General features: G+C 74.0%; 112 protein-coding genes, 4 tRNA genes, 23 pseudogenes and 1 riboswitch (1 of these 140 running past the window's edge). Of the genes and pseudogenes, 62 read left to right on the top strand and 77 right to left on the bottom strand.

The window, feature by feature from the left end; all coding sequences use genetic code 11:
- The 3 genes from DA06_RS18410 to DA06_RS18400 all read left to right on the top strand — a co-directional run.
- Window positions 1-72: the end of an MBL fold metallo-hydrolase gene (locus tag DA06_RS18410; protein ID WP_052436951.1), read on the top strand. Its footprint begins 399 nt before the window's first position; the window shows 72 of its 471 coding nt (coding positions 400-471); the start codon falls outside the window, past its left edge; the stop codon is at window positions 70-72.
- Between the two features lie 33 nt (window positions 73-105).
- Window positions 106-672, top strand: coding sequence for an isopentenyl-diphosphate Delta-isomerase (gene idi, locus DA06_RS18405; protein ID WP_043502854.1), 567 nt, complete (start codon window positions 106-108; stop codon window positions 670-672).
- Between the two features lie 166 nt (window positions 673-838).
- Window positions 839-1,813, top strand: coding sequence for an aldo/keto reductase (locus tag DA06_RS18400; RefSeq protein WP_043502852.1), 975 nt, complete (start codon window positions 839-841; stop codon window positions 1,811-1,813).
- A 9-nt stretch (window positions 1,814-1,822) separates the two neighbouring features.
- On the opposite strand, the gene DA06_RS18395 is transcribed toward DA06_RS18400, so the two are convergent.
- The 3 genes from DA06_RS18395 to DA06_RS18385 all read right to left on the bottom strand — a co-directional run bounded on the left by DA06_RS18395 (window position 1,823) and on the right by DA06_RS18385 (window position 4,155).
- On the bottom strand, window positions 1,823-2,863 hold the full coding sequence (locus tag DA06_RS18395) for a hypothetical protein (RefSeq protein WP_052436950.1): 1,041 nt from the start codon (window positions 2,861-2,863) through the stop codon (window positions 1,823-1,825).
- 97 nt (window positions 2,864-2,960) lie between these two features.
- A complete protein-coding gene (locus tag DA06_RS18390) occupies window positions 2,961-3,614 on the bottom strand; it encodes an NAD(P)-binding domain-containing protein (protein WP_052436949.1) in 654 nt (217 codons plus the stop codon).
- Between the two features lie 142 nt (window positions 3,615-3,756).
- On the bottom strand, window positions 3,757-4,155 hold the full coding sequence (locus DA06_RS18385) for a hypothetical protein (RefSeq protein ID WP_418605679.1): 399 nt from the start codon (window positions 4,153-4,155) through the stop codon (window positions 3,757-3,759).
- On the opposite strand from DA06_RS18385, the gene DA06_RS18380 reads away from it, so the two are divergent.
- Both DA06_RS18380 and DA06_RS18375 read left to right on the top strand, forming a co-directional pair.
- Entirely contained in the window at window positions 4,133-5,005 is an 873-nt protein-coding gene (locus tag DA06_RS18380; RefSeq protein ID WP_043502839.1) for an ABC transporter permease, read from the top strand. The two genes, DA06_RS18385 and DA06_RS18380, sit on opposite strands and share 23 nt — an antisense overlap.
- Window positions 5,006-5,088: 83 nt before the next feature.
- The gene (locus DA06_RS18375; protein WP_043502836.1) at window positions 5,089-5,997 is read left to right on the top strand and encodes a glycine betaine ABC transporter substrate-binding protein; all 909 of its coding nucleotides are present in this window, start codon (window positions 5,089-5,091) and stop codon (window positions 5,995-5,997) included.
- Here DA06_RS18375 and DA06_RS18370 read toward each other — a convergent pair.
- The 13 genes and pseudogenes from DA06_RS18370 to DA06_RS18310 all read right to left on the bottom strand — a co-directional run bounded on the left by DA06_RS18370 (window position 5,906) and on the right by DA06_RS18310 (window position 18,244).
- On the bottom strand, window positions 5,906-7,120 hold the full coding sequence (locus tag DA06_RS18370; protein WP_418605678.1) for a cation diffusion facilitator family transporter: 1,215 nt from the start codon (window positions 7,118-7,120) through the stop codon (window positions 5,906-5,908). The two genes, DA06_RS18375 and DA06_RS18370, sit on opposite strands and share 92 nt — an antisense overlap.
- A 216-nt stretch (window positions 7,121-7,336) precedes the next feature.
- Complete coding sequence (locus tag DA06_RS18365; protein WP_052436948.1) at window positions 7,337-7,561, bottom strand: Trm112 family protein; 225 nt, start codon at window positions 7,559-7,561, stop codon at window positions 7,337-7,339.
- Window positions 7,562-7,577: 16 nt separating this feature from the next.
- Window positions 7,578-7,991, bottom strand: coding sequence for a DUF3499 domain-containing protein (locus DA06_RS18360; protein ID WP_043502834.1), 414 nt, complete (start codon window positions 7,989-7,991; stop codon window positions 7,578-7,580).
- A gap of 344 nt (window positions 7,992-8,335) precedes the next feature.
- Window positions 8,336-9,877: an FAD-linked oxidase C-terminal domain-containing protein gene (locus tag DA06_RS18355; protein ID WP_418605677.1), complete on the bottom strand. Its 1,542-nt coding sequence runs from the start codon at window positions 9,875-9,877 to the stop codon at window positions 8,336-8,338.
- Between the two features lie 82 nt (window positions 9,878-9,959).
- Window positions 9,960-12,014 (bottom strand): annotated as a pseudogene (locus DA06_RS18350) (bifunctional aldolase/short-chain dehydrogenase).
- A gap of 27 nt (window positions 12,015-12,041) precedes the next feature.
- Complete coding sequence (locus DA06_RS18345; RefSeq protein ID WP_418605676.1) at window positions 12,042-12,908, bottom strand: hypothetical protein; 867 nt, start codon at window positions 12,906-12,908, stop codon at window positions 12,042-12,044.
- Entirely contained in the window at window positions 12,878-13,681 is an 804-nt protein-coding gene (locus DA06_RS18340; RefSeq protein WP_418605675.1) for a hypothetical protein, read from the bottom strand. Before DA06_RS18340 ends, DA06_RS18345 begins: the two co-directional genes overlap by 31 nt.
- Window positions 13,682-13,749: 68 nt before the next feature.
- Complete coding sequence (locus DA06_RS18335; protein ID WP_043502822.1) at window positions 13,750-14,172, bottom strand: RbsD/FucU domain-containing protein; 423 nt, start codon at window positions 14,170-14,172, stop codon at window positions 13,750-13,752.
- A gap of 10 nt (window positions 14,173-14,182) precedes the next feature.
- Window positions 14,183-14,854: a transaldolase family protein gene (locus DA06_RS18330; RefSeq protein WP_052436947.1), complete on the bottom strand. Its 672-nt coding sequence runs from the start codon at window positions 14,852-14,854 to the stop codon at window positions 14,183-14,185.
- Window position 14,855: 1 nt separating this feature from the next.
- Window positions 14,856-15,221: an FGGY-family carbohydrate kinase gene (locus tag DA06_RS18325; protein WP_418605674.1), complete on the bottom strand. Its 366-nt coding sequence runs from the start codon at window positions 15,219-15,221 to the stop codon at window positions 14,856-14,858.
- A 127-nt stretch (window positions 15,222-15,348) separates the two neighbouring features.
- Complete coding sequence (locus DA06_RS18320) at window positions 15,349-16,038, bottom strand: D-sedoheptulose-7-phosphate isomerase (RefSeq protein ID WP_418605673.1); 690 nt, start codon at window positions 16,036-16,038, stop codon at window positions 15,349-15,351.
- Entirely contained in the window at window positions 16,035-17,288 is a 1,254-nt protein-coding gene (locus DA06_RS18315; RefSeq protein WP_052436946.1) for a glycosyltransferase family 4 protein, read from the bottom strand. The genes DA06_RS18320 and DA06_RS18315 overlap by 4 nt, the downstream gene beginning before the upstream one ends.
- Window positions 17,285-18,244: a glycosyltransferase gene (locus DA06_RS18310; protein WP_043502813.1), complete on the bottom strand. Its 960-nt coding sequence runs from the start codon at window positions 18,242-18,244 to the stop codon at window positions 17,285-17,287. The genes DA06_RS18315 and DA06_RS18310 overlap by 4 nt, the downstream gene beginning before the upstream one ends.
- 20 nt (window positions 18,245-18,264) lie before the next feature.
- Between DA06_RS18310 and DA06_RS18305 the strand changes: the two genes are divergently transcribed.
- The 3 genes from DA06_RS18305 to DA06_RS18295 are packed head-to-tail and all read left to right on the top strand — an operon-like array spanning window position 18,265 to window position 19,986.
- A complete protein-coding gene (locus tag DA06_RS18305; RefSeq protein WP_418605672.1) occupies window positions 18,265-19,077 on the top strand; it encodes a DNA glycosylase AlkZ-like family protein in 813 nt (270 codons plus the stop codon).
- Between the two features lie 35 nt (window positions 19,078-19,112).
- Window positions 19,113-19,538, top strand: coding sequence for a VOC family protein (locus tag DA06_RS18300; RefSeq protein ID WP_043502805.1), 426 nt, complete (start codon window positions 19,113-19,115; stop codon window positions 19,536-19,538).
- 1 nt (window position 19,539) lies between these two features.
- Entirely contained in the window at window positions 19,540-19,986 is a 447-nt protein-coding gene (locus DA06_RS18295) for a methyltransferase family protein (RefSeq protein WP_052436945.1), read from the top strand.
- A gap of 45 nt (window positions 19,987-20,031) precedes the next feature.
- Here DA06_RS18295 and DA06_RS18290 read toward each other — a convergent pair whose 3' ends face one another.
- Window positions 20,032-21,684, bottom strand: a complete 1,653-nt coding sequence (locus DA06_RS18290) for a 4Fe-4S dicluster domain-containing protein (RefSeq protein ID WP_418605670.1) — start codon at window positions 21,682-21,684, stop codon at window positions 20,032-20,034.
- A gap of 148 nt (window positions 21,685-21,832) precedes the next feature.
- On the opposite strand from DA06_RS18290, the gene DA06_RS18285 reads away from it, so the two are divergent.
- Both DA06_RS18285 and DA06_RS18280 read left to right on the top strand, forming a co-directional pair.
- Window positions 21,833-22,198, top strand: a complete 366-nt coding sequence (locus tag DA06_RS18285) for a hypothetical protein (protein ID WP_418605668.1) — start codon at window positions 21,833-21,835, stop codon at window positions 22,196-22,198.
- Window positions 22,199-22,300: 102 nt separating this feature from the next.
- Window positions 22,301-22,373 (top strand) — tRNA-Ala (locus DA06_RS18280).
- 153 nt (window positions 22,374-22,526) lie between these two features.
- On the opposite strand, the gene DA06_RS18275 is transcribed toward DA06_RS18280, so the two are convergent.
- The 3 genes and pseudogenes from DA06_RS18275 to DA06_RS18265 form a co-directional block, all read right to left on the bottom strand.
- On the bottom strand, window positions 22,527-22,922 hold the full coding sequence (locus DA06_RS18275) for a cupredoxin domain-containing protein (RefSeq protein WP_043502794.1): 396 nt from the start codon (window positions 22,920-22,922) through the stop codon (window positions 22,527-22,529).
- Window positions 22,923-23,002: 80 nt separating this feature from the next.
- Window positions 23,003-23,855 (bottom strand): annotated as a pseudogene (gene efeU, locus DA06_RS18270) (iron uptake transporter permease EfeU).
- Window positions 23,856-24,004: 149 nt separating this feature from the next.
- The gene (locus DA06_RS18265) at window positions 24,005-25,225 is read right to left on the bottom strand and encodes an MFS transporter (protein WP_418605667.1); all 1,221 of its coding nucleotides are present in this window, start codon (window positions 25,223-25,225) and stop codon (window positions 24,005-24,007) included.
- Between the two features lie 328 nt (window positions 25,226-25,553).
- Between DA06_RS18265 and cadA the strand changes: the two genes are divergently transcribed.
- The 3 genes from cadA (at window position 25,554) to DA06_RS18250 (ending at window position 27,969) form a co-directional block, all read left to right on the top strand.
- Window positions 25,554-26,765, top strand: coding sequence for a cadmium family heavy metal-translocating P-type ATPase (gene cadA, locus DA06_RS18260; protein ID WP_418605666.1), 1,212 nt, complete (start codon window positions 25,554-25,556; stop codon window positions 26,763-26,765).
- 372 nt (window positions 26,766-27,137) lie between these two features.
- Window positions 27,138-27,698, top strand: coding sequence for a dihydrofolate reductase family protein (locus tag DA06_RS18255; RefSeq protein WP_043502780.1), 561 nt, complete (start codon window positions 27,138-27,140; stop codon window positions 27,696-27,698).
- 109 nt (window positions 27,699-27,807) lie between these two features.
- On the top strand, window positions 27,808-27,969 hold the full coding sequence (locus DA06_RS18250; protein WP_418605665.1) for a hypothetical protein: 162 nt from the start codon (window positions 27,808-27,810) through the stop codon (window positions 27,967-27,969).
- Window positions 27,970-28,041: 72 nt separating this feature from the next.
- Here the strand turns inward: DA06_RS18250 and serB are convergent, their stop codons facing one another.
- Together serB and DA06_RS18240 are read right to left on the bottom strand one after the other, a co-directional pair.
- Window positions 28,042-28,875, bottom strand: coding sequence for a phosphoserine phosphatase SerB (serB, locus tag DA06_RS18245; protein WP_418605664.1), 834 nt, complete (start codon window positions 28,873-28,875; stop codon window positions 28,042-28,044).
- A 98-nt stretch (window positions 28,876-28,973) separates the two neighbouring features.
- Window positions 28,974-30,215, bottom strand: a pseudogene (locus DA06_RS18240) (glucose-1-phosphate adenylyltransferase).
- Window positions 30,216-30,369: 154 nt separating this feature from the next.
- On the opposite strand from DA06_RS18240, the gene glgA reads away from it, so the two are divergent.
- Window positions 30,370-31,596, top strand: coding sequence for a glycogen synthase (gene glgA, locus DA06_RS18235; RefSeq protein WP_043502777.1), 1,227 nt, complete (start codon window positions 30,370-30,372; stop codon window positions 31,594-31,596).
- A 571-nt stretch (window positions 31,597-32,167) separates the two neighbouring features.
- Here the strand turns inward: glgA and DA06_RS18230 are convergent.
- From DA06_RS18230 to DA06_RS18220, 3 genes and pseudogenes are all read right to left on the bottom strand, one after another.
- A pseudogene (locus DA06_RS18230) lies at window positions 32,168-33,212 on the bottom strand (FecCD family ABC transporter permease).
- A 17-nt stretch (window positions 33,213-33,229) separates the two neighbouring features.
- On the bottom strand, window positions 33,230-33,703 hold the full coding sequence (locus DA06_RS18225; RefSeq protein WP_418605662.1) for a siderophore-interacting protein: 474 nt from the start codon (window positions 33,701-33,703) through the stop codon (window positions 33,230-33,232).
- 140 nt (window positions 33,704-33,843) lie between these two features.
- Window positions 33,844-34,239, bottom strand: a pseudogene (locus tag DA06_RS18220) (siderophore-interacting protein); the annotation flags it as partial.
- A 101-nt stretch (window positions 34,240-34,340) separates the two neighbouring features.
- Between DA06_RS18220 and DA06_RS18215 the strand changes: the two are divergent.
- Window positions 34,341-34,787, top strand: a complete 447-nt coding sequence (locus DA06_RS18215; RefSeq protein ID WP_043502773.1) for a CBS domain-containing protein — start codon at window positions 34,341-34,343, stop codon at window positions 34,785-34,787.
- Window positions 34,788-34,822: 35 nt separating this feature from the next.
- Window positions 34,823-34,987: pseudogene (locus DA06_RS18210) on the top strand (carbohydrate kinase); the annotation flags it as partial.
- Between the two features lie 87 nt (window positions 34,988-35,074).
- Here the strand turns inward: DA06_RS18210 and DA06_RS18205 are convergent.
- Window positions 35,075-35,371: pseudogene (locus tag DA06_RS18205) on the bottom strand (MFS transporter); the annotation flags it as partial.
- 134 nt (window positions 35,372-35,505) lie between these two features.
- Between DA06_RS18205 and DA06_RS18200 the strand changes: the two are divergent.
- The gene (locus DA06_RS18200) at window positions 35,506-35,640 is read left to right on the top strand and encodes a hypothetical protein (RefSeq protein ID WP_418605661.1); all 135 of its coding nucleotides are present in this window, start codon (window positions 35,506-35,508) and stop codon (window positions 35,638-35,640) included.
- A 236-nt stretch (window positions 35,641-35,876) separates the two neighbouring features.
- Window positions 35,877-36,137 (top strand): annotated as a pseudogene (locus tag DA06_RS18195) (response regulator); the annotation flags it as partial.
- Window positions 36,138-36,148: 11 nt separating this feature from the next.
- Here the strand turns inward: DA06_RS18195 and DA06_RS18190 are convergent.
- Complete coding sequence (locus tag DA06_RS18190; protein ID WP_418605660.1) at window positions 36,149-36,331, bottom strand: hypothetical protein; 183 nt, start codon at window positions 36,329-36,331, stop codon at window positions 36,149-36,151.
- On the opposite strand from DA06_RS18190, the gene DA06_RS18185 reads away from it, so the two are divergent.
- A complete protein-coding gene (locus tag DA06_RS18185; RefSeq protein WP_418605659.1) occupies window positions 36,320-36,643 on the top strand; it encodes a winged helix-turn-helix domain-containing protein in 324 nt (107 codons plus the stop codon). The two genes, DA06_RS18190 and DA06_RS18185, sit on opposite strands and share 12 nt — an antisense overlap.
- Here the strand turns inward: DA06_RS18185 and DA06_RS18180 are convergent.
- Genes DA06_RS18180 through DA06_RS18170 form a run of 3 tightly spaced genes read right to left on the bottom strand, consistent with a single transcriptional unit; the run spans window position 36,594 to window position 37,567 of the window.
- Entirely contained in the window at window positions 36,594-36,968 is a 375-nt protein-coding gene (locus DA06_RS18180) for a hypothetical protein (protein WP_043502768.1), read from the bottom strand. The genes DA06_RS18185 and DA06_RS18180 overlap by 50 nt on opposite strands.
- Window positions 36,969-36,980: 12 nt before the next feature.
- Window positions 36,981-37,415 (bottom strand): hypothetical protein, encoded by a 435-nt coding sequence (locus DA06_RS18175; protein ID WP_418605658.1) that lies wholly within the window; start codon window positions 37,413-37,415, stop codon window positions 36,981-36,983.
- Complete coding sequence (locus DA06_RS18170; RefSeq protein WP_418605656.1) at window positions 37,403-37,567, bottom strand: hypothetical protein; 165 nt, start codon at window positions 37,565-37,567, stop codon at window positions 37,403-37,405. The genes DA06_RS18175 and DA06_RS18170 overlap by 13 nt, the downstream gene beginning before the upstream one ends.
- 201 nt (window positions 37,568-37,768) lie before the next feature.
- Window positions 37,769-37,897, bottom strand: a riboswitch (cobalamin riboswitch).
- On the opposite strand from DA06_RS18170, the pseudogene DA06_RS18165 reads away from it, so the two are divergent.
- From DA06_RS18165 to DA06_RS18145, 5 genes and pseudogenes are all read left to right on the top strand, one after another.
- Window positions 37,873-38,331 (top strand): annotated as a pseudogene (locus tag DA06_RS18165) (ATP:cob(I)alamin adenosyltransferase); the annotation flags it as partial. (Overlaps the previous riboswitch by 25 nt.)
- 64 nt (window positions 38,332-38,395) lie before the next feature.
- Complete coding sequence (locus DA06_RS18160) at window positions 38,396-38,485, top strand: hypothetical protein (protein ID WP_418608082.1); 90 nt, start codon at window positions 38,396-38,398, stop codon at window positions 38,483-38,485.
- A 29-nt stretch (window positions 38,486-38,514) separates the two neighbouring features.
- Complete coding sequence (locus tag DA06_RS18155) at window positions 38,515-38,862, top strand: GntR family transcriptional regulator (protein WP_043502764.1); 348 nt, start codon at window positions 38,515-38,517, stop codon at window positions 38,860-38,862.
- 579 nt (window positions 38,863-39,441) lie between these two features.
- Window positions 39,442-39,816: an RNA-binding S4 domain-containing protein gene (locus DA06_RS18150; RefSeq protein ID WP_043502757.1), complete on the top strand. Its 375-nt coding sequence runs from the start codon at window positions 39,442-39,444 to the stop codon at window positions 39,814-39,816.
- Window positions 39,817-40,191: 375 nt separating this feature from the next.
- Window positions 40,192-40,797 (top strand): polysaccharide deacetylase family protein, encoded by a 606-nt coding sequence (locus DA06_RS18145; protein ID WP_418605654.1) that lies wholly within the window; start codon window positions 40,192-40,194, stop codon window positions 40,795-40,797.
- A gap of 40 nt (window positions 40,798-40,837) precedes the next feature.
- Here the strand turns inward: DA06_RS18145 and DA06_RS18140 are convergent, their stop codons facing one another.
- The gene (locus DA06_RS18140) at window positions 40,838-42,232 is read right to left on the bottom strand and encodes a peptidoglycan DD-metalloendopeptidase family protein (RefSeq protein ID WP_418605652.1); all 1,395 of its coding nucleotides are present in this window, start codon (window positions 42,230-42,232) and stop codon (window positions 40,838-40,840) included.
- Between the two features lie 10 nt (window positions 42,233-42,242).
- A complete protein-coding gene (gene ftsX, locus DA06_RS18135) occupies window positions 42,243-43,100 on the bottom strand; it encodes a permease-like cell division protein FtsX (RefSeq protein ID WP_052436944.1) in 858 nt (285 codons plus the stop codon).
- On the opposite strand from ftsX, the gene DA06_RS18130 reads away from it, so the two are divergent.
- A complete protein-coding gene (locus tag DA06_RS18130; RefSeq protein ID WP_418605651.1) occupies window positions 43,084-43,818 on the top strand; it encodes a glycosyltransferase in 735 nt (244 codons plus the stop codon). The two genes, ftsX and DA06_RS18130, sit on opposite strands and share 17 nt — an antisense overlap.
- 199 nt (window positions 43,819-44,017) lie before the next feature.
- On the opposite strand, the gene DA06_RS18125 is transcribed toward DA06_RS18130, so the two are convergent.
- A complete protein-coding gene (locus DA06_RS18125; RefSeq protein ID WP_418605649.1) occupies window positions 44,018-45,256 on the bottom strand; it encodes a hypothetical protein in 1,239 nt (412 codons plus the stop codon).
- A gap of 8 nt (window positions 45,257-45,264) precedes the next feature.
- On the opposite strand from DA06_RS18125, the pseudogene DA06_RS18120 reads away from it, so the two are divergent.
- Window positions 45,265-45,683, top strand: a pseudogene (locus DA06_RS18120) (beta-ketoacyl synthase N-terminal-like domain-containing protein); the annotation flags it as partial.
- A 63-nt stretch (window positions 45,684-45,746) separates the two neighbouring features.
- On the opposite strand, the pseudogene DA06_RS18115 reads toward DA06_RS18120, so the two are convergent.
- Window positions 45,747-46,253 (bottom strand): annotated as a pseudogene (locus DA06_RS18115) (MaoC/PaaZ C-terminal domain-containing protein); the annotation flags it as partial.
- A 377-nt stretch (window positions 46,254-46,630) separates the two neighbouring features.
- Window positions 46,631-47,458, bottom strand: a complete 828-nt coding sequence (locus DA06_RS18110; protein ID WP_418608081.1) for an SDR family oxidoreductase — start codon at window positions 47,456-47,458, stop codon at window positions 46,631-46,633.
- Between DA06_RS18110 and DA06_RS18105 the strand changes: the two genes are divergently transcribed.
- Window positions 47,457-48,401, top strand: coding sequence for an NAD(P)H-dependent glycerol-3-phosphate dehydrogenase (locus tag DA06_RS18105; protein ID WP_418605647.1), 945 nt, complete (start codon window positions 47,457-47,459; stop codon window positions 48,399-48,401). The genes DA06_RS18110 and DA06_RS18105 overlap by 2 nt on opposite strands.
- A gap of 152 nt (window positions 48,402-48,553) precedes the next feature.
- Window positions 48,554-48,763 carry a dodecin gene (locus DA06_RS18100; RefSeq protein WP_043502733.1) on the top strand — a complete coding sequence of 70 codons (210 nt, stop codon included), beginning with the start codon at window positions 48,554-48,556 and terminating at the stop codon, window positions 48,761-48,763.
- Window positions 48,764-48,835: 72 nt separating this feature from the next.
- Here the strand turns inward: DA06_RS18100 and DA06_RS18095 are convergent, their stop codons facing one another.
- The 5 genes and pseudogenes from DA06_RS18095 to DA06_RS18075 form a co-directional block, all read right to left on the bottom strand.
- Window positions 48,836-49,531, bottom strand: coding sequence for an AMIN-like domain-containing (lipo)protein (locus DA06_RS18095; RefSeq protein ID WP_043502732.1), 696 nt, complete (start codon window positions 49,529-49,531; stop codon window positions 48,836-48,838).
- A gap of 183 nt (window positions 49,532-49,714) precedes the next feature.
- Window positions 49,715-50,894 (bottom strand): annotated as a pseudogene (locus DA06_RS18090) (trans-sulfuration enzyme family protein).
- Window positions 50,895-51,422: 528 nt separating this feature from the next.
- A complete protein-coding gene (cydB, locus tag DA06_RS18085) occupies window positions 51,423-52,487 on the bottom strand; it encodes a cytochrome d ubiquinol oxidase subunit II (protein WP_052436939.1) in 1,065 nt (354 codons plus the stop codon).
- 63 nt (window positions 52,488-52,550) lie between these two features.
- Window positions 52,551-54,080: a cytochrome ubiquinol oxidase subunit I gene (locus DA06_RS18080; RefSeq protein WP_043502724.1), complete on the bottom strand. Its 1,530-nt coding sequence runs from the start codon at window positions 54,078-54,080 to the stop codon at window positions 52,551-52,553.
- Between the two features lie 58 nt (window positions 54,081-54,138).
- A complete protein-coding gene (locus tag DA06_RS18075) occupies window positions 54,139-55,200 on the bottom strand; it encodes a response regulator (protein WP_418605643.1) in 1,062 nt (353 codons plus the stop codon).
- Between the two features lie 24 nt (window positions 55,201-55,224).
- On the opposite strand from DA06_RS18075, the gene DA06_RS18070 reads away from it, so the two are divergent.
- Together DA06_RS18070 and DA06_RS18065 are read left to right on the top strand one after the other, a co-directional pair.
- On the top strand, window positions 55,225-55,977 hold the full coding sequence (locus tag DA06_RS18070) for an SDR family NAD(P)-dependent oxidoreductase (RefSeq protein ID WP_043502716.1): 753 nt from the start codon (window positions 55,225-55,227) through the stop codon (window positions 55,975-55,977).
- Window positions 55,978-56,200: 223 nt separating this feature from the next.
- A complete protein-coding gene (locus tag DA06_RS18065; protein ID WP_418605641.1) occupies window positions 56,201-56,974 on the top strand; it encodes a VOC family protein in 774 nt (257 codons plus the stop codon).
- Window positions 56,975-57,035: 61 nt separating this feature from the next.
- On the opposite strand, the gene DA06_RS18060 is transcribed toward DA06_RS18065, so the two are convergent.
- The 3 genes from DA06_RS18060 to DA06_RS18050 all read right to left on the bottom strand — a co-directional run bounded on the left by DA06_RS18060 (window position 57,036) and on the right by DA06_RS18050 (window position 59,597).
- The gene (locus DA06_RS18060) at window positions 57,036-57,344 is read right to left on the bottom strand and encodes a DUF1801 domain-containing protein (RefSeq protein WP_052436937.1); all 309 of its coding nucleotides are present in this window, start codon (window positions 57,342-57,344) and stop codon (window positions 57,036-57,038) included.
- Between the two features lie 3 nt (window positions 57,345-57,347).
- A complete protein-coding gene (locus DA06_RS18055; protein ID WP_418605638.1) occupies window positions 57,348-57,491 on the bottom strand; it encodes a hypothetical protein in 144 nt (47 codons plus the stop codon).
- A gap of 201 nt (window positions 57,492-57,692) precedes the next feature.
- Window positions 57,693-59,597, bottom strand: coding sequence for an esterase-like activity of phytase family protein (locus DA06_RS18050; protein ID WP_418608079.1), 1,905 nt, complete (start codon window positions 59,595-59,597; stop codon window positions 57,693-57,695).
- A 624-nt stretch (window positions 59,598-60,221) separates the two neighbouring features.
- Between DA06_RS18050 and DA06_RS18045 the strand changes: the two genes are divergently transcribed.
- Entirely contained in the window at window positions 60,222-60,851 is a 630-nt protein-coding gene (locus DA06_RS18045) for a nitroreductase/quinone reductase family protein (RefSeq protein ID WP_418605636.1), read from the top strand.
- A gap of 7 nt (window positions 60,852-60,858) precedes the next feature.
- Here DA06_RS18045 and DA06_RS18040 read toward each other — a convergent pair whose 3' ends face one another.
- From DA06_RS18040 to DA06_RS18025, 4 genes are all read right to left on the bottom strand, one after another.
- Entirely contained in the window at window positions 60,859-62,139 is a 1,281-nt protein-coding gene (locus tag DA06_RS18040) for a methylenetetrahydrofolate reductase (protein WP_418605634.1), read from the bottom strand.
- A 71-nt stretch (window positions 62,140-62,210) separates the two neighbouring features.
- The gene (gene map, locus DA06_RS18035) at window positions 62,211-62,981 is read right to left on the bottom strand and encodes a type I methionyl aminopeptidase (RefSeq protein WP_043502707.1); all 771 of its coding nucleotides are present in this window, start codon (window positions 62,979-62,981) and stop codon (window positions 62,211-62,213) included.
- Window positions 62,982-63,052: 71 nt separating this feature from the next.
- The gene (locus DA06_RS18030; RefSeq protein ID WP_418605632.1) at window positions 63,053-64,117 is read right to left on the bottom strand and encodes an SAM-dependent methyltransferase; all 1,065 of its coding nucleotides are present in this window, start codon (window positions 64,115-64,117) and stop codon (window positions 63,053-63,055) included.
- A gap of 54 nt (window positions 64,118-64,171) precedes the next feature.
- Window positions 64,172-65,020: a thiamine-phosphate kinase gene (locus DA06_RS18025; RefSeq protein ID WP_418605630.1), complete on the bottom strand. Its 849-nt coding sequence runs from the start codon at window positions 65,018-65,020 to the stop codon at window positions 64,172-64,174.
- Between DA06_RS18025 and DA06_RS18020 the strand changes: the two genes are divergently transcribed.
- Window positions 65,007-65,405 (top strand): DUF3515 family protein, encoded by a 399-nt coding sequence (locus DA06_RS18020; protein WP_052436934.1) that lies wholly within the window; start codon window positions 65,007-65,009, stop codon window positions 65,403-65,405. The two genes, DA06_RS18025 and DA06_RS18020, sit on opposite strands and share 14 nt — an antisense overlap.
- A 48-nt stretch (window positions 65,406-65,453) precedes the next feature.
- On the opposite strand, the pseudogene DA06_RS18015 reads toward DA06_RS18020, so the two are convergent.
- From DA06_RS18015 to DA06_RS18000, 4 pseudogenes are all read right to left on the bottom strand, one after another.
- Window positions 65,454-66,666: pseudogene (locus DA06_RS18015) on the bottom strand (D-alanine--D-alanine ligase family protein).
- Window positions 66,663-66,710: pseudogene (locus DA06_RS18010) on the bottom strand (hypothetical protein); the annotation flags it as partial. The pseudogenes DA06_RS18010 and DA06_RS18015, both read right to left, overlap by 4 nt.
- Window positions 66,711-66,810: 100 nt before the next feature.
- Window positions 66,811-67,008 (bottom strand): annotated as a pseudogene (locus DA06_RS18005) (ROK family protein); the annotation flags it as partial.
- Between the two features lie 7 nt (window positions 67,009-67,015).
- Window positions 67,016-67,189, bottom strand: a pseudogene (locus DA06_RS18000) (ROK family protein); the annotation flags it as partial.
- 136 nt (window positions 67,190-67,325) lie between these two features.
- On the opposite strand from DA06_RS18000, the gene DA06_RS17995 reads away from it, so the two are divergent.
- Both DA06_RS17995 and DA06_RS17990 read left to right on the top strand, forming a co-directional pair.
- Entirely contained in the window at window positions 67,326-69,164 is a 1,839-nt protein-coding gene (locus DA06_RS17995) for an AMP-dependent synthetase/ligase (protein ID WP_043502698.1), read from the top strand.
- Between the two features lie 53 nt (window positions 69,165-69,217).
- Window positions 69,218-69,784: a DNA alkylation repair protein gene (locus tag DA06_RS17990; protein ID WP_418605626.1), complete on the top strand. Its 567-nt coding sequence runs from the start codon at window positions 69,218-69,220 to the stop codon at window positions 69,782-69,784.
- Between the two features lie 3 nt (window positions 69,785-69,787).
- Here the strand turns inward: DA06_RS17990 and DA06_RS17985 are convergent, their stop codons facing one another.
- Window positions 69,788-70,231, bottom strand: a complete 444-nt coding sequence (locus DA06_RS17985) for a nitroreductase family deazaflavin-dependent oxidoreductase (RefSeq protein ID WP_043502681.1) — start codon at window positions 70,229-70,231, stop codon at window positions 69,788-69,790.
- Between the two features lie 171 nt (window positions 70,232-70,402).
- On the opposite strand from DA06_RS17985, the gene DA06_RS17980 reads away from it, so the two are divergent.
- Together DA06_RS17980 and DA06_RS17975 are read left to right on the top strand one after the other, a co-directional pair.
- Window positions 70,403-71,782, top strand: a complete 1,380-nt coding sequence (locus DA06_RS17980) for a penicillin-binding transpeptidase domain-containing protein (RefSeq protein WP_052436932.1) — start codon at window positions 70,403-70,405, stop codon at window positions 71,780-71,782.
- Window positions 71,783-71,793: 11 nt separating this feature from the next.
- Entirely contained in the window at window positions 71,794-72,327 is a 534-nt protein-coding gene (locus tag DA06_RS17975; RefSeq protein WP_052436931.1) for a penicillin-binding transpeptidase domain-containing protein, read from the top strand.
- A 165-nt stretch (window positions 72,328-72,492) separates the two neighbouring features.
- Here the strand turns inward: DA06_RS17975 and DA06_RS17970 are convergent, their stop codons facing one another.
- On the bottom strand, window positions 72,493-73,128 hold the full coding sequence (locus DA06_RS17970; RefSeq protein WP_043502679.1) for a maleylpyruvate isomerase family mycothiol-dependent enzyme: 636 nt from the start codon (window positions 73,126-73,128) through the stop codon (window positions 72,493-72,495).
- A 65-nt stretch (window positions 73,129-73,193) separates the two neighbouring features.
- Here DA06_RS17970 and DA06_RS17965 point away from each other — a divergent pair, with 65 nt between their 5' ends.
- Window positions 73,194-73,643 (top strand): PPOX class F420-dependent oxidoreductase, encoded by a 450-nt coding sequence (locus DA06_RS17965; RefSeq protein WP_043502677.1) that lies wholly within the window; start codon window positions 73,194-73,196, stop codon window positions 73,641-73,643.
- Here DA06_RS17965 and DA06_RS17960 read toward each other — a convergent pair.
- On the bottom strand, window positions 73,625-74,101 hold the full coding sequence (locus DA06_RS17960) for a hypothetical protein (RefSeq protein WP_052436930.1): 477 nt from the start codon (window positions 74,099-74,101) through the stop codon (window positions 73,625-73,627). The genes DA06_RS17965 and DA06_RS17960 overlap by 19 nt on opposite strands.
- A gap of 66 nt (window positions 74,102-74,167) precedes the next feature.
- Complete coding sequence (locus DA06_RS17955; RefSeq protein WP_052436929.1) at window positions 74,168-74,908, bottom strand: hypothetical protein; 741 nt, start codon at window positions 74,906-74,908, stop codon at window positions 74,168-74,170.
- 279 nt (window positions 74,909-75,187) lie between these two features.
- On the opposite strand from DA06_RS17955, the gene DA06_RS17950 reads away from it, so the two are divergent.
- From DA06_RS17950 to DA06_RS17925, 6 genes and pseudogenes are all read left to right on the top strand, one after another.
- Window positions 75,188-76,240, top strand: coding sequence for a LolA family protein (locus tag DA06_RS17950; RefSeq protein ID WP_043502674.1), 1,053 nt, complete (start codon window positions 75,188-75,190; stop codon window positions 76,238-76,240).
- Between the two features lie 128 nt (window positions 76,241-76,368).
- A pseudogene (locus DA06_RS17945) lies at window positions 76,369-77,103 on the top strand (ABC transporter ATP-binding protein); the annotation flags it as partial.
- 26 nt (window positions 77,104-77,129) lie between these two features.
- Complete coding sequence (locus DA06_RS17940; RefSeq protein WP_418605622.1) at window positions 77,130-77,582, top strand: ROK family protein; 453 nt, start codon at window positions 77,130-77,132, stop codon at window positions 77,580-77,582.
- The gene (locus tag DA06_RS17935; RefSeq protein WP_418605621.1) at window positions 77,579-77,833 is read left to right on the top strand and encodes an ROK family protein; all 255 of its coding nucleotides are present in this window, start codon (window positions 77,579-77,581) and stop codon (window positions 77,831-77,833) included. Before DA06_RS17940 ends, DA06_RS17935 begins: the two co-directional genes overlap by 4 nt.
- Complete coding sequence (locus tag DA06_RS17930; protein WP_052436927.1) at window positions 77,830-78,666, top strand: GntR family transcriptional regulator; 837 nt, start codon at window positions 77,830-77,832, stop codon at window positions 78,664-78,666. Before DA06_RS17935 ends, DA06_RS17930 begins: the two co-directional genes overlap by 4 nt.
- A gap of 21 nt (window positions 78,667-78,687) precedes the next feature.
- Entirely contained in the window at window positions 78,688-79,485 is a 798-nt protein-coding gene (locus tag DA06_RS17925) for a sugar isomerase domain-containing protein (protein WP_043502666.1), read from the top strand.
- A gap of 119 nt (window positions 79,486-79,604) precedes the next feature.
- On the opposite strand, the gene DA06_RS17920 is transcribed toward DA06_RS17925, so the two are convergent.
- Window positions 79,605-80,339: a hypothetical protein gene (locus tag DA06_RS17920; RefSeq protein WP_043502664.1), complete on the bottom strand. Its 735-nt coding sequence runs from the start codon at window positions 80,337-80,339 to the stop codon at window positions 79,605-79,607.
- Window positions 80,340-80,647: 308 nt separating this feature from the next.
- On the opposite strand from DA06_RS17920, the gene DA06_RS17915 reads away from it, so the two are divergent.
- Window positions 80,648-80,920, top strand: coding sequence for a hypothetical protein (locus DA06_RS17915; RefSeq protein WP_418605619.1), 273 nt, complete (start codon window positions 80,648-80,650; stop codon window positions 80,918-80,920).
- On the opposite strand, the gene DA06_RS17910 is transcribed toward DA06_RS17915, so the two are convergent.
- From DA06_RS17910 to DA06_RS17900, 3 genes are all read right to left on the bottom strand, one after another.
- Window positions 80,840-81,412: a hypothetical protein gene (locus DA06_RS17910; protein ID WP_418605617.1), complete on the bottom strand. Its 573-nt coding sequence runs from the start codon at window positions 81,410-81,412 to the stop codon at window positions 80,840-80,842. The genes DA06_RS17915 and DA06_RS17910 overlap by 81 nt on opposite strands.
- 94 nt (window positions 81,413-81,506) lie before the next feature.
- Complete coding sequence (locus DA06_RS17905) at window positions 81,507-81,875, bottom strand: hypothetical protein (RefSeq protein ID WP_418605616.1); 369 nt, start codon at window positions 81,873-81,875, stop codon at window positions 81,507-81,509.
- Window positions 81,876-81,932: 57 nt separating this feature from the next.
- Complete coding sequence (locus tag DA06_RS17900) at window positions 81,933-82,154, bottom strand: hypothetical protein (protein WP_418605614.1); 222 nt, start codon at window positions 82,152-82,154, stop codon at window positions 81,933-81,935.
- Here DA06_RS17900 and DA06_RS17895 point away from each other — a divergent pair.
- The 4 genes and pseudogenes from DA06_RS17895 to DA06_RS17880 all read left to right on the top strand — a co-directional run.
- A pseudogene (locus DA06_RS17895) lies at window positions 82,060-82,293 on the top strand (PucR family transcriptional regulator); the annotation flags it as partial. The gene DA06_RS17900 and the pseudogene DA06_RS17895 sit on opposite strands and share 95 nt — an antisense overlap.
- A gap of 157 nt (window positions 82,294-82,450) precedes the next feature.
- The gene (locus tag DA06_RS17890; RefSeq protein WP_043502653.1) at window positions 82,451-83,308 is read left to right on the top strand and encodes an FAD binding domain-containing protein; all 858 of its coding nucleotides are present in this window, start codon (window positions 82,451-82,453) and stop codon (window positions 83,306-83,308) included.
- Window positions 83,309-83,312: 4 nt separating this feature from the next.
- Complete coding sequence (locus DA06_RS17885) at window positions 83,313-83,981, top strand: SRPBCC family protein (RefSeq protein WP_418605612.1); 669 nt, start codon at window positions 83,313-83,315, stop codon at window positions 83,979-83,981.
- Window positions 83,918-84,883 (top strand): YihY/virulence factor BrkB family protein, encoded by a 966-nt coding sequence (locus DA06_RS17880; protein ID WP_418605611.1) that lies wholly within the window; start codon window positions 83,918-83,920, stop codon window positions 84,881-84,883. The genes DA06_RS17885 and DA06_RS17880 overlap by 64 nt, the downstream gene beginning before the upstream one ends.
- 18 nt (window positions 84,884-84,901) lie before the next feature.
- Here DA06_RS17880 and DA06_RS17875 read toward each other — a convergent pair whose 3' ends face one another.
- Together DA06_RS17875 and DA06_RS17870 are read right to left on the bottom strand one after the other, a co-directional pair.
- Window positions 84,902-87,307: a glycoside hydrolase family 65 protein gene (locus DA06_RS17875; protein ID WP_052436925.1), complete on the bottom strand. Its 2,406-nt coding sequence runs from the start codon at window positions 87,305-87,307 to the stop codon at window positions 84,902-84,904.
- On the bottom strand, window positions 87,304-88,245 hold the full coding sequence (locus DA06_RS17870; RefSeq protein WP_418605609.1) for a penicillin acylase family protein: 942 nt from the start codon (window positions 88,243-88,245) through the stop codon (window positions 87,304-87,306). The genes DA06_RS17875 and DA06_RS17870 overlap by 4 nt, the downstream gene beginning before the upstream one ends.
- A 119-nt stretch (window positions 88,246-88,364) precedes the next feature.
- Here DA06_RS17870 and DA06_RS17865 point away from each other — a divergent pair, with 119 nt between their 5' ends.
- A complete protein-coding gene (locus tag DA06_RS17865; protein WP_043502642.1) occupies window positions 88,365-88,673 on the top strand; it encodes an FmdB family zinc ribbon protein in 309 nt (102 codons plus the stop codon).
- Between the two features lie 187 nt (window positions 88,674-88,860).
- Here DA06_RS17865 and DA06_RS17860 read toward each other — a convergent pair whose 3' ends face one another.
- The 4 genes from DA06_RS17860 to DA06_RS17845 all read right to left on the bottom strand — a co-directional run bounded on the left by DA06_RS17860 (window position 88,861) and on the right by DA06_RS17845 (window position 91,613).
- Window positions 88,861-89,379, bottom strand: a complete 519-nt coding sequence (locus tag DA06_RS17860; RefSeq protein WP_043502633.1) for a dihydrofolate reductase — start codon at window positions 89,377-89,379, stop codon at window positions 88,861-88,863.
- Window positions 89,379-90,149 (bottom strand): thymidylate synthase, encoded by a 771-nt coding sequence (locus tag DA06_RS17855; protein WP_418608078.1) that lies wholly within the window; start codon window positions 90,147-90,149, stop codon window positions 89,379-89,381. The genes DA06_RS17860 and DA06_RS17855 overlap by 1 nt, the downstream gene beginning before the upstream one ends.
- Window positions 90,150-90,505: 356 nt before the next feature.
- On the bottom strand, window positions 90,506-90,973 hold the full coding sequence (locus tag DA06_RS17850; protein WP_043502637.1) for an Hsp20/alpha crystallin family protein: 468 nt from the start codon (window positions 90,971-90,973) through the stop codon (window positions 90,506-90,508).
- A gap of 193 nt (window positions 90,974-91,166) precedes the next feature.
- On the bottom strand, window positions 91,167-91,613 hold the full coding sequence (locus tag DA06_RS17845; RefSeq protein WP_043502630.1) for an Hsp20/alpha crystallin family protein: 447 nt from the start codon (window positions 91,611-91,613) through the stop codon (window positions 91,167-91,169).
- A 391-nt stretch (window positions 91,614-92,004) separates the two neighbouring features.
- Here DA06_RS17845 and DA06_RS17840 point away from each other — a divergent pair, with 391 nt between their 5' ends.
- From DA06_RS17840 to DA06_RS17825, 4 genes and pseudogenes are all read left to right on the top strand, one after another.
- Window positions 92,005-92,544: a flavodoxin domain-containing protein gene (locus DA06_RS17840; protein WP_052436923.1), complete on the top strand. Its 540-nt coding sequence runs from the start codon at window positions 92,005-92,007 to the stop codon at window positions 92,542-92,544.
- Between the two features lie 294 nt (window positions 92,545-92,838).
- The gene (gene htpX / locus DA06_RS17835) at window positions 92,839-93,705 is read left to right on the top strand and encodes a zinc metalloprotease HtpX (protein WP_043502621.1); all 867 of its coding nucleotides are present in this window, start codon (window positions 92,839-92,841) and stop codon (window positions 93,703-93,705) included.
- Between the two features lie 50 nt (window positions 93,706-93,755).
- Window positions 93,756-93,881, top strand: coding sequence for a hypothetical protein (locus DA06_RS17830; RefSeq protein ID WP_418605606.1), 126 nt, complete (start codon window positions 93,756-93,758; stop codon window positions 93,879-93,881).
- A 148-nt stretch (window positions 93,882-94,029) separates the two neighbouring features.
- Window positions 94,030-94,554: pseudogene (locus tag DA06_RS17825) on the top strand (DUF559 domain-containing protein); the annotation flags it as partial.
- Window positions 94,555-94,800: 246 nt separating this feature from the next.
- Here DA06_RS17825 and DA06_RS17820 read toward each other — a convergent pair.
- A complete protein-coding gene (locus DA06_RS17820; protein ID WP_043502614.1) occupies window positions 94,801-95,298 on the bottom strand; it encodes a YajQ family cyclic di-GMP-binding protein in 498 nt (165 codons plus the stop codon).
- Window positions 95,299-95,444: 146 nt separating this feature from the next.
- Here DA06_RS17820 and DA06_RS17815 point away from each other — a divergent pair.
- From DA06_RS17815 to DA06_RS17785, 7 genes and pseudogenes are all read left to right on the top strand, one after another.
- Window positions 95,445-95,526 (top strand) — tRNA-Tyr (locus DA06_RS17815).
- Between the two features lie 180 nt (window positions 95,527-95,706).
- Window positions 95,707-95,779, top strand: a tRNA-Thr gene (locus DA06_RS17810).
- 52 nt (window positions 95,780-95,831) lie between these two features.
- A tRNA-Met gene (locus DA06_RS17805) sits at window positions 95,832-95,905 on the top strand.
- A 63-nt stretch (window positions 95,906-95,968) separates the two neighbouring features.
- Window positions 95,969-96,139 carry a 50S ribosomal protein L33 gene (gene rpmG, locus DA06_RS17800; protein ID WP_043502612.1) on the top strand — a complete coding sequence of 57 codons (171 nt, stop codon included), beginning with the start codon at window positions 95,969-95,971 and terminating at the stop codon, window positions 96,137-96,139.
- Window positions 96,140-96,170: 31 nt separating this feature from the next.
- Window positions 96,171-96,644, top strand: a complete 474-nt coding sequence (locus DA06_RS17795) for an FAS1-like dehydratase domain-containing protein (protein WP_043502609.1) — start codon at window positions 96,171-96,173, stop codon at window positions 96,642-96,644.
- Window positions 96,641-97,096, top strand: a complete 456-nt coding sequence (locus DA06_RS17790; protein ID WP_418605603.1) for a MaoC family dehydratase — start codon at window positions 96,641-96,643, stop codon at window positions 97,094-97,096. Before DA06_RS17795 ends, DA06_RS17790 begins: the two co-directional genes overlap by 4 nt.
- A 91-nt stretch (window positions 97,097-97,187) precedes the next feature.
- Window positions 97,188-98,309, top strand: a pseudogene (locus DA06_RS17785) (UDP-N-acetylmuramate dehydrogenase); the annotation flags it as partial.
- A gap of 18 nt (window positions 98,310-98,327) precedes the next feature.
- Here the strand turns inward: DA06_RS17785 and DA06_RS17780 are convergent.
- The 3 genes from DA06_RS17780 to DA06_RS17770 form a co-directional block, all read right to left on the bottom strand.
- Entirely contained in the window at window positions 98,328-98,501 is a 174-nt protein-coding gene (locus DA06_RS17780; protein WP_418605602.1) for a hypothetical protein, read from the bottom strand.
- Window positions 98,502-98,700: 199 nt separating this feature from the next.
- Window positions 98,701-98,880, bottom strand: a complete 180-nt coding sequence (locus DA06_RS17775; protein ID WP_418605601.1) for a hypothetical protein — start codon at window positions 98,878-98,880, stop codon at window positions 98,701-98,703.
- Window positions 98,881-99,610: 730 nt separating this feature from the next.
- Complete coding sequence (locus tag DA06_RS17770; RefSeq protein ID WP_052436921.1) at window positions 99,611-100,291, bottom strand: MarR family transcriptional regulator; 681 nt, start codon at window positions 100,289-100,291, stop codon at window positions 99,611-99,613.
- Between the two features lie 67 nt (window positions 100,292-100,358).
- Here DA06_RS17770 and xylA point away from each other — a divergent pair, with 67 nt between their 5' ends.
- Together xylA and DA06_RS17760 are read left to right on the top strand one after the other, a co-directional pair.
- A complete protein-coding gene (gene xylA / locus DA06_RS17765) occupies window positions 100,359-101,540 on the top strand; it encodes a xylose isomerase (protein ID WP_043502600.1) in 1,182 nt (393 codons plus the stop codon).
- 8 nt (window positions 101,541-101,548) lie between these two features.
- Window positions 101,549-101,735, top strand: a pseudogene (locus tag DA06_RS17760) (xylulose kinase); the annotation flags it as partial.
- 68 nt (window positions 101,736-101,803) lie between these two features.
- On the opposite strand, the pseudogene DA06_RS17755 reads toward DA06_RS17760, so the two are convergent.
- The 8 genes and pseudogenes from DA06_RS17755 to ppdK all read right to left on the bottom strand — a co-directional run.
- Window positions 101,804-102,133, bottom strand: a pseudogene (locus DA06_RS17755) (AMP-binding protein); the annotation flags it as partial.
- Complete coding sequence (locus DA06_RS17750; protein WP_043502592.1) at window positions 102,130-102,558, bottom strand: PaaI family thioesterase; 429 nt, start codon at window positions 102,556-102,558, stop codon at window positions 102,130-102,132. The pseudogene DA06_RS17755 and the gene DA06_RS17750, both read right to left, overlap by 4 nt.
- Window positions 102,555-103,148 carry a zinc-binding dehydrogenase gene (locus tag DA06_RS17745; protein ID WP_418605600.1) on the bottom strand — a complete coding sequence of 198 codons (594 nt, stop codon included), beginning with the start codon at window positions 103,146-103,148 and terminating at the stop codon, window positions 102,555-102,557. The genes DA06_RS17750 and DA06_RS17745 overlap by 4 nt, the downstream gene beginning before the upstream one ends.
- A gap of 118 nt (window positions 103,149-103,266) precedes the next feature.
- Window positions 103,267-103,569, bottom strand: a pseudogene (locus DA06_RS17740) (alcohol dehydrogenase catalytic domain-containing protein); the annotation flags it as partial.
- A 107-nt stretch (window positions 103,570-103,676) separates the two neighbouring features.
- A complete protein-coding gene (locus DA06_RS17735; RefSeq protein WP_418605599.1) occupies window positions 103,677-104,372 on the bottom strand; it encodes a VOC family protein in 696 nt (231 codons plus the stop codon).
- Between the two features lie 160 nt (window positions 104,373-104,532).
- On the bottom strand, window positions 104,533-105,090 hold the full coding sequence (locus tag DA06_RS17730; RefSeq protein WP_418605597.1) for a hypothetical protein: 558 nt from the start codon (window positions 105,088-105,090) through the stop codon (window positions 104,533-104,535).
- Window positions 105,054-106,172, bottom strand: a complete 1,119-nt coding sequence (locus DA06_RS17725; RefSeq protein ID WP_418605596.1) for an FAD-binding oxidoreductase — start codon at window positions 106,170-106,172, stop codon at window positions 105,054-105,056. Before DA06_RS17725 ends, DA06_RS17730 begins: the two co-directional genes overlap by 37 nt.
- A gap of 222 nt (window positions 106,173-106,394) precedes the next feature.
- Complete coding sequence (gene ppdK, locus DA06_RS17720; RefSeq protein WP_043502582.1) at window positions 106,395-109,103, bottom strand: pyruvate, phosphate dikinase; 2,709 nt, start codon at window positions 109,101-109,103, stop codon at window positions 106,395-106,397.
- Between the last annotated feature and the right edge of the window lie 109 nt (window positions 109,104-109,212).

Below are 109,212 nucleotides of genomic sequence, written 5' to 3'. Positions count from 1 at the left end.
CGCGGTGTACGGTCCGCGTCTGGGCGCCGACCGGCGCCGCGCCGCGGCGCTCAGCGTGCGGGCGCAGCTTGACCACCTCGGCGTCGTCCTGGAAGGTGAGCCGGCATGACCGACCTCTCGACCACCCCGCAGCAGACCCAGGCGGAGGAGGTGGTGCTGCTCGCGGAGGACGGGACCGCCGTCGGCACGGCCGACAAGGCCCGCGTGCACACCAGCTCGACGCCGCTCCACCTCGCGTTCTCCTGCCACGTCTTCGACGACGAGGGACGCGTCCTCGTCAGCCGCCGCGCCCTGACCAAGCGGACCTGGCCGGGCGTGTGGACGAACGCTTTCTGCGGGCACCCGGCGCCGGGCGAGGCGATGGCCGACGCCGTCCACCGCCGCGGCAGGTTCGAGCTCGGCGTGGAGATCAGCGAGCCGGTGCCCGTCCTGCCCGACTTCCGCTACCGCGCGGTGGACGCGTCCGGCATCGTGGAGAACGAGATCTGCCCCGTGCACACCGCCCGGGCGCTGACCGGGCCGAGCCCCGACCCGACGGAGGTGGCGGAGCACCGCTGGGTCCGGCCCGAGGACCTTCTCGTCGCCGTGCGGGCGACCCCGTGGGCCTTCAGCCCGTGGCTGGTCGAGCAGCTCGCCGACCCGCGGCTGAGCCGGCTCTTCGCGCCGCGCTGACCGCGGCGCCCGCACGTGTGCGACTGAGCCTGCTCTTCGCGCCGCGCTGACCGCGGCGCGCCCGTGTCCGGGGCACCCGCCCCGCGCACGACCCGCCCGCGCCCGCGGGGTGAGCGAGCCGGCCCTCGCGTTCGTCGGGCCGGGCGGGGTTCCCTAGGGTCGGGGCATGGACCACACACGACTCGGCCGTTCCGGCCTCACCGTCTCCGTCGTCGGCCTCGGCTGCAACAACCTCGGCCGGGCCGGCACGGCGACGGAGTCCGCCGACGGTGCGACCGCCGTCGTCCATGCAGCGCTGGACGCCGGTGTCACGTTCTTCGACACCGCCGACGTCTACGGCAAGGAGCCGGGCCTGAGCGAGCGGCTCCTCGGCCGGGCGCTCGCCGGCAGGCGCGACGAGGTGGTCGTGGCGACCAAGTTCGGCATGGACATGCGCGGCGCGAACGGGCCCGACTTCGGCGCCCGGGGGTCGCGCCGGTACATCGTGACGGCGGTCGAGGCGTCGCTGCGCCGGCTCGGCACCGACTGGATCGACCTCTACCAGCTCCACACCCCGGACCCGCTCACGCCGGTCGACGAGACGCTCGCGGCGCTCGACGGTCTCGTCACCTCGGGGAAGGTCCGGTACGTCGGCCACTCCAACCTGGCGGGCTGGCAGATCGCCGACGCCGCCCACGTGGCCCGCGAGCGGGGCCTGACCCCGTTCGTCTCGGCGCAGAACCACTACAACCTGCTCGACCGGCGGGCCGAGCTCGAGGTGGTACCCGCCGCCGGCCACTTCGGCCTCGGGGTGCTGCCGTACTTCCCGCTGGCGAACGGCCTGCTGACGGGCAAGTACAGCGGCGGCACGGCACCCGCCGGCAGCCGGCTGACCCGGTCCCGGCAGGAGCTGCTCGACCGGGCCGACTACGACCAGCTGCGGGCCTTCGGCGGCTTCGCGCGCGACCGCGGGCTCAGCGAGGTCGAGGTCGCCTTCTCGTGGCTCGCCTCGCGCCCCGCCGTCGCCAGCGTCATCGCGGGCGCGACGACGCCGGAGCAGGTGCGTCAGAACGCCGCCGCGGCGTCGTGGGTGCCGACCGCGCAGGACGAGGCGGAGCTGGACGAGCTCTTCCCGCGCACGCCGAGGGTCGCGCTGTTCTGAGGCCGCCCGTCAGCGGTCGACGCGGGTGACCCAGTACGCGGCGTCCGGCGGCAGCGGCGGGGTGCGGAACCGGGCGCTCGGGAGGTACAGCGAGTCGCGGTAGATCGCGGCCGTCGTCGGCGCGTCGAAGTCCTCGCTGGTGAGGACGTCCTTCAGCCGGGCCCGCTCGCCCTCGTCGTCCAGCCGCAGCACCGCGACCTGGTTGGCGGTGTTCTGCACGACGTAGAGAGTGCGGCCCCGGCGCAGGAGCCCGTCGGCGAACGGGACCGGCCCGGTCGCGTCCGGCACCGTCGTGGCGACGTCGGGAAGGTCGACCTCCTCCGCCTCCCCGGTCTCCGGGTCGACCCGGAAGATCGTCCCGAGGGCGGTGCTGGCGACCAGGAGCGCGTCGCCGTCAGGAGTCGACGCGATGCCGTTGGCGTTGAACCCGGCCACCTGCCGCCACTCGCCGCGCAGCTCCAGGTGCACGACCTCGTCCTGGTCGGGCAGCCGGCCGCCCGGTCCGAGCGGCACGCCGTGCAGGACGGCGGCGAAGGAGTCGGTGAACCAGGCGACGCCGTCGAGGAGGGTGACGTCGTTGACGATCGTGGTGCCCGTGGCGAGCTCGTAGGTGGCGAGGACGTCGCCGCTGCGGGTGCTGACGACCCGTGCCTCGCCGCTCGGCCCGCCGGCGGCGAAGAGTCGCCCGCGCCGGTCCGCCGTGAGGCCGAGCGTCGGCGTGCCGGGCCCCTCGGAGAGGAGCTCGCGGGCGCCGGTGCGCAGGTCGAGCTGGAGGATGTCGCCGTCCGCGAGGGAGCCGACCCACGCCGTCGGTCCGTGGCGCCCGGTCGCGATGCCCTCCGGCTGGAACCCGTCGGGAAGCTCGATCCGGTCGGGCAGGGCCCGGTGGTGGCCGTGCCCGTCGCGAGGACCGTCGTCTCGGCCGCTGCGGGCAGCGCGGCGCCGACGGAGAGGACGACCGCCAGGGCTGGGAGGAGGAGGTGGGACCGGGCCATGGCGAACTCCGATGTTCCGCCTCCGGCACGGGCCGGAGGCCCTGCTGGACCACAACACCGTAGGCGGGGCGCCACCGGTCCGGAAGACGTCCGCAGGGGGAAGGGAGCACGACGCGGCGGCCGCGTCCGGATGAGTCCCGAGGCGCGGCGCCCTAGGACCTCGCGGGCTCCCTCACGGTGGCGAGGAGCGCCCGGAGGGCCTCGCCGTCGTGCCTGCCGGCGAAGATCTCCGTGCCGGGCTCGAGCACCCGCCCGGCGGCGAGGGGACCGGCTTCGACGACGTCGTAGCCGAGGCGGTCGACCACCTCGCCCACCAGGGAGCGGGCCTCGTCGTCGTCCCCGGCCACGGCGAGCGCGCGGCGCCCGGGCGAGCCGGCGGGGGAGTGGTCCGTCTCCAGCTCGTGGTACCCGATGTGGTTCAGGGTCTTGACCAGACGCGCCCCGGCGAGGAAGTCCTGGACCACCTCGGACGTGGACCGCTCGCCCTCCATGACCGGCAGACGGCCGTCCGTCGCGGGCCAGTAGTTCATCGCGTCGACGACGACCCGGCCCGCCAGCAGCGCCGGGTCCAGCGTGTCGTAGCGCCGCATCGGCACGGAGAGCACGACGACGTCGCTGCCACCGACCGCCTCGGCCGCGGTCACGGCGCGGGCGCCGGGGGCCGTCACCTCGACGATGAGGGCGATCTGCGACGGGTCCGACGCGGTGGCGACCAGCACCTCGTAACCCGCTCGCAGTGCCTGCCGGGCGACGGCGGTGCCGACCCGCCCGGCGCCCAGGACGCCGATGGTGCGAACCCTGCTCACCCACAACCCTTCCGTCGTCCGGCCGGCCGATGCCGGCCGCGCGCCACCAGCGGTTCGCCGGCGACAGTGCAACGGCGCGGGGAGGGCGTCCGATTCCGGACGGGGGAGATGGGGGGAGGTCACACCGCCCGGGCGGCGGGGCTCAGAGCCGTTCGACCGTGGTGACGGAACGGTCCGCCGTACCGGCGGGCAGGGACCACCGGTAGCCGGCGGGCAGGTGGGTCTCGAGCTCGAAGCGCAGCGCCAGCAGCTCGGGCCCGCTGGTGATGCTGAGCGTGTCACCGCGCCAGAGCGAGTTGACGGCGTCGGCGAGCTCGCGGCGGCAGGTCTCGTAGTCGCGACCGCACAGGTCGAGCGAGATCCGGCGCGGCCCGGGCGTGCCGGTCGCGGCCGGCGCGGCGCCGGCGCGCCGACGCGGCGGGCCCGCTCGACGCGGCCGACGCCGTCGACACGGGCGACGCCGCCGACCTGGAGGGCCGCGCCGACAGCGCTGCCGCCACGGTGGAAGGAGGCGTGCGATGACGGACCAGTTCTTCCGCATCCCGCTCGGCGAGTGGACCGACGCCGTCGTCGACTGGCTCACCGACAGCTTCGACGCCTTCTTCGACGGCGTCGGCACCGTGCTCAGCACCGTGTTCGACGGGCTCGAGCTGGTGCTCGCCGAGCCTCCCTTCTGGATCGTCGCGCTCGCCCTGACCGCCCTGGCGTTCCTGGCCAAGGGCTGGCGTCTCGCGCTCGGCTCGCTCGTCGGCTTCGTGGTCGTCTCCGGCGTCGACCAGTGGGGCGCGGCGATGTCGACCCTCGCGCTGGTGATCGTGGCGAGCGTGTTCGCCGTCGGCATCGGGATCCCGCTCGGCATCTGGGCGGCACGGAACCACCGGGTCTCCACCGTGCTGCGCCCGGTCCTCGACTTCATGCAGACGATGCCCGCGTTCGTCTACCTGCTGCCGGCGGTGATCCTCTTCCGCGTGGGTGTCGTCCCGGGCATCGTCGCCACCGTCATCTTCTCGATGGCACCCGGCGTCCGGTTCACCGAGCTCGGCATCCGGCAGGTGGACAAGGAGGTCGTCGAGGCGGGCCACGCCTTCGGGGCGACTCCGGGACGCATCCTTCGGCAGGTCCAGCTGCCGCTCGCGCTGCCCACCATCATGGCCGGCATCAACCAGGTCATCATGCTGGCGCTGTCCATGGTGGTGATCGCCGGCATGGTGGGCGCCCCGGGGCTCGGCCAGCCGGTCGTCCAGTCGCTGCAGAGCGTCAACATCGGCCTCGGCGTCGAGGCCGGCCTGGCCGTGGTCATCCTCGCCATGTACCTGGACCGGGTCACGGCGGCGCTCGGTGACCGCGCCCCCGTCTCGCGCGCGCTGAGGCTGCGCACCGCCGACGCCTGACCCCCGAGAAACCTGACCCCCCGAGAAACACGCCGAACCGGCTGACAACCCGAGCGCGTCCGCGCTCACGGAAGGAAAACGGAATGCAGAACCTGAAGCGCCCCGGCGCGCTGCTCGCCACCACGGCACTCGCTCTCACGCTCGCCGCCTGCAGCTCGGGCGAGGCGGACGAGGGCGGCACCGCGGCCTCCGGGCCCGAGGGCGCCGAGCCGATCACCATCGGGATCCACTCCGGCTGGGAGGAGGGCATCGCCGTCTCCTACCTCTGGGAGCACATCCTCACCGAGGCGGGCTACGAGGTGGAGCTGGAGACCGCCGACGCGGGCGTCGTGTTCACCGGCCTCGCCGAGGGCGACTACGACGTCAACTTCGACACGTGGCTGCCGCTGACACACGCCTCGTACCTGGAGCAGTACGGCGACGACCTCGAGGAGCTGGGAATGTGGCTCGAGGAGGCCCCGCTGACCATCGCGGTCAACGAGGACGCCCCGATCGACTCCCTCGACGAGCTGGCGGAGAACGCGGACCTGTTCGGCGGCCGCATCGTCGGCATCGAGGCCGGCGCCGGGCTGACGCAGCAGACGCAGAACGAGGTCATCCCGACCTACGGGCTCGAGGACATGGAGTTCGCCATCTCCTCGACGCCCGCGATGCTGGCCGAGCTCGAGGCCGCCACCGACGCCGGCGAGAACATCGTCGTGACGCTTTGGGAGCCGCACTGGGCCTACGACGCCTACCCGATCAAGAACCTGGAGGACCCGGAGGGCGCGCTCGGCGAGCCCGACGACATCTACACGTACGGCACGAAGGGCTTCTCCGAGGAGTATCCCGAGGTCGCCGAGATGATCGAGGGCTTCACGATGGACGCCGACGACCTGCACGCGCTCGAGAACATCATGTTCAACGAGAACGGGGGCGAGGACCCGGCCGCCTCGGTCGACGCCTGGCTCGAGGAGAACCCCGACTTCCTGAGCGGCCTCGGGCTCGCGTAGCCCGTTCCGTCGGCCGCTGCGAGGCGGCCGACACCTCGTGGCCCGCAGCCCGGCCGGCTGCGGGCCACGACGTCGTCCCGGGACCCGCCGGCCGTCCCCGGCGGAAAGCGTGACGGACGGAGTCCGGTGACTCAGGCGTGCGTGCCGGGAGCCGGGGTCGTCCCGGCCGCCGGTCGCCCGCCGTCGTCCCCGCCACCGGCCCCGCCGCGGCCGCCGCCTCGTACAGGTCCGGCTCGAGGTAGATCTGGGTCTTGAGCGGCACGGCCGCACGGATCCGCTGCTCGGCCGCGTCGATGGCGTCGGCCACCTGGCCGGCGCTGCTGCCGGCCGACACCGCGATCTTGGCGGCGACGAGGATCTCGTCCGGGCCCAGGTGCATCGAGCGCATGTGGATGACGCGCTCCACGCCTCCGCCGGGGATCGCGCCCTCGATCGCACGGTGGTGCTCGGGCATCGCCGACTCGCCGATGAGCATCGACGTCATCTCGCGCGCGAGGAAGACCGCGATGACCACGAGCAGCACGCCGATCGCGGCCGAGCCCACGGCGTCCCACCGGCCGTCGCCGGTCGCCAGCGTCATGCCGACGCCGGAGAGGCCGAAGACCAGGCCGAGAAGGGCGCCGGTGTCCTCCAGCACGATCGTGGGGATCTCGGGCGAGCGGGACGCCTTGATGTACTGGAAGAGCGACATCTTGCCGCGCGCGTGCTCGGCCTCCTTCAGCGCGGTGCGCAGGGCGAAGGCCTCCATCGCCACCGCGACGAGCAGCACCGCGACCGGCACCCACTGCCAGGACTCGATCGGGTGCGGGTCGCTGTACTTGTGCCACGCCTCGTACAGCGCGAACAGGCCACCGAGGGTGAACAGCACGATGGAGACCACGAAGGCCGCGACGTACCGCACACGCCCGTAGCCGAACTGATGGATCTCGGAGGCCTTCTTCTGCGCACGCTTGCCGGCGACGAGGAGAAGGAACTGGTTCGAGGAGTCCGCGACCGAGTGGACCGACTCGGCCAGCATCGAGCTCGAGCCGGTGAGCAGGTATCCGATGAACTTCGCGATCGCGATGCCGATGTTCGCCGCCAGCGCGGTGACGACCGCCTTGGTACCGCCGCCCGATGCCATCTCAGATCCCCTCTCCGGGGCCGGTCGTGTCCGGCCCGGGGAAACAGTAGGCCATGGCGGCAGCGCCCGCCGTGCGGGGGAAGCTGTCCCCCCGGGTCGGCACCGCCCGGCCGTGCGGAGGGTCGCCGGTCAGGCCGGGTGGACGGGCGCGCCGGCCAGGGCGTGCGGTCGGGCACCGGGCAGGGCGTCGCCTCGCGCGCCGCCGTCGGCCTGGCCTCAGGCGTCGAGGCGCCGGGCCTCCGACTCGAGCAGGATCGGCACGCCGTCGCGCACCGGGTACGCAAGCTTGTTGACCTCGCTCGAGGAGACCAGCTCCGGCTGACCGTCCGGGCCGGTCCCGTCGACGAGGTCGGCACCGGTGACCGGGCAGCGCAGCACGTGCCTCACCCACGGGTCGATGCCGAGGATCTGGGCGGATCGGGGGGCGGGGTGCTGGCTCATCGTTCTCCTCGGTCGGTCAGTCGGCGTCGCCCTGCAGCACCCGGAGGTGCCCCCGCCGGGTGATCTCGCCGTCGGCGGCGGGCTCCGGGAGGCGGTGGGTGACCGGCGCCGGCACGGCGGAGCCCGGCCGCCGGGCGGGAACGGTGGTCTGCGGCGTCGATCGTGAGGCCTCGCGGACCGCGTTGGCGAGCGCGACGAGGTCGTCGTCGGAGGGGGCCGCCGGGACGAACTCCGTCGCGAGGCGCACCACGTCCCAGCCGCGGGGCACGGTGAGACGCTCGGCGTGGACGTCGCAGAGGTCGTAGGCGTGCGGCTCGGCGCTGGAGGACAGCGGTCCGAGCACCGCGGTGGAGTCCGCGTACACGTACGTGAGCGTGGCGACGGCTGCGCGGTCGCAGGCGGACCTGGTGCACTGGCGGACGGCTCTCACGCCTGCTGACGCTACCCCCTCGCGCCCGCCGGGCGGCGCTTCCACGCCGTGGGCCCCGTTACCCTCGAGGCATGAGCGAGTCCGAGCTGCCGGTCCCGGCGCGGTGCCGGCACCGCGGGCGACAGTGACCAGGCCCTGGCCGGTGGCCTCGCGCAGCAGCGCCGAGGTCGCCCCGATGCTCGTCGGGCGGGCGACGGCCGCGGCCGGAACGCCGTCCACGGAGTCCTCCGGGCCGGCCTCGCGGACCTCGCCGGCGCCGTCGAGGCTGCGGGCGAGGGCGGCCAGGTCCGGGCCTGTGGCCCCGGCGCCGCCGTGACGCGCTGCGGTATTGGTACGGGCGGCCATCAGAAGACCTCCGCCAGTCCGGCCTCCTGCAACGGGTGGGCGCCCTGGCGCCGCCCCGGCCGCTCGCCGCACAGCCGCGGCGTCGGGAAGACCTTGCCCGGGTTGGAGATGTTCTCCGGGTCGAAGGCGCAGCGCACGGCCTGCATGGTGTCGAGGTCCTCCTCGGTGAACATCTTCGGCATGTACTTCGCCTTGTCGGAGCCGACGCCGTGCTCGCCCGTGATCGAGCCGCCGTTGGCGATGCACAGCTCGAGGATGCCGCCGGCCACCTCCTCGGCCCGCTCGGCGGCGCCCTCCTCGGCGTCGTCGAAGAGCACCAGCGGGTGCAGGTTGCCGTCGCCGGCGTGGAAGACGTTGGCCACCCGCACCCCGCGCTCGGCGGAGAGCTCGGAGATCTGCCGCAGCACGTGCGGCAGGGCGGTGCGCGGGATGACCCCGTCCTGGACGATGTAGTCGGGGCTGATCCGCCCGACAGCCGCAAACGCGGACTTGCGGCCCTTCCAGATCAGGGCCCGCTCGACGTCGTCCGCGGCGAGGCGGGTCTCGAAGGAGCCGTTCGCCTCGCAGTGGCGCAGCACCTCGGCCAGCTCCCCGGCGACGTCGGCGGCCGCGCCGTCCAGCTCCACCACGAGGACGGCCCCCGCCCCCTCGGGGTACCCGCAGGCGACGGCCTTCTCGGCGGCCTCGATGGACAGGGCGTCCATCATCTCGATGGCGGCCGGGATGACGCCGGCGGCGATGATGGCGGAGGTGGCCGCTCCGGCGTCGTCCGTGGAACGGAACCCGGCCAGGACGGTCTCGACCTTCTGGGGCAAGCGGGTCAGGCGCACGGTGACCTCGGTGACGATGCCCAGCGTCCCCTCGGACCCGACGAGAGCGCCGAGCAGGTCGTAGCCGGGCGGATCCGGTGCCTTGCCGCCGATCTCGACGTGCTCGCCTGACGGCGTGACGAGGTTCAGCCCGGTCACGTGGTTTGTGGTGAACCCGTACTTCAGGCAGTGCGCGCCGCCGGAGTTCTCGGCGACGTTGCCGCCGATCGAGCAGACCGACTGGCTGGAGGGGTCGGGGGCGAAGTAGTAGCCGTCCGGCGTGGTCTCCCGGGTGAGCGCCAGGTTGATGACGCCCGGGTCGACGACGGCGCGCTGGTCGGCGGCGTCGATCTCCCTGATCTGCCGCATCTGCGACATGACGATCAGGACGCCCTCCGCCTGCGGCAGAGCGCCGCCGGACAGCCCGGTCCCGGAGCCGCGGGCGACGAACGGCACCCGGTGCCGGGCGCAGGCGCGGACCGCCAGGGCGACGTCGTCGGCGTCGCGGGCGAGCACCACGAGCCCGGGGACGACCTTGTACTGGGCGAGCCCGTCGCACTCGTAGGTGCGGAGACGCTGGCGGTCGGTGACGACCTGCTGGGCGCCGAGGGCACGGGCGAGCTCGGCGGTGACCCGGCCGAGCGCCTCGGCGGGCCGGGCAGCGCCGGCCGAGGCGGCAGCGTCCGCGGACCCCGACGCGTCGTCGCGCGCGGTGGTGTCGATGGACGTCATGTCGGCACTGGCGCCGGGCCCGTCGCCCGGCGCGTCGTCGTCACCCCGTTACCCCGTCACCCCGTCACCCCGTCACCGCGGCCTACCGCAGGAAGGCCGCCGCCACCCCGGAGTCCACGGGCACGTGCAGACCCGTCGTCTGGACCAGGTCCGGCCCCACGAGCACGAACACGGCTGCCGCGACGTGCTCGGGCAGCACCTCCCGCTTGAGCAGGGTGCGCTGGGCGTAGTACCTCCCCCAGCTCGGCCTCCTCGACGCCGTACACCTTGGCCCGCTGGGCGCCCCACCCCCCGGCGAAGATGCCGGACCCGCGGACCACGCCGTCCGGGTTGATGCCGTTGACGCGGATGCCGTGCTCGCCCAGCTCGGCGGCGAGCAGGCGCACCTGGTGGGCCTGGTCGGCCTTGGTCGCGGAGTAGGCGATGTTGTTCGGGCCGGCGAACAGGGAGTTCTTCGAGGCGATGTAGACGATGTCGCCGCCCATGCCCTGCGCGATCATGACCCGTGCCGCCTCGCGCGAGACGAGGAACGACCCGCGGGCCATGACGTCGTGCTGGAGGTCCCAGTCGGCCGTCGTCGTCTCCAGCAGCGGCTTGGAGACGGACAGGCCGGCGTTGTTGACGACGAGATCGACCCCGCCGAAGGCGAGCGCTGCCGCGCGGACGGCGGCCGCGACGTCGTCCTCGCTGGTCACGTCCGCACGGACGGCCACGGCGACGTCGGGCCCGCCGAGGGTGTCCGCGACCGCCTGCGCCTTGTCGAGGTCGAGGTCCGCGACCACGACGCACGCGCCCTCCGCCGCGAGCCGCTCCGCCGTCGCCTTCCCGATGCCGGACGCGGCGCCGGTGACCAGGGCGACGCGGGTGGCCAGCGGCTTGGGCCGCGGCATCCGCTGCAGCTTCGCCTCCTCCAGGGCCCAGTACTCGATGCGGAACTTCTCGGCCTCGTCGATCGGGGCGTAGGTGGAGATCGCCTCCGCGCCGCGCATGACGTTGACGGCGTTGACGTAGAACTCCCCGGCCACCCGCGCCGTCTGCTTGTTGCGGCCGAAGGAGAACATCCCGACGCCGGGGGACGAGCACGATCGCCGGGTCGGCCCCCCGCATGGGCGGGGAGTCGGCGGTGGCGTGACGCTCGTAGTAGGCGGCGTAGTCGGCCCGGTAGGCCTGGTGGAGCTCGCGCAGCCGCTCCACCGCCTGCTCGTGCGGGGCGTTCGCCGGCAGGTCGAGCACGAGCGGGCGGACCTTGGTGCGCAGGAAGTGGTCGGGGCACGAGGTGCCGAGCTCGGCCAGCGGCCAGAGCTTCTCCCGGGCGAGGAAGTCAAGGACGACGGCGGAGTCGGTGAAGTGGCCCACCTGCGGCGCGTCGGTGGACGCCAGCCCGCGGATGACGGGGGGCGAGCGCGGCGGCGCGGGCCTGCCGGACGTCGTCGGGCAGGGGCTCGTGGCCGGCCCGCACGTTCCCGAACGGGTGGCGGCCCTCGAGCTCGAGGGCCGCGGTGCGGCGGGTGATGAACTCCTCGGCGGTGCGGATGACCTCCAGCGAGCGCGCCTCGCACTCCGCGGAGCTGTCGCCCCAGGCGGTGATGCCGTGCCCGCCGAGCACGCACCCGACGGCCTGGGGGTTGGCGTCCTTGACGGCGGCGATGTCGAGGCCGAGCTGGAAGCCGGGGCGGCGCCACGGGACCCAGACCACGCGGTCGCCGAAGATCTCCCGGGTCAGGGCCTCGCCGTCGTCCGCGGTGGCCACGGCGATGCCGGAGTCGGGGTGAAGGTGGTCGACGTGCGGGGCGTCGACCAGGCCGTGCATGGCCGTGTCGATGCTCGGGGTTGCGCCGCCCCGCCCGTGCAGGCAGTAGTCGAAGGCGGCGACCATCTCGTCCTCGCGCTCCACGCCCGGGTACACCTCGGTCAGGGCGCGGAGCCGGTCCAGGCGCAGGACGGCCAGGCCCTTTTCCGTGAGGGTGCCGAGGTCACCGCCCGACCCCTTGACCCACAGCAGCTCGACATCGCCGCCGGTCACCGGGTCGGTCGCGGTGGCCTTGGCGGAGGTGTTGCCGCCGGCGTAGTTGGTGTTGCGCGGGTCGGCGCCCAGGCGGTTGGACCGGGCGATGAGGTCCTCGGGTGCGGAGGTCATGTGTGCGCTCCTCGGGGTGGGTGAGGGTCAGAGGTTGACGTCGCCGCAGAGGTGGACGTGGACGCCCAGGGCGTCGAACATGGCCGCCTTGGCGGTGAGAGCCTTGTCGGCGGCCTCGGCGTCGGGGGCGTAGACCACCTGGGCGTGGTTGGCCTTGTGCCGGGCCATGAACTGGTCGCGGGTGATGCCGCGGAGCACGACGTGGGCGATGGGCCACTCCGGGTTGGTCAGCCTCGAGCGCCGCTCGGACTCCTCCTCGGGCAGCTCGACGACGTCGGCCCGGCCGAGGTCGACGTGCAGCTCGCCGCCCTCGACGTAGACCCGGGACCAGACGATCTCGCCCGGCTTCGACACCCCCTTGATGGTGGCGCCGCCCTTGGGGAAGAAGACCGGGGACTGCCGCCAGCCCTCGGCGTCGGCGTAACCGCCGGCGAAGTGCGACGGCGGGACGGAGCCGGAGATCTCGTAGACCCACACGAACCGGCCGTCGTACTCCTCGCCCCACCGCACGTCGTGCAGGGTGTTCGCCGGGTCGAGCCCCATCGCCGTCCACACCCGGTTCGTGACGAGGGCGTCGACGGCGACGCCCTCGTCCACCTCGTTGAAGTGCGGCAGCGCCTGCCCCTCGTAGAGGACGCGGCTGCCGTCGCGGCTGGTCACCGGCGGGCGCGCCACGTTGTTGAGCAGCCCCTCGACGAGGTCGGACGCGGGGCAGACGTTCTTCAGCCCCTGCTGGTACTGGATGCCCACCGCGTCTAGGCCGAAGTCGTCGGAGAGGCGCAGGGCGGCGACGTACATCTTGTACTGCCACATCACCTGGTCCTCGGTGAGCTCGGTGTCGGGGTCGGAGCCGAACCGGAACGTCATGCCCGCGTCGGTGAGCCACTCCCCCACCGCACGCGCTCGTCGTCGGGGACCGTCTGCATCTGCGCCCACAGCTCGGACTGCGAGAGGCGCTCCTTGTAGATGCCGAGGGGATTGAGCAGCTCGTCGTCGATGATGGCGTTGTACATGCCCATGCAGCCCTCGTCGAAGACACCCATGATCGCCTTCTCGGTACGCAGCTGCTCCGCGAGGGCGCGGCCCAGCCGGACCTCCTCCGTCTCGGGCAGGGCGGGCAGGTCACGCACGTGGGAGGTGTCGTGCTCGAGGGTGCCGGTCTCCAACCAGGTCCGCAGGCAGGCGAGGAACCACTCGTCCTTTCCGTCCACCGTCCACGTGGTCGAGTACGGCACCCGAGCCTTGGTCAGGGAGGCGTTGAGGTTGAGCAGGCCCACCAGACCCGGCCAGTCGGGCGCGAAGTTCGCCACGGTGAGGATGGGACCGCGGTGGGTGCGCAGGCCGGGCAGGACGTGGTGGGAGTACTGCCAGATCGTGGTGGCGACGATGACGGGCGCGTCGGGCGGGATGTTGCGGAACGTCTCGATGCCGTGCCGCTGGGAGGTGACGAACCCGTGGCCCCTCCCGGGGTCGACGTCGAAGGCGCGGCGCACGGACCAGCCCTCGTTCCCGAGGGCGGCCGCCAGGACGGACTCGAAGGCCTCCTGGGTCGCCCACCCGGCGACGTTGGCGGGCTCGCGCAGGTCTCCGCTGGTGGTGAGGTAGACGACCTTCTCCTCAGCCTGGGGCAGGTCGACGGGGGCGGGGAAGGCGTACGTGGCGGTCACGGGGTCTCCTTCGTCGGGGCTTCGGGCTTTCGTTCGGTCGTGACGGTCGGCGCGGGCGGCGTGTCTCCTCAGCTCCCGGGCCCGCGTACGCCGAGGGTGAGCAGGAGGTTGGCGTACAGGCGCTGGTCCCCGGTGGCGACGACGAGGGCGAGGTCCGGCCCGCGGCAGGCGTCGTAGAACTCGCGGCGGCCGAGCTCGCGCCACCCGACCTCACCGAGCACCGCCCGGTAGCCGGTGTGCGCGGGGACCTCCTGCCCGTCCCCCGGCGTCATCACGGCGGCCGCCTCGACCGGCACCGCCGCGAGCAGCACCTCGAGCACCTGGTCCACGTCGAGCAGGCCCGGTCGCAGGTTGAGGTGCACCCGCGGCACGGACTCCCGCGCGCCGGTGGAGTGCGGGTAGTTGCCGTCGGCGAGCAGCACCTGCGAGCCGTGCCCGGCCGCGGCGAGCGTGCCGGCGAGCCCGGGGTGGGTCAGCGGTCCGAGGAGCATCGTGGTCCTTTCACGAGTCGGTGGCTGCGGCCAGGGTCCGTGCGACGTCGTCGTCGAAGACGCGGACGGCCTCGGTGGTGAGCGGCTCGGCGAGGAGCTGCTCCCACATGGGCGGGGCGATGGTGAAGCAGTCGACGCCGCCCTCCGCGAGCCGGGCGACGTCGCCCGCCGCGCGCAGGGAGGCGACCAGAAGGCGGGTGGGGCTGCCGAGCCCGTCGATGATCCGCTGCATCATCAGCACCTCGCCGACGCCGTCGCGCCCGTTGTCGGTCATCCGCCCGACGTAGGGCGCCACGAAGGTCGCGCCCGCGGCGATCGCGGGCAGCACCTGGACGTGGTTGTAGACGGCGGTGACGAGCGTGGTCACGCCCTGGTCTGCCAGCGTCCGGGTGGTGGCGATCCCGGCCGCGTTCGCGGGGATCTTGATGCCGACGTCGCCGCTCGCCTCCCGCACCTCGCGGGCGTGGCGCAGCATCTCCTCGGTGGTGGCGCCCCAGGTCTGGACGAACAGCGTGCCGGCGCCCGCCTCGCGCAGACGGTCGACCAGCTCGGGCAGGCCCGCCGTGGTGACCCCGGCCCGGGCGAGCAGGGTGGGGTTCGTCGTCACGCCGGCGAAGACCCCGGTGGCGAGCAGCGGCCGGGCGGCGTCGAGGTCGGCGGTGTCGAGGAAGAGATCGAGCATGTCAGGCTCCGCGTTCGGTCAGGTGGGGTGTCGGGGCGACGGCTGCGGCGCCCGCCTCGAACCAGGGCAGCAGGGCGTCGCGGGCGGCCTCGTAGCGGGCGTGCAGGTCCTCACCGAGGGCCGGGTCACGCTCGGGCACGTAGGCGGCGGTGACCTCCGTCAGCGACCGGGCGACGGAGAAGTCCTGCTGCAGCCCCAGCCCGACCAGGCCGGTGACGGCGGCGCCGAGGCTGTTCGCGGCGGTGTCGAGGCTGCGGCGCAGCACCGGGACAGCGAGCACGTCCGCGAGGATCTGCAGCCAGAGGGCCGAACGGGCGCCGCCGCCGACCGCCTGGACCCGCCCGATCCGCGCCCCCGCGGTCCGCACTCTCGCGGACGCCGCTGACGTCGACCACCGGCACCGGCGCGTCGGGGCTGAGTCGTTCCACGCGGCCGTCGACGTCGCGGTCCAGCACGACGTCGCCCACGACGACGACGTGGGGCCCCCGGCCCGCTCATGCGGTCCGCCGGCGGGGGACGGAGGTGCGGAGCGGCACGGCGGGCGTGGCCGCGACGTCGGGTGACTCCGGGACCGGGGCCTCGCTGAGCATCCGGCGCTCGGACAGCTCCGCGAGCTCGGCGTCCAGGACGGCGCACAGCGCGTGGATCGCGACGAGGTGCACGGCCTGGACGGCCGCCGTCGACGGCGCCTCGACGCACAGGGCGGAGTGACTCAGCTCCGCGAGCGGGTTCGGAGCGGGGCCGGTCATCGCCCACACCTCGAGCCCGATCTCCCGGCCCCGTTCGGCGGCCCGGAGCACGTTGGGGCTCCTGCCCGACGTCGAGAGCAGCACCAGCACGTCGCCGGGGCGGCCGTGGCCCTGGACCTGCCGGGCGAACATCTCGTCGACGCCGTAGTCGTTGACCAGCGCCGTGACGGAGGAGCTCTCGGCGCACAGCGAGATCGCGGAGAAGGGGCGGCGTTCCTCGAGGAAGCGGCCAACCAGCTCGGAGGTGAGGTGCTGGGCCTCCGCCGCGCTGCCGCCGTTGCCGGCGGCGAGCAGCCGACCTCCGTCCGTGAGCCGCTCCGCGAGCGTGCGGCCCCACCGGGCGACCGTGCCGGAGCTGCACCGCAGCGAGGCCAGGGCGTCGGCGAGCTCGTGCTCGTGGGCGTCGATCCAGTCGAGGGCGTTGAGCGCGCTCATGCCGATGCCTCCTTCAGTGCGGGGTACATCGCGGGGTACGCGGCGGCCTCGTACGCGGCCAGCGTCCCGGCCGCGACCGTGCTCCAGGCGAAGAGCTCCACCGCCCGGCGGCGGGCGGCGATGCCGAAGCTGGCCCGCCGCGCCTCGTCGTGCAGCAGCGTGACGAGCGCGCCGGCGAGCGCGGTCGGGTTCTGCGGCGGGACGAGCAGACCCGTGACGCCGTCGGCCACGGAGTCGAGCAGCCCGCCCACCGCCGCGCCGACGACCGGCCGGCCGCAGGCGGCCGCCTCGAGGGGGACGATCCCGAACGGCTCGTACCAGGGCGTGGCGACGACGACGTCGGCCTGCCGGATCAGGGCCGGCATGTCCTCGTGGGCGACCGAGCCGAGGAACGTCACCCGGTCGGCGACCCCCAGCTCCTCGGCGAGCGCGGTGAGCCGCCGGACCTCCGGGTCGGCGTCGACCTCGTGCCGGGGCGGCCCGCCCGCGACGACCAGCTCCGCCGTCGGCACCGCGGGCAGCGCCTCGACGATGGTGGCCACGCCCTTGCGCGGGACGAGCCGGCCGATGGTGAGCAGACGGTGCGGCAGAGGGCGGGCCCCGGCCGGACCGTCGGCGGCGTCGTCCCGCGGTGACGGCCGTGGCGTGAAGTGCTCGACGTCCACCCCGCACGGGACGACCCGCAGCCGGGACACCGGCACCCCGAGGCGGCGCAGCTCGCCCACCTCGTCGCTGCACGTGGCCACGACGAGGTCCACCGACCGACCGATCCGGCGCTCGTCACGGATCCGGGTGGGCGGCGAGGTGTCCGCGGCGCCCTGGTAGCGGCGCTTGACCGAGCCGAGCGCGTGGTACGTGTGCACCACGGGGACGGGGACGGGGACGGCGCGGGTGGCCTCGAGCACGGCGAGGCCGGACATCCAGAAGTGGGAGTGCACGACGTCGGGCGCCCCCTCCTGCGACCACCGCCGTGCCAGCCACCGGCCGAAGGCCGGCATGAAGGGCGGCAGCTCGTCCTTCGGCAACGGTTCGGGGGGGCCGGCGGGGACGTGCACCACGTGCACCCCCTCGTGCATCCGCACCCGTTCCGGCAGGTCGGCCCGGTCCCGGCGCGTGTAGACCTCGACGACGTGCCCCTCCTCGGCGAGGGCGGTCGCGAGCGCGGCGACATGGACGTTCTGCCCGCCCGCGTCCACCCCGCCCAGGGCGGCGAGCGGGCTGGCGTGCTCGGAGACCATCGCGATCCTCATCGTGCTACCTCCTTCAGCAGCTGCTGCCAGTCGGCGAGGAACCGGTCCAGGCCGAAGTGGTCCAGGGCGTGCCTGCGGGCCGCGAGCCCGCGCTCGCGCGCCTCGTCGGGGTCGGCGAGCCACCGGCGGGCGGCCGCGGCCAGCACGTCGGGGTCGGAGCTCACCACGCCCGCGTCGGCGGGCACCGCCTCGGGGGCGGCCGTGCTCGCGAGGGCGAGGACGGGCATCCCGAGCGTCATGGCCTCGAGGAGCGAGAGCCCCAGCGACGTCCACCGGTAGGGGTGGAGGTAGGCGCGGTGGCGGGCGAGGAGGTCGTGCATCGCGTCCTGCGGCACGTCCTCGTGCAGGTGGTCCGTGAGGTGCGGGGCGAGCTCCGCCAGGGCCGTCATCCCCATGCCGTGCACGGCGACGGGCAGCTCGTCCGCGATGCGCAGCAGCACGTCGGTGCCGGCCACCCGCCAGCGCCTCACCGGCTCGTTGACGACGACGCCGAGGCGCTCCTCCTCGCCGGTGTAGCGGTACCCGGGGTCGACGATGCCGTGGTCGATCACGGTGGTCGGCGCCTCGCCGCAGTCCCACATCAGCGCGTTGAAGTCGGTGACGTGGACGACCGGGATGTCGGAGCGGTCCGCGAGCGGGTGCCGGGTGGTGGCCGCCGGCCCGGCCGGGGTGTTGTGCTCGACGTAGACGGCCGGGACGTCGACGCCCGCCCGCAGGCCCGTCCACTCCTCGAGGAGCGCGATCTCGTGGGGCCGCTGGAGGACGACGACGTCGCACCCCTCCTCGCGCAGCTCGCCCGGGCCGAGCTCCCGGGTCGTGTCCGGCCACGTCCAGGTGCGGGCGCGGCCGAGGCCGTCGGGTCCGCGGTCCGGCAGGACGGGGACGAGGTACTGGTCGGGTCCCTGGACGAACGGGGTCAGCCACGAGCCGTGGACGTGCCAGATCAGGACCTTCATGCCGGCACCTCCGCCGTCGGGTGGGCAGGGTCGGTTCGCGTGGGCGACCCGGCGAGCGCGGCCACCGCGGCCACGACGTCCGCCGCCGGCACGCCGGTCAGGCAGGGGTCCTGCCGGCCTTCGGCGGCTGGTGGCCCCGCTGGCGGCAGGCCCTGGGCACCGCCGCGCACCGCGGCCTCGTCGTCTTCGGGCCGGACCGTGGCCGGCGCGCCACGTACACCCACCCGGGCCGGTCGGGTCTCAGGTCGCCCGACCGCGACACGGCACTGAGGTTCGTCGTGCGTTCCTACCTCCACGCCTACGGACCCGCGTCGGACGAGCACCTCGCGCGGTGGCTCGGCGCACCGACGGCGTGGTGCGCCCAGCTGCTCGCGACGCTCCGCGACGACCTCGAACGTGTGACGCTCGAGGGCTTCGGCCTCCTGTGGCAGCTGGCCGGCGAGGAGCCGCCCGCACGCACCGGCGGAGGGGCGCTCGCGTGCTCGGACGACACCGCCGCGAGCCTCCCCGGCGTGCGGCTGCTGCCCTACTTCGACGCCTACGTCGTCGGGTCCCACCCGCGGGACCTCCTCTTCCCCGGCCGGGCCGCGGACCGCGCGCTGAGCCGCGGTCAGGCGGGCAACTACCCCGTTCTCCTGGTCGACGGCGTGGTGGCCGGGGTGTGGCACCTCCACCGTTCCGGCCGCCGCCTGGAGGTGACCGTGGAGCCGCTCCGCCCGCTCGGCACGGCACGCACGCGTGAGCTGGAGGCAGAGGTCGACCGCGTCGGCCGGATCCTGGAGGGAACCCCGGAGCTCGCGGTCGGCAGGGTGACCGTCGGGCCGCACGCATGAGCAGGTGTGTCGTAGGCGTGGGCTAGTGTCGCGGCATGGAGCAGCGCGTGAGCCTGGTCACCCTCGGTGTCGCGGACCTGGAGCGGGCCCGCGCCTTCTACGCCGGGCTCGGCTGGACCCCCGCGCAGGACCTTGAGGACGTCGTCTTCTACCAGGCCGGCGGCATGGTGGTCGCCCTGTGGGACCGTGCGTCCCTGGCCGCCGACACCCGGGTTGCCGACTCCGGCGGCTGGGGCGGCATCACGCTCGCCCACAACGTTGGCAGCCCGGCGGAGGTCGACGCCGTGCTCGCCGAGGCCGAGGGGGCCGGCGGGCAGGTGCGCCGCCGCGGCGCGGCGACCGGGTGGGGCGGCTACTCCGGCATCTTCACCGACCCTGACGGCAACGCGTGGGAGGTCGCCCACAACCCGTTCTGGACCGTCACCGGCGACGGCGCCACCCTCCTCGGGACGTCGGGCTGACGTGGAACGGTCCGACGGTCTCGTCGTGGCCCAGGCGGCGGCGCTGACCGGTGTGCTGTGGCCGGGCAGGGCACGTTGGGAGCTTCCGGTCCCGGTGACCGTCGCGGCGTCGTCGCTGATCGTCGTGGGAGGCGTGCTCGCCCTGGCCGGTGCCGCCCCGCACACCCGCCTCACGCCACGCGTCCGGCCACCGGCCGGTGCGCGACTCGTCACGACCGGTGCGTACGCGGTGACCCGGAACCCGATCTACGTCGGTCTGGCCGCCGGAGCGTGGGGGCTGGCGCTGCTGCGCCGCAGGCCCGGCCCGCTCCTGTCCGCCGCGGCACTCACGGGGGTCCTCGCGGCGAAGTCCACGCTGGAGGAGAGCGCCCTCGCCGACGCGTTCGGCAGGCCGTATCTCGAGTACGCCGCGCGCACTCCGCGGTTCGTCGGGCGACCACGCCGGTAGGTGCGCGCAGACCTTCCCCGAGGCGCCCAGCACGCGCGGCTGCCGCTACACCAGGCCGTGCTCGTACGCGTAGACGGTCGCAGCGGCGCGGGACGGGACGTCGAGCTTGGCGAAGATGCTGCTGAGGTGCCGCGCGACCGTCTTCTCGCTGAGGAAGAGCTCCGCGGCGATCGCCCGGTTGGTGCGGCCCGTGGCGACGAGCCGGAGGACCTCCACCTCGCGCTGCGTCAGACCGCTGACTACCGCTGCGGGCGCGAAGCGCCTGAGCTCGGACCTGGCCCCGGCCAGGTCGGCCGCCGCCCCGAGCCGCTCGAAGGCGCGGCACGCGGACTCCAGCTCGAGCCGGGCTCCGGCGTCGTCACCGACGGCGGAGCCGGCGCCGACCGCCAGGCGCCGCGCCGGTCCGGCCTGTCCGGCCGGCACGATGGCGCCAGCGAGCCCGCCGGCGGCCGCGGCCGCGGAGCCGCAGAACACGAAGGGCAGCTCCCGGTAGGCCTCGTGCCACGACGGCGTGGCGGTGTCCGAGAGGAGCACCGCCGTGTAGGCGGCGACCGGTGGCGCGAGAACACCCGCGATGACCCCGGCGGGCCGTCCCGCCGCGGCCAGCAGCCGCAACGGCGCTGCGGTGCTGCGGGGCAGCACCATGCCGGCGACCTCCGCGGCGGCGGCGACACCGGCGGGCGGGCCGTACAGGGCGAGGATCCAGGTGCCCACCGACATCGGCGACGTGACCTTGACGGTGCGCATCATGTTGAGGAACCGCTCGGGACGGCCCAGGTCGTGGACGAGGGCGACCATGGAGAAGCCGAGCGCCCCGAGCGCGGTGAGCCGGCCGGACCGGCGAAGTGCTTCGCGCCCGGTCAGGTCCGCGCCCGCCGCGAGCAGGGAGGAGCCGGCGGCGAGCCCGCCGGCGAACATGTAGGCGGGGATCTCGCCCTTCCACGGCGCGGGCTTGACGACCTGACGGCCGTAGTACGAGGTGAACTCCGCCGGCGGCACCATCGCCGTCTCGCCGCCGTGCGTGCGGCGTCGCCCGGCTCGGCCTTGCCCGCCCGGACCGGCTGCATCCGGACGTCCCCCCGCGGCCGAGCGTCCAACCGCGTCCGGCCGTTCCGCCGTCGTCCCGCTCACCGGCGCCCCCCCGACGAAGGCCAGCGCCGCGCCGGCGAGGAGTGCCAGGCCGGCCATGCCGGCCCGGTTGAACATGTGCGGCAGGTCGCGGGTGGTCACGACCGGGTCCGGAGGCAGCCCGTACACCTCGGGCTCGTCGAGCAGCAGGAAGAAGGCACCGGTGCCGCTGACGCCGTCCTCCGGGTCGTGGCCGTACAGGCGCGCACCCTCGACGCCGTCGTCCCGCAGCCTCCGCACCCGGGCGTCGGCACGTTCACGCAGCTCGTCGAGGTCCCCGAACTGGATCGAGTCCGTGGGGCACGCCTTGGCGCAGGCGGGCTCCAGGCCCGCGCCGAGCCGGTCGTAGCAGAGCGTGCACTTCTGGGCGATGCCGATGTCGCGGGCACCGGCCGGTCCGCTCCGGCGCTCGATCACGCCGAACGGGCACGCCGCCACGCAGTAGCCGCAGCCGTTGCAGACGTCGTCCTGGACGACGACGGTGCCGAACTCCGTCCGGAACAGGGCCCCGGTGGGGCACACGTCGAGGCACGCGGCGTGGGTGCAGTGCTTGCAGACGTTGGAGGACATCAGCCAGCGGAAGTCCGGCCGCCCGTCGGCGGCCTCCGCCGCGGCGTCGGCGGGCGCACCGGACGGGGCAGGGGCGCCGGGCGGGACGGCGGCCCCTGACGGGCCAGGGGCACCTGACGGGACAGGGGAGGACGACCTCGAGGCTCCGGTGCTCCAGGTGGAGGCGCCGGTCGCACCGTCGCCCGTCGTGGTGACCGAGGACGTCGTCGACGCCGAGGTGGTCGAGGCCGAGGTCCCGGTGGTCGAGGGCACCGAGCCGGACGCCGCGGACAGCGTCTCCGACGAGCGGCCGTGGACGCCCGTCCCGGTCCCCGCCCCCTCCTACACGCTCAAGCAGGACGTGCCGCGCCGCGACGTCGCCCCGTTCGCGCAGGACCCGGCGCCGACGGCGGCGGTGCCGCAGCGCCCGACCGTCGCCTCCCCGGCGAGCGCGCCTGCGCCCGTCGACGAGCCCGTCGCGGTCACCCTGGACCTGGACGCCGTCCTGGCCAGGCGCCGCGCCGCGGGGGAGTGAACGGGCGGAAAGTGACGAAGCCAACGTCAGGATCCGCGCCGCCGATTTCACGTGCCCCGCGGGTCCGGTGCTATCGTGGTCCGGTACTCGCGAGAGTGCGTTGGGGCTATGGCGCAGTTGGTAGCGCGTCTCGTTCGCAATGAGAAGGTCGGGGGTTCGAATCCCCCTAGCTCCACTTCCGGAAGGTCCTTGACCGGGTGAAAGCCCAGGTCGAGGACCTTTTTCGGTCTCGGAGTGCTCGGTGGACCGGGGACTTCCCCGAGTTCGCCGAGGTCCCAGGCGCTCGTCGTCCTGCGTCCGTGGGCGCCGGTGCCGGCGTCCGGCCTTTCTACTCCACCGTGAACGGGGCCCGGATGCCGTCGCCCACCATGCCGGGCTTGCACGCCGTCTCGTACATGCCCGCCGGAACGTTGACGATGAGGTCGCGGGTGAGGCCGGGGCCGATGTTCTCCACCTCGGCGATGACCTGCTGCCCGTCCTCGTCGTAGAGGTAGAACTCCGTCGGCTCGGTGCCGTCGTTGGTGACCGAGAAGACGATCCGGCCCTCCGGCGCGGTCCGGGCCGAGAGCTCGCACGAGTCGGAGGTGCTGGTCACCGTGACGGTGCCGGCGGTGCCGGAGCCCGCGGTGCCGTCCGGGGCGCCGGTGGCACCCTGGCCGCCAGGGTCGTTCGGGGTGCACGCCGCGGCGAGGAGCGTGAGCGCGACGGCGAGCACGGACGGCATGAGGCGGCGGCGAGGACGAGGCACGTGGGGCTCCCGGAGGATGGACGGACGGGCCCGCGGACGAGGGGCGGGGAGGCGCGTCAGGCGGCGGCGGTCTGCGGTGCCGCGGCCCGCGCGGGCGTACCGGCCCGGCCGCGGAACGCCACGCGGACGAAGAGGAAGAGCGTGGGCACCAGGTACAGCACCCAGGCCACCGCCTGGAGCCACGTGGTGGCGGGGGGAGAAGTTGAAGAGGCCCTTCAGCAGCGCGCCGTACCAGGACGACGGCGGTACCTGGGCCGAGACGTCGAAGGCCAGCGAGTTCAGCCCCGGCAGGATCCCGGCCTCCTGCAGGTCGTGGACGCCGTAGGCGAGCACTCCGGCCGCGATCACGATCAGGAGCAGCCCGGTCCAGGAGAAGAACACCCTGAGGTTGAGGCGCAGCGCACCGTGGTAGACGAGCCAGCCGAGCACGACGGCGAGGGCGAGTCCCAGCACCGCGCCGAGCAGCGGACGGGTCGAGGTGCCGGTCGCCTGCGCGCCGGCCCAGAGGAACAGCGCCGTCTCGAGCCCCTCGCGGCCGACGGCGAGGGTCGCCATGACCGCCACGGCCCACCGGCCCGCGTCGACGGCGTCGCCGAGCTTGTGCTGCAGGTCGCCCTTGAGGTGGCGGGCGGCCCTGGCCATCCAGAAGATCATCCACGTGATGAGGCCGACGGCGAGGATCGACAGGAAGCCGCCGACCGCCTCCTGCGCCTGGAAGCTAAGACTCCGCGGTCCGAAGGTCAGCGCGGCGCCGAGACCGAGGGACGCGGCCACGGCGACACCGATCCCGGTCCACAGCTGGGGCAGCCGGTCGCGGCGCCCCGACTTCACGAGGTAGGCCACGAGGATGCCGACGACGAGGGCCGCCTCGAGCCCTTCACGCAGCCCGATCAGGAAGTTGGCGAACATGACTTTCCCGGCGAGTGGGGGGCCGTCGAGCGGTCCGGGTGAGGTTTGCCTTACCTAAGTTGAGCGGCACGGTATATCGCGCGCGCCTCGGGCGGCAACGCGTCCGAAAGTGCTACGTCCAGGCGTGTGCCCCTGGCCGGCGGTGACGGTCAGGCGTGCAGCGTCCGGGGCCTGCCCACGCTCAGCCCGACGGCCAGCACGAGCACGGCCACGACCGCCATGAGCAGCAGCACGGACGCCCCGGGCCCGGCGAGGTCACGCAGCACGCCGGCGAGCACGAGGCCGACGGCGGTGATCGCGTACCCCACGGCCTGGGACATGGCGGAGAGCTGGCTCGCGGTCGCAGGGTCCGCGGCCCGCATGCTGACGAGCGACAGGGCGACCACGAACGCCGACCCCGTCCCCAGGCCGATCACGGGTACCCACAACCAGACCAGACCCGGGACCAGCCAGATGCCCGCCGTCCCGACCAGGGTGAGCACCGAGACCAGAACGGCTGCGAGACGCTGGTCGCCGCCCACCCGCATGAGCGACGGCACGGCCAGGCTCCCGGCGATGCCCACCGCCAGGAACGAGAACAGGTGCCAGCCCGCCGTCGCCGGATCGACCCCGAGGTCCTGCTCCACGGTCGGCATCCAGTTCAGCGTCACGTAGAAGACCGTCGACTGCAGCCCCATGTAGGCGGCGACCAGCCACGCGAGCCGGTGGCGGTAGACAGATCCGCGCGGGGTGGACGGCGCAGCGGCGCCGGGGCCGCTCGGCCGTGCGGGCGCTCCGCTCGTCCGGACCCGCCCGGCCGCTCGCAGTCGGGGCATCCACGCGAGCAGGGCGAGCGCGACCAGCACCACCCAGACGCCGACAGCGAGCTGCCAGCCGCCGAGGTCTGCGAGCGGGACGGCGACGCCGGACGCGGTCGCCGCGAAGACGCTCTGCACGGCGACGTACCAGGCCGTCGTCGCCGGCACGCGCAGCGGGAAGTCCTTCTTCACCGCCACGGGGAGCAGCACGTTCCCGACCGCGACCGTGGCGCCGATCAGCGCGGTGCCGATCCAGAGGGTGGCAGCCGGGCCGGGGGCCGAGCGCAGGAGCGTCCCGAGCGCCAGGAGCACCAGGGAGGCCGCCACCGTGCGCTCCACCCCGAACCGGCGCGCCAGCGGGTGCACCACGGGCGAGACGACGGCGAACGCGACGATCGGGACCGCCGCCAGCGCCCCGAGGGCCGCACTGCCGAGCCCCACGTCCTCGCCGATCACCGGGAGCACCGGACCCACGGCCGAGATCGCCGGCCGGAGGTTGACGGCCACGAGGAGGATGCCCGCAAGGAGCAGCCAAGCGGGGAGCCGGCTGGGACGGCGGGCGAAGCTGGTCACGTTCTCGGGCTCCATCGCTCGGCAGGGACGACGCCGGCGGGGCGTCGCGGGCGGCGCACCGTGCGCGCTGGCAGGCGTCCGCCCACAGTAGCCGCGGCCTGGGCGGGCAGGCGTCAGCGGCGCCGCGTTCGGCCGGTGCGGTGGCCGTCGGCGGCGTTGCACCGACCGGTGCGGCGACGGTCGGCGGCGGGGTGCCGACCCGGTGCTGGGGAGCAGGGAGGGACGGCGGACCCGGCGGGGGCCGCAGGCTCTCGAAACGGCGGAATCTCGCGGCTAGGAGAGCCTTACCTTGCTATACACGACGCTGTTTCAGGCCTACAACTGAGGTATGGCCACCGTCGTCGGCTTCCTGCGCGACCACCGGGTCGTCACCGCCACCCTGCTGGTGGGCGTGCTCGGCGGGGTCCTGGAGCTGACCGGTCTCCCGGGCGCGGCACGGTGGACCATCTCCGTCTTCGCGCTGGTCGTCGCCGCACTCCAGGCGCGCGGCATGGTCGCGGACCTGCGTGCCGGGGCCTACGGCATCGACCTCCTGGCCGTGACCGCCATCGTCTCCACGGTGCTCGTGGGCGAGTACTGGGCGGCGCTCGTGGTCTGCCTGATGCTCTCCGGTGGCGAGGCGCTCGAGGACTACGCGGCAGGACGAGCCCGCCGCGAGCTGTCCGCGCTCCTCGAACGCGCGCCGCAGGTGGGCCACCGGTTGCGCGCTGACGGCACGGTGCTCGACGTGCCGGTGACCGAGCTCGCCGTCGGCGAGGAGGTGCTCGTCAAGCCGCACGAGCTCGTCCCGGTCGACGCCGTCCTGCTCTCCGACGACGCCACGTTCGACGAGTCCTCCCTCACCGGGGAGTCGCTCCCGGTGGACCGCCGCCGCGGCGACGACCTGCTCTCGGGCTCCGTCAACGGCGGCGAGGCCGTGCGGGTGCGGGTCAGCGCCGCCGCCGCGGACTCGCAGTACCAGCGCATCGTCGAGCTGGTCCGGGAGGCGCAGGACTCCAAGGCCCCGTTCGTGCGGCTGGCCGACCGCGTCGCGGTGCCCTTCACCGTGGGCGCACTCCTCATCGCGGGCCTCGCCTGGGGCCTGTCCGGGGACGCGGCCCGCTTCGCCGAGGTCCTCGTGGTCGCGACACCGTGCCCGCTCATCATCGCCGCCCCCGTCGCGTTCATGGCCGGCATGTCGCGCTCCGCGCGCAACGGGGTGATCGTCAAGGGCGGCGGCACCCTCGAGCAGCTCTCCCGGGTGCGGACCGTGGCCTTCGACAAGACCGGCACCCTCACCTACGGCACGCCGCGCGTGGCCCGGGTGGACCTCGCCGACGGCCTCGGCGCCGACGAGCTCCTCGCGCTGGCCGCCGCCGTCGAGCAGTACTCCTCCCATCCGCTGGCCGCCGCGATCGTGACCGCGGCCCGGGACCGTGGCCTGTCCGTCCCGGCCGCCGCCGACGTCGAGGAGCTCGCCGGAGCAGCGGCCCGGCGGCGCCGGCGAGCGCGAGGACCGCTCCGGCCTGCAGGGCCCCGCGCCGGGAGACGGCACGGGTGACGACGTCCCCGAAGTACTCGTTCGTCGTCGGGTTCGGCGCGTCGTGGAAGCAGGCACTCCCGCAGCGGTACTCGCACGTCAGCGCCGAGCGCCCGCCCGGGTGGGCGGACAGCAGCGGGAGCATGCGTCGAGCCGGTGTCTCGGTCATCGTTCCCCCAGAAAGTCGGTGCGCCGGGCGCACTCGGTCGGCAGGGGACGGACCGTCACGAGAGCCGGCGTCCACCTCGACGCCCGGGCTCGCTCCTGCCACTTTCCTCCGGGATCATCCAGGCACGCCCCGTGGCTGTCAACAGGTTCCGGACCACGCCTGCGGCCAACCGTGCGCGTGCCGAACGCTGCCGCACCACGGGCGCCGTGCGGCACGATGGGGCGATGCCGCGCTTCGTCTACTACACCGCCTCGACCCTCAACGGATTCCTGGCGGACGAGGACAACTCCCTCGCCTGGCTCTTCGCCGTGGAGTCTTCGGCGATGCCGGACCTGTCGGCCCAGCTCGGCGAGGTCGCGGTGAACGTGATGGGCTCGACCACCTACGAATGGGTGCTGCGCGAGGAGAAGATCCTCGAGACGCCCGGCCGCTGGCAGCAGCTGGACTACCTCGGCGACCGTCCGGCGTTCGTCTTCACTTCCCGTGACCTCCCGCGGCCCGAGGGGGCGGACGTCCGCCTCGTCCGGGGCGCGGTCACGGACTCGCTCGGCGAGATCACCACGGCGGCGGACGGCGGGGACGTCTGGCTGCTCGGCGGCGGCGACCTCGTGGGCCAGTTCTGGGAGGCCGGTGCGCTCGACGAGATCCAGGTGTCCTTCGCGCCGGCCACGGTGCCGTCCGGTGCGCCGCTGCTCCCGCGGCGCATCGGCCCCGACGCGCTGTCGCTGCGGAGCGTGCAGCAGTTCGGACAGTTCGCTCACCTCACCTACGACGTGCGGCACTGACGGGCCCCGAAGACGCTCCGTTCCCGCACGCCCGACGGCGGTCGCCCGCCCTGGTGCGTTCCGCGCCGCGGGGGGACAATCGGAGATGCCCCGCAGGAAGGAGACCGCGATGTGCTACGACCGGTACTACACCGAACGCTGGGCCGAGAGGGAGCGGGAACGCCGCGCCCGTGAGAGCGCTCCGGCCGAGAGGCCGGCGGAGGGCACCACCGAGGTACCGTCCGAGGTCCCGACCGAGATGGTCGAGGAGCAGCTCGAGAAGACGCGCTGACCTGCGCCAGGCGACGCCGGGCCGGTCCGACCGGTCCGGCGTTCCACGTCCGGCCCCGGCGACCCGACCGCCTCAGCGGCCAAGCAGGCCCAGCACCGCGTCGAGGCGCGGGAAGCCGACGGCCGCGTGGGCCTGCCGCTGGACCACCGGCTTGGCGCAGAACGCCACCCCGAGGCCGGCGGCGCCGAGCATGTCCAGGTCGTTCGCGCCGTCGCCCACGGCCACCACCCGGCCCAGGGTCACGCCGTCCGCCTCGGCCCATGCGCGCAGGTGGCGCTCCTTCGCGGCGCGGTCGACCACCGGGCCGGTGGTCCGGCCGGTGAACCGGCCGTCCTCGACCTCCAGGCGGTTGGCCACCACGTGCTCGATCCCGAGGGAGGCCGCCAGGGGCTCGACGACCTCGGCGAAGCCCCCGGAGACGACGCCGACGCTCCCGCCGGCGTCGTGGACCGCGGCCACCAGCTCGCGGGCGCCGGGAGTGAGGGACACCCGGGCGCGCACCTCCTCCAGGACGCCGGTGTCCAGGCCGGCCAGCGTGGCGACGCGCTCGCGCAGGCTGGCGGCGAAGTCGAGCTCGCCGCGCATCGCCCGCTCCGTGACGGCCGCGACCTCCTCGCGGGTGCCGGCGTGCTCGGCCAGCAGCTCGATGACCTCGGCGGTGATGAGGGTCGAGTCGACGTCGGTGACGAGCAGCCCGACGCGTCGGAGGCGAGCGGGCCCGCGGTGACGGCGACGTCCACGCCGAGGGCCGTCGCCGGCCCCCGCAGCTCGGCGGAGGCCGCGTCGGCGCTCGTGCCGGGGCCGCAGCGTGCCGGTGAGGGCGAGGCCGAACCAGCCGTCCCGCGACGTGTCGGTGACGGTGACGCCGTCGGCCACGCGGGAGAGCACCGCCGTCGCGTGGGTCACCAGGGACTCGGGGACGGGACGGGGGGGAGACCAGGCCGGCGCGGACGTCGGAGGGCGCGGGAGAGCTCACGCCCGGAACCCTACGGTCCGCCGTCGTCTCAGCGCTCGACCGTCCAGCCCTTCGGCACCACGGTGATGCCCGACTCGGTGACGGTGAAGCCGCGGGCGAGGTCGTGCTCGTGGTCGATCCCCACCTGGGCGCCCGGCTCGACGCTGACGTTCTTGTCGAGGATCGCGCGGTTGACGGTGGCGTTGCGGCCGACGTCGACCCCGTCGAAGAGCACCGAGTCCCGGATCGAGGACCACGAGTTCACCCGGGTACCGGGTGAGAGGACGGAGCCGATGACCTCGCCGCCGGAGACGATCACCCCGGGGGAGACGATCGAGTCCAGGGCGTGCCCCAGGCGCTCGCGGTGGGCGTAGACGAACTTGGCCGGCGGCAGCCCCGTGTAGCCGGTGAAGAGCGGCCAGGAGTCGTTGTAGAGGTTGAAGACCGGGTAGACGGAGATGAGGTCCTGGTTGGCCTCGTAGTAGGCGTCCACCGTGCCGACGTCGCGCCAGTAGTTGCGGTCACGGTCGGTGGACCCGGGCACGTCGTTGAAGGTGAAGTCGTACAGGCCCGCGGCGCCGTCGTTCACGAACGCCGGGACGATCGAGCCGCCCATGTCGTGCTTGGAGGACTCGTCCTTGGCGTCGGCGGTGACGGCCTCGACGAGCGCGTCGGCGTCGAGGACGTAGTTGCCCATCGAGGCGAGAATCTCGTCGGGGGGAGTCGGTCAGCCCGAGGCGTCGGTCGGCTTCTCGAGGAACTCGCCGATCTTGTGGGGGTTGTCCGCGTCGGCCTGGATGACCCCGAACTGGTCCGCCAGGGACAGCGGCTGCCTGATGCCCGCCACCGTGAGCGGGAAGCCGGAGTCCATGTGCTGCTCCACCATCTGGGAGAAGTCCATGCGGTAGATGTTGTCCGCGCCCACGATGACGACGATGTCGGGCCGCTCGTCGTCGATGAGGTTGAGGGACTGGTAGACGGCGTCGGCGCTGCCGAGGAACCAGTGCTTGCCCACGCGCTGCTGCGCGGGGACCGGGGCGACGTAGTTGCCGAGCAGGTTCGACATCCGCCACGTCTTGGCGATGTGCCGGTCCAGGCTGTGCGACTTGTACTGCGTCAGCACGACGACCCGGAGGTAGCCCGAGTTGACGATGTTGGACAGGGCGAAGTCGATGAGGCGGTAGATGCCCCCGAACGGCACCGCGGGCTTAGCGCGGTCGACGGTCAGCGGCATGAGCCGCTTTCCCTCGCCGCCGGCCAGGACTATCGCGAGGACGCGTGGGGCTGCCATGCCCCGACCTTAGGGCCGGTCCGCGTCCTCCGTCGTCCGATGGCGGTAAATTGCCTCGTGTCGCGTTGGACCATGGCCGGACCAGGCATGCTGGACCCGTCGCACCGGTGCGCCGGGGTCACCGGTCTCCCGCCCGTCGAAGAAAGCAGGAAGCATGAGGGTCGACCTCCTCACCCGTGAGTACCCGCCGCACGTCTACGGCGGCGCGGGCGTGCACGTGACCGAGCTGGCGCGGGTGCTGCGCGGCAGCGTGGACGTGCGCGTCCACGCGTTCGACGGCCCCCGCGCGGAGGGCGCCGACGGGTCCGGTGTGCCGGTCACCGGCTACGACGACCTCCCCGAGCTCCGGGGCGCCAACGCCGCGCTGCGCACGTTCGGCACGGACCTGACGATCGCTGCGGACCTCGCCGGCACCGACCTGGTGCACTCCCACACCTGGTACGCCAACCTCGCCGGCACCCTCGGCGCGCTCCTCAACGACGTGCCGCACGTGCTCACGGCCCACTCCCTCGAGCCGCTGCGCCCGTGGAAGGCGGAGCAGCTCGGCGGCGGGTACGCGCTGTCGAGCTGGGCCGAGCGCACCGCGTACGAGGGGGCCGACGCCGTGATCGCCGTCTCCGGCGGCATGCGCGAGGACATCCTGCGCGCCTACCCGCAGATCGACCCCGACAAGGTCCGCGTGGTCCACAACGGCATCGACCTGGACGGCTGGCAGCGCCCCTCCACCGACGAGGAGCGGGACGCGGCGTCCGCCACCCTCGCCCGGCTGGGCATCCGGCCCGAGCTGCCCACAGTGGTCTTCGTCGGCCGCATCACCCGGCAGAAGGGCCTGCCGCACCTGCTGCGCGCCGTCGAGCGACTGCCGGAGGACGTCCAGATCGTCCTGTGCGCGGGCGCCCCCGACACGCCGGAGATCGCTGCCGAGGTGACCGGCCTGGTGGAGAAGCTGCAGGAGCGCCGCCAGGGCGTGATCTGGGTCGAGGAGATGCTCCCGCGGCCGCAGCTCGTGGCCGTCCTGGCGGCCGGCACCGTGTTCGTGTGCCCGTCCGTCTACGAGCCGCTCGGCATCGTCAACCTCGAGGCCATGGCGGTCGGGCTGCCGGTCGTGGGTTCGGCGACCGGCGGCATCCCGGAGGTCATCGACGACGGCGTGACCGGCACCCTGGTCCCCATCGAGCAGGCCGACGACGGGACCGGCACCCCGATCGACCCGGAGAAGTTCGAGCGGGACCTCGCCGAGGCGCTCACCGCCCTGGTCACCGACCCCGGGCGCGCGGAGCAGATGGGCGTGGCGTCCCGGCGCCGTGTCGAGGAGCACTTCTCCTGGGACGCGATCGCCGACCGCACGGTCGAGGTGTACGACAGCGTGCTGCGGGGCTGAGCTCAGCCCGGCGCTCGCGTGGCGCTCGCGGCCGCGAGGGCGTGGCGGGCCGAGCGGGCGACCTTGGCCAGCGCCACCGCCCGGCGCCGGCCTGGCCGGCGGTGACGGCTGCGCCGTCGTCGCCCGTGGCCAGGTCGACGATGGCCAGCAGGCGCGCCGCCCGCTCCAGCACGTCGAGGCGCCGCGGGTCCAGGCGCGGCGGGAGCAGCGCGTCGGGGAAGGTCGCCAGCGACAGGTCGAGCAGCTCGTCGGCGAGGTCGGGCCGGTCGCGGGCGACGTCGAGCGCCTCGAGGGCTTCGACAGCCTCGGACAGGGCGAGCTGGATCTCGCGGCGCGCCTGGGACAGGGAGTCGATCCCCGCGAGCAGCAGGCTCGGCGCGGGAAGATGCTCGGTGATGTCGTGGTCGACGACCCAGGTGACCAGCTCGCCCGGCTCCAGGACGCTGCCGTAGGCCTCCCGCTCCGGGACGACGACGGCGCACCGCTCGGCCGGGTTGCCGGGGCGGCGCAGGAGCAGGCCCTCGCCGGCGTCCAGCAGGTCCGCCGAGCGGACGGCGGGCGCCCCCGGCGCTCACAGCCCCGCCAGCTTCACTCGTCGCACGATCGCGATGACGGACCGGGGCGCCGACGACGGCCACCACGATGCCGGCCTCGAGCTCGCCCGGGCGGACCACGAGCCGGCCGACGACGTCCGCGGAGATCAGCAGGACCGGTCCCAGCACCACGGAGAAAGGCAGGATCCAACGGTGGTCGGGGCCGGTGAACGCCCGGACGACGTGCGGGACGACCAGGCCCACGAACACGATCGGGCCGGCGAGGGCCGTCGCCGCCCCGGCGAGGAGGACGATGGCCGCGGCCGCCACCGCCCGGGCCAGGTGGATGTTCTGCCCCAGGCCGCGTGCGACGTCGTCGCCCATGGCCAGCAGGTTGAGGGTCCGGCCGGTCGCCAGCGCCAGAACGGCGCCGACGACCAGGAAGGGGGCGAGGGGGACGAGCATGTCCGTGCCCCGCCCGGCGAGCGACCCGACCGCCCAGCGCCGGTAGCTGTTGAGCGTGTCGGAGTCGGAGATCAGCAGGACCGTGATGAGCGAGGTGGCCCCGGCGGTCACGGCGGTCCCGGCGAGCGCGAGCTTGACCGGCGTGGCGCCCTCTCGGCCGATCGCGCCGACGCCGTACACGACGGCTGCGGCGAGGGCGGCGCCGGCGAGCGCGAACCAGACGTACGCGCCGGGGCTGGAGACCCCGAGCAGGGTGATCGCGAGGACGACGCAGAGCGACGCGCCGGCGTTGACGCCGAGCAGGCCGGGGTCGGCCAGGGGGTTGCGGGTGATGCCCTGCATGATCGTCCCGGCGAGGCCGAGGGCGGCGCCGGCCACGAGTCCGACGAGGGTGCGCGGCACCCGCTGGTCCATGACGACGTCGTGGTCGGTGCTACCGGGGACCCGGTGCACGAGCGCGCCCAGGACGTCCCCCGGGGCCACGTCGCGCGCGCCGAGCGCGAGGGAGGCGAGGACGACGAGGGCGAGGAGCACGACGGCGCCCGCCAGCGCGGCGGCGCGCCGCGGGGCCGGGGCGGCGTCCGTGGCCGGTGCGGTCCCGGTGAGGGTCGTGGTCATCGCGGTGCCGGGCGCCGCTACTGGCCCTCGGCCCGGCCGAGGCGCCAGTACCCCATGAAGGCGACCCGGCGGCGGCACACGCCTGCCTCGGAGACCAGCAGGCGCCGCAGGGTCCTGATCGTGCCGGCCTCCCCGGCGAACCACGCGTAGAACTCGCTGCCGCAGCGTGCCCCACGCCCGCACCGGTCGTGCGGGAGCACGCGGACCACCGGGGAGTCCCAGAGGATCTCGCTGTCGACGTCGACGTCCTCCAGGGTCTGCGCGTCGGAGGCGAGGGCGGACTCGACCACGCGGGCGTTGGCACCGATCCACTCGCGCACGGCCGGGACGAGCAGGTCGCCGTGCGCGCGGCCGGCGCGGGGCAGCCAGGTGATCCGTGCGTGCTCGGGCAGGGCGACGTCGAGCACGTCCTCGGCGTCGGGGACCTCGACGTAGGCCCGCGCCCGGCGGCCCGCGGGCAGGGTCTCGAGGATCGAGCAGATGGCGGGCACCGCCGGTCTCGTCCCCGGCGAGGAGGAGCTCCGTCGCGCTGCCGGGCGCCCAGTCGATGCCGATGCGGGACTCGCGGGAGCGCACCGTCGGGCCCGACGAGGATCACCTCGTCGCCGGGCGCGGCGGCCGCCGCCCACCGCGCGGCGGGACCGCCGTCGTCGTGCAGGACCATGTCGACGTCGACCTCGCGCCGCTCGGGCCGCACGTCGCGCACGGTGTAGGTCCGCATAGGGCTGCGCCCGTCCTCCGGCAGGTCGCGCCAGCGCGCGTACCAGGTGCCGTCACGCAGCGCCCCGGGGTCCCGCGCACCGACGTCGGAGAGCCGGCCGTCCGGCAGCGGAAGGAGCACCTTGACCCGCTGGTCGAGCCGGTCGGTGCCGAACCACCGCAGCTCCTCGCCGGTGAAGGTCACGCGCGTGAAGTGCGGTGTCAGCGGGGTCACCCGGGCGACGCGGACGGCGAACGGCCGGTACGCGGGCCGGTCGTCCTTGACGATCCCGTCCCGCGCGGTGACCTGCGCCGCTGAGGTAAGCATTGCCTAACCATATAACGCGACATAGGCGTGTCGTAAATAGCCCGGCTACTTTGCCCCGTCGTCGCCCCGTGACCTGGGTCACAGCTGCAGTACCGTCGGGTATGCGCATCTCCGACGTGCTACGCCGCAAGGGTGACGACGTCGTCACCGTCCGCCGCGATGCGACGGTCGCCGAGCTCCTCGACCTGCTGGTGGAACGACGCATCGGCGCGGTGGTCGTGTCCGACTCCGACGGCCGGGTGGACGGCATCGTCAGCGAACGGGACGTCGTCGTGCACCTGCGGCGCGCGACCGTCCCGCCCCTCGAGGAGAAGGTCGGCGCGATCATGACGACCGAGGTCGCCGTCTGCAGCCCCGAGGACGACACCGAGAGCCTCGCCCGCACGATGACGGACCGGCGCGTCCGGCACCTCCCCGTCGTGGTGGACGGCCGGCTGGCCGGCATCGTCAGCATCGGCGACATCGTCAAGCAGCGGCTCGACGAGCTGCAGGACGAGCGCGACCAGCTGGTCGACTACGTCCAGCAGGGGCGCCCGGCGCCCCGCTGACGCCCGCGGCGCCGGCGCGTGCCACCATCGGGGCTGTGGGAGCGACTGTGGTGTGCTGCGGCCTGACGACCATCGACGTCACCCAGGTGGTCGACCACGTTCCCGGACCCGACGAGAAGGTCGTGGCGCGCTCCCTGGCCGTCGAGGTCGGCGGTCCGGCCGCCAACGCCGCCCGCACGGCCGCCGCCCTCGGCGCACCGACGACGCTCGTCACCGCGCTGCGGGCCGCCCCGTCCGGCCGCTCCCCCCGGCGCCGTCTCGCGCACGAGCACCAGCGTGAGCGTGGCGGCGGCAGCGGTGGCGACACCGAGGAGGTAGGCGCTGCGGACCTCACCGCCGTGGATCACCAGCGCGCCGACGAACGGTCCGAGGAACTGCCCGATGCGGTGGACCCCGGCCAGCGTGGACAGCACGCGTGCCCGTCGCAGCGGCGGGGTGACCGCGGTGAGGTAGGAGTGCCGCGCCAGGTTGAACACCGCCGAGGCAGCCCCCGTCGCGAGGACCGCGACGCCGAGGGTGACAAGGCCGGGCGCGAACGCCGCGCCGGCGAAGGCGAGCGCGGCGACGAACCCGGCGAGGATCATCGCGTAGCGGTCCCCGACACGGGCCGCCAGCGCCCCCCGCCGGGAGGTCGGCGAGGATCTGCCCGACGGGGAGCAGGGCCGCGAGCACGCCCGCGAGCGCGAGGTCGGCGCCGAGCCCGACCGCCGTCGGCGCGATGATCGGCAGCATCGCCCCGAGGCCGATCTCGAAGATCAGCGACGGCGCGAACGCGCCGAGGACCACGGTGCGCAGCGGGAACATCGGGGCGTCGTACGGATCGCCGGAGCGGACCGTGCGGGATGAGGTGTGAGGCATGGTGCCGCCATCATCCCGTGCCGGCACGGAGGGCCGGACGCGGCGGCCACGTCGCGAACGGCGACGGCACGAGGGGCCGGTTCCCCCGCCCGGCGCCCACCTCGACGGCACCGGGGTCAGGGCTTGCCCAATTCGCCGGGCCAGTTCTCGACGGGTCCCGCCCGAATGTCGGCGTTTGTTGTTAGTTTCACACCGTGACGGAGAACGACGCCCCCCCGGACGGCTGTCGTCATCGAGGACGACGCCGACATCCGGTTCCTGCTCGAGGCCACCCTCGCACAGGCCGGCTTTGCCGTGCGCTCGGCCGGCGCCGGCGCGGAGGGCGTTGAGCTCGTGCGCGCCCACCGGCCGCTGGTGACGACGCTGGACATCTCCCTGCCGGACATCGACGGCTTCGAGGTCGCCCGCAGGATCCGCACGTTCTCCAGCACCTACCTCGTCATGCTCACGGGCCGGGCGGAGGAGATCGACACGCTCCTCGGTCTGGACGCGGGCGCCGACGACTACGTGACGAAGCCGTTCCGGCCGCGCGAGCTGAGGGCGCGGATCGAGGCGATGCTCCGCCGTCCGCGGACCCTCGTCACCCCGGCCGCGACCTCACCGGCGGCGGCCGGGTCGCCGTCGAGCCCGCCGGAGGCGCCCACCCGCCCGCGCCGGTCCACACCCCGAACCGTGTGCTCACCCATCTCGGGCTGCGGCTCGACGTCGACGCCCGGACCGTCGAGCTCGACGGCCGGCCGATCCACCTCACCCGCAGCGAGTTCGACCTGCTGGCCGCGCTCCTGTCGGCGCCGAACCGGGTGGTGTCGAAGAACGAGCTGGTGCGCGAGCTGTGGGGCGACGGCTACTCCACCGGGGTCGAGGTCGCGGACGCGGACCGCCGTACCGTGGAGGTGCATCTGGCGAACCTGCGGCGCAAGCTCGGCGAGGACGCGTCGTCCCCGCGGTTCATCGAGACGGTGCGCGGTGTCGGATACCGTCTGGCGCCAGCTCGCTGACAGCCAGCGTGATGCCCGCGACCGACCCGGCGACGCGGTCCTCCACCGGGGCCAGCAGGGAGCGTGCGCCCTCGAGGTCGCCGCTACGGGCGGACTCCGCCAGGCCGTGCGCCGCGTCCGCGAGGTCCTGCGCCCCGACCATCCAGCTAGCCGTGTAGAGGCTCACCGCGGCGGTGTAGGCCTCGTCGGTGTCGGCGCCGGCAAGAGCGTGCCTGAGCCGGTTGACCCGCCCGGCCAGGGCGTCGAGGTAGAGGCCCGCGAAGTCCCGTGCCACGTCCGCGCCGAGGTCGGCAGCCATGTCGTGCAGTGCATGGTTCGGCACCATCGCCCCTCCCTCCTACGGAAAGAAGCACACCATCCGAGCGCCCCGAGGAGGCAGCACCCGGCAGGCTGAATCCTGGGTGACCGGACGCCTCACCCCGGGAGGCGGGAGACCTGGGGGGAGGCGGCCCGCCCTGCTGGTCCTGGCCCGCCTGGTTCTCCCCGTCGGCCGCGCGCCGGCGGCAGAGGTCTCCTCGGCGGCGGCCTCGTCGCCGGCAGACCCGGCCGCGGCGTCCGCCAGCGCGGCGGTCTCCACGCCCGGACCCGCGCTGCCGTCGTTGTAGCGCCACCCCTCGAACGAGCCCGGTGCGGGGTCGGCGGTGTCGGCCCCCTCGGTCCGGGCGGTCCACTCCCCGCCGGCCTCCGCCGTGAAGTACGCCCAGTAGCTGCCGTCGAACTCCTCGGGGCAGGGGTCGGGCAGGCCGTCGACCGCGCAGATCATCCCGGGCATCGAGTCGGTGGTGGTGAAGCCCGCCTGCTCCAGCGCGTCGCGGCCCGTGGCGGGGTCGCCCTCGGCGCAGCGACGCGGACCTCCTCGCCCAGGTCGGACAGGTCGACGACGACGGTGACGCCGTCACCCTCCGCGCACGCCTGTCCCGTCACCTCGCCCGGCTCGTCCGGCGCGGTGGCGGCCCCCGGCGGGGAGGGCCGGGAGCAGGAGCCCGGCGGCGAGCAGGAGGGATGCGGCGTAGGACCGGCGGGACGGAGCGGGATTCATGCTGACCTCTCGGGCAAGGGCCTGCGCGCAGACCCGCGCCCGCGGTGCACGCACCCGGGCCCGGGCTCGCCCGCAGACCACGACGGGTTGAGCCTGACGTCCCGGCCAGGCACTCCGGCTCGTCGCAAAGCGACCTACGGTTGCGGGTCAGCGCCGGATTTCGACCGGCTTCCCCTGGTTCCGGGACGGTATGGAACTGTTCAGACGGCATCATTGTCCATCAGGTCGCAGGCGGTGCGATGCTTCCGGTGTGACGCGCATCTACACGGGCACCGGCGACGACGGGACGACCGGCCTCTTCCTCGGCGGCCGCGCCTCCAAGGGGGACGTGCTCGTGGACGCGTACGGGGACGTGGACGAGGCCGTCGCGGTGCTGGGCGTCGCGCGCGCCGGCTGCCCGGACACCGTGCTGTCCGGGCACATCCTGCGGCTGCAGCGCGACCTGTTCGTCGTGGGCGCCGACCTCGCCACGCACCCGGAGCGGCGGCGGCGCCTGGTGGACGGGGTGTCGCAGGTGACGACGACGATGGTCGCCGGGCTCGAGCGGCTCATCGACGACCTCGTGACCGAGCGGCCGCTGCGGCCGGTGTTCATCGTGCCGGGCGCCACGGCGACGAGCGCGGCGCTCGACCACGCGCGGACGGTCGTGCGGCGGGCCGAGCCGCCACGCCGTCGCCGCCCGCGAGACCGGCCGGGCGGTCGCCGAGCCGGCGCTGACCTACCTCAACCGGCTCTCCGACCTGCTGTTCGTGCTGGCGCGGCACGCCGCGGGCGAGGCCGAGGAGCCCGTGAGCCACGAGTGAGGCCGTCCCGCACGACGAGGAGGAACGCCATGCTGGAGGTCGATCCGACGTCCCCCGTGCCGCCGTTCGAGCAGCTGCGCCAGTCGATCGCCGCGCAGATCGGCTCAGGCGAGCTCCGCCCCGGCGACCGGCTGCCGCCCGTCCGCAAGCTGGCCGAGGACCTTGGGATCGCCGCCAACACCGTCGCCCACGCCTATCGCGCGCTCGAGGCGGACGGACTCCTGAAGGGGCGGGGCCGGGCCGGCACCTTCGTCGCCGACGACGACTCCGGCCGCGCCGCACGCGCCGCGGCCACCGCGTACGCGGCCACGGCGAGGGCACTGGGGCTGAGCCCGGACCAGGCCGCGGAGCTGGTCCGCCGAGCGATGTCGGCCTGACCCGCTTCCCCACGGCGCCCGGCAGAACCGGCCGGCTCCGTCCGTTACCACACGTAGGAAGCCGCCGAGAACCATCCGGGCGTGATTCCGGCTACATCGTGACCGGGCTCATAGGACGGCCGAATCTCCGGCCGTTACTCTTCCGTGACAATTCCGTCGGGACCTGTTCCTGGCGATCTGCCCCAGCACCCGGTCCACAGGCCCTCGCGCGGCTCCGCCGCACGGTCCGCACCGGGAGAGACTTCCCCGGAGATCAGTTCTTGTCCGTCCGCACCACCATCAGCACCGCCGACGTCACCGACACCCAGGTCATCCAGACCGACACCGCGCTCCTCACCGACGCCCACGCTGTCAGCACCGACCCCGCCGCCCCCCGCCCGTCCGCGCGGGGTGCACCGGGCCGAGCGCAAGGCGCTCTCCCGGCGCGGGCTCGTCGCCCGTGCCGCCGCCCTCGGGATCCTGGGTGTGGCTGGCCCGTGGGGCCGGCTGCCCCCGCGGGCCGCTGCCCCGCGGGCCGGCTGCCCCGCCCGCGGATACGCCGAGCCGCAGGGTCGCCCGGCGGAGCCGTACGCTCGGTGCGTGACCTCAGACGCCCCGGCCGCCGCCCGGGTGGACAGCTGGCTGTGGGCGGTGCGCCTGTTCAAGAGCCGCTCGCTCGCCACGGCCGCGTGCCGGGCCGGGCACGTGCGTGTCAACGGCGAGCGGGCGAAGCCGGCGACCACCGTGGCTGTCGGCGACGAGGTCGTCGTGCGCGGCGGCGAACGGCTGCGGGTGGTCGAGGTGCGCAGGGTCCTCGTCAAGCGCGTCGGCGCCCCCGTCGCGGCGACCGCCATGGTCGACCGCAGCCCCGAGCCGCTGCCCCGCGAGGTGTTCGCCGTACCGCGTCGTGACCGCGGCTCCGGCCGCCCGACCAAGCGTGAGCGCCGCGAGATCGAGCGGCTGCGCGGCTACTGACGCCGCGACGCTTGCGGCACGCGCCCGCGGCGCCGTGGGAACCGTGACCGAACCGGTATCGAGGTGGTCGGACACGCGTCGGGGCCGCGCGGAGAATCTGGCCATGGCGGCAGGGGCGGTGCGCCCGGCGCGACGTGGCAGGGGGGCGCGGCAGGCGCTCGCCGGCGTCGCCGCGTTCTGCGTGCTCGCCACGTGCGCCGGCGCGCCGGTAGGCGGTGGGTCGTCCCCGGAGGGCCCGCCGGAGGCCGTCGCGACGACGCACCCGCCAGCTCCGCCGTCGTCCGGGCCGGGCCCGACGCCGCCGGCCGGTCCTGCCCCCACGTCGCTGCGCCGTCGTCCCCGGTCCCGGCGTCGTGGCGCGACCAGGACGTGGAGGTGCTCCCCACGTCGGAGCGGGTGGTGGCGCTGACCTTCGACGCAGGCGCCTCCGGTGCCGCGTTGGCGGACATCCTCGGGACGCTCGAGAGCCACGACGTCCCCGGCACGTTCTTCGTGACCGGCGAGTTCGCCCGCTCGTTCCCCTCCGCTGTCCGCGCGATCGCGGCGGCCGGCCACCTGGTGGGCAACCACTCCGACACCCACCCGGCGTTCCCGCTGCTGACGAACGAGTCGGTCCGCCGGCAGCTGGAGGCCGCCGACGAGGCGATCAGGGCGCAGACCGGCCGGTCCACCCGGCCGTACTTCCGCTTCCCCTACGGCTCGCGAACGCCGCTGGACGTCCGGGTCGTCAACGACGCCGGGTACGTGCCGTTCCGGTGGACGGTGGACACGCTCGGCTGGCGGGGCACGTCGGGCGGGGCGTCGGCCGCGTCCGTGCGCGACCGCGTGCTCGGCACCGCCCGGCCGGGCCAGGTCGTGCTCATGCACGTCGGGGCCAACCCCACCGACAGCTCCACCCTCGACGCTGACGCCCTGCCCGAGGTCATCGAGGGGCTACGGGCGCTCGGCTACCGGTTCGTCACGCTCGACGAGTACCTCTGAGCTGCGCGGTCGCGCACTCGGCGGCGGCGGGGTCCGGCGCTCAGAACCCGGGCAGCGTCATCGGGTCGATCGTGGCCCCGTTCTTCCAGACCTCGAAGTGCACGTGGCACCCGGTCACGTTGCCCGTGGCGCCGGTGTAGCCGATGACCTGCCCCTGGGAGACCCGCTGGCCCTGGCTGACGGCGAAGCGCGAGAGGTGGTTGTAGACGGTCACGTAGGAGCTGCCGCCCACGACGCCGTGGTTGATGAGGACCTGGTTGCCGTGCGTGCCGTTGCCGTACGCGCCGCGCACCCCCACCACCGTGCCGCCCGCGGAGGCGTACTGCGGGTTGCCGCAGGCCGAGCGCAGGTCGACGCCGTTGTGCATGAACCAGCCGCCCGTGATCGGGTACACGCGGTAGCCGTACGGCGAGGTCACGTAGAGGTTCGGCACCGGCGGTGCCAGGAAGCTGCTGGACGCCGGCGCCGGGGCGGCCGGCGCGGGGGCGGGCCGGTTCTGGCTGCGCGACGCCGCGGCACGGCGGGCGGCCTCCTCGGCCTCGCGCCGGCGCCGCTCCTCCTCCTTGCGTCGGTTCTCCTCGTCGATGCGCGCGATCTCTCGGGCGAGCTCGGCGCTGTCGGACTCGAGCTCGGCGAGCTGCCCGGCGTACTGGCTCTTCTGCTCCTCGAGCTGCTGGGACAGCGCCGTCATGTCTGCCTGGATCTTCTCGATCTCGGCCTTGTGCTCCGCGGCCGCGGCGCGTGCCTCGTCGGCGGCCACGACGGCGGCGTCGGCCTCGGCCTTGAGCTCGCCGATCCGCTCGGTCACCGCGGCCTGCCGCTCGCGCTGGTTGCGGGCGACGGCGGAGGCGGTCTCGAGGTCGTCGAGCACCTGGGTCTGGGAGCGCACCGCCGAGCCCATGACGGCGTAGCCCTGGAGGAAGTCGTCGGTGGAGGCGGAGTCGAGGACCACCTCGAGGGTGCTGACCGCGTTGTCGCCGCGGTAGGTGCTCCGGGCGAGCTCGCCCATGGCGGCGCGGGTGGAGTCGATCTCCCTCTCCCCCGTCTCGATGTCGGCCTCGAGGGAGGCGGACTCGGCCTCGGCCAGCTCGAGCCTGCCGGCCACCTGCTCCTGCCTTCGCTCCGCGGCGGCCAGCGCCTCCTCGGCGGCGGCGAGCTTCTCCTGGGCGACGGGCAGCTGGGCCTTGGCGTCCTCGAGCTTGAGGTAGGTGTCGGCGAGGTCGGCGTCGACGCCCTCGAGGGAGGACTCGACCTTCTCGCGCTCGGCCGCGTTGCGCTCCTGCTCGCGCACGAGCTCGTCGCGGTCGTCGGCGTGCGCCACGGTGCCGGCGGCACCGAGGCTCAGGGCGAGGAGCGCGGCGGCGAACGCCGCGCCGAGCGCCCGCAGCGGGCGTCGTGCGGTTCGGCCCGTCGGGGCCGGGGACGATCGGCGCACGGGTGTCACCTCACACCTTCGTGTAGCGACCGAGGGTCACCACGGAGCTGATGCCGGCGAGGAGGATCGCGGCGAGGACGAGGAACGGGGCCACCGTCAGCACGTCGGCGGTGTCGACGAACTGCACCCACGGGGTGGAGGAGGCGAGCCAGTCCTCCACCAGGTACCTCACCCCGAGCAGGAGCCCGCCGACGGCGAGGGCGGCGCCGATCAGCGCGGCCGTCGCGCCCTCGAGGAGGAACGGCAGCTGGATGAAGAGGTTCGAGGCGCCGACGAGGCGCATGATCCCGGTCTCGCGACGCCGGGACATCGCGGAGAGCCGGATCGTCGTCGTGATGAGGAGGACGGCGGTGACGATCATGACCCCGCCGAGGCCGACGGAGAGGAGGGTCGTGCGGTTCAGGATCAGGAAGAGCGGCTCGAGCTGCTCGCGCTGGTCCACCACGACCTCCACGCCGGGGCGTCCCTCGAGCTCGTCCGCGACGATCTGGTACTGCTCGGGGTCGACGAGCTTGACCCGGTAGGAGACCTGCATCTGCTCCACGGTCAGGGACTGGGCCCAGACCGTGTCCGCCATCTGCTCCTGGAACGCCTCGAAGGCGTCCTCCTTGGACTCTAGGTAGACCTCGTCCACGTAGGGCGCCATGCTCTCGGCGGCGAGGAGGTCACCGACGGCGTCGATCTGCTCCTGCGTGGCCTCGCCGCCGGCGCAGGCGGGGGTCGCCGAGCCGGCCGGGCACATGAACGCGGAGACCTCGACCTTGTCGTACCAGTCGTTCTTGAGGTTGCCGACCTGGATCTGCAGGAGGGCGGCCGCGCCGACGAACGTGAGGGAGACGAAGGTGACGAGGATGACCGAGACGGTCATGGCCAGGTTCCGCGAGAGGCCCTGGAAGGTCTGTCCCGGCCCGGGCCCGGTCCGCGCCGGCAGCACGGCGACGGACCCCCACGGCGGGGTGGTGCTCGCCGGCGGCCCGGTGCCGGCGGGCGCGCGGGTCATCCTCCAGCTCTCGCGCTGGGACCGGCTCAAGGACATGAACGGGCTGCTCGTGGCGTTCAGCGAGGCGTTCGACGAGCTCCCGGAGGACACCCACCTGCTCCTGGCCGGTGCGCAGGTGGACGAGCACGACGCCGAGGGTGCGGAGGTGCTCAGCCACTGCCTCCAGATCTGGCACGGCCTGGCGCCGGAGGTGCGCGTCCGCACGCACGTGGCGTGCCTGCCGACCACTCGGCCGGATGACGCCCTCCTGGTCAACGCCGTGCAGCGCCGGGCCACGGTGGTCGTGCAGAAGAGCCTCGCCGAGGGCTTCGGGCTCAGCGTCGCCGAGGCGCTGTGGAAGGGGCGGCCGGTGGTGGCCACGGCCGTGGGCGGGATCCAGGACCAGATCACCCACGAGGAGAACGGGCTGCTGGTGGCCGACCCGTCGGACCTCGAGGGCGTCATGCGGCACGTGGCCCGGCTGCTGGCGGAGCCGGCGTTCGCAGACCAGCTCGGCGTGCAGGCGCACGACCGCGTGCGCCGCGAGGGCCTGTCCGACCGGCACCTGCTCGACTGGGTCGACCTGCTCGAGGACCTGCTCGGCTGAGGTCGCCAGGGCGCTGCCTTTGTGGGGCCGCACGCAAGCACCGCACCACCCCGCGAGCGTGGCACCCGCGCCTCGAGCGTGGGGGGGCACCGCACCGCGAGCGTGGGCCCGGCCTGCGAGCGCTGCCCGAAACGACGAGCGCGGGTGGTGCACCAGCAGCGCTCGTCGTTTCGGGCCGCGGTCGCCTCGCCGGCGCGGCTCAGGCGGTGGGTGCGGCCTCCTCGCGGCGAGTCCGCTCCGTGCGGCGTGCACGGTCGTTGATGAGCAGGACGGCGAGGAAGGGCACCACGCACCCGACCAGCATGGCCAGCACCATGCCGACCGTGTCGGTGGCGACGAAGGGGGCGACGACGGCGGGCAGGTACGCGGTGGCCTCGGCGCCAGTGGCACCCACCACCAGGCCGCCGAGGGCGGCGGAGCCCAGCGCGACGGCGAAGACCTTCCGGTCGGCGAAGATGAACGGGTAGGACGCCTCCACGAACGTGCCGAAGCCGAAGTTGACGGCGGCCCCGGACGCCGCGAGCGCCCGCTCCCCCGAGGTCCGGGGGCGCACCACGTTGGCCAGGGTGATGCCGAGGCTCACCATCACCAGCGACACCATGTCCACGGCGCCGAAGAAGCTGTGGCCCTTCTCGCCCATCTCCAGCAGCACGAGCGGCAGGATCACGGCGTGGTAGACCCCGCCCATGATCGCCGGCCACATCACGAGACCCGCCACGGCGCCGGCCAGCATCGGGTTGAACGCCACGAGGGCCTCGATGGTCCCCTTGACGCCCTCGCCGACCGCGTTGGTCACCGGGGCGAGCAGGAGGAAGACCACGAGCCCGCCCACGAGGCCGGAGAGGCCGCCGGCGACGATGTTCGCCGTCGTGACGGGGAAGCGGTGAGCGAGCGTCCAGCGCAGCAGGTACGTCACCAGGACGCCGGCGAGGATGCCGCCGACGAGGCCGCCGACGATTCCACCCTCCGTGGAGAGCACCCCGGCGACGACGCCTGCGACGAGCCCGACCTCCCCGAGCCCGGAGACGCGCCGGGCGGCGACCGCGGCGACCACGACGGGCAGGCCGGCGATGAGGGCGTCGAACACCGGCCCGAGGGCGTCGAGCCCGGGGATCTTGCCGACCGCGAGGATGAGCGCCAGGGCGATGAACGCGGGCAGGGAGCCGACCATGATGCCGCGCAGGGAGATGCGCCGCCACGGCGAGCCCCCGCCGTCGGCCGCCTCCGCCGTGCCCAGCACGGGCCGGTACCTCACGCCCCAGTGGCGCGCCAGCCCTGCGACGTACGACACCGCGCGCGTGGTGCTCGTGGAGCCGGTGGTCCCGGAGGCCGCGACGAGGTCGAGGCCCTTGGCCTGCGCCGCCGCGATCGACGTGCCACCCGTGCCGGCGGCGGGCACGCCGGCCTCGGCGGCGGCACGGACGACGGCGGAGTTCACGCCGTCCCGGCATCGGTGGCGTCTGGACCATCCTGGACGCCTGGGACACCGTGAAGGAGAAGGGCGCGCGCCGGGTCATGCCGCTGACCGTGCCCATGCTCATGGCCAACTCCCCGGCCGCCAACATCTCCGTCAAGTTCGGCGCCAAGGCCGGCGCGCACGCGCCCATCTCCGCCTGCGCCTCGGGCGCCGAGGCGATCGCCTACGGCGTCGAGATGATCCGCGACGGCCGCGCCGACGTCGTCATCGCCGGCGGCACCGAGGCCGCCATCCACCCCCTGCCCCTCGCGGCCTTCGCGAAGATGCAGGCCCTGTCCACCCGCAACGACGACCCCGCCGGGGCCTCGCGCCCCTACGACGTCGACCGTGACGGCTCGTCATGGGCGAGGGCGCCGGGATCGTGGTGCTCGAGTCCGCCGAGCACGCGGTCACCGACCCGTCCGCCGCCGGCTCTGCGCCGAAGAGCGACCGTCGCCGGCAGCAGGACCGGCCTGGCGAAGTCCACCGTCCAGGTGAAGGACCCGCGGCGCAGGGCCGGCGGCGTGGCCGCAAGGGCACGTGCGGCGGTGTACATCCCGTGGGCGATCGGCCGGGGGAAGCCGAACAGCCGGGCTCCCAGGCGCGAGACGTGGATCGGGTTGCGGTCTCCCGAGACCTCCGCGTAGCGCGAGGCGACGTCGGGACCGAGGTGCCACACCGCTGTCGCGACCGTCGGGGGCTCCGGCCGTGGCCCGCGCCCGGCCGCGGGCCCCAGCGCCAGGCCGCGCGGCGGACGCCCCTTGGCGAGGTAGGTGGAGACCCCGCGCCAGGCGAGCCCGCTCCCGTCGCCGACCTCGACCACGAGGTCGACCGTGGTGCCGCGGGAGTGCTCCCGGGCGTCCTGTGCCCACGCCCGCACCGTCACCACGTCGTCGACGCCGAGGTGGCGGTGGACGTCGACGCGGTTGGAGACGTGGACCAGGCCGAGCACCTGCAGCGGGAAGTCCTCGCGCACCATGACGGCCATCGCGAGGGGGAACGCCGTCACGTGCACGAACCCGGCGGGCAGGACGTCGGTGCCCGGCTCGCCGGTCAGGTGCTGGTACTCCGACAGCGCGGCGACGTCGGGCCGCACGCCGTCGACCCGGAGCGCCACCGCCGGGAGCTCGCCGGCCGGCGGGCGCGCGAGCACCATCTGGCGCATGCGCCCCAGCGCCCTGGCGTAGAGGCGGCCGAGCGAGGGCATCTCGCGGAGCGTCAGCTCGCGGTACCCGGCCGGCGGGCCGGCCGCCCCGGCAGGTCGCGCGGCTCCGGTCGGCTCGGTGGGCCCGATCGGTCCGCCGGCGGGCCCGGGCCCCGTGCGGACGAACCGCGGCCCCCTGCGCAGCACCGCCATCACTGGCCCACCAGCATCTGGCCGCAGACGCGCAGCGTCTGCCCGTTGATCCCACCCGCCTGCGGCGAGGCCAGGAAGGCGATCGCCTCCGCCACGTCGACCGGCCTGCCGCCCTGCTGCAGCGAGCTGCCCCAGCGGGCGATCTGCCGCGGCACGGGCGGGATCCTCGCGGTCATGTCCGTCTCGATGAAGCCCGGGGCGACGGCGTTGACGGTGCCTCCCGTGCGGCCGACGGGCCCGGCGAGCGCGCGGGTCATGCCGATGATCCCGGCCTTGGCCGCGCCGTAGTTCGTCTGGCCCCGGTTGCCGGCGATGCCCGAGGTCGAGGCCAGCGAGATGATCCGCGGCGCAGCTCCGTCCCCACCGAGGACGCCCGGCCGCGCGAAGGTCTCGTTCATCCGCAGGGGTGCGGTGACGTTGACCGCCAGCAGGTCCTCGAACCTCTCCGGCGTCATGTTGGCGAGCAGCTTGTCCCGGAGGATGCCGGCGTTGTGGACCACGATGTCCAGGTGCCCGTAGCGTCCGCGGGCCACGGCGAGGATCCGCTCCGCGGCGTGCTCGGCGGTGATGTCGAGCTGGAGCGCGAGCCCGGCGACCTCGTTCATGACGGCGCTCAGCGCCTCCCCGGCGGCCGGGACGTCCACGCCGACCACGTGGGCGCCGTCGGGGGAGACGACGGCGGGGGAGACGACTGCGGAGGGGATGACTGCGGAGACCGTGCGGGAGCCCGTCGCCGGGACGGCGGCGGAGCCGACGGGCCGCGACGCGGCGCTGCCCGCGGCGGTCCTGGGGACCGGGGCCTGGGGGACCACCTTCGCCGCGGTCATGGCGGACGCGGGCTGCACCGTGCGGATGTGGGGACGCAGCCCCGAGGTCGTCGGCGAGATCGCCGCCCACCACCGCAACACCCGCAACCTCGCCGGCGTGACGCTGCCGGAGAGCGTCACGGCGACCACAGACCTCCCGGCCGCCGTCGACGGGGCGCGCGTCGTCGTCGTCGCCCTGCCCTCGCAGTCCGTTCGGGCGGTCCTGGCGCCGCTGGCGGGGACGCTCCCGGAGGCCACGGTCGTCGTCTCGCTGATGAAGGGTGTCGAGCTGGGCACCCACCAGCGGATGAGCGAGGTCCTCGCCCAGGCCCTCGAGGTGGACCCCGGCCAGGTCGCGGTGGTCTCGGGTCCGAACCTGGCCAGGGAGATCGCGGCGCACCAGCCGGCCGGTGCGGTGGTCGCGGCCGGCCGGCACGACGTCGCCGAGCTCGTGGCCCGGGCGTGCGCGGCGCCGTACTTCCGGCCCTACACCCAGACGGACGTCGTCGGCGTCGAGCTCGGCGGGGCGCTCAAGAACGTCATCGCCCTGGCTGTCGGCATGGCGCAGGGGCGCGGGTACGGGGACAACACCAAGGCGCTGATCATCACCCGCGGCCTGGCGGAGACCGCCCGTCTGGGCGCGGCGCTCGGCGCCGATCCGGGCACCTTCGCGGGGCTCGCCGGCATGGGGGACCTGGTGGCCACGTGCGCCTCGCCGCTCTCGCGCAACCACACCCTCGGCGCGCACATCGGCGCCGGGCTGGGCCTCGAGGAGGCGCTGGTCGCCACGGGCGGCACGGCGGAGGGCGTGAAGTCGTGCCGCTCTGTTCTCGACCTCGCCCGCGCCCACGGCGTGGACATGCCCATCACCCAGGCCGTCGTCGCCGTGCTGCACGAGGGCTGGCCCGTGGCGGAGATGACCGCCGCGCTGCTGGCCCGCCCGCTCAAGCACGAGCGCGCCTGACCGTCCGGCGGCCGCCCGCGGGACGCGCAGGGCAGCCGCACCGACGACGGTCCGAAGTGCCGCACCGCCGGCGCCGCGGAAGCGCTCCTCTTGTCCGATGCCTCTCCCCGGGCGAGACTGGCCGCTCACGACCCCGTACGAAGGAGCGCACGATGAGCGAGGACAACACGTACAGAGTCACCGAGATCGTCGGGACGTCGCCCGACGGCGTCGACGAGGCCATCCGCAACGGCCTGGCGCGCGCCAGCCAGACCCTGCACGGGCTCGACTGGTTCGAGGTCACCGAGATCCGTGGCCACCTCGAGGAGGGCAAGGTCGCCCACTACCAGGTGGGCCTGAAGATCGGCTTCAAGCTCGACTGACCGGACTCACGGGCGGCGCGCGGGCGGCGCGCGCAAGGTGCCGGCCGCCCGCGTCGCCGGGCCGCCCGCTCGTCAGCCGTCGGTCGTGCGCACGTCCACCACGAGACGGGCGGGGCCGGTCAGCGTGAACACGCGGAACGGTGCCTCCTCGTCGAGACCGATGAAGGCCTGGTTCTGTCCCTCGAAGATCCCGGTGACGTGGACCTCCTCGACCAGACTCGCCCCGCCGGCGTCGTACGAGCCCTGGGCGACGCGACCGTTCTCGTCCTCACCCTCGGGGTAGCGCACGCCCGTGGCGATCACCTGCAGCGTGAAGTCGCCGTCGACGTCGACCACGTCGCCGCGTCCGTCCTCGACGGCCTCGTCCACGTACTCCACCCGCCAGCCGGGGGTCCCGGTGCCCTCGAAGTCGAGCACGACGCGCTCGTACCCGTCGTGGCTGCCCACCCGTACGCCCGTCGGCAGCAGCTGGCCGCCGCCCGAGGGCCAGCTCGGGTCGTTCTGCGGGTCGGTGGTGAAGTCGCCCGCGTCGCCCGGGACGTCAGTCTCGTCGGCGGCCGGGGCCGGGGAGTCGCCGCCGGAGCTGTCGTCCCCGTCGTCGGTGGCGCTGGTCGAGGGCGAGGGCGCGGGTGCCGTGGTCTCCTCGGTGGGGGACGCCGCGGGCTGGCCCGCGGGCTCCGGGGCCTGGCTCTCTCCACCGGTGTTGCACGCGGCCAGCAGGGCCATGCCCGCTAGGGCGGTGGTGACCACCCGTGCCGTACTGCGCATCGCTCCTCCTCGTTCCGTGGCCCTCGGCGGGACCGCAGCGCCCACGCTAGCGGTCGGCGCCCGCTGCGCGGCGCAGGACGTCGCCGCCGATGCCGATCCGTGACCCGGCCGCACCTGCGTCGCGGTCCGCCGGCGCGGTGACCGCCAGGGCCGGCTCCGGGCCGCCCCAGGTCTGGGACCCAGTCAGCCCGCGGTGACCCGCAGGGCGCGGTCGAGGTCGTTCCAGAGGTCCTCGACGTCCTCGATGCCCACGCTCAGGCGGAGCAGGTCCTCGGGCACCGTGGCGGCCTCCGCCGGCAGCCGACGGCGCCGCTCGAGGCTCGACTCGACCCCGCCGAGGCTGGTGGCCGGAAGCCACAGCTCGACCGCGCGGCTGAGCGCCTCGGCGGCCGCCGCACCCCCTAGGGGGCGGAGCGTGAGGATCGAGCCGAACCCTTCCATGAGCGCCGCCGCGCGCTCGTGCTGCGGGTGTGTGGGCAGGCCCGGGTGGGACACCTCGGCGACGAGCGGGTGCTCGGCCAGGCGGCGCGCCAGCTCCAGCGCACTGACCTGCGACCGCTCGACCCGCAGAGCGAGCGTGCGCAGGCCGCGCAGGGCGAGCCACGACTCGAACGGCCCCGGGATCGCGCCGCCGGTCGTGCGCCGGGCGTGGACGCGGGAGCGCAGCTCCGGGTCGTCCGTGACGACGGCGCCCATCACCAGGTCGGAGTGGCCGGCGAGATACTTGGTCACGGAGTGGACGACGACGTCGGCACCCTGGGCCAGCGGGCGCTGCCCCAGCGGGGTGGCGAAGGTGTTGTCGACGACGCACAGGGCTCCGACGGCGTGGGCCGCCGCCGCGAGCGCCGGGACGTCGGCGACCTCGAGCATGGGGTTGGTGGGCGACTCGACCCACAGCACGCTGGCGGCCGGCCCACCCTCCGGCGCGAGGGCGGCGATCACGGCGTCCGTGTCGGCGATGTCCACCTCGCGGATCACCGACCCTTCGCGCCCGGCCTGCTCCCGGGCGGCGGTGAGCGTGGCGAGGTAGGCGTGGCGCGGCGCGACGATCGCCGAGCCGGGGGCCGCCAGCCGGAGCACCGCGTCGATCGCCGCCATGCCCGAGGAGAACACCAGCGCCGGCTGCGAGGACGCCTCCAGGGCCCCGACAGCCTCCTCCAGCGGCAGCCACGTCTCCGTGTTGTAGCGGGTGTAGAGCATCTCGCCGGCGGGCGTGCCGGTGGAGACGTACGTGCTCGAGAGGACCACGGGGGGAGTTGACCGGGGCGCCCTGCGTCCGCGGCGGGCGGCCGGCCGCGACGGCGGTCGTCGCGGGGGAGAGCGGACGGGGGGACTGCAGCGCGGTGGACCGGTCGTCTGTCACCCGGCCAGGCTATGCCCGTCGTCGCGGCTGCGTGGGCGCCGTCCGGCTGACGTACCGGGGGAGGAGACGTGCCGAGGGAGGAGCCCGGTGGCCCCTCCGCCCGTGCTCGACGGCGACCGTGACGCCGTTCGCTCGCGACGGAAGCCGTCGAGGAGACCGGGGTGGTGCGGCTTCCCACGTCCCGTCGCTCCGGACCGACGTGGCGCCGACAGCGGCCGCGCTCGCGGGCGGTACTCTCGCACGCGATGGACATCCAGCGCGCCGCCCCCCCAGCCCACCGCCCCCCGAGCCCGCCGAGCCGGGGGCGCGCAAGGTGCGCGTCGCCGTCGTCTTAGCGCGACCACCAGGGGAGCGGCGTCGGCCCAGCCGGCGCGCCCCTCGATCACCGGGGCGGCGGCGCCGGAGATCAGCAGCGCCTGCGCGACCACCAGGGCAGCGGTGACGAAGCCCGTGGCCGCGGTGACCGCGATGTAGCGGCGCGCCGCCCGGGCGTGCCGGAGGAGCCGCGGATCGAGTGGCTTCACCGGGTCAGTGTGCCCCGGTGGCTCGTCCGGCGCCGCGCGTCTCGGCCAGCGGCAGTCCCTCGTGGCCGTGGATGTGGTCGGTGCTGATGCGCTTGCGGAAGACCCAGTAGGTCCAGCCCTGGTAGGCGAGCACCACCGGCACCAGGAGCAGCGCCACGACGCTCATGACGGTCAGGGTGGCCTGGGTGGAGGCGGCCTGGTCGATGGACAGCGAGAACGTCGGGTCTGTCGAGGACGGCATGACGTTGGGGTACATGACGCCGAAGATGAGCACGACGGCGGCGACGATCGCCACGGCGTTGAGCATGAACGCCCAGCCCTCGCGGCGGGCGCGGGTGGTGACGACGACACCGACCAGCGAGGCGGCGGCCACCGCGAGCGGCAGCCACGTGAGGGTGTGCGCGGAGTAGAGCGTCTGGGCCAGGACGGCCCACACCCCGGCGACGGCGAGGGAGACGACGGAGAGCCGCTGCGCGAGGACGCCGGCGCGCTCACGGACCTCGCCGTCGGTCTTCAGGGCGAGGAACACGGCGCCGTGGGTGAGGAAGACGACGGCGGTCATGACCCCGCCCAGGACGGTGAAGGGGGTGATGAGGGAGAAGAACCCGCCGACGAGCTGGTGGTTGCCGTCGACGACCTCGATCTCCATGCCCTGGACGAGGTTGGCGAACGCGACGCCCCACAGCACGGCCGGCACCCAGGCGCCGACGGTGTGCGCCCAGTCCCACCGGTTGCGCCAGACCGGGTCGTCGATCTTGGCACGCCACTCGATGGCGCAGATCCGCACGATCAGGGCGAGCAGGATGATCAGGAGCGGCAGGTACATGCCGGAGAACATCGTGGCGTACCACTCCGGGAAGGCCGCGAACGTCGCGCCGCCCGCCGTGAGCAGCCACACCTCGTTGCCGTCCCAGACCGGGCCGATGCTGCGCAGCAGCACGCGGCGTTCCTTCTCGTCCCGGGCGAACGGCTTGAGCAGCATGCCGACGCCGAAGTCGAAGCCCTCGAGGACGAGGTAGCCCGTCCACAGGACGGCGATGAGCAGGAACCACAGGAGTGGCAGATCCATGACTTCTCCAGGAAGGGCGTGCGGTCGGCGGCGGGCCGGGGGGGGGAAGGAAGGAGGGGGACGTCAGTAGGCGAAGGACAGGGTGGGCTCGAGCTCGTCCTTCTTGTCGCCGCCCGGGGAGGCGGCGTCGTCGTCCCGGGCGGCCACGAGCGCGAGGTCCGCGGCGAGCGGTTCGACGCCCTCGCGGACGTACCGCCGGATGAGGCGGAACCACACCACGCCCAGGGCGGCGTACAGCAGGGTGAAGACCACCATGGAGGTCAGCACGGAGCCGGCCGAGACCACGGTGGAGACGCCGTCCTGGGTGAGCAGGTACACCTGGTCGACCGGGTTGGCGGGGTTGGGGTGGACCACCCACGGCTGGCGGCCCATCTCGGTGAAGATCCAGCCGAAGGAGGCGCCGAGGAAGGGCAGCGGCAGGACGGCGAGCGACAGCCGGGAGAACCAGGTGGTCTCGGTGACACGTCCCTTGCGCAGCACCCACAGGCCCGCGGCGGCCAGGGCGAGGGACGCCATGCCCAGGCCGATCATGAGCCGGAAGGTCCAGTAGGTCACGGCGAGGTTCGGGATGTAGTCGACATCGGTGCCGAACTGGTCGGCGTAGCGCTCGGTGTACTCGGCCTGGATGTCGTTGACGCCGGGCAGGTAGGAGTCCTCGCCCGAGAACGAGCCGGTGCCGAGGAAGGAGGTCAGGCCGGGGATCTGGACGAGGTGGTGCACGCTCTCGCAGTCGCCCGAGAGGTCACCGATCGTCAGCAGGGAGAACGCGGCGGACTCCTCGCCCTCGCACAGGGCCTCGGCGGCGGACATCTTGGCGGGCTGCTGCTCGTACATGAGCTTGCCCTGGAAGTCGCCGGTGACGGCGACGCCGGCGCCGGCGATCACCACGGTGATCAGTCCGACGTAGGCGCCCGCCCGCCACACCTGCTTCGCCTCGTGCCGGCGGCCGGCCCGCGCCGAGCGGACGATCCACCAGCCGCAGACGCCCGCGACGAACGTGCCGCCGACGAGGAACGCGGAGGTGATGGTGTGAGAGAAGGCGGCGATGAGGGTGTTGTTCGTCATCACCTCGAAGAAGCCGGAGACGCCGTCGAGCTCGGCGCGGCCGGTCTCAGGGTTGTAGACGGCGCCGACGGGGTGCTGCATCCAGGAGTTGGCGGCGAGGATCCAGTACGCGGACAGGTTGGTGCCGATGGCCACGAGCCAGATGCAGGCCGAGTGCAGCCACTTGGGCAGCCGGCCCTCGCCGAAGATCCACAGGCCCAGGAAGGTGGACTCGAGGAAGAAGGCGGCGAGCGCCTCGATCGCGAGCGGGGCGCCGAAGATGTCGCCGACGAAGCGGGAGTACTCCGACCAGTTCATGCCGAACTGGAACTCCTGCACGATGCCGGTGGCGACGCCGAGCGCGAAGTTGATGAGCAGAACCTTGCCGAAGAACTTCGTCAGCCGGTGCCACTTCTCGTCGCCGGTGCGCACCCACGCGGTGTGCATGATCGCGACCAGGGGCGACAGCCCTATCGTGAGGGGGACGAGGATGAAGTGGTACACGGTGGTGATGCCGAACTGCCACCGTGCCAGGTCGAGTGCTTCCACCTGAGCGCCCCTTCGGGAACGAGAGCGGCCCGGACCGCGGGGCCCGGGAATTTCCTTCTCAACGTAGGAGCGGGTCCACGGCGGGCCCCGGGACGTTGGTCCCGGAAGGTGACGGCGCGTCAGGAACTGCGGGAAGGGGGCCCTGTGCGATACTTGTCGCGGCCGGAGGGCAGTACCACACCCCGCCCACCGGTCCGACGACGACGTGACCGCCTCGGTGCCGTCCACCTCGCGCCGCCTCGCCATCCGGGCGAGCGCGCTGCAGCAGGGGACGGAGAGTTCCGGGGTCGTACCGCGCCACCGGGGAGGTGGCCGGCAGGCCGCCCGTTCGCCGGCGCCCGGGGCTCACACCCCGGTCGTAACCACAGGACTTCCGTCCGCGGCGCTTGCCGGGGACGACGAACCGCCCCCGGGCGCCGCAGGGTGTGGAGGCGGCCGGGGTGGAGGGGCATACCCCATGGACGAGCAGCAGAACGACAGCACGACGGCGGAGCAGCCGGAGGAGAAGCCGGCTCCGGCCCGCCGGAGCCGCAGCAGGAGGGCCACGAGCCCGGCCGCGGCGCCGGCCGGCGAGTCCGGCGCCAGGCCCGGGCACCCACACGCGCCTGCCGCCGAGGGTGGCTCGTACGCTTGCCACCAGCTCGCCGGGCGGTGCCGTCTGGTCCACGAAGCTGTCGGCCCCCGCCAGGTACATCGCCGTGACCTCGGCGGCCGCCGCACGGGCGGCGAGGACCAGGACCGCGGTGCCCGCGGAGCTCTTGAGCGTGCGGCACAGCTGCGGCCCGAGCGGCCCGCCCTCGAGGTGGACGTCGAGCACGACGAGGTCCGGGCGCTGGAGCGTCACCGCGCGGACGGCGCCCGACGCGGTCGTCGCCTCGCCCCACGACCGCCAGGTCCGGCTCCGTGGCGAGCACGGCACGCAGGCCGAGCCGGACCACAGGATGGTCGTGGACGAGCACGATCTGCGGCATGAGCCTCCGCCCCCCAGGCACGGTGAGGCCAGCGTGCCCGGGCAGGCCGGGCGCGGCAAGGGTCGTGGCGAACGATCGCCGCCCGACAGGGGTGAGGGCGGGGCCAAGGTCCTCCGCGGTGTCCGGGGCGGGTGGGAGGCTGTCGGCATCGGTCGCGATCGAAGGAGATCAGTATGGACAGGCTGGGAGGGCGCGTCGCGCTCGTCACCGGGGCGGCGAGCGGCATCGGCCGTGCGACGGCGGAGCGGCTCGCCGCCGAGGGCGCCGCGGTGGTCGTCACGGACATCCAGGACGACGCCGGCGCCGCCGCGGCGAAGGAGATCGCCGGCACCGGCGCCCGCGCCGTCTACCTCCACCACGACGTCACCTCCGAGGATGACTGGAAGGCCGCCGTCGCGCGGGCGGCTGAGGAGTTCGGCGGGCTCGACATCCTCGTCAACAACGCCGGGATGGGTGACCTCAAGACGATCGAGGAGACCACCCTCGACGAGTGGGAGCGCACCGTCGCCATCGACCAGACCGGGGTGTTCCTCGGGATGAAGTACGCCGCCGAGCTCCTCGCCGCGTCCGGGCACGGCTCGGTGGTCAACATCAGCTCGATCTTCGGCGCCTCCGGCGGGTTCGGCGCGTCCCCGGCCTACCACGCGGCCAAGGGGGCGGTGCGCACGCTGAGCAAGAACGTCGCCCTGCACTGGGCGGAGAAGGGCGTGCGGGTCAACTCGATCCACCCCGGGTTCATCGCGACCCCGATCCTGGAGCAGGCGAAGGGAACCCCGGTGGAGCAGGGGATGCTCATGCTGACGCCGATGGGAAGGCTCGGCCGGCCGGAGGAGATTGCCGCCGGGGTCGCCTACCTGGCGAGCGACGACGCCTCCTTCGTCACCGGGCTCGAGCTGTACATCGACGGCGGCTACATGGCGCGCTGATCGCCGCTGCCGGCGCGGTGCCCCAGCTGCGGAGCCGATCCGCGAGCCGCCGGCGCGTGCCGGAAGCTGCCGGCGCACGGATGCCCGTGCGCGTGCCGAAGCTGCCGGCGCACGGATGCCCGTGCGCGTGGCGCGCCGGGCCTGCGCGGCTCTACCGTGGGGGCATGACCTCCGCCTCTTCGGACGTCCCGCGCTATCCCGACGCGTTCCCGCCTGGATGGACATGCTCACCTCCGAACCGGTCGCTGCCGCCGAGTTCTACGGCGAGCTCTTCGGCTGGCGGTTCCACGAGCTCGACGACGCACCCCGGCCGTACCGGGTGGCGAGCCTCCCGGACGGCGACGTGGCGGGGGTCGGCACGCTCGTCGCGGGCAACCCGGGCTGGACCATGTACGTCCGCGTGCAGGACCTCGAGGACACCGAGCGACGCGTGCTCGCCGCCGGTGGCCTGGTGCGCGAGCCGTCGCACGAGGCGTTCGACGGTGGCCGTCGCACGCGGTTCGAGGACCCGGCCGGTGCGGTCTTCGGCGCGTGGACCGGCGGCAGGCACGAGGGCGCCGAGGTGGTCAACGTGCCGGGCTCGTGGAACTTCAACGAGCTGCACACGCCCGACGTCGCCGCGGCCACCGAGTTCTACGCCGCGGTGTTCGGCTGGCGGACCACCGACTTCCGCCCCGGGACGTGGATGGTCATGCGGCCCGGCTACGCCGACGTGCTGGAGCAGCGCACCCCCGGGACGCTGGCCCGGCATGCCGAGCTGGGCGCCCCGCCCGGCTTCTCCGACTCCGTCGCCTGGATCGTGGAGCGGGCCGAGGGAACGCCCCGCTGGAACGTCACCTTCGCCGTCGCCGACGCCGACGACGTAGCCGCCCTGGCCCGCGAGCTCGGCGGGTCGGTGACGACCGAGCCGGCCGACGTAGGCGGCTCCCGGGTGGCGGAGCTGGCCGACCCGCAGGGCTTCCCGTTCAGCGTGAGCCGCTGGTACGGGTCGGTGTGAGACGCACCCCGGCAGACGTCACGAGCTCACTTCCGTCACCGGCGACGGCGTCGCCCCCGGGTCACCTTGCCTGGATGCGCTCGTACGTCTCGACGAACCGGTCGACCGGCATGCCGGCCACTGTGCGCGCGAGGAGCTCGTCGTCGATGTCGGCGGGCCGCCTCAGCCGCAGGCACGACTTGCCCATGTCGAGCCTGCCGGTGCTCGCCCGCCAGGCCTCGCGGAACGCCTCGACGTCCTCCGGCACCGAGTAGACCCCCATCAGGTACACCGACAGGTAGTTCTTCTGGGCCCCGATGCTGACGTAGCCGAGCGGCTGACCGTTGTACGTCCTGGGGAACCGCGCGAGCGGCACCACCCAGGTGGGCATGCCCTAGTGCATGCCCAGCTCGTACCCCTCGGGCATGGCGCCGGAGATGGTGTCGAAGACGTCTCCGAGCAGCTCGCGCCACTGCTCGGGCGCGGAGTCGAGGTACGCGGCGACGTCGTCGGGGACAGCGGTCCTGGGGGCGTTCACAGCCCTACTCCATCACGGACCACCGACACCCGGCCGCATCCGCCCGCCGGGCGTGGGTCGGCACCGCCTTGGGCACGAGCACGCGTCGGATCAGGAGTCGGACGATGACCTGCCGGAGGAGACGACGCACCGGCCGGCGCCCGGAGCGGGCACCGGCCGGCGGGTAGGCCGGAACGGCAGGTTCTCGGGACCGGTCGTCGGCTACCGGGGGCCGGGGTGCTGCTCCGCGGCGAGCTCGGCGGCCGCGGCGACGGCGACGTCCGGGTGGTCGGAGAAGATCCCGTCCATGCCGGCCTCGAGGAACACCTCGATCTCGCCGGCCATGTCACCGTGGGCGGCGGGGTCCGCCGACGAGCGGAACTCGGCCGGCAGGAAGGTGTTCTCCGCGCGGAACGTCCAGCCGTGCACCTCCAGCCCGGCGCGGTGCGCGTCGGCGATCACCGAGGTCGGCCCGGCGAGCGTGCCGTCGGCGTCGCGCGGGATCATCACGTCCTTGCAGGCGCCGAGGACGTCCGCGTACCCGGCGATCTCCTTCAGGCCCTCGGCCGTGGTGAGGTCGGCGTAGGTGCGCGGGTCGCCGGCGGCGACGAGGTCGTAGGGGGCGCCGGAGCAGTTGACGAGCTGGGCCAGGGCCACGTCGGTCAGGCCGTCCAGGTCCTTGAGGTTCTGCGTCTCGAAGCTCTGGATCACCACCGGGTCCTGCTTGTCGCCGTACCCGTTGGCGTCGAGGATCTCGGCAACGCCCTCCTCCATCGACAGCCCGATGGAGTCGAAGTAGCTCGGGTGCTTGATCTCCGGGGCCACGCCCATCGGCTCGCCGTCGCAGGTGCGGGAGTGGCGGGCGAGGTCGACGACCTCCTCGAAGGTCGGCACCTGGTAGAGCCCGTCGAACTCCGTGTTGCCGGGGCGCGTGGCAGGGATGCGTTCCTTCGCGCGCAGCGTGCGCAGCTCGGCGAGGGTGAAGTCCTCGGTGAACCAGCCGGTGATCGCCGTGCCGTCGATCGTCCTCGTGGTGCGACGGTCGGCGAACTCGGGGTGGTCGGCCACGTCGGTCGTGCCGCCGATCTCGTTCTCGTGGCGGGCGACGAGCACGCCGTCCTTCGTCGAGACGAGGTCCGGCTCGATGTAGTCCACGCACTGGTTCATCGCCAGCTCGTAGGCGGCGAGGGTGTGCTCCGGCCGGTACCCGGAGGCGCCCCGGTGCCCGATCACCTCGACGGGGTCGTTCGGTCCCCCCTGGGCCCCGCGGGCGCCGCCCCGGTCGGACTTCTTCAGGTCGAGCACGATCATCTCGGTGTCGTCCGGCGTGCCCGGGTAGCGGGAGTCGTTGCCGGGGTAGTTGTTGTCGTTCCCGATCAGCAGCCGGCCGTCGGCCAGCTGGAGGACCACCTCGACGGACTGCATGGGGAACGCGAAGTCCTCCCCGACGCCGTACGCGCCGTCGGAGGTCTCCGTGCCGACGAGGCCGGGGTTGGCGATGTCGAGAAGGTCGACGACGAGCTCCTTCTCCACGTACCCGGCGTCGTCAGTCCTGCGCAGGTCGATCTCGTACACGCGCTTGGTGACCGCGGCGGGGCCCTCGAAGTCGTCGCGCTCGAGGACGAGCAGGCGGTCCTTCTTCACGGTGAAGGCATCGCCGACGAGGTTGGCGTCCGTGTCCGCCTCGTACCGCCAGGTCCGTTCGGTGTACTCGCCGGTGGCCGTGTCGTACTGGAAGATCCAGCGTCGGCGCTGCTCGTCGTCGTCGGCGACCGCGCCCTCGAGGATCGGGTAGAGGTAGCGGCCGTCCTCCGACGCGGCCATTCCCTCGAAGCCCTTGGAGGCACGGACCAGCGGCTCCTCGCCGTCGGCCAGGTAGGGGCTCTGGGGCGACCGGAGCTCGCCGTCGGCCCCGGGCCGCCGGTCCGGGAGCGGGACCGGCGCCGCGAGCAGCTTGCCGGTGGCGTCGACGTGGAGGAGGAACGGCCCGAACTCCTCGCCGATCCAGAACGTGCCGTCCTCGGCGCGGACCAGCGACTCGATGTCGAAGTCGTTGCCGGTGAGCAGCCGCTCCTCGGTGCCCTGGTTGACGATCGGGAACTCGATGTGGCCGTCGGGGTCGCGCAGGGAGATGAAGTCGTCGACGACGATCTCGCCAGCTCCGCCGTCGCGGTCTCCCAGTCCGGGGTGACGCGGTAGACGCGGAGCAGGAAGTCCGCCGAGTTCTGCTTGTTGCCGAATCCGTTGTCCGGCATGGCCCAGAAGGAGCCGTCACCGCCGTCGACCATGGCGGAGAAGCCGGGGATCACCTGCCCGTCGAACGGGCCGGTGCGGCCGTTGGCCGGCGTCGCCGCGGCGCCCGACGGCGGGCCCTCCGCGAGGTGGTCGGCGGACAGCGTGGCGCGTTGCTCGAGCGTGGGAACCAGGTGCGGGCCGCGCCCCTGCTCCGACGTCGGGGCGGCCGTGGCCACCATGGGCACGGTCAGGACGGTTGCCGCGGTCAGTGCGGCGGCTGCGATTGTTGTACGCATGCGGCCGAAACTAGGGCCGCCCGGTTGCGTCCGCGCGTCCGGACCTCGACCGGTTCGTGAACAGTGGGTGCCGTCGCGGCGCTCCGTCGGGGCCAGCGGCGTCCGGAGAGCGCCACGGGGCGGCCTCGGACCCCACGGCGGCGCCCGGGAAAACATGCTGACGAGGCCGCCGGGCCCCGGAAGAATCGGGCCTGTCCCACGTGCGCGAGGAGGCTCAGCGATGACCGGACGTGACACTCTCGCCGGACCTGCCGTCGACGGTGGGGCGAGAGCCGCCGTCGACAAGGGCGGAAGTCGGCCCGAAGGTGTGTGGCGGCGTCTGACGGCGTGGCGGTACGCCGCACGCCGGCGGCTGTACCGCGGCGGCCGTGCGGGGCGGCTGGCCCGCGCGGCGAACCGCCTGTCGGCGATCCAGTTCTCCTCCGGGATCCTGACGCCGAGGCAGGCGGCGACCCTCGAGGTGCGCGGTCGCCGTTCGCGCCGGGTGATCTCCTTCCCCGTGGTCGTCGCCGACCACGACGGCGAGCGGTACGTGGTGTCGATGCTGGGCGGGAGCACCAGCTGGGTCCGCAACCTCCGGGCGGACAACCGTGCCGTGCTGCGGCGGCGCCGCGCCGAGCGCGTCCGGCTGGTCGAGGTCGACCCGGGCCGGCGGGCGCCGATCCTGCGCCGCTACCTCGACCTGGCGCCCGGGGCGCGGGCGCACATCCCCGTCGACAGGCGTGCGCCGATCGCGGAGTTCGAGCGGGTCGCGCAGCGGTTCCCGGTGTTCCGCGTCGTGCCGGGCTGGTCGGCCACCTCGCCGGGCGTGCCACCCGAGCCCGGCGACAGACCGCCCGACCTTCCGTAAGTGCGCATCAGCAGGGGCAGTGGGCCTGGACCGGCTGCATCTGCGCAGGGTCACTTACGGAGCGGTTGCCTGGCTGCACCGGCGGCCCCGGGCGGCTGGCTGCGCACCGGCGGCCACGGGGCGGCTGGCTGCACCGGCGGCCACGGGGCGGCTGGCTGTGCACAGGACCGCTGACGTGCCTGGGCGGCGGCGAGCGTACTCGACACCGCGAGCGCCACTGGCTGGCCACCAGCGCTCGGGCCTCGACGCCGCCCGCGATCGCCGGGTTGCGCAGGCCGCGGGCCCGGAGGTGCTCGAGCACGTCGAGGGCGGGTCGGTCGTGGTTGAACGTGTACAGGTGCAGGCCGGGCGCACCCGCGGCAAGGACCCGGTCGATCAGCGCGAGGGTGGCGTCGATGCCCCGGCGCAGCCGCTCCTGCTCGTCCTCGACCGCGAGCAGCGCGTCGATCGTGGCGGGCACCGGGACGCCGGTGAGCTCGGAGAGGCGGTGGAGGCGGCCGCGGTCGGTCATCGGGATGACGCCCGGCAGGATAGGGATGCGGATCCCGGTGGCGCGGGCGTCGGCCACGAGCGAGCCGTAGGCCTCCGGCTCGAAGAACACCTGGGTGATGGCGAAGTCCGCGCCCGCGTGCTGCTTCTCCCGCAGCGCCTCCAGCTCCGCGCCGCGGTCGTGGCTCACCCCGGCCGGGTAGGCCGCGACGGCGACCGAGACCGCGTCCGCGGGCTCCACCCCGAGCTCCCGGGCGACGACGGAGGGCGGTTCCGGCGTCGGGTCACGTCGGCCCTCGCGTGAGCGGACGCCGTCGGGCGAGGGAACGGCCCCCGGCGAGCGGACGACGCCGGGCGACGCGGCGGCCGGAGGGGCGGCGGCCCCGGCTGTGCCGAGATGCTCGGCCTCGACCTCGCGGATGAGCGCGACCAGGTCGCTGGAGCGGCTCAGGCCGCCGGGCACCGGCCGCCACTCCGTCTCGCCGGCGGGCGGGTCTCCGCGCAGCGCGAGGAAGTCACGCACCCCGGCGTCGAGCAGAGTCCTGACGCGGTCGGCGAGCTGCTCGCGGGTGGCCCCCACGCACGTGAGGTGGGCGATGGGCGGGACGTGCGTCTCGGCGAGCAGGCGGCGCACCAGCTTGGTGGACGCGTCGCGGGAGGACCCGGAGGCGCCGTAGGTCACGGAGAAGAAGTCCGGGCCCGCGCCGGCCATGCGGAGCACCCGCTGCCAGATCGTCTCGTCGAGCTCCGGCCGCCGCGGCGGGAAGAGCTCGAAGGAGACGGTCGGGTGGGCGGGCACATGACGAGGCTAGACGGCAGCGCCGCCGCGTCACCCCCTGGGGCGGACGAGGCCCGTGCCGAGCGGCGGCCTCAGGCCCCGCGGGCGGTGAGGACGACGGGACCGGCCTCCGTGACCGCGATGGTGTGCTCGGAGTGCGCGCCGCGCGAGCCGTCCTTGCTGCGCAGGGTCCACCCGTCGGGGTCGGTGTAGATCTCGTCCGTGCCGGCCATGAACCACGGCTCGATGGCGACCACCAGACCCGGCCGCAGCGGCAGCCCGCGGCCGGGGCGGCCGTCGTTGGGCACGTGCGGGTCGCCGTGCATGGTCCGGCCGACGCCGTGCCCGCCGAACTGGGTGTTGACGCGGTAGCCGTAGGAGGCGGCCACTCCCCCGATGCGGGCGGAGATGTCGCCGACCTTGTTGCCGACGACCGCGGTCTCGACGGCGGCCGCGAGCGCGGCCTCGGTCGCCTCGATGAGCTTGAGGTCCTCCTCCCGCGCCCGGCCGACGACCACGCTGAGCGCCGAGTCCGCCACCCACCCGTCCACGGACGCGGCGAAGTCGACGGAGAGGAGGTCGCCGTCGCGCAGGGTGTAGTCGTGCGGGAGGCCGTGCAGCACGGCGTCGTTGACCGAGGTGCACAGCACGTAGCCGAACGGGGAGGCGCCGAACGAGGGGTGGTAGTCGATGTAGCAGGACTCGGCGCCCCGCTCGCGGATCATGTCGTGCGCGAGGGCGTCGAGCTCGAGGAGGTTGACGCCGACGGCGGCCTTCGCCTTCAGGGCGGTCAGCACCTCGGCGACGAACGCGCCGGCCGGGCGCATGGCCTCGATCTCGGCAGGAGTCTTCAGGTCGATCACGGGCTCAAGGTTAGGTGCCCGGCGCGCCGGGCGGCGCCCGGCGCCTCGGGCCGCGCGCGCCGGCCGTGCTCTCAGACCGCTCCCGGCGCGACGTGGGCCTCCGCCGCTGCAACCCGTGCCCGCTCGGCGGTCACCGCGTACAGCGGGTCGCCGGGCGCGAGCCGCTGGATGGCCGTCACCTCCAGGCCGGCGGCGGTGAGCTGGGTGGCCACCTCGTCCGGCCTGGGCAGGGACATCCCGCCGTCCTGCGCCCGCAGGAGCAGGTCGAAGTGCCGGCTGAACGCGGAGTCCTCCGCCATCGTGGACACGACGACGAGCCGCCCCCCGGGGGCGAGGAGGCCGCCGACGGCGCGGAGCAGGTCGGTGCGCTCGGCCACCGGCAGGTAGTAGACGACGTTGGCCACCAGCGCCAGGTCCACGGGCCCGCCGAGCGCCCGGGGCCCCTCGGCGGCGACCTCGCGCACATCGGCGGTCAGCACCTTCCCCCGGTGCGCGAGGCCGGCGGTGGCGAGGGCGTGGACCGCGAGCGCGGCGGCCGCGGGGTCGATCTCGATGCCGACGCCGGCGGCCTCCGGGGCGGCCGCGAGCATGTGGACGAGGTGGCTGCCGTCGCCGCAGCCGACGTCCAGGAGCCGCCGCGCCCCGGACTCGCGCACCTCCCGCGCCAGCGCGTCGTGCACGAGCGGTTCCATCGCGCGGGACAGCCGGGCGATGACGTCGCCGTGCCGGGAGACGTCGTCGCGGGCCCGTCCGCCCGCGAGCTGGCCGGGCAGGTCGCGGTACAGACCGGTGTGGAAGTCGCTGAAGCCCTCGTAGGCGGCCCGGACGACGTCGTCGCCGAGCAGGGCCCTGCTGCGCCGGGTGAGCCGGTGGACGCCGTCGGCGGTGCGTACCAGGCCGGCGGCCGTGAGGGCACGGAGGAAGGCCTCGAGCAGCTCGACGTCACGCGCGCCGATCTCCTCGGCCAGGTCCGACGTCGTTCTCGGGTGGCGCAGGGCGTGCAGGACGCCGGTCGAGAGGGCCCCGCCGACGGCGGCGACGCGGACGGCGGCCTGCCCGTCCCGGACGGCGCGCAGCCGTTCGACGGCGTTGCCGGACCGGGCGATCTTCACGAGGGACTTCGGGCTGACGAGCACGGCGGACTCCCTGCGACGGGGTCCGACCAGAGTACGCGGGGAGCCCGGGCGCGGTCACCGCTCCCGAGGATCCGGCGCGTGCAGCCGGTGGGGACGCAGAAACGCACCGATCAGCCCGTCGTCCGCCCCGCCGCTGCGCCCGGACGCGAGCAACGCCATCCCCGCCGCCGCGTGCCCGAGCACCCCGGCGTGGGCGACGACGTCGCCGGGACGGGCCCCGGAGCGCAGCACGGGCCTGCGGCCGCCGAGGTCGCCGTGGACCGTCACGGCCACCACGAGCTGCGTCCCCGCCGAGAGGTCACCGCCGTCGACGCCGACGCCGAGCGGCCCGCACAGCTCGGCGAAGCCACGGCTGAGGTCGTGGACCCACGCGACCGAGGTGGTCGGCGGCAGCACGAGGGAGACGACCATCGAGGAGGGCTCGGCCCCCATCGCGGCGATGTCGGAGAGGTTCTGGGCGGCGGCGCGCCAGCCGACGTCCGCGCCGTCCCCCCAGTCGAGGCGGAAGTGGAGGTCCTCGACCAGGACGTCCGTCGAGACGCAGAACCGCCCGTCCGGGGCGGCGACCACGGCGGCGTCGTCGCCGGAGGGCACCAGCGTGTGACGCCCACGGGGCAGCAGGGGGACGAACGAGGCGATGAGCTCGTCCTCGGAGAGGTCGGCGACCATCGTGGTGTCCATGCCGTCACCGTAGCTGGCCCGGCGCGGCCACCGGTGCACCCGGACGTCGGGCCGGCACCGTCGCCGCCCCGGCGGCGCAGCTACAGTGACGGGGTGTCCCGCCGGTCCGTCGCCCTCCTGCTCGTCCCCCTCGCCGTCCTGACCGGCTGCTCCTCCCCCCGTCGATCTCCCTCCCGGCGCCCACGCGTCCGACCCGACCTGCGGGGACGTGCTGATCTCCACCCCGGACGAGCTCGGCGGCCTCGAACGGCGCTCCACCTCCGCGCAGGCCACCACGGCCTGGGGCGACCCGGCGGTGACGGTCAGGTGCGGCGTCGAGCCGCCCGGCCCCACCACGGACCGGTGCCTGAGCGTCGACACGGGCGACGGCAGCTCCGTCGACTGGATCGCGCTCGAGGGCGACGACAGCGCCCTGCCGGAGCACGCCCGGCAGAGCCGGGGCTCCTGGGCCTTCGTCACCTACGGGCGCGAGCCGGCGATCGAGGTGGTCGTCCCCGCGGAGCAGGGCGCCTCGGGGCAGCCGACGGCGTACCTCGTCGACCTTGCCGGCGCGGTCGACGCGAGCCCCGCCGACCGCTTCTGCGTCGGCGCCACCGACGTGAGATGAGCTGCACCCGGCCCTCGGAGCCTTGGCGGGCGGGCGGGCGGGGCGCGCTCAGCGCAGCCCGGCGGACCGCTCCAGCGCCAGGGACACCAGCTCGTCGATGAGCGCCGGGTACGGAAGTCCGGACGCCTCCCACAGCGCGGGGTACATCGAGAAGGGCGTGAACCCCGGCATCGTGTTCACCTCGTTGACCACCACCTCGCCGCGGTCGGTGTAGAAGAAATCGACCCGCGCGAGGCCCTCGCACCCGAGCGCCTCGAACGCCTGCGCCGCGAGCTCCTGCACGCGCGTCACGACCTCGGCGGGCAGGTCGGCCGGGATGGCCATCGTCAGGGGCGCGGTGTCGAGGTACTTCGTCTCGTAGTCGTAGAAGCCCGCCGCCGGCGAGTCGAGGACGATCTCGCCGGGCACCGAGGTGCGCGGGGCCTCGTCGCCGTGCCCCTGGAGGACGGCGCACTCGATCTCGCGGCCGCTGATGGCCCCCTCGACGACGACCTTGGGGTCGTGCCGCTGCGCCTCGAGCACGGCGGCCTCGAGGTCCTCGGCCCGGTCCACCCGTGAGATGCCGAGCGAGGAGCCGGCCCGGGCGGGCTTGACGAAGACCGGGAGCCCGAGCGAGGCGACGGCGTCGAGCGCCGCGGCCTTGTCGGTGCGCCACTGCCGCGGCGTGATGACGGTGTACGGGCCGACCGGGACGCCGTGCCCGGCCAGGACGACCTTCATGTAGTGCTTGTCCATCGCGGCGGCCGAGGCGAGCACGCCGGAGCCGACGTACCGGGTCCCCGCCATCTCCAGGAGGCCCTGGATCGTGCCGTCCTCGCCGAACGGGCCGTGCAGCAGGGGCAGGACGACGTCGACCGCGGCCAGCTCGTGCGGCACCTGGCCCGGCTCCGCCAGCACCAGCGGCGCCGGGGCATCGCCCAGGGGGACCAGCACCTGCGCCTCGTCGGCGGTGATCTCCGCGCGGCCGCCCTCGAGCCGGGCGGGGTCGTCGGGCGCGAGGACCCACCTCCCGTCCCGGGTGATACCGACCGGCACGACGTCGTACGCGTCGCGGTCGATCGCGCGCAGCACCCCCGGCGGCCGTCGCGCAGCTGACGGAGTGCTCCCCGCAGCCGCGGCCGCCGCGGTGACGTGGGGGCCCCTGATCTTGTGCCCGGCCCCGCCGGCCGCCTCGACCAGCGCCTGCGCCCTGTCGGGGTACGCCACGGCGGCGTTGCGGGCCGCCCGCGTCAGCGCACGCCCCGACGCGTACATCTCCCAGCAGCCCTCGTGCCCGCAGCCGCAGTAGTGCCCGCGCGGCACCATCTCCATGTGGCCGATCTCCCCCCGCGGCGCCGAAGGCCCCGCGCAGCAGACGCCCGTCGGCGATGATCGCACCGCCCAGGCCGGTCCCCACGGTCAGCATGACCATGTTCTCGACGTCGCGGCCGCTGCCGAAGCGGAACTCCGCCCAGCCCGCGGCGTTGGCGTCGTTCTCGATGACGATCGGCAGGTCGATGCTGCTCGCGAGCCGCTCCCGCAGGGGGGTAGTCGCGCCAGGCGATGTTGGGCGCGAACACCACGCCGTCCCGCCGGGGGCTGATGTAGCCGGCGGCCGCCACACCGACGCCGCCGACCTCGCGGCCCTCCCGCAGCTGCGCCACGGCCGTGACCACGGCGTGCTCGATCGCCCCCGGGTCCGTGGGGTCCGTCGGGAAGGTGGCCGTCGCGCCCAGCCGCCCGTCCTCGTCCACGACCCCGGCCGCGATCTTGGTCCCGCCGATGTCAACGCCGATTGTCAGCATAAGTCCCACCTCGTTCGTCAAAAGTCTCGCCGGCATCTTCGCGGCTCCGGCGTGTTCGGTGCGAGAGGCACGCCGACGAGCCGTTCCGGCCGATAATGTGCACCATACGGACGCCCCCTCTGCCGATGGAGACAGCATGGACGAGTTCACCACCCCTCGCCGGGTCGAGGTCGACCCGGCGCGCAGCATCACCGACTACCTGGTCGACCATGCGCGCCAGCGGCCCGAGCAGGTGCTCTACGAGCAGAAGGTCGGCGAGGAGTGGGTGAGGTACGACGCCACGTGGACCCTGGCGCGCGTCGAGGAGCTCGCCAAGGGGCTCATCGCCGCCGGCGTCGGCGTCGGTGACCGGGTGGCGATCATGTCGCGCACCCGGCTCGAGTGGACGCTGGTGGACCTCGCCGCCTGGCACGCCGGCGCCGTGCCCGTGCCCGTCTACGAGTCCAGCTCCGCCGAGCAGGCGCACTGGATCCTGTCCGACTCCGCCTGCGTGGTGGCCGTCGTCGAGAACGCGGGGAACGCGGCGACGGTGGAGGCCGCGCGCGCCTTCGACGGCGGGCTGCCGGTGCTGCGGGAAGTGTGGGAGATGGACGGCGGCGCGCTGGACACCCTCGCCGAGGCGGGCCGCGACGTTCCGGACGAGGAGCTCGAGGCACGCCGCGCGGGCGTCGGGCTCGCGGACCTCGCCACGATCATCTACACCTCCGGCACCACCGGCCGTCCGAAGGGTGCCGAGCTGACCCACGGCAACTTCGTCGAGCTGAGCCTGGAGGCGATCGACGCCCTCGGGGTCGTCCTGCAGCCCGCGAACGCACGGTCCCTGCTCTTCATCCCTCTCGCGCACGTCTTCGCCCGCTTCGTCGAGGTGCTCGTGCTCCTGGCCGGCAGGCCGCTCGGCCACACCCCGGACACGAAGCAGGCGGTCGCCGACTTCGCCACCTTCCGGCCGACGTTCATCCTGTCCGTGCCGCGCGTGTGGGAGAAGGTCTACAACGGCGTCGAGCAGCGCACCGGCGGCGGGCTGAAGACGAAGATCTTCCGCTGGGCGGCCAAGGTCGCGATCACCTACTCGCGCGCCCTCGACACCCCGCAGGGGCCGTCCGCCGCGCTCAGGGGCCAGCACCGGGTGGCCGACAAGCTCGTCCTGTCCAAGATCCGTGAGGCGCTCGGCGGCCAGGCGCAGTACGCCGTCTCCGGCGGCGCACCCCTCGGCGAGCGGCTCGGTCACTTCTACCGCGGCGTCGGCCTCGTGGTCCTGGAGGGGTACGGCCTCACCGAGACCACGGCTCCGACAAACGTCAACAGGCCCGAGAAGATCAAGATCGGCACGGTCGGCCCCCCGCTCCCGGGCACGTCGATCCGGATCTCGCACGACGGCGAGATCCTCGCCAGGGGCGTGCCGGTCTTCCGCGGCTACCACAACAACCCGGCGGCGACGGCGGAGGCCTTCGAGGACGGCTGGTTCCGCACCGGCGACCTGGGGTCCATGGACGAGGACGGCTACCTGCGCATCACCGGCAGGAAGAAGGAGATCATCGTCACGGCCGGCGGCAAGAACGTCGCGCCGGCCCCGCTCGAGGACTCCATCCGCGCCCATCCCCTCGTCTCCCAGTGCGTCGTGGTCGGTGACCAGCGCCCGTTCATCGGGGCGCTCGTCACCCTCGACGCCGAGATGCTGCCCGGGTGGCTGACCAACCACGGGCGGGAGCCGCTCACGGTGGAGCAGGCGGCACGTGACCCGTTCGTGCGCGAGCACCTGCAGATGGCCGTCGACAGGGCCAACACGAAGGTCTCGCGCGCCGAGCAGATCCGTTCCTTCCACGTGCTCGACATGGACTTCACGGTGGAGAACGGCTACCTGACCCCGTCGCTGAAGGTCCGGCGGAACGTGGTGCTGCGGGACTTCACCGGCACGATCGACGACTTCTACGCCGACGCGGCCGCCACCCGCGCCGCCGGGGCCGCGTCCGCCTGACGACGCCGGTCCACACCGGGCCCGTCACCCCCGCGCGGTGACGGGCCCGCGACATGCTCCGCGTCCTCGCCGAGCCCGCCCACGCCATCGACGACGCCGGAGCGTGGGAGGCCACCGTGCGCACCCTGTGGGACGAGGCCGGGTACCGCGAGGAGCGGCACGCCGCGATCGCGCTCGCCCGCCACAGCCGGTACCGGGCGTGGGCGACAGACCCGCCCGCGCTGCCGCTGTACCGGCACCTCGTGGTCACGGGCGCCTGGTGGGACCTGGTCGACGACGTCGCCGCGCATCTGCTCGCGCCGCTCGTGCGCGCGCACCCAGAGCTGGCCGGGACCGTACGGGCCTGGGCGGCCGACGAGGACCTGTGGGTGCGTCGCTCCGCGATCCTCGCCCAGCTGGGCGCCAGCGAGCGCACCGACACCCGTCTCCTGGCGGACTGCGTCGAGGCGAACCTGGCCGGCAGCCGGCACGGATCGGAGTTCTTCGTCCGCAAGGCGATCGGCTGGGCGCTCCGCGACTACGCCCGCACCGACCCGGTGTGGGTGGCGGGCCACGTCGCGGCGCTCGGGGACCGGCTGTCCCCGCTCTCGCGCCGGGAGGCGCTCAAGCACCTCGGCTGACCGCTACTCCCCGACGGGCTCCAGCACGAACACCGGGATCTCGCGCTCGGTGCGCTCCTGGTACTGCGCGTACGGCGGGAAGGCCGCCACGGCCCGCTCCCACCACTGCGCCCGCTCGCCGCCGGTGACGAGCCGCGCCCGGGCGGTGACCAGCTGAGCGCCGTCCTGCACCCGCACCTCCGGGTGCGCGGCAAGGTTGTGGTACCACTGCGGGTGCGTCGGCGCCCCGCCCTGCGAGGCCACCGCGAGGTAGACGCCGCCGTGCTCGACGCGCATGAGGGGGACCTTGCGGAGCTTGCCCGACCTCGCGCCGCGCATCGTCACCACGACGATCGGCAGGCCCCTCACGGTGTTGGCGCGGCGCCCCCGCGAGGCCTCGTACTCCTCGACCTGACGGCGCACGTACTCGCTCGGGCTCGCCTCGTACTCCACATCCAGGTGCTGCATCCCCGCTCCTGCCTCTCGTCACGACCATGGCGTCGGCGACACCCTACGGGGGGGCGTCCTCGCGCCCCCGGCCGCGCCGCGCGTCGCGGCGGGTCCGCAGGAGGACGTCGCCCCGCCCCGGGCGCGCGAAAAGTCGTCGACAAGGGCCGCCGCAGACGGCACTCTTGGGCGGTGACGATTACCGGCCGACGCCGTCCCGTTGCCTGCGCCGTCGCCCTGCTCGCCAGCATCGGCGGGCTGGCCGCGTGCAGCACCACCCCCGACCCGGCCGACGACGCAGCCGACCTCGCCCGCGCGCTCGAGACGGGCGAGACCGGGTACGCCAAGGGTCTGGGCACCCCGGAGAGCCTCGCCGCCATGCTCGGCGAGATCGCCGACCTGCCCCGGGCGGTCGAGGTGGCGGCGGTCGGCGAGCCGCGGGAGGTCACCGACAGCGAGCTGAAGGTCGTCGACGTCGACCTGAACTGGGCGTGGGACCTCGACGCCGACGGCGAGCCCGACTGGAGCTACGCGACCACGGCGCGCCTCGCCCAGGACGGTGACGGCTCCTGGGCGGCCGACGTCCACCCGGACATGCTCGTGCCGGGTCTGGAGCCGCAGGGATCGGTCGTCCTCGAGCGGATCACCGGCCAGCGGGGCGACGTGCTCGCCGGTGACGGTTCGGCGATCGTCACGGATCGGCCGGTGCTCCGGGTCGGCCTGGACAAGACCCGCCTCGAGGGGGCGCCGGAGGCGGAGCTGCGCGCGAGCGCGGAGGCCGTGGCGACCCTCGCCGGGTACGACGACACGGCGACGTTCGCCGACCGGGCCGTGGCCGCCGGTCCGCGGGCGTTCGTCGAGGTGATCGTCGTGCGAGAGGACAGCACAGACGTCGACCTGGACGCTCTCGCCTCGGTGCCCGGCGGGGTGGCGGTGCCCGGTGAGCTGCCGCTCGCCCCGACCGCCACGTTCGCCCGGGCCCTGCTCGGCCGCGTCGGGGAGGCGACCCAGGAGGTCGTCGAGGCGTCCGAGGGCCGGGTCGTCGCGGGGGACACGGTCGGCCTGTCCGGCCTGCAGGAGCAGTACGACGCCACCCTGGCCGGCGAGCCCGGGCTCCGGGTGAGCACCCAGGGAGGGTCCGAGCTGACCACCCGGTACGAACGCCCCGCCACCGACGGCGCCGACCTGCACCTCACGCTCGACACGGCCGTGCAGACCTCGGCCGAGGTGGCGCTTGCCGGCACGACGTCGCCCGCCGGCCTGGTGGCTCTGCGCCCGTCCACCGGCGAGATCCTCGCGGCGGCGTCCGGGCCCGGCAGCGAGGGGCAGAGCACCGCGATGCTCGCGACGGTGGCGCCGGGCTCGACGTACAAGATCGTCACCGCCCTCGCCCTGCTCCGCGCCGGCGTCGGCCCGGACGACGTGGTCTCCTGCACGCCGGACGCCGCCGTGGAGGGCTACACGGTCGGCAACTACCCGGGCTACCCCGCCGCCTACCTCGGCGACATCACCATGGCCGACGCGGTCGCGCAGTCCTGCAACAGCGCCCTGATCACGCCCGCGACTCCCTGACGCCGGAGGGGATGGCCGACGCCGCGGCCGCGCTGGGTCTCGGCCGTGACCTGGCCGGTCCCTGGCCGGGGTTCCTCGGCTCCGTCCCCGCGGATGCGGCGGGCACGGCGTTCGCCGCCTCCCTCATCGGCCAGGGCGACGTCCTCGCCTCGCCGCTGGCGATGGCCACCGTCGCGGCGTCGGTGGACGCGGGGTCCGCCGTCGTCCCGACGCTCGTGCTGGGGCCGGAGGGCGCCGCCGACGATCCCGCCGCCGTGCCCGCTCCCGCGGCGCCGCTGACCGCCGAGGAGGCGGACGTGCTCCGCGGCTACATGCGCGGCGTGGTCACGGGCGGCACCGCCACCCTGCTGGGCGATGTGCCCGGCGGGCCCGTGCACGCCAAGAGCGGGTCCGCCGAGGCGGGCGAGGGCGAGGACGCGCGCGTCGACTCGTGGATGATGGCGTACCGGGGCGACCTCGCGGTCGCCGTGATGGTGCAGGGCGGCGGGCACGGCTCGGGCGTGGCCGGGGGCATCGTGAAGGACTTCCTCACCGCCGTCCCCTGACCTTCTCGCGCGAGGCGTCACTTCCTCCCCCAGACGTCAACTCCTCCGCGAGACGTCAAGTCCTCCACCAGACGTCAAGTCCTCCACCAGACGTCAAGTCCTCCACCAGACGTCAGGCGCTCGCGGGACGTCCACGGTCGACGCCGCCCCTTCGACGCCCGCCCGTCAGGAGAGGTGCGCCCGGTCCCGGAGGAGCGTGACGCCGTCGCCCTCGAGCTCGTCGCAGTACACCGCTCGGCCGGTCATCGCCATGACGAGCGGCAGTGTGGCACCGCGGACGAGCGGCCCGGCGCCGGCGGCGAAGGGACCGTCCGTGGCGACCAGTCGCAGGCCCTGGATGCGACCCTTCGCGAGCACGACCAGGTCGGAACGGCTGTAGTAGTCGGCCACCTGGGTGACTGTCTCGACGGGGTGCGCCCGCCGGATGCCGAGCGGCCGCCTGATGTCCTCCGAGTGGACGACCGTCTCACCCAGCCAGGCCACCGTGGGACCTGGAGGCGCGGTCCGGCTGTCACGGACCCGGCGGAACCGGGCAAGGGTGTCGGCGGGGGTGGTGCCGAGGTGCTCGGCCAGACGCATGGCGACCTGCTTGTCGAAGTCGAACCGGCACCGCACCACACCCGCCATCCAGGTGAACGGGTTGAGCGACGCGCCGGCCGTCATGTGCGCCAGCACCTCCCGCACGGACAGGCCGGCGCAGAGCGACGGCGTCGCCCACCGGTGCTCCGCCATTCGCGCGAGGTCGTCCGCCAGCGCGGCACGCTCCGCGTGCACGCGCCGCCACGTCTGTCCCCGGCCCACGGGAACAACCTAGCGGCACCGTTCGCGGGCCCCGGCTAACCTGGAGATGTCGAGAGGAGACGACGATGTCCTTCACCGACGAGGAGATCGCCTTTCTGAGGTCGCAGTCCACCGCCAGGTTCGCCACCGTGGGTCCCGGTGAGCAGCCCGACGTCGTGCCGGTCGCCCTGGACTTCGACGGCACCTACTTCTGGGTCGGCGGCGTCGACGGCCAGGTGCTGGAGACCCGGAAGTTCCGCAACGTCGAGGCCGGCTTCCACAAGGTCGCGCTCGTCGTCGACGAGATGGTGTCGCTCGAGCCCTTCGTGGTGCGGGGCATCCGCGTGTACGGCCGCGCCGAGGGGCCCCTCGAGCACGTGGGCGTGGTGGGACGTGGCTACTTCCTGCGCGTCACGCCGACCGTGTCGTGGACCTGGAACCTGGCGGGTGAGCCGGTCGGCGCGAGCTGGTACGAGACGACACGGTCCGAGCACGCACCGCCGTCGGTCCAGGCCTCTCAGCCCGCGGCGCCGTAGCGGCGGGCGAGGCGTCGGTGACGGTGCCGGAACAGCAGCCGCACCACCGGGGCCATGAGCGGGCGCAGCGGTTCCCACCGCGGCGCGAAGGAGATGCGGTCGGTCAGGCGGCAGCCGCCGCCGGCCGGCTCCACCGTGCGCTCGTGCTGCCACACCGTCGAGGTCAGCATGCTCGAGCGCTCGAGGAAGCGGCGCCCGGGCTCGAGCTCGTCGATGACGAGGTCGTCGTACTCCACCGGGATCAGACCGCCGAGCAGCAGCCAGGAGCGGAAGAGCGGACGCCCGACCCGGATGCGCGCCGGGTCCAGGGCCGCCACGCCGGCCGGTGCGGTCATCCGCAGCCAGGGGTACAGCTCCCCGTTGATGCCGGTGAACCGGGTGGCGTGCCGCCACACGAGGTACGGGTGGGCGGGGAGCGTCGAGACGAAGGTCTGGGTCGTCAGCTGCTCGTCGGCCACGGGGGCAACATATCGAGTCGCGAGCGCTCGAGCTGGTGGTCGGCGGACGGCACGGGACCGCGTCCTTCACCGACGTGGCCAGAGGCGGGCTGGCCCAGCCGGCGGCGACGCGACCAGGCGGTCGTGCGCCCGGGCGCTCACGATCGCCAGCCCGAGCGCGGCGAACGCGGCCACCGTGATGGCGGCGACGAGGGAGGCGTCGTCCACCCCGGCCAGGGCCTGCAGGAGCACCGTGCCCGGCATGAGGGCGAGGTAACCGACGACGGCGGTCGCGAGCGCGCCGCGCCAGTGCCTCGCCAGCCTGGCGGTCAGGCGCCCCGGCGCCCGTCCGCGCCCCACGCCGAGCGTGGCCAGACCGAGGACCGTGCCGAGCAGCGGCGGGCCGAAACCACCGCCGACGAGGAACAGCAGCGCGGAGAGGCCGACGAGAACCAGGCCTCCGCGGGGACGCCGCACGTACAGGGCCGACCACAGGACGACGGCGGTCCCGACCGCCACGCTCGCCCAGCCGGCGACCTGCATCGTGGGCAGGAGAGACAGGGCGGGCTCGCCGTCGAGCGGCTGGAAGGCGGCGACGCCGGGCCAGGACTCGAGGACGACCGTCTCGACGGGCACGTCGCCCTGCAGTATCTCGCCGATTCCGTGCTCGATCCCCACCAGTCCGGCCAGCACGCCGAGCACCGAGACGACGACGCCCGTCGCGCCAGCCTCGCGCGTGGCACCGGCGAGGCCGAGCCACGGCCGCGAGCGGGCGGCCCCGGTCCCGTGCGGCACGGCTCCCGGGACCTGATGTTCGGTCCGCTGCATGGCGCATCGCTCCTTCGGGGCCTCCGAGGGTTCTCCCCCACGGTCGCTCCAGTCGTGGCGCCCTGCCACGGACATACGTCCTGCCGTGCCGGGCTCGGGCGCCGCGGCGGGGCGATGAAACCCGGCGGGCGAGACACGGAGCCCGGGGAGGCAGGGAGGGAGGAACCGGGAACCCCTGTCCGGGTGACCGTGGGGAGCCGCGGTCATCCTCCGGGAGGATGGCGCGCAGTCACCGGCACGACGTACCGTCGTAGCAACGCATCGAGGGAGAGTGTGCCCATGTCCCGCTGGTACCGGTGGCTCCCCGCGGCGGCCGTCCCCGCCGTCGTGGCGGCCGCAGCGCTCACGTCCCAGGCCGGCGCGGCCGACCTGCCCGAGAAGTCCCCCGAGGACGTCCTCGCCATGGTCGCCGACCACTCCGTGGAGGCGTTCTCCGGCTCCTTCGCGCAGACCTCCGACCTCGGCCTTCCGGCGCTGCCCGGCGGCGCCGGCGGTCAGGGCGGCGAGGACCTCGCGCAGGCGGTGGAGCTCGCCACCGGTGACCACACCGGCCGCGTCTACGTCGGCGGCGGGCGCACCGCCCGGCTGCAGGTGATGGACTCCTTCTCCGAGCGCGACCTCGTGGTCAACGGCCAGGACGCCTGGGTGTACGACTCGCGCGACAACTCCGCCCTCCACCTCACCCTCCCGGCCGACGGCGCCGCCGCGCCCGCCCCGACCGCGACGCCGGAGGAGCTGGCCCAGAGGTTCGTCGACGCGGTCGGCCCCACGACCGACCTCTCGGTCGCCCAGGACGTCACCGTCGCGGGCCGCGACGCGTACGAGCTCGTCCTCACGCCGCGGACCGACCAGACGCTCGTCGGCTCGGTCGCGATCGCCGTCGACGGCGAGACCGGCTTCCCGCTGCGGGTCACCGTCGACGCCCGCGGGCAGGCCGACCCGGCCCTCGAGGTCGCCTACACCTCCTTCACCCTCGGCGAGCCCGACGCCGCGCGCTTCGAGTTCACCCCGCCGGCCGGGGCGAGCGTCGAGGAGAAGGCGCTCCCCGACCAGCCGGCCGCGGGCCTCCGGTGGATGCCGGGTGTGGGTGGTTCGGCAACGCCGCGCGGTCCGGAGCCCACGGTCGACGGCGAGGGCTGGGACGCCGTCGTCGTCCTTCCGGCCGGCACGGCCGACGTCGCCGCCGACCCGCTGCTCGCCCAGATGACCCAGGCGGTCGAGGGAGGCCGGCTGCTCTCCACCGACCTCTTCAACGCGCTCGTCACCAACGACGGTCGCGTCCTGGTCGGTTCCGTCCCCGTCGAGCGGCTGCAGGCCGTCGCCGGTTCGTGACCGGACCGACGGCGGGTCCCGCCGGACCGACGGCGGACCCCGCCGGACCGACAGCCGCCCCCTCGGGGTCGCCGGCCGGCCCGGCCCGCCCGCGGCGCGACGGTGAGCTCGCCGTCGAGACGCACGGCCTGACCAAGCGGTTCGGCCGTCAGCGGGCCGTCGACGGCGTCGACCTCGCCGTCCCCCGCGGTTCCGTCTTCGGCTTCCTGGGCCCCAACGGGTCGGGAAAGACGACCACCATCCGCGTCATGCTGGGCCTGGCGTCGGCGAGCGCCGGGGAGGTTCGCCTGCTCGGCCGGGAGATGCCGCGCCACGGCCGGGAGGTGCTCCCGAGGGTCGGTGCGCTGGTGGAGGGGCCGGGGTTCTACCCGTACCTGTCCGGCGAGGCGAACCTGCGCCGCCTGGACACCGCCAACAGGTACGCCCCCGCGGCCACGCGGGACGCTCGCGTGGCCGCGGCGCTCGACCGGGTGGGGCTGAGCCACGCCGCGCACAAGAAGGTGCGCGCGTACTCCCTCGGCATGAAGCAGCGCCTCGGCATCGCCAACGCGCTGCTCAGCCCGCGCGAGCTGCTGGTGCTGGACGAGCCCACCAACGGCCTCGACCCGCAGGGCACGCGCGAGGTCCGCACCCTCGTGCGGTCGCTCGCGGAGGGCGGCACCACGGTGTTCGTCTCCAGCCACCTGCTCGCCGAGGTCGAGCAGATGTGCACGCACGCGGCCGTGATGAGCGTGGGCCGGCTCGTCGCGCACGGCAGCCTCGACGAGCTGCGCCGGGCGGGTCAGCCGCGCGTGCGGGTGCTGACGCCCGACCCGGCCGCCGCCCGTGGCGTCCTCACCCGGCTCGGGCTCGTGCCCGACGGCGGAGCGAGGCCGCCGGCGGTGCGCCGGTGCGGTCGGTCGCCGTCGGGCTGCCCGGCTGGACCACGTCCACGGTCCCGCGGTGGGTGCCGAACCTGCCCTTCCTGGACGGCGTCCCGCTCGCGGAGTCCGTGGGCGAGCGACTCGGCGCGTCGTGCACGCTGCTCAACGACGCCCAGGCGACGCTCCTGGCGGAGCGGAGCGAGGGGGTGCTGCGCGGCCGGAGGTCGGCGGTCCTGGTGGCGCTGGGCACCGGCATCGGCGGCGCCGTGCTGCTCGAGGGGCGCATCGTCCGCGGGCACCACGGCTGCGCGGGGTCGTTCGGATGGCTACCCGTCAGCGCCGAGGCGCCTGACCCGCACCACGGCGGCTGGGAGCAGGCCGCCTCGGGCGCGGCCCTGGAGAGCGCGGGGCAGCCGTGGGGCGGTGCGGCGGGCTCGTCGCCGCCGCCCGGCGGGGCGACGACGCCGCGAACGCGGTGATCGAACGGTTCGGCACCCTGCTCGGCCGGGGCACGGCGGCGCTCGCCAGCGTCTTCGACCCGGAGGTCGTCGTCGTCGCCGGAGGGCTCAGCGACGCGCTCGACCTCCTGCGCGGCCCCGCCCTGCGGGCCCACGCCGCGTACGCCTCGCCCGCGGGGCGGCAGGTGCCGGTGGTGCGCGCCGCACTCGGTCCCGGTGCGGGAGTGGTGGGCGCGCTGCGGGCTGCGGCCGAGCCGGAGGTCCTGCAGTGACCGCCGCGCAGAGGTCGTCGGAGCCAGCGGACGGGTCGGCCGACCCGGTGCCGGGACGACCTGCCGACGTCGCCGCGCGGACGCTTCCCGCGCGAGGGTCCTCGGGCCTCGACCCTGACTCGGCGGTACCGCTGTACGCGCAGCTGGAGGCCGTGCTCCTGCGGCGGGTCGAGGCCGGGGAGTGGCCCGCCGGCGCCCAGATCCCCACGGAGTCCCAGCTGTGCGAGGCGTACGGCGTCAGCCGGGTGACCGTGCGTCAGGCGCTCGGCCGGCTGGCGCGTCGCGGGCTGCTGAGCCGTGGGAGGGGCCGTGGCACCTTCGTCCGGGACGCCCGTCTCACCGCCGGTGCGCGCTCCGTCTCGTCGTTCTCGGCCGAGCTGAGCGAGCGCGGTATGCGCCCTGGCTCGCGGCTGCTCGACGTCGGCGACGTACCGGCCACGCCCGAGGTGGCCGCCGCCCTCGACCGGGAGCCCGGCACGGCCCTGCACCAGATCCGCCGGGTGCGGCTGGGGGACGGGCTGCCGATCGCCGTGCAGACCAGCCTTCTCGTCGCGGAGCGATTCCCGGGCCTCGAGGCGCACCTGGCCGACGATGTGTCGCTGTACCAGGTGCTCCGTACGCGGTACGGGACCGCCCCGGTCGAGGCGACCGAGGTGTTCCGCGTGACCGGGATACCGAAGGACGTCGCTCCGCTGCTCGGGGTCGGCCGCGGCGCGCACGGGTTTCACGCCACGCGCGTGACCTACGACGGCCGGGAGGCCTTCGAGCACACCACCAGCTACCTGCGGGGGGACCGGTACGAGATCCGGCTCTCCCTGCGGAACACCCGGTAGCGCAACCCGAGAGGAACCGCCATGACGAACCGCTCCCTGTACACCGCGCGCCTGATCGAGCTCCTCCAGACGCTGGCCACCACCCAGGACGACGTCCTCGACACGGTCGCCCGCCGTTGCGCGGACACCCTTGAGGCGCAGGGCCTCATCCACCTCTTCGGCAGCGGCCACTCGGTGATCCCGACCCTGGAGGCGTTCCCTCGCTACGGCAGCTTCGTGGGCCTGTACCCGCTCAACGACCCGCGCCTGATGTGGCACAACGTGCTCGGCCCGGGCGGCGTGCGGGAGCTGCTCTGGCTCGAGCGCACCGAGGGCTACATCGACAAGTTCCTCGCCCACGAACCGCTCGCCGCGGGCGACGTGCTCGTCGTGTACTCGCACAGCGGCCTGAACGCTGCCGGCATCGACGCGGCCCTGTACGCGAGGGAGCGGGGCCTGTACGTGGTGGCCGTGACGTCGGGGGCGAGCCTGGCCCGGCCGACCGCCCACTCGAGCGGAAACCGGCTCGCGGACGTCGCCGACGCCGTGATCGACACCGCGGTGCCGGTCGAGGACGCGATCGTCTCCGTGCCGGGCTGGGACCGGCCGGTCGGCGGCTCGTCCACGGTGGTGGCCGCCGTCGTCAGTCACGAGATCATCGTGCGCACGGCGACCGTCCTCGCCGGGCGAGGGATCACGGTCCCCACCTTCGTCTCGCCCACCGTGCCCGGCGCGACACTCTCCTCGAACGACGAGGTGTTCGCCGACCACGAGCGGTACGTCCACGCGGCCCGCGGCCGGTCGCTCGTGCCGTCCCCGTCCAGCTCGCGGCAGGAGTGACGCCCGATCCCGGCGACGGCCCCGACGTCCGTCCGGGCGCGCTCACCCGAACGCCGCGCACAGGCGCTCGCGCGCCCCGGCCGGATCCTCGACCCGGTCCCAGCGGCCGGAGACGACCGTCACCGTCGCGTCCCCGTCGGGGGTCGTCGACGCGCAGCTCCCCCGTGGTCGACCCAGATGAGCTCGCCGTCGAGGGTGTGCTGGTAGGACTCGGAGCCGACGACGCGCCTCGTGCGCACCGTGGTGCCGTCCGGCGCGAGGTCGTCGATGACGTAGGCGTCGGCGCCGCCTCCTGTGCGGAGGTCGGATCCGGGGAGGGTGTAGTGCTCCTCGTACTTCTCGTGCGTGATCTGCTGCGTCAGGCGGCCGTCGGGCCCGTAGGTGCGGTGCGTCACGAGCGACCGGCCCACGCGGTGGCGTTCGAGCCGGACGGTGCCGCACCGCGGGCCGGGCGCCTGCTCGAACCGGGCTGCGTCACCGAGCCCGAGGCAGACGACGGTACGGGGACCGTCCTCGGTCAGGCACCTCCACACGTGGTTCTCGGGCAGGGGCGGCACCAGCCGTCCGCGCTCGACGGTCGGGTCGTCGCGCACCTCGGCGAAGCCGTCGCGCGTCACGACGAGAAGCCCCGGGTGCGTGGAGGGGACGAAGTCGCCGGCCTCGGAGAGGAACTTCGTGAGCTCGTCCTGCGAGGGGGTCGAGGTTTCCGCCGTCGACCCGGTCGACGTCGTGGCGGGCCGGTCCGGTGGGGGAGGTGGCGCGACGTCCCGGCCCGGCGGGCCGGTGCACGCGGCGAGAACCACGAGCACCACGCCAGCGGTGCGGGCCGCCCGGCCCACGGCGCGGGAGTACATGGCGCCTCCTCGTCGAGACGCCTCCAGGCTACGGCGGTGGGGCCGCAGGTGAGTCGCGGTCCACGTCCGACCACCTCCCCCGGGATCCTCCCCCGGAATCCCCACGGCGCTGCCGGTCGTATCTTCTTGCGACCGCCGGACCGAGGGCCGATGGTGACGAGAACGACCGGCCGTGAGGAGTGCGCCGATGGACCCGATCCTGCAGGTCGTCGCGCCTGACGGAGTGCCCGGCAGGTATGCGCCGGGACTGGCCGGCCCCCTGCTGCGGCCGAGGTGGGGATCGTGACCGGGCCGGGTGGTGGCGCCTCATGACGCTCACGCGCACCGCCGTCCCGCTCAGGCCGTGGCCCTGGCCGGCGCTCGCGGCCGGGCTCGCCGGGAGCCTCGCCGTCCCCCTCGCCCTCGTCACCTCCTCGGCGGCGGAGGGGACGGTGCCGGGGTGGGCCGCCGTCGTCCGCGCCGTCGGGGCAGGTGGCCGACGCACTGCCCGGCGTCGCCGTCTACGCCGTCGGCGCGGCGGCGGCCTCGAGGGCGGCGCGGACCACCTGGACACCGGCGTCCACGACGTGGTCGCGCGGTGACCAGTGCCCGACACCGAGCCCCAGGGCCTCGCCCGGCAGGTCGGCCTCGCGCAGCATCCGCACCGACTCGGCCACGGCCACCCCGGTGTGCTCGCGTTCGCACGCGCCGGCCAGCCGGCGCATGGCGCCCTCGTGGTCGTCCGCGAGGGAGAGCCGCGCGAGCTCGACCAGGGCGTACCAGGCGCGCGGGTTGCCGGCGATCTCCTCGGCGAGGGCCCACACTGCCAGGTCCGCCGCGCGGTCGCGGTCGGCGGGCTGCTGGTCCGCCGTCAGCGGGTCCGCCGGGGCGGCTCCCGCCGCGCGCCTGCGCACCAGCTCCGCCAGGCCCTTGAACGCCTCGATGTCGTTCGGGTCCTCGATGAGCTTCGCCCGCAGCGCGTCCTCCCGCGGGGCGTCGGCGGAACGGGCGACGGCGGAGGGCCGGCGGGCGCCGACCCTGTTGGCCGGCGTCTTCCGCTTGAGCATTGCGCGCAGGCGTGAGATCAGCGACATGTCTCCGACCCTATCCGGTGGGCCCCCCGGCCGCCGTCCGATCGCCGCGGCGAGCCCCTTTGTAGGCATCCGACAAGATCGGCCCGCCGCTGCCCTATGCTCCCCCCCATGACCACCAGCGAGCGTGCATGACGACGAGCGAGCGGGCCGAGCGCAACGTCGGCAGTTCCGACGTCGTCCGCCGGCTCCGCGGCGGGACCGACATGCTCACCTCCGCGGCGCTCAAGCGCCTGGACGCCGAGCTCGACTGGTACCGGGCCCTCGCCGCGGAGGACCGCTCCTGGATCGGCCTGGTCGCGCAGGCCGGCATCGCCGCTTTCATCACCTGGTACGAGGAGCCGCGGGCGGGCACGTACAACGCCCAGGAGATCTTCCGGGCCGCCCCGCCGGAGCTGACCCGCTCCATCTCCCTGCAGCACACCCTCCAGCTCGTCCGCATCGTCGTGGAGGTGGTCGAGGACAACGCCGTCCAGCTCGCCGAGCCGGGTCAGCAGCGCGACCTGCGCGAGGCCGTGCTGGTCTACTCCAGGGAGGTGGCGTTCTCCGCCGCCGAGGTGTACGCCCGCGCCGCCGAGACCCGGGGCGCCTGGGACGCGCGGCTGGAGGCGCTGGTCGTGGACTCCCTCGTGCGCGGCGGCGACGAGTCGCTGCGCTCGCGGATCTCCGCGCTCGGCTGGTCCGGCCGCGGCAGCACGCTCGTCATGGTCGGGCAGGCGCCCGCCGAGATGGACGAGCGACGCACCGCCGACCTCCGCCGGGCCTGCCGCCGCGCCGCCCAGGACGCGCTCGTGGGCATCCAGGGCGACCGCGTCGTCGTCGTCCTCGGGGGCGAGAAGGACCTGCGCGGCGCGGCGGAGTCGCTCCTGCCGCGCTTCGGTCCCGGGCCCGTGGTGCTCGGCCCGGAGGTCCGCGAGGTCGGGGAGGCGGGCCGCTCGGCACGGCGGGGGGCACGGCGCCCGACGACCCGGGAGAGGCGGAGGCGCCGCCGCACTTCGCGCCCGGCCGACCCAACCAGGACGACCCGGAAGGCGGTGCGCGATGATCCCCGCGGCGTTCGACTACGTGGCGCCCACGAGCCTCGAGGAGGCGCTCGCGGCGCTGGCCGAGCACGGCGACGACGCGAAGCTGATCGCCGGCGGGCAGTCGCTGCTGCCGGTGCTGCGGATGCGGCTGAACACCCCGGAGGTGCTCGTCGACCTCGGCCGGGTGCCCGGGCTCGCCGGCATTACCGACGCCGGCGACCACCTCCGGATCGGGGCGATGACCACCTACCAGCAGCTCCTCGACGACCCCGCCGTCGCCGAGCACGCCGGGGTGCTGGTCAAGGCGGTCGCGGAGATCGCCGACCCGCAGATCCGTCACCGCGGGACGATCGGCGGAGCGCTCGCCCACGCCGACCCGGCCGGCGACGTCGGCGCCCCGGTCCTCGCGCTCGACGCGACGATGGTGATCGCCGGGCCGGGCGGGGCCGAGCGCCGCGTGCCGGCGACCGAGTTCTTCGTCGACCTCTTCGAGACGGCGGTCGGCGAGGGCGAGGTGCTCGTGGCGATCGAGATCCCCCGGCACACCGGCTGGGGCAGCGCGTACGAGAAGTTCGTGCGCGTCGCCCACCAGTGGTCCATCGTCGGGGTCGCCGTGACCGCGCGCGCCGAGAGCGGCACCCTTGTGGAGGCGCGGGTCGCGCTGACCAACATGGGGTCGACGCCGGTGCGCGCCCACGAGGTCGAGCGCGCCCTGGTGGGGGTCGCCGCGACCGCCGAGAACCTCCGCGAGATCTGCGCGCGCGTGGGGGAGGGGACGCAACCGCCGACGGACCTCAACGGCGACGCGGACTACCGCCGGCACCTCGCCGGCGTCCTGACCCGGCGGGCCGTCCTGTCGGCCGTGGGGGACTGAGCCGATGGAGCTGACGCACTCGTTCACCGTCCCCGCGGACCCGGAGCGGGCCTGGCAGCTGCTCACCGACCTGCACCGGGTGGGCAGCTGCTTCCCCGGCGCGACGGTCACCGAGGCGGACGCCGAGGAGTTCTCCGGGACGGTCAAGGTCAAGCTGGGACCCGTCGCGCTGACCTACGCGGGGACGGGGAAGTTCGTCGAGCGCGACGACGCCGCCCACCGCGCGGTCATCGAGGCGCGCGGCAAGGACAGGCGCGGCAACGGCACCGCCTCGGCGACGGTGACGATGTCGCTGACGGCCGAGGGGGACGCGACCCGGGCGGAGGTCGTCACCGACCTGTCGGTCACCGGCAAGCCCGCCCAGTTCGGCCGCGGTGTGATGCAGGACGTCTCCGACAAGCTGCTCGGGCAGTTCGTCGCCTGCATCGAGGGCCAGTTCTCGGAGGCCGGCGACGGTGCGACGGGGCACTCCGGCGCGGCGGAAGCTGCGGCGGGGGTGCCCGCCCCTGCTGCCGTGCCTGCTGCCGCGGCGGAGGTTCCCGCCCCCGCGAGGACCCGGCGCCGGCACGGCAGGCGCCCGCGGTGGGGCGGCGGCCCTCGCGGCGGTTCATGGCGGGCAAGGCGCTGCGCGAGTTCTTCAAGGACGACTCCTGGGACCGCGCGGCCGGCATGACGTTCTTCGGGGCGCTGTCGGTGCCGCCGCTGGCCGTCGCGCTCTCCTCGCTGTTCGCCCTGGCCGGTCAGAACGAGGCCGCGATGACCGCGGTGCTCGACGTGCTCCGCCTGCTCGCACCCGACCAGGAGTCGCTCGACGCCGTCACCGGCCCGGTGCTGGCGCTCACGGACCACCCCGCGGCGGGGTTCTCGCTCGTGGTCGGGCTCGTGACCTCGTTGTGGCTGGCGGCCGGGTACGTCGGCGCGTTCGGCCGGGCGATGAACCAGATCTACGGCGTGCACGAGGGGCGCCCGCTGTGGCGCCTGCAGGCGTGGCACCTGCTCACCACGGTGGTCATGGTGGCGTTCGGGGTGCTCGTGACGATCCTGCTGGTGGTCTCCGGGCCCGTGGCCCGGGCGGTGGGGACGGTGCTCGGGGTCGGCCGGACGGCGGTGCTGGTGTGGGAGGTGCTGCGCTGGCCGGTGCTGCTCCTCGCCGCGGTGCTCGTGGTGGCGCTGCTGTACTACGCCACCCCGAACGTGCGCCACCCGCGGTTCCGCTGGTTCTCGCCCGGCGCCCTCGTCGCGATCGGCGTGTCCGCGGTCGCCACCTTCGGGCTGCGGCTGTACGCCTACTCCGACCGGTTCGACCTGACGTACGGCGGCGTCCTGGCCGGCGTCGTCGTGTTCTGCCTGTGGATGTGGATCATCAACATGGCGCTGCTGCTCGGCGCGGAGATCGACACCGAGGCCACCCGGGCCCGCCAGCTCGTCGCCGGCGTGCGGGCCGCCGAGACCGCCGTCCAGGTGCCGGTCCGCGACACCCGCGCCACCGAGCGGGCCAGGCGGCGGCAGGCCGCGGACGCCGCACGGGCCCGCAGCCTGCGCCACTCCCACGGCTGGCGCGACGACGACGAGTGACGCCGGCGACGGCCGCCCCTAGGCCACGTGGTCTGCCTCGAGGGCCTGCGGGATCTCGAACCCGCCGTCGCCGTTGATCCGGCGCGGCGCGCGGCCGGGCGGCTGCGTGGGCGGCGGAAGCAGCGGCTCCGGGGTGCGCAGCGGGCGGACCAGGGGGACGTCGCCGACGACCTCGACGTCCTCGTCGTACAGCCGCAGGGGCATGCGGCAGCCGGGCGGCCCGTCGACCGCGCAGCGCACCCGGCCCTCGCCGGTGCGCACCTCCAGCCGCATCCCGTGCCAGCGCACCCGGAAGGTGAACGCCTGGACGGTCGAGGGCAGCGCCGGTGCCAGACGCAGCACCTCGCCGTCCTCCCTCAGTCCCCCGAACCCGGCGACGACGCCGATCCACGCCCCGGCGAGCGAGGCCAGGTGCACACCGTGCTCGGTGGTCTGCTGCAGGTCGTGCAGGTCCACCAGGGCCGCCTCGTGGAGGTAGTCGCGGGCGAGGTCCAGGTGACCGGCCTCGGCGCACATCACCGCCTGGGTGCAGGCCGAGAGGGAGGAGTCACGCACCGTGCGCCGCTCGTAGTAGTCGAGGTTGCGAGCCTTCTGCTCGGCGGTGAAGGACTCCGGGTGCCAGTGCATGGCGAGGACGAGGTCCGCCTGCTTGACCACCTGCTTGCGGTACAGCTGGACGTACGGCGCGTGCAGCAGGAGCGGGTAGCGGTCCCCGTTCGGCTCGAACTCCCACTCGGCGAAGCGGGTGAAGTGGGAGCACTGCTCGTGGACGCCCAGCTCGTCGTCGAAGGGGATGTGGACGTTCGTGGCGGCCTTCTCCCACGCGGCGAGCTCCGCCGTCGTCACGCCCAGCTCGCGGGCGAGGTCGGGGTTGCGCCGGCAGGCCTCGACGGCGCTGGTGAGGTTCCGGGCCGCCTGCAGGTTCGTGAAGACGTTGTCGTCGACGACGCCCGTGTACTCGTCGGGGCCCGTGACGCCGTCGATGTGCCATCCGCCCCGGCTGTCGTGGTGGCCGCGGGAGCCCCAGAGCCGGGCGGTCTCGACGAGGACGGCGAGGCCGCCCTCGCGTTCGAGCGTCGTGTCCCCGGTGACCTGGCGGTAGACCTCGAAGGCGCGGACGATGTCGGCGTTGATGTGGAACGCGGCCGTGCCGGCGGGCCAGTAGGCCGAGGTCTCCGCGCCGTCGATGGTGCGCCAGGGGAACGTGGCCCCGCCGAGCCCGAGGGTGCGGGCCCGGTCCCGGGCGGCCGGCAGCGTCCCGGCGCGCCAGCGCAGCGCGTACGCGGCGGCCTCCGGGGCGGTCAGCGTGAGCACGGGCAGCACGAACCCCTCGATGTCCCAGAACGTGTGGCCGTTGTAGCCGGTGCCGGTCAGACCCTTGGCCCCGATCGCCCGGCCCTCCGAGCGGGCGCCCGCCTGCAGCACGTGGAACAGGCCGAACCGCACCGCCTGCTGCAGGACCTCGTCGCCCTCGATCTCGACGTCCGCGGCCTGCCAGTACTCCGCCAGGTACTCGCGCTGGAGGCGCCGGAGCGTGGTCCAGCCGGCGTAGCGGGCGCTCGTGAGGGCGGCGGCCACCTGGTCGCGCAGCGCCGTGGAGCTGCGCGCGGCCGACCAGCCGTACCCCACGTACTTGACCAGGCGCAGCTTCTGTCCCGGACGCAGCACGGTGACGACGGACGTGCGCGCCCAGTCGGGCCGCACCTCGTTCTCCGTCTCGTACTGGGCGTCGCACTCGATGTCGTGGTCCATGCCGGCCGCGAGCTGCAGCCCGGACTGCGCGGTGCGGTGCACGAGCACCGCACCCCGCTGCTCGACGTCCTGGCTCACCGCCACGAGGGGCCGGTCCAGCGCCTTGGCCACCCGGGGGTCGTCGCCGTCCGCCGGCGCTGGCGCGGCCTCGTCTGCCACGAGCTCGGACTGGACGATGATGCGGGTCTCCTCCACCGCCTCGATCGTGTAGGCGATCGCGGCGACCGCCCGGTGGGCGAACGAGACCAGCCGTGAGGACTTGATCCGTACGGGCCGGCCGGCGGGCGAGGTCCAGTGCACCTCGCGCCGCAGGATGCCGGTGCGCATGTCGAGGCGCCGCTCGTGCCTGGTGAGCTTGCCGTAACGCACGTCGAACGGCTCGTCGTCGACGAGCAGGCGGATCAGCTTGCCGTTGGTGACGTTGACGATGGCCTGCCCGGCCTCCGGGTAGCCGTAGCCGCCCTCCGGGTAGGGCAGCGGGTGGTGCTCGAAGACGCCCGAGACGTACGTGCCGGGGGTGACGTTCGGCTCCCCCTCGTCGAAGTTGCCGCGCAACCCGATGTGGCCGTTGGACAGCGCGAACACGGACTCGGTCTGCCCCAGGTGCTCGAGGTCGAGCTCCCTCTCGCGCAGCACCCACGGGTCGCGTCCGAGATCGGCATGTCCCTTCACAGCAGCTCCTCCAGCTCCTTCACGACGACGTCGGCCCCCGCCGCCCGCAGCGCGTCGGCCTGCCCGAGCCTGTCGACGCCCACCACCCACCCGAAGCCGCCCGCCCGGCCCGCGGCGACTCCGGGGCCACGGTCCCGGCGTCCGCCGTCGTGCCCGGGGGCCGCGGCGGCCTGGTTGTCGCCCTCACCGGTGGCCGGCTCCTCGGCGGCGGGCAGGTCGGTCTGGACCGGCGGCGCGACGATGGTGGCGTGCGCGTCGTAGGGGTAGTCGGGGTAGAGCTCCTCGGTGCGGCCGACGTCGCCGAGGGTGCGCAGCGCCGACGCCCTGCCGAGCTCGGCGTCGTAGTTGCCACGCAGGTCCCAGGCCATGGCCTTGAGCCAGGCGAGGGAGTCGACGGGGCTCCACGGCTCGACGTCGCGCAGCTCGGTGGTGGTGCCGAGCACCGTGTACTCCAGCCCCAGCTCGGAGGCCTCCCGCGAGCGCAGGTAGGCGTTGACCCCCTCGGCGTACGCCTCGTACAGGGCGCGGGACTCGTCCGTGAGGAGGTCCCACTCCTGCTCGGCGACGTCGCGCCAGCCGAAGGTGCGGATGACGAGGTCGGCCGAGAGCGCAGCCTCGTTCTCGCCCACCAGCTCGGAGAGCCTGCCCGCGGTCACGTGGCGGCGGTAGTCCATCTCGAAGAAGCGGTCCTGGGCGTGGACGTAGCCCTGGGCGCGCACGAGGTCGGCGTCGGTGCGGGCGTAGATCTGCGGGACGCCTCGCTCGTCGCGGACGACCTCGACGGTGGCGTCGAGCCCGTCGAGCCGCTGGGTGCCCGCGTAGTCCGGCAGCGGGCGCCGCACGAGGCTCGCGCCGAGCACGAGGGCGGCGACGAGCAGGACCACGATGACCGCCGGGACGATCAGGAGCACCTTGCGCAGGGCAGAACCACCTTCCACGTGCCGAGCGTAACCGTGGTGGCCGACGTCACCGCGCGACCGCACCGGTGGAGCGAGTACGATTGGCACTCGGTGCGGCGGAGTGCCAGTATCCGCCCTCGTCCCGACGGAGGTCAGCAGTGCCCACGTATGCCTACCGGTGCACGGTCTGCGGCAACGAGTTCGAGGTCAAGCAGTCCTTCAGCGACGACGCCCTCACGGTCTGCACCGAGTGCGGGGGGTCGCTGCGCAAGCTGTTCAACTCGGTGGGGGTCGTCTTCAAGGGCTCCGGCTTCTACCGGACCGACTCCCGATCCTCCTCCAGCTCCTCGACGAGCGCCGCCCCGAAGGAGAGCTCGTCCAGCTCCTCGAGCAGCTCCTCCGGCTCCTCGGGCTCGTCGTCGGCGAGCTCCTCCTCCGCGCCCGCCAAGGCCGCCGCGGCCAGCTGATCCGCCGGCCGGGCCCGGCCCGGCCGCGCTGGGGGACGGACGTTCCGGGCAGCCTCCGGAGCCCCGCGGACGTCCGGCGGGCGCGTAGATCGGTCGGTGGTGCCGGCGGCCCCGAACGCGGAGATCGATCGGCGGTGCCGCACGGAGGCGTCAGGGGAGGGCTGGTGGAGGGAGGCGGGCGCGAGCGTCAGGAGGCGGACCCCGGGGAGGTCTCTGGGCGACGGAAGGTGGTGAAGCGGTACCGCAGTCCGGTGGTGGAGACGTGCCAGCCGCGGTCGGGATCGGCCGAGGCGACCTCCCATGCACGGTCGTCCACCACGGGGGCGCGGGTGTCGCCGTCGACCGCGAGGTCGATGTCCGTGACCACCAGGACGTCGGCGCGCCGGAGCGCCTCCGCGTAGACCTGGCCACCGCCGATGACCCAGACGTCGCCGTCCCCCGCCAGACCGAGGGCCGCGGCAAAATCCGGCGCAGGCTCGGCGCCCTCTGCGGCGAACTCGGGCCGGCGCGACAGGACGATGTTCCGCCGGCCCGGCAGGGGACGGTACCGCGGGTCCAGGGACTCCCACGTGGCCCGGCCCATGATGACGGTCGCGCCCGACGTCGTGGCGCGGAAGTGCCTGAGGTCCTCCGGAAGGTGCCACGGCATCGTGCCGGAGGAGCCGATGACGCGGTCGTGGGCCTGGGCCCAGATGAGGCCGAGCACTAGACGGCGACGGGGGCCTTGATGGCCGGGTGGTGCCGGTACCCGAGCATCTCGACGTCGTCGAAGTCGTACTCGAACAGGGACGCCGCCCTGCGCAGCTTGAGGGCCGGGAACGCGTAGGGCGTCCGCGAGAGCTGCTCGCGCACCTGCTGCACGTGGTTGTCGTAGATGTGGCAGTCACCGCCGGTCCACACGAAGTCACCCACCTCCAGGTCCGTCTGCTGGGCGACCATGTGCGTCAGCAGGGCGTAGGAGGCGATGTTGAACGGCACGCCGAGGAAGAGGTCGGCGCTGCGCTGGTAGAGCTGGCAGGACAGCCTGCCGTCCGCGACGTAGAACTGGAAGAACGCGTGGCAGGGCATGAGCGCCATCTTGTCCAGGTCCGCCACGTTCCAGGCCGAGACGATGATGCGCCGCGAGTCGGGGTTGGTGCGCAGGGTGTCGAGGACCTGCTGGAGCTGGTCGACGTGCCCACCGTCCGGCGTCGGCCAGGAGCGCCACTGGACCCCGTACACCGGACCGAGCTCGCCGTCCTCGGCGGCCCACTCGTTCCAGATCCGGATCCCGTTCTCCTGCAGCCAGCGGACGTTCGAGTCACCGCGCAGGAACCAGAGCAGCTCGCCGACCACCGAGTGCAGATGCACCCGCTTGGTGGTGACGAGCGGGAAGCCCCTGGTCAGGTCGAACCGCATCTGGTGGCCGAACACGCTTCGGGTTCCGGTGCCCGTGCGGTCGGCCTTGGGGGTGCCGTGATCCAGGACGTGGCGCAGCAGGTCTTCGTACGCGGTGCTGACCGTACCGGCGGTCGCGTCCGTGCCCGCCGGCGACGGCGTCACGTCGGGAGGCAGGTCCGGGTTCGCGAGGGAGGACTGGGCCATCCGTGCATCCTAGGCCGTTCACGGGACGGCCGGAGGTAGGTGACGCGGGCGGAGCGGCCGGGCTGGTCACGCCGGGCGCCGAGAGACGTGCGGCCGGGTGTGGTCACGCCCGCAACGGGAGACGTGCGGCCGGGGGTGGTCACGCCCGCACCATGCGACGTGCGGCCGGGCGTGGCGACGCCCGCGCCGTCGGGCGCGGGCGTCGTCGGTTCCGCGGCGTTGCCGGGGCCGGGCGTCGGAACCTCGTGTCAGGAGCTCGCCCCGGACGGTTCCTGCTCGATCGTGCGGTGTCCGCCCTGCTCGATCGTGCGGTGCGACTCCTCGCGTGCCACGGCGATCTTTCGCGGGCGTGCCTCCTCCGCGAGCGGCAGCGTCAGCGTGAGCACGCCGTCGGAGTAGGCGGCGTCGACCCCCTCGACGTCCACGTGCTGGCCCAGCGTGAGCTGGCGGGCGAACGTGCCCACCGGCCGCTCGCGCGAGAGCCACTGGACGTCCTCGTCGGCCATCGTCGCGCGCTCCGCGCGGATGGTGAGCGTGCGGTCCTCGACGTCGACGTCGATCGACTCGGGCCGCACTCCGGGCAGGTCGATCCGCGCGACGAACCGGTCACCCTGCCGGTACAGGTCCATCGGCACCGGGCTGGCCGCGGGGACCTGCCGCATGGCGGTGTCCAGCCACCTGTCGAGCTCACGGAAAGGATCGGTACGAAGAATCATCTCCATCACCTCCACTGGTGCCGGCCCCGTCGTCGCCGGGGCCGCGTGCGGTCGGGATCTGCCCGCTCGGCCGGCGGACCGGCAGGGCGGGAGGCTTCGTCCGGGCGGCGGGGGCCGCGTGCCGCGCGGACCGCGGTTCGTCGCGGTGCCACCGGGCCCCGCACGATGTGCGCGGCGGTGTCTCGGGTCCGCGTCAGGCGGACGCGCTGTCCCGCTGCTCGACGGCGGCCGGCTGCTCGCCCGAGGTGTGGCTCACCTGGATCTTGCGCGGCTTCGCCTCCTCCGCCACCGGGATGGTCAGCTGGAGCACGCCGTCCGAGTAGGACGCCTCGATGCGGTCGAGGGCCAGGCCGGTGCCCAGAGACAGCTGGCGGGCGAACGTACCGGTCGGGCGCTCGTGCGAGAGCCACTGGACGTCGTCGTCGACGGCCGTGCGTCGCTCGGCCCGCACCGTGAGCGTGCGGTCCTCGACGTCGATGTCGATCGACGACGGGTCCACGCCCGGCAGGTCCATCAGGGCCACGAACTTCTCTCCCCTGCGGAAGAGGTCGAGGGGCATTCCGGGCGAGGACGGGACCTGACGCATCGCGTTGGTGAGCCAGCGGTCCATGTCGCGGAACGGGTCGTAACGGGTAGCCATGGGTCCACCTCCAGGTGTTCGGTCCGGACGGTCCGGATCGTGCCGACCGAGCCCCGGCCGGTGCTTCAGTTTTAGCACTCCACCTTTGTGAGTGCTAACGCTGATCGCTCACGGCGAAAAGTTGAGTGGTACCGACTCAGGGTGGGGTGTCATCGCAGGTCAGGAAGCCGAGCGGCGGTGCCCTGTGGACGCTCGGGCGCATGCCCGACCGCCCGCGGGTCTCCGCGGGGTGTACCGCCCGGAGCCGCCCGGCGCCGTGGCTCGAGGGTTGGAAGGTGCGTGCCGAGAGGCCTTCGACGCCGGCGTGCCGGGCCGCGGTCGCGGGGATCGGATCGTGCCTATGGCTTTTGGGCTGATGCTGGCGCATCCTTGGCATGACGAAGGAGTCGCCATGAGGATTCTTGTCACGGCGGCCAGCCGCCACGGCGCGACCGCGGGCATCGCAGCGGCGCTCGCGGACCGGCTCGCCGCCATCGGTCACGACGTCGACGTGCGCCCTCCGGAGCAGGTCCAGCACCTCGTCGAGGTCGAGGCCGTCGTCCTGGGCAGCGCCGTCTACGCGGGTATGTGGCTCAAGGCTGCACGGGAGGCCGTGGACAGACTCGCGCCGGAGCTGCGCCAGAGACCCACCTGGCTCTTCTCCTCGGGACCTCTCGGCGACCCGCCCGTGGTCACGGAGGAGGCCGACGTGTCGGGCTACGTGGCGGCGACGGGCGCCGTGGAGCACCGCACGTTCCCAGGGGCGCTCGACCTGTGCCGCCTGATGTACAGCGAGCGGCTCATGGTCCGGTCCCTGCACGCGCCCGAGGGCGACTTCCGGGACCTGCGTGCCGTCGAGGCCTGGGCGGACCACATCCACTCCCAGCTGGAGAGCCGGCCGCGGCCCTCCTCGCGGCCCCGGCAGCGCGCGGGCGGGGTGGCGGCCGCCTGAGGGCCCGGGTGGCGGCATGCCGGCAAGGGGCCCTCCGCCGTCGGCCGTGGGCGGCATGCCGGCAAGGGGTCCTGCGCCGTCGGGCCGGGGGTCGGGTGCTCGGCGGGCCCTGCGCCAGGAGATCCAGGTACGGGTTCGCGCGAGCGTCGTCGGGCCCGTGGGAGTCTCCCGTCCGGTTCGCGCTCACGGTGCCAAGACTAGGGAACGTGCTGACGGCGGGACGCGTTGTACCAGCTGGCAGGGCCGCGACGGCGCCTGTGCCGGCACGCCGGTGAAGAGGAGGGAACGCACCAGATGAACCGCCGGTTCAACAACGGCCTGAAGACCACCCTGCTCTTCGGGGGGATGTGGCTGCTCCTGCTGGCGGTCGGCGGTCTGATCGCGAACGGCACGGGCAGCTCCTCATTCATCTGGATCTTCGCCGGGATCGGCCTCCTCTCCACGTTCTACGGCTACTGGAACTCCGACAAGCTGGCGATTCGCGCGATGGCGGCGCGCCCCGTGAGCGAGGCTGAGGCCCCGGCGCTGTACGCCATGGTGCGCGAGCTGGCCACGGCCGCACGCCAGCCCGTGCCGCGTCTGTACATCTCGCCGACGGCGCAGCCGAACGCGTTCGCAACCGGTCGGAACCCTCGCAACGCGGCGGTCTGCTGCACGGAGGGGATCCTCAGCCTGCTCGAGCCGCGCGAGCTGCGGGCGGTGCTCGGGCACGAGCTCATGCACGTGTACAACCGCGACATCCTCACCTCGTCGGTGGCCGCGGCCGTCGCGGGGCTCATCACCTCGGTGGCCCAGTTCATGCTGTTCTTCGGCGGAGGCGACCGGGAGCGGGTGAACCCTCTCGCCATGCTCGCGACGGCGCTCCTCGCCCCGCTGGCGGCCACCATGATCCAGCTGTCGATCTCCCGGACCCGTGAGTTCGACGCCGACGAGGACGGCGCCCAGCTCACGGGCGACCCGCTCGCGCTCGCCTCTGCCCTGCGCAAGATCGAGTCCGGCGCCGCCGCCCGGCCCCTTCAGCCGACCCAGCGCATGGAGAACGTCAGCCACATGATGATCGCCAACCCGTTCCGGGGCGGTGGTGGTGTGACGAAGCTCTTCTCGACGCACCCGCCGATGAACGAGCGCATCGCCCGGCTCGAGCGGATGGCGGGCTACTGAGAGGTCGGCCGGAGTAGATCGCCGGTGCTTCGAGCCGCTCGGACCGGGCGGTGGCTGGGCTGCACGTCAGCCCGCGTCCGCACGCGCTGCTGCTGCTCGACGGCCAACGAGGTTGGGTTGTGGTTCGGATCAGCGCCTTTGCGAACCAGAACCTCGATCTCGTCGCAGACCTGTGACCGCCCCGCACCCGCACCCGCACCCTGCACGTGCGCGCGGACCCGTGCGGGGACGCCGTCAGCGCCGAAGGTGGTGGGGCGGCGGTGGATCGGGTCGGTCGCGTGGCACCGCTGTGGATCAGGCCGGACGGATCTCACGGACCGAACCATGCTGCCGTCCGTGGACAGGAGAGCACTTCATGAGGCCGACCAGCGGCTGCGACGGAACGCGGTGCTGGGCGTGTTCACGCTCAGGATGGCGTCCGCCTCCGGCCTGACCCGCGGAGTCGTACGAGGTCGCATTCGCGCTGGCGAGTGGAACCACGTCGTCGGCACGGCGTACGCGGAAGCCGACGCCGCGCGTGGGGTCATCGACCCCGTGCGGCTCAGGGCGGTCGGTGCTGCGCTCACGTGGCCGGAAGCGGTTGTCTGTCTGCGCACCGCAGCAGTTCTGCACGGCATGCCGGTCGAGGCGGAACGCCGGCTCCACAAGATTCTGCACGACGCCGGCATCGGTGGCTGGCTGGCTGATCAGCCCATCGTCGTGAACGGTCGGCTGCTCGCACGTGCGGACGTGCTGTTCGACGTCGAACGGCTCATCGTCGAGGTGGACGGTCTCGGGGCCCACCAAGACTTCGACGCCGACCGCGAGCGGCTGAACGCCCTGACCTTGGCAGGCTTCACAGTGCTGCGGTTCACCTGGCGGCAGCTCGTCGACCGACCGTGGTACGTGCGCGGGCAGATCGAGGCAGCACTGCGGCGTGCCGGATCCTCGTCGATGCTCGAGTCCGCGCTGCGTGGTCCCCGGCACCGCCGGCCCAGGGGCGGCGGGGAACCGCTGCGCCCGGCGGTCCCCGGCACCACCGGCCCAGCGGCGGTGGGGCACGCTGGGCCCGGCGCTCGCAGCGGCCCCGGGCTCAGCGGGAGCGCGGCCGCCGGCTCAGCGGTAGTTCACGAACTGCAGCGCGGCGTCGATGTCCTCGGCGCCCTTGAGCAGCGCGATGACCTGCTGGAGCTCGTCGCGGCTCTTCGAGGTCACCCGCACCTCGTCACCGGTGATCTGGGTCTTGACGCCCTTCGGGCCCTGGTCGCGCACCAGCTTGGTGATCTTCTTCGCGTTCTCCTGGCTCAGCCCTTCCTTGAGGGAGCCGACCAGCTTGTACTCCTTGCCCGAGGCCTTCGGCTCGCCGTCGCCGAGGTCGAGAGCCTTCAGGGACACCCCGCGCCGGATGAGCTTCGTCTGGAGCACGTCGAGCACCGCTTTGACCCGCTCCTCGGAGTTCGCCGTCATCGTCACGGCGTCGCCCGAGAGGGTGACCGACGCGCCGACGTTCTTGAAGTCGTAACGCTGCGAGATCTCCTTGGCGGCCTGGTTGACGGCGTTGTCCACCTCCTGACGGTCCACCTTGCTGACGATGTCGAAGGACGAGTCGGCCATGTCTGGGCTCCTACGGTCGTGGGTTCGTGTCGGTCAGGATGCCGGAGACGGCCGGCCGACGGCGCTGTGACGTTCGTCGCCCGCCTCGGGTTATCGGGCACCCCGGGGTTCTTGCTATCGTTCCACCTGCACCTTCCGAGGTGCGAGGCGAGTTGCCCGAGCGGCCAAAGGGAGCTGACTGTAAATCAGCCGCGGAATGCTTCGCAGGTTCGAATCCTGCACTCGCCACGGACCGGCCCACCGACGGATGACCGTCGTTGGGCCGCTGTCATGTCCGACCGGAACCCGCCGCGGCAGCGCGGCGGTGGGAGCCGGCCAGGGGCCTGACCGGTGTGAGAGGACTCACCCCGGAAAGCCCCGCCCCGGATTTCACACCGGGGCGCTCGGGCAGGTAGGCTCGTCCGCGCTGCCCCGATAGCTCAGTCGGCAGAGCGTCTCCATGGTAAGGAGAAGGTCAAGGGTTCGATTCCCTTTCGGGGCTCTGGTCTGCGGGTCGCCGTCGTATGATCGACGACGGCGGTCCGGCAGCACGCGGCGGGGTAGCTCAGTTGGTGAGAGCGCACGACTCATAATCGTGAGGTCGCGGGTTCGAGCCCCGCCCCCGCTACAACCAGTGAATCCGAAGCAGCCGAATGGCCGCTCGCGACCGAGCCGAACGTGAGGAACAGCCGTGGCCAGCAAGTCCGCTGACGTCCGCCCCAAGATCACCCTCGCCTGCGAGGTGTGCAAGGAGCGCAACTACATCACCAAGAAGAACCGTCGGAACAACCCCGACCGGCTCGAGCTGGCGAAGTACTGCCCCCGCTGCAACGCGAAGACCGCGCACCGCGAGACCCGCTGACCGATCAGGTCGCGCCCTCTAGTCTGGGGCGATGACCGGATCCAGCACCCGCCCCACCGGCGTCGACAAGACGCTCGTGGGGCGTTCTTATGCCCCCACGGAGACGTACGAGGTCTCTCGCGTCAAGATCGCCGAGATGGCCGCGGCCACCGGCGCGACGCACCCGGCCCACACCGACCCCGACGCGGCCTGGGCGCTCGGCCACGCCGACGTCGTCGCCCCGCCCACCTTCGCCGTCGTCCTCGCGCAGCGCGCCGAGCAGGCGTACGTCGCGGCCCCCGAGTCGGGCATCGACTTCTCCCGCGTGGTGCACGCCGAGGAGCGCTTCGTCCACCACCGGCCCATCGTGGCGGGGGACCGGCTGCGCACCACGGTGCACGTGGACAAGATCGTCGAGCGCGGCGGCATCACCCTGGTGACCACGCGGGCCGAGATCGCCGACGAGGCCGAGGCGCCGGTCGCGACCGTGACGTCCGTCCTGGCCGTGAGGGGGGACGGGAAGTGAACGAGCAGAACGAGACGCTGGCGCGCGGCACGCGGCCCCTGCTGACCGAGCTGGAGGTGGGGGCGGAGCTCTTCCGCCGCACCTACGCCGTCGACCGCGACCGGCTGGTGCGCTACGCCGGCGCGAGCGGCGACTTCAACCCCATCCACTACAACGACCGCTTCGCCGAGGAGGTCGGCCTGCCCGGGGTCATCGCCCACGGGATGCTCACCATGGGGCTGGCCGGCTCCGCCGTCGCCGACTGGGCCCGGGACCCCGGTGCCGTGGCCGAGTACGGCGTCCGGTTCACCCGCCCCGTGGAGGTCCCCGACCCGGGGGCGGCCGAGGTGCAGGTGGTCGGCAAGGTCGGCGACGTCGACCTGGGGGAGGGCTCCGTGCGCGTCGACCTGACCGTCACCTCCGGAGGCGTCACCGTCCTCGCCAAGGCGCAGGCGGTCGTGCGGCTGGGCTGAGGACTCCGCCCGGCTTCTGCCCGCGGGCCCGGGGCGACGTAGCCTGGGGCGGTGACCCAGTCCTCCGGATCCTCCGCCCCAGCCACGACGGGCGGCGCCCGCGCTCGCCGACCTCACCACGCTGCGCGTGGGCGGGACGGCGCGCGAGCTCGTCGACGCGGCGACCGAGTCCGAGCTGGTCGACGCCGTGCGGGCCGCGGACGACGCCGGGACGCCCGTCCTGGTCCTCGGCGGCGGGTCGAACCTGCTCGTCTCCGACGACGGCTTCGACGGCGTCGTCGTGCGGGACACCCGGCGCGGGATCGACGGCGTCGCCGACTCCTCGTGCGCCGGGGCGAACCTCGTCGTCCCGGCGGGGCACCCCTGGGACGACGTCGTCGCCACGGCCGTCGGCGAGGGATGGATGGGCGTCGAGGCGCTCTCCGGCATCCCCGGCTCCACGGGGGCCACCCCCGTGCAGAACGTCGGCGCATACGGCCAGGAGGTCGCCGAGACCCTCTCGTCGGTACGCGTGTACGACCGGCTCGAGCGGCGCACCCGCATGCTCGCCGTGGGGGAGCTGGGGCTCGGCTACCGCACGAGCATCCTCAAGCGCTCGGTGTCCGATGCCGACGCCGGCGGCGGCCGCACCTGGGGGCCGACCGGCCGCTACGTCGTCCTCGAGGTGGCGTTCCAGCTGCGCCTGGCCTCCTTGTCGGCCCCGGTTCGCTACGCCGAGCTCGCGCGCCGGCTCGGCGTCGCCGTCGGGGGCCGGGTGCCCGCCGCCGAGGTCCGCGCGGCGGTCCTCGAGCTGCGCCGCGGCAAGGGCATGGTGCTCGACGACGCCGACCCCGACACCTGGTCCGCAGGTTCCTTCTTCACCAATCCCGTGCTGACAGCCGAGGAGGCCGACGCCCGGCTGCCCGAGGACGCGCCGCGCTTCCCGGTGACCGACCACACCAGGGTCGCCCAGATCGGCGCGGCCGCGCCGGTGGTCGAGGGCCTGGTGAAGACGTCCGCGGCGTGGCTGATCACCCGCGCCGGGTTCGACAAGGGCTTCGGCGCCCCCGGTCCCGCCACCCTGTCGACCAAGCACACCCTCGCCCTGACCAACCGGGGCACGGCCACGGCCGCCGACGTCGTCGCCCTCGCGCGCACCGTGCGCGACGGCGTGCGCGACGCCTTCGGCGTCACGCTCGTGCCCGAGCCGGTGCTCGTCGGCGTCAGTATCTGAACTGGCCGTCCGGCGCGCTCAGTCCCCGGCCATGAGCGCGCCGCGCACCAGGTCCAGGACCTCCGCCTCGCCCAGCCCCGCCGCCCGGGCCCGCTCCACGAACTCACGCGCCTGGGCCCGGATCCCGACCGCTGCACCCGACGGCGCCGCGGTCGGCGCGACCACCGTCCCGGTGCGGCGTCGCGACAGCACGACGCCCCCCGGCCTCGAGCTCCCGGTACGCCCGCTGCACCGTGCCGACGGCGACGCCGAGGTCGGCGGAGAGGTCGCGGACGGTGGGGGAGGCGGTCGCCGGGGAGGAGCGTGCCCGCCGCGACGAGCGCGGAGACCTGGGCGCGGATCTGCTCGTAGGGCGGAACTCCCGCCGACAGGTCGACCGAGATCTGGCCGCTCACGGCCGCACGGTCCCGACGGTGCGGGCCCCCTGCCGCGGGCGCCGGTCGCCCGGGGAGAAGGCCTGCACGGCGGCGACGAGGGAGACGGCACCGACGACCACACCCAGCGGCGCCGTCAGCCACGCGGCGAGCGACCACCCGGCGCTGCCCAGCGCGACGCCCGCGACGAGAAGCACGGCGGCCGCCTGACCGCCGACGAGGAGCTGGGCCCCGCCCCAGGACCCGGCGGGCGCTGGTGCGGCGGGCGACGCCTCGACGCTCTCGTCGAGGACGTGCTCCGGCCGTCACGGCTGAACGACCCGCGGCCCCGCGCACCGCGGCCGGCGCGGACGCCCCCGCACTTCCCACGGTCGACCTGGTCCGTGGGGCGGACGTCACAGCGTTCCTACTCTCGGGTTAGGTTAGAGTTGCCGTCGCCGGCCCGGGCGTCAACGCGTCCGGCCTGCACTCCTCTCCTGGTGCGACGGCGCCGCCGCCCCTGACCTGACGTCGGGCGTCACCGTGCGCCCACAGCCACCCCGGGAGTCTGCGTGACCTCACCCTTTGCCGCCCTGCGCCGCCCGGCGCACCACCCCGCGAGCGTACGCTCGCCCGCACCGAGGACGTGACCTCCGTGATCGGGGCGCTACGGTCCCCGAAGCGCCTGCGCACCGAGGTCCTTGCCGGTCTCGTCGTCGCGCTGGCACTGATCCCCGAGGCGATCTCCTTCTCGATCATCGAGCCGCGGGCGCCGCAGTGGCACGGCGGCCCGTCCGGCTCGATCGAGACGTGCCCGACCTCCCCCGGCCCACCCGTGCTGGCCCCGGGCCACCCGGCCGTCGACCACGATGGCGGCGCCGACGCCGATGTCGCCGGCGACGTAGAGGAACGTGCCCGAGCTGGCCACGCGACCCGGCGCCTCGTGCGCTATGCCGTACGCGGCGAGATTGGCGTCGTTGTCGACGCGGAGCTCGACCCCGGACGCAGTACGCCGGCCCCCAGGAGCTCGGCCGGCACGAGCTCGTGCCACCCGAGGTTCGGCGCCAGGAGCAGCCGCTGCGTGCCTGTCTCCATCAGCCCCGGCAGGCCGAGGTAGGCCCGGGCCACCCGGGCGCCCGCCGCGGTGGCACGGGCGACGAGGTCCCGGACCATCTCGCCGGCGTCCCGCAGGACGGCCACGGGGTCGGACGACGCGAAGTCGCCTGCGACGTACTCCTCCGCGACGATCGCGCCCGTCAGATCCATCACCCGGCCGGCCATGTAGTCGACGTTCACGTGGAGCCCGAGGCCGACGATCGTGCCCTTCGCGGGGGAGAGCGGAACGGCGGGCCGGCCGGGGCGTCCCGCGCCGAGGGCGTCCTGCTCGACGACGATGCCGGCCTGGATGAGCTCCTCCACCAGGCGGGAGACGGTGGAGCGCGTCATGCCTGTCCGGGCGGCGAGCCGCGCCCGGGAGACGGGTGCCTCGGCGAAGATGGTCGTGCACGTGAGCGCGAGGTTGTGCTCGCGCAGGGAGGACTGGCGGGCGGCCCCCGACGCGGACCGTGCGCGGTCCCGGGGTGGGGCTCCCGGTGCCGGCGCGTCGTCGCGCTCCGTGGATGTGCTCACCGCTTGACCCTATCCGATGCCAGTCGGTAAGTTTTGCAGCACAACAAATCTCGACGAGGAGACTCGCATGGTGCGCAAGCCCACCCCTGAAGACCGTTTCTCGTTCGGACTGTGGACCGTCGGCTGGACCGCCCGGGACCAGTTCGGCGACGCTTCCCGCCCCGCCCTCGACCCGTGGGAGTACGCCACCCGGCTCGCCGAGCTCGGGGCGTGGGGCGTGACGTTCCACGACGACGACGTCGTGCCGTTCGGGTCCGACGACGCCACCCGCGAGCAGATCCTCAAGACCTTCAAGAAGGCGGTCGACGACGCGGGCCTGGTCGTCGAGATGGTCACGACCAACACCTTCTCCCACCCGGTGTTCAAGGACGGCGCCTTCACCTCCAACGACCGGTCGGTCCGGCGCTTCGCGCTGCGCAAGATCCTGCGCAACGTCGACCTTGCCGCCGAGATCGGCGCCGAGACCTTCGTGATGTGGGGCGGGCGCGAAGGCTCGGAGTACGACGGCGTCAAGGACGTCCACGCCGCCCTGGACCGCTACCGCGAGGGCATCGACACCGTCGCCGGCTACATCAAGGACAAGGGCTACGGCCTGCGCATCGCCCTGGAGCCCAAGCCCAACGAGCCGCGCGGCGACATCTTCCTCCCGACCGTCGGCCACGCGCTCGGCTTCATCGCCGAGCTCGAGAACGGCGACATCGTCGGCCTGAACCCCGAGACGGGGCACGAGCAGATGGCCGGCCTCAACTACACCCACGGCCTCGCCCAGGCGCTGTGGTCGGGCAAGCTGTTCCACATCGACCTCAACGGGCAGCGTTCCATCAAGTACGACCAGGACCTGGCCTTCGGCCACGGCGACCTGCTGTCGGCGTTCTTCACGGTCGACCTGCTCGAGAACGGCTTCCCGGGCGGCGGGCCCACGTACACCGGGCCTCGCCACTTCGACTACAAGCCGTCCCGCACCGAGGGCATGGACGGTGTCTGGGACTCCGCCGCGGCCAACATGGAGATGTACCTGCTGCTGGCCGAGAAGGCCAAGGCGTACCGCGCCGACCCGGAGGTCCAGGAGGCCATGGAGGCCGCCGGCGTCCTCGAGCTGTCCCGGCCGACGCTCGGTGAGGGTGAGACGCTCGCCGACCTGCTGGGCGACAGGTCCGCGTTCGAGGACTTCGACGCCGACGCCGCCGCGCAGCGCGACTTCCGCTTCGTGCGGCTCAACCAGCTCGCCATGCGGCACCTGATCGGCTGACCGCAGCGATGACCGAGACCCTCGTCGCCGGCATCGACTCCTCGACGCAGTCGTGCAAGGTCGTCGTCCGGGACGCCGCCACCGGTGCGCTGCGCCGGTTCGGGCAGGCCCCGCACCCGGACGGCACCGAGGTGGACCCCGCCGCCTGGTGGGACGCCCTCCAGGCGGCCGTCGCGGCCGCCGGCGGGCTCGTCCACCAGGCCGCGCAGCGGCCGGACCGCCACCCCCGGTGCGGCGACCGGGGTCACCACGGTGACGTCGTCGCACAGCACGAGCGCCGCCCCGGAGTTCTCCAGCACGTAGGCCAGGCCGTCGGCCGGGAGCTTGTAGCTGACCGGCACCGCCACGTGGCCGGCGCGCAGCGTGGCGTAGAACGCGACGAGCCAGTCGGCGCCGTTGGCGCCGAGGATCGCCACCTTCGAGCCCGCCGGCAGGTCGGAGCCGGCGAGATCGTCCGCGAGAGCCTCGACCGCCGCGTCGAACGCGCGGTAGCTCACGCGCCGGGTGCTGCCGTCGCGGACCTCCACGATCGCCTCGTGGTCCGGGCGGCGCAGGTCGACGGCGTCGCCCTGGTTCGCGAACGGCAGGTTCATCGGGGGGCCACCACCGAGGAGAGGAAGGAGCCGCGGCCGACCGCGATGAGGCGCCCGGCGGCGTCGTGGATCTCCGCCTCGGCGACCGAGACCTGCCGGCCGGGCCGGATGACGCGGCCGGTGATGCGCAGCGTCCCGAGGGCCGCGGCGCGCAGGTAGTTGACGGTCAGGTCGATCGTGGGCACCCCCGTGCCGAGCGCCCCCACGAGGGCCCAGTCGGCGGCGAGGTCGAGCAGGCCGGCAAGGATCCCGCCGTGGACCACGTCGGCGCCGTCGGCGTTCGCCCACTCCTCGCGGGCGGCGGCCTCCAGGACGATGCGGTCCGCGTCCACCTCGATCACCCGCAGGCCGAGCCAGCGGTGGTACGGGCTCCGGAGGAGCTGCGCCTCCACCTCGGCGGTGGTGGGCAGGGTGCGCGCGGTCATGCCTGCGCCCACGGGTCGACGACGATCTTGCCGATGACGCCGCGGTCCCGGACCCGGCGCAGGGCGTCGACGGCGCCCTCGAGGGGGACGACGTCGTCGATGACCGGGTCGAGGCGACCGGCGGAGACGTCGTCGAGGAGGGCGCGGAAGTCTCGCTCGCTGAACCCGTTGGACCCGATGACCTGGATCTCGAAGGTCCAGATGTAGCGCAGGTCCTCCTTGGGGTCGAAGCCGGCGGTGGCGCCGCAGACGAGGATCTTGCCGCCGAGCTTGACGCTCTTGAGGGTGGGCTTCCAGGTGTCGCCGCCGGTGTAGTTGACGATGACGTCGAAGCCGGTGTCCGCGGAGATGCGGCTGGGCTTGCCGAGGTGCTCCTTGGTCCACTCGTAGAAGTCGGTCTCGCGGTAGTTGATGTACTCGTCGGCGCCGATCTCGAGCATCCGCGCGCCCTTCTGGTGCGAGCCGACGGCGGCGACGACGTACGCGCCGAGCTTCTTGGCGAGCAGCACCGAGGCCGTCCCCACGCCGCCGGAGGCGCCGAGGACGAGCACCTTGTCGCCGGCCTTGATCGTCTGCTTGTCGACGATCATGCGGTGGGCGGTGCCGTAGGCGACCGGCAGCGCCGCGGCCTGGGGGGAAGGTCACGTTGTCGGGCAGGGCGATGAGCTGCTCGGCCGCGACCAGGGAGTACTGGGCGAGGCCGCCGTCGACGGTCTCCCCCATGAGGTCTGCGCCGCGCAGCGGGTGGACCAGCACCCGGTCGCCGACCCTCCAGCCGTCGACGTCGTCCGCGAGCTCGGCGATCTCCCCGACGACGTCGAGGCCGGGCACCACCGGGAACGGGATCCTGATCCCCGGCATGCCCTTGATCGTGAAGATGTCGTGGTAGTTCAGCGAGGTGGCGCGCACCTTGACCACCGCGTGGCCCGGCTGGAGAGAGGGATAGGGGTGGTCGTCGACGAGGCGGAGAGCGTCGACGTCGCCGTGGGCGTCGAGGACGACTGCTCGCATGGTGGTGCTCATGGTGCCCTTCTGTTCCGCTGATGTTCTGAAGATCGAGTGTGCGCCGTCGGCCGGGGCGGTGCCTGTTCCACCATCCGCCAGGCGTCCGCGGGCCCTCAGAGGGTGAGGCGGCCCGCCGGGCCCTCGACGGTGAGGCGCAGGCCGGGCTCTCCCTGCCGGACCTCCAGGTCGGTGCCGATCGCGGCCAGGACCGGCGTGATCTCCTCGGGCCGCGGGTGGCTGGCGACGAGCTCGACCGGTGTGACGCGGGCCTTCGTGCTCACCGCCGGGGACGTGGTCGTGCCCCAGTCGATGAGGAACGGCACCACGCCGCTGGGTTCGACGAGGTTGGCGGTCAGCCGCCACCGCAGGAGGGTGCCGTCGCCCGTGCGGCGCTGGCCGTCGAAGGCCTCACCGGGGTCGATCCCGGCGTCGCTCGCGCGGGCACGCACGGCGTCGAGGTCGTCCGGGTGGGCGGCCCAGGTGGCGACGGCGGTCTCGCGCGCGTCGTCGACCCTGAACGGCCGCGTGCCGGTGAACGTGGTGTTCTCGGGGTCGGCGCCGAGGATCTCGAGGTAGGCGTCGCCGCCGAACGAGACGAGGTAGTTGCGGGTGCCGAACGTCGGGTGGACGCCGCCCGCCTCCGGCGCGACCCCGGTGGCCCGCTCGAACAGCTCGACCGCCGCGGCGAGGTCGGGGGGTGGTGACCACGACGTGGTCGAGGTTCCTGGGCAGGACGGCAGGCGTCGGCACGTGGTTCGCTCCCTCGGGCTCGGCTGGGTCCGGCTGGCTGACGGTCGGCGCGGGTGCACTGCCGGCCGGGGCCGGTTTCGCCGCTCCCCGGAAGCGTAGGCGCTGGGCCGGTTCGCGGCTCCCGCAGGTTGCCGTGGTGTCCGGTTACTGAGACGCGACCGCCCACCGTGCCCGCCTCGCGGCCGTCCGGTGAGACGAGCCCGCGAACGCCGCCGGAGCTCAGCGCGGCCGCGTGACCTCCTCCAGGAGCTCGAGCACGTGCCGGTAGGGCCGCGACGTCGCGGCGGTCATGCCCATCTCGCAGGTGCGGTTGCAGGAGGCGTAGGCGGCGAACGGTCCGCCGGCCCGTTCCGCGGCGGCGATCTCGGCCGCCTCGGCCTCCGTGGCGCCGGCGGGCAGCTCCGGGTGCAGCATGCCGCGGTCGCCCGCGGTGCCGCAGCAGCCCCAGGAGGGCGGCACGGTCACGTCCTCGGCGACGGCGTCGGCCACGGTGACCAGGTCCGCCACCATCCCCAGGTGGACGGAGGAGCAGGTGGGATGCACCACGAGGGAGGGCAGGCGCCGGCCGGGCGCCACCGCCAGCCGGTCGAGCAGGTGCTCGCGCGCGAAGACGACGGCGTCCACCACCGTGATCCGCGCCCACCGCTCGGCCGCCTCGCCCTCGAGGTGCACGCCGATGCCGGTGAGTCCGTGGGTGCAGCTGGAGGCGTCGCACACGAGCGGGAGACGGCCGCCGTCGGTCAGCTCCCACACCTCCTCGGCGACCTTCCGCGCCATGGTGCCCGCGCCGTCGCGCAGGCCCTTGGACTCCCAGACGGTGCCGCAGCAGAGGGCGTCGATCCCGGCCGGCACGGCGACCCGCAGCCCCGCCCGCTCGCACAGCCGCAGGAACGCGGCGGCCGCCCCCTCGCCGTCGCCCTCCGCGGCGAAGAGCGAGCCGATGCAGGCGGGGAAGAAGACGGGCGGCGCACCACGTCGACCAGCCGGGCGTCGATGCCCTCCACCGCGAGGGGGTCGAACTTCAGCAGGGCGGGGACGGCGTCGGCCGCGGTGGGCATGTCCGGGTAGCCGAGCGCCACCACCACCGGCGCCGTCGGCACCGGCACCAGGTCGACGGTGGCCCCGAGCACCGTGACCAGCGTGCCCTCCGAGCCGACCAGGAACTTGGCCAGGTCGGTGCCGTTCTCCGGCAGGAGGTGCTCCAGCGAGTAGCCGGAGACCTGCCGCTTGAACCGGCCCAGCGCCGTGCGGACCGTGGCGAGGTTGGCCCCGACGAGCTTCTCGAGACCCGGCACGGCGTCGAGCGCGCCCGCCCCGGCACCGGCGGTGAACCGGCGCCCGCCGGCGTCCACCACGTCGAGCGTGCGGACGTTGTCGGCCGTGCGGCCGTACGCGACGGCATGGGGGCCGCACGCGTTGTTGCCGATCATCCCGCCGAGCGTGGCCCGGTTCTGCGTGGACGGGTCCGGCCCGAAGCGCAGCCCGTGCGGGCGCGCGACCGCCTGCAGGTCCGACATCACCACACCCGGCTGGACGACGGCGGTGCGCGCCTCCGGGTCCAGGGAGACCACCTTGTTCATGTGGCGCGAGAAGTCGAGCACCAGGCCCGGGCCGACGGCGTTGCCCGCCACCGAGGTCCCCGCCCCGCGCGCGGTGACCGGCACCTCGAGCCGGCGGGCCACGTCCAGCGCGGCGAGCACGTCCTCGGCGTCACGCGGCGAGACCACCACCTGCGGGACCACACGGTAGTTGGACGCGTCCGTGGAGTACTCCGCCCGGCGGCGCTCGGAGTCGTCGACCTCGCCGGCCACCGCGGAGCGCAGGGCGGCGGTGAGGTCCTGGGCGGTCACCGTGCTCACCCGCGCCAGTCTGGCACGGGGCGGGACGCGCAGAGCCGCGCATCCGGCGTGCGGACGCACGGGGCGGGACGCGCAGAGCCGCGCATCCGGCGTGCGGACGCACGGGGCAGCCACCGCCGACGAACGCGGAGCGCTCACAGGACTCGTGACGTTTCGCGGAGGAATTGACGTCTCGCGGAGGATCTGACGTCTCGCGGAGGAATTGACGTCTCGCGGGTGAGGTCAGGCGGTGGCGTCCTCCCCCGCCATGACGGCGGCCCGGCCGGCCTCGAGGCGCGCGATGGGGACGCGGAACGGGGAGCAGGAGACGTAGTCGAGCCCGGCGTTGTGGAAGAAGTGGATGGACTCGGGGTCGCCGCCGTGCTCGCCGCACACGCCCAGGTGCAGGTGGGGCTTGGTCTGCCGGCCGCCCGTGGCGCCCGCGACGACCAGCGCGCCGACGCCGTCGGCGTCGAGGGTCTCGAACGGGGAGATGGTCAGCACCCCGTTCTCGAGGTAGTCGGCGAAGAAGGCACCCTCGACGTCGTCGCGGGAGAAGCCCCAGGTCGTCTGGGTGAGGTCGTTGGTGCCGAACGAGAAGAAGTCGGCCTCCTCCGCGATGCGGTGCGCGGTCAGCGCCGCCCGGGGCAGCTCGATCATGCAGCCGATCGGCAGGTCGAGGCTCACCCCGGCCTCCCGGCCGACCTCGGCGAGGATGCCCTCCGCCTCCTCCCGCACGATCTGCAGCTCCCGCACGGACCCGACGAGAGGCACCATGATCTCCGGGCGCGGGTCCCTGCCCGCGCGCCGCAGCGCCACGGTGGCCTCGGCGATCGCCCGGATCTGCAGGCCGAACAGGCCCGGCACCTTCAGCCCGAGGCGGACCCCGCGCAGCCCGAGCATCGGGTTCTGCTCGTGCATCCGGCTCACGGCGGCGAGGAGCTTCTCCTCGCGCCCGACGGGCTCGCCCCTCTCCTTGGCCAGCGCGACCCTCACGGCGAGCTCGGTCAGGTCGGGCAGGAACTCGTGCAGCGGCGGGTCGATGAGCCGGATCGTGGTGGGCAGGCCGTCCATGGCCTCGAGCAGGTCGACGAAGTCCTGGCGCTGCAGCGGCAGCAGCTCGGCCAGCGCTGCCTCGCGGGCCTGGTCCCCCTCGGCGAGCACGAGGTGCTCGATGAACTCGCGCCGCTCGCCGAGGAACTGGTGCTCGGTGCGGCACAGCCCGACCCCCTGGGCGCCGCGCTCGCGCGCCCGGCGCCCGTCCTCGGCGGTGTCCGCGTTGGCCCGCACCTGCATGCGCCGCACGGTGTCGGCGTGGGTGAGGATCCGGTCGACGGCGTGCACGAGCTCCTCGGTCGCTCCGTCCTCGCTCGCGGCCAGGCCGGCGTCCAGGCCCTCCGCGATGTAGCGCATCACCGGTGAGTCGACCACCGGCACCTCGCCGAGGAACACCTCGCCGGTCGACCCGTCCAGGGCGATGACGTCGCCCGGGCGCAGCACCGTCCCGTCGACCCGCACCTCCTGGGCCGCGACGTCGACGTCGAGCTCCTCGGCCCCGACCACCGCCGTCGTCCCCATGCCGCGCGCGACGACGGCGGCGTGGGAGGTCTTCCCGCCCCGCGCCGTGAGGACGCCGGCGGCGACCATCATCCCCTGCAGGTCGTCGGGGTTGGTCTCCCGCCGCACGAGGATCACGTTCGCGCCCGCGTTCGACCGCTCGAGGGCCTGGGCGTTGTCCATGACGATCTCGCCCACGGCGGCGCCGGGCGAGGCCGCCATGGCGCGGGTGAGCAGCTGGCGGTCCGCGTCGCCGTCGAACTGCGGGAACAGCAGCTGGGACAGCTGGGCCCCCGAGACCCGCGAGATCGCCTCGTCCATGGTGATCAGATGCTCGTCCACCAGCTGGGTCGCCACCCGGAACGCCGCGGCCGCGGTGCGCTTGCCCACCCGGGTCTGCAGCAGCCACAGCTTGCCGCGTTCGATGGTGAACTCGATGTCGCACAGGTCCCGGTAGTGCGTCTCCAGCCGGCGCATCGCCTGCAACAGCTCGTCGTAGGACTTCTTGTCCAGCTGCTCCAGCTCCGCCAGCGTCAGCGTGTTGCGGATGCCGGCGACGACGTCCTCGCCCTGGGCGTTGGGCAGGTAGTCGCCGTACACGCCCGAGTGCCCGGTGGAGGGGTCGCGGGTGAACGCCACCCCGGTCCCGGAGGACTCCCCCAGGTTGCCGAAGACCATCGTGACCACGTTGACCGCGGTGCCCAGGTCGTTCGGGATCCGCTCCCGCCGGCGGTACAGCCGGGCCCGCTCGGTGTTCCACGACCCGAAGACCGCCTCGATGGCCATGTCCAGCTGCTCGCGCGGGTGCTGGGGAAACTCCCGGTCGCACTGCTCGCGCACGATCTGCTTGAACGTCTCGACCAGGTCCCTGAGGTCCTCCGCGTCCAGGTCCACGTCCGTGGCGGCGCCGACCTGCTTCTTCTTCGCCTCCAGCGCCCCGGCGAACAGGTCACCGTCGACGTCCAGCACCGTCTTCCCGAACATCTGGATCAGGCGCCGGTAGGAGTCCCACGCGAACCGCTCGTCCCCGGAGAACTCCGCGAGCCCCTTCACCGACGCGTCGTTCAGGCCGACGTTCAGGACGGTCTCCATCATCCCCGGCATCGAGAACTTCGCGCCCGAGCGCACCGAGACCAGGAGCGGCTCGTGGAAGTCGCCGTGCCGGCGCCCGATCGCGTCCTCGATCTCCCGCATCGCCATCGTCACCTCGACGCGCAGCTCCGGCGGCACGTGCCCGTCGCGCATGTAGGCGCGGCACGCCTCCGTGGTGATCGTGAACCCGGGAGGGACCGGCAGACCGATCTTCGTCATCTCGGCCAGGTTCGCCCCCTTGCCGCCGAGCAGGTCCTTCTGGTCCTTGTCACCCTCGCTGAACCGGTACACGTACTTGGCCATCGCGACGCTCCTCGCCATCGGGGTACGCGGCCAGGCTGGGGTGACCGCGGTCACGTTGAGAAGCATAGGCAGTGAGGCCCGTCACAGGGGCCGACCAATGGCCCTGGTC

This window comes from Georgenia sp. SUBG003, from assembly GCF_000715355.2.
GTDB lineage: Bacteria > Actinomycetota > Actinomycetes > Actinomycetales > Actinomycetaceae > Georgenia.
This window is presented reverse-complemented; position numbering and strand designations above follow the sequence as displayed.

Bases quoted from the DNA above. Each gene is read 5' to 3' on its own strand.
- DA06_RS18375 (WP_043502836.1), top strand. From the start codon at position 5,089: ATGCAGAACCTGAAGCGCCCCGGCGCGCTGCTCGCCACCACGGCACTC.
- DA06_RS17910 (WP_418605617.1), bottom strand. From the start codon at position 81,412: ATGTCGCTGATCTCACGCCTGCGCGCAATGCTCAAGCGGAAGACGCCG.
- DA06_RS18200 (WP_418605661.1), top strand. From the start codon at position 35,506: ATGATCGGCAGCATCGCCCCGAGGCCGATCTCGAAGATCAGCGACGGC.
- DA06_RS17955 (WP_052436929.1), bottom strand. From the start codon at position 74,908: ATGCAGCGGACCGAACATCAGGTCCCGGGAGCCGTGCCGCACGGGACC.
- DA06_RS18290 (WP_418605670.1), bottom strand. From the start codon at position 21,684: ATGTCCTCCAACGTCTGCAAGCACTGCACCCACGCCGCGTGCCTCGAC.
- DA06_RS17845 (WP_043502630.1), bottom strand. From the start codon at position 91,613: ATGGCTACCCGTTACGACCCGTTCCGCGACATGGACCGCTGGCTCACC.
- DA06_RS18300 (WP_043502805.1), top strand. From the start codon at position 19,113: ATGGAGCAGCGCGTGAGCCTGGTCACCCTCGGTGTCGCGGACCTGGAG.
- DA06_RS18320 (WP_418605673.1), bottom strand. From the start codon at position 16,038: ATGAGCGCGCTCAACGCCCTCGACTGGATCGACGCCCACGAGCACGAG.
- DA06_RS18400 (WP_043502852.1), top strand. From the start codon at position 839: ATGGACCACACACGACTCGGCCGTTCCGGCCTCACCGTCTCCGTCGTC.
- DA06_RS18190 (WP_418605660.1), bottom strand. From the start codon at position 36,331: ATGGGTGAGCACACGGTTCGGGGTGTGGACCGGCGCGGGCGGGTGGGC.
- DA06_RS18100 (WP_043502733.1), top strand. From the start codon at position 48,554: ATGAGCGAGGACAACACGTACAGAGTCACCGAGATCGTCGGGACGTCG.
- DA06_RS17985 (WP_043502681.1), bottom strand. From the start codon at position 70,231: ATGCAGCACCTGGATGTGGAGTACGAGGCGAGCCCGAGCGAGTACGTG.
- DA06_RS18075 (WP_418605643.1), bottom strand. From the start codon at position 55,200: ATGCCGACAGCCTCCCACCCGCCCCGGACACCGCGGAGGACCTTGGCC.
- DA06_RS17890 (WP_043502653.1), top strand. From the start codon at position 82,451: ATGATCCCCGCGGCGTTCGACTACGTGGCGCCCACGAGCCTCGAGGAG.
- DA06_RS18045 (WP_418605636.1), top strand. From the start codon at position 60,222: ATGACCGGACGTGACACTCTCGCCGGACCTGCCGTCGACGGTGGGGCG.
- DA06_RS18155 (WP_043502764.1), top strand. From the start codon at position 38,515: ATGCTGGAGGTCGATCCGACGTCCCCCGTGCCGCCGTTCGAGCAGCTG.
- DA06_RS18355 (WP_418605677.1), bottom strand. From the start codon at position 9,877: ATGACGTCCATCGACACCACCGCGCGCGACGACGCGTCGGGGTCCGCG.
- DA06_RS18095 (WP_043502732.1), bottom strand. From the start codon at position 49,531: ATGCGCAGTACGGCACGGGTGGTCACCACCGCCCTAGCGGGCATGGCC.
- DA06_RS17885 (WP_418605612.1), top strand. From the start codon at position 83,313: ATGGAGCTGACGCACTCGTTCACCGTCCCCGCGGACCCGGAGCGGGCC.
- DA06_RS17975 (WP_052436931.1), top strand. From the start codon at position 71,794: ATGGCCGACGCCGCGGCCGCGCTGGGTCTCGGCCGTGACCTGGCCGGT.
- DA06_RS18275 (WP_043502794.1), bottom strand. From the start codon at position 22,922: ATGCCGTCCGTGCTCGCCGTCGCGCTCACGCTCCTCGCCGCGGCGTGC.
- DA06_RS17965 (WP_043502677.1), top strand. From the start codon at position 73,194: ATGTCCTTCACCGACGAGGAGATCGCCTTTCTGAGGTCGCAGTCCACC.
- DA06_RS18175 (WP_418605658.1), bottom strand. From the start codon at position 37,415: ATGCCCGGGATGATCTGCGCGGTCGACGGCCTGCCCGACCCCTGCCCC.
- idi (WP_043502854.1), top strand. From the start codon at position 106: ATGACCGACCTCTCGACCACCCCGCAGCAGACCCAGGCGGAGGAGGTG.
- glgA (WP_043502777.1), top strand. From the start codon at position 30,370: ATGAGGGTCGACCTCCTCACCCGTGAGTACCCGCCGCACGTCTACGGC.
- DA06_RS17880 (WP_418605611.1), top strand. From the start codon at position 83,918: ATGGCGGGCAAGGCGCTGCGCGAGTTCTTCAAGGACGACTCCTGGGAC.
- DA06_RS18065 (WP_418605641.1), top strand. From the start codon at position 56,201: ATGCTCACCTCCGAACCGGTCGCTGCCGCCGAGTTCTACGGCGAGCTC.
- DA06_RS17745 (WP_418605600.1), bottom strand. From the start codon at position 103,148: ATGATCGTCGACAAGCAGACGATCAAGGCCGGCGACAAGGTGCTCGTC.
- DA06_RS18385 (WP_418605679.1), bottom strand. From the start codon at position 4,155: ATGCGGAAGAACTGGTCCGTCATCGCACGCCTCCTTCCACCGTGGCGG.
- cadA (WP_418605666.1), top strand. From the start codon at position 25,554: ATGGCCACCGTCGTCGGCTTCCTGCGCGACCACCGGGTCGTCACCGCC.
- DA06_RS17840 (WP_052436923.1), top strand. From the start codon at position 92,005: ATGAGGATTCTTGTCACGGCGGCCAGCCGCCACGGCGCGACCGCGGGC.
- DA06_RS17925 (WP_043502666.1), top strand. From the start codon at position 78,688: ATGACGAACCGCTCCCTGTACACCGCGCGCCTGATCGAGCTCCTCCAG.
- DA06_RS18315 (WP_052436946.1), bottom strand. From the start codon at position 17,288: ATGAGGATCGCGATGGTCTCCGAGCACGCCAGCCCGCTCGCCGCCCTG.
- DA06_RS18380 (WP_043502839.1), top strand. From the start codon at position 4,133: ATGACGGACCAGTTCTTCCGCATCCCGCTCGGCGAGTGGACCGACGCC.
- DA06_RS17915 (WP_418605619.1), top strand. From the start codon at position 80,648: ATGACGCTCACGCGCACCGCCGTCCCGCTCAGGCCGTGGCCCTGGCCG.
- DA06_RS18130 (WP_418605651.1), top strand. From the start codon at position 43,084: ATGACCGAGACGGTCATGGCCAGGTTCCGCGAGAGGCCCTGGAAGGTC.
- DA06_RS18215 (WP_043502773.1), top strand. From the start codon at position 34,341: ATGCGCATCTCCGACGTGCTACGCCGCAAGGGTGACGACGTCGTCACC.
- DA06_RS18335 (WP_043502822.1), bottom strand. From the start codon at position 14,172: ATGCTCCTCGGACCGCTGACCCACCCCGGGCTCGCCGGCACGCTCGCC.
- DA06_RS18060 (WP_052436937.1), bottom strand. From the start codon at position 57,344: ATGCCCACCTGGGTGGTGCCGCTCGCGCGGTTCCCCAGGACGTACAAC.
- DA06_RS17920 (WP_043502664.1), bottom strand. From the start codon at position 80,339: ATGTACTCCCGCGCCGTGGGCCGGGCGGCCCGCACCGCTGGCGTGGTG.
- xylA (WP_043502600.1), top strand. From the start codon at position 100,359: ATGGTGCGCAAGCCCACCCCTGAAGACCGTTTCTCGTTCGGACTGTGG.
- cydB (WP_052436939.1), bottom strand. From the start codon at position 52,487: ATGGATCTGCCACTCCTGTGGTTCCTGCTCATCGCCGTCCTGTGGACG.
- DA06_RS17995 (WP_043502698.1), top strand. From the start codon at position 67,326: ATGGACGAGTTCACCACCCCTCGCCGGGTCGAGGTCGACCCGGCGCGC.
- ppdK (WP_043502582.1), bottom strand. From the start codon at position 109,103: ATGGCCAAGTACGTGTACCGGTTCAGCGAGGGTGACAAGGACCAGAAG.
- DA06_RS17730 (WP_418605597.1), bottom strand. From the start codon at position 105,090: ATGGCGCGGAAGGTCGCCGAGGAGGTGTGGGAGCTGACCGACGGCGGC.
- DA06_RS18330 (WP_052436947.1), bottom strand. From the start codon at position 14,854: ATGCTCGATCTCTTCCTCGACACCGCCGACCTCGACGCCGCCCGGCCG.
- DA06_RS18110 (WP_418608081.1), bottom strand. From the start codon at position 47,458: ATGACCGCGGCGAAGGTGGTCCCCCAGGCCCCGGTCCCCAGGACCGCC.
- DA06_RS17850 (WP_043502637.1), bottom strand. From the start codon at position 90,973: ATGATTCTTCGTACCGATCCTTTCCGTGAGCTCGACAGGTGGCTGGAC.
- DA06_RS18105 (WP_418605647.1), top strand. From the start codon at position 47,457: ATGGCGGACGCGGGCTGCACCGTGCGGATGTGGGGACGCAGCCCCGAG.
- DA06_RS18250 (WP_418605665.1), top strand. From the start codon at position 27,808: ATGTGCTACGACCGGTACTACACCGAACGCTGGGCCGAGAGGGAGCGG.
- DA06_RS18310 (WP_043502813.1), bottom strand. From the start codon at position 18,244: ATGAAGGTCCTGATCTGGCACGTCCACGGCTCGTGGCTGACCCCGTTC.
- DA06_RS18365 (WP_052436948.1), bottom strand. From the start codon at position 7,561: ATGAGCCAGCACCCCGCCCCCCGATCCGCCCAGATCCTCGGCATCGAC.
- DA06_RS17950 (WP_043502674.1), top strand. From the start codon at position 75,188: ATGTCCCGCTGGTACCGGTGGCTCCCCGCGGCGGCCGTCCCCGCCGTC.
- DA06_RS17750 (WP_043502592.1), bottom strand. From the start codon at position 102,558: ATGACCGCGCGCACCCTGCCCACCACCGCCGAGGTGGAGGCGCAGCTC.
- DA06_RS18370 (WP_418605678.1), bottom strand. From the start codon at position 7,120: ATGGCATCGGGCGGCGGTACCAAGGCGGTCGTCACCGCGCTGGCGGCG.
- DA06_RS17990 (WP_418605626.1), top strand. From the start codon at position 69,218: ATGCTCCGCGTCCTCGCCGAGCCCGCCCACGCCATCGACGACGCCGGA.
- DA06_RS17795 (WP_043502609.1), top strand. From the start codon at position 96,171: ATGACCGGATCCAGCACCCGCCCCACCGGCGTCGACAAGACGCTCGTG.
- ftsX (WP_052436944.1), bottom strand. From the start codon at position 43,100: ATGACCGTCTCGGTCATCCTCGTCACCTTCGTCTCCCTCACGTTCGTC.
- DA06_RS17820 (WP_043502614.1), bottom strand. From the start codon at position 95,298: ATGGCCGACTCGTCCTTCGACATCGTCAGCAAGGTGGACCGTCAGGAG.
- htpX (WP_043502621.1), top strand. From the start codon at position 92,839: ATGAACCGCCGGTTCAACAACGGCCTGAAGACCACCCTGCTCTTCGGG.
- DA06_RS18255 (WP_043502780.1), top strand. From the start codon at position 27,138: ATGCCGCGCTTCGTCTACTACACCGCCTCGACCCTCAACGGATTCCTG.
- DA06_RS18180 (WP_043502768.1), bottom strand. From the start codon at position 36,968: ATGGTGCCGAACCATGCACTGCACGACATGGCTGCCGACCTCGGCGCG.
- DA06_RS18070 (WP_043502716.1), top strand. From the start codon at position 55,225: ATGGACAGGCTGGGAGGGCGCGTCGCGCTCGTCACCGGGGCGGCGAGC.